At 46.7% G+C, this 90,993-nt stretch carries 83 protein-coding genes and 1 pseudogene; 61 read left to right on the forward strand and 23 right to left on the reverse strand.

Annotation, left to right across the window (positions count from 1 at the left end; translation table 11 throughout):
• The 17 genes from PPA03S_RS27680 to PPA03S_RS27760 form a co-directional block, all read left to right on the forward strand.
• On the forward strand, positions 1 to 1,876 hold a 1,876-nt coding region (locus PPA03S_RS27680), incomplete at its 5' end, for a dynamin family protein (RefSeq protein WP_174532167.1).
• Between the two features lie 321 nt (positions 1,877 to 2,197).
• A complete protein-coding gene (locus PPA03S_RS27685) occupies positions 2,198 to 3,970 on the forward strand; it encodes an ABC transporter ATP-binding protein (RefSeq protein WP_062328386.1) in 1,773 nt (590 codons plus the stop codon).
• A complete protein-coding gene (locus PPA03S_RS27690) occupies positions 3,967 to 5,817 on the forward strand; it encodes an ABC transporter ATP-binding protein (RefSeq protein ID WP_062328390.1) in 1,851 nt (616 codons plus the stop codon). The genes PPA03S_RS27685 and PPA03S_RS27690 overlap by 4 nt, the downstream gene beginning before the upstream one ends.
• Before the next feature lie 283 nt (positions 5,818 to 6,100).
• Positions 6,101 to 7,750: an AraC family transcriptional regulator gene (locus tag PPA03S_RS27695; protein ID WP_062328393.1), complete on the forward strand. Its 1,650-nt coding sequence runs from the start codon at positions 6,101 to 6,103 to the stop codon at positions 7,748 to 7,750.
• 131 nt (positions 7,751 to 7,881) lie between these two features.
• Entirely contained in the window at positions 7,882 to 8,868 is a 987-nt protein-coding gene (locus PPA03S_RS27700) for an ABC transporter substrate-binding protein (RefSeq protein ID WP_062328396.1), read from the forward strand.
• Positions 8,869 to 8,934: 66 nt separating this feature from the next.
• A complete protein-coding gene (locus PPA03S_RS27705; protein ID WP_062328399.1) occupies positions 8,935 to 9,990 on the forward strand; it encodes an NAD(P)/FAD-dependent oxidoreductase in 1,056 nt (351 codons plus the stop codon).
• A gap of 219 nt (positions 9,991 to 10,209) precedes the next feature.
• Entirely contained in the window at positions 10,210 to 11,397 is a 1,188-nt protein-coding gene (gene purT, locus PPA03S_RS27710) for a formate-dependent phosphoribosylglycinamide formyltransferase (protein WP_062328401.1), read from the forward strand.
• The gene (locus PPA03S_RS27715) at positions 11,387 to 11,845 is read left to right on the forward strand and encodes a GNAT family N-acetyltransferase (RefSeq protein WP_062328403.1); all 459 of its coding nucleotides are present in this window, start codon (positions 11,387 to 11,389) and stop codon (positions 11,843 to 11,845) included. The genes purT and PPA03S_RS27715 overlap by 11 nt, the downstream gene beginning before the upstream one ends.
• 332 nt (positions 11,846 to 12,177) lie before the next feature.
• The gene (locus PPA03S_RS27720; RefSeq protein WP_245683750.1) at positions 12,178 to 12,951 is read left to right on the forward strand and encodes a CAP domain-containing protein; all 774 of its coding nucleotides are present in this window, start codon (positions 12,178 to 12,180) and stop codon (positions 12,949 to 12,951) included.
• A 247-nt stretch (positions 12,952 to 13,198) separates the two neighbouring features.
• Positions 13,199 to 14,065 (forward strand): GDSL-type esterase/lipase family protein, encoded by an 867-nt coding sequence (locus PPA03S_RS27725; RefSeq protein ID WP_062328406.1) that lies wholly within the window; start codon positions 13,199 to 13,201, stop codon positions 14,063 to 14,065.
• Positions 14,066 to 15,031 (forward strand): ABC transporter ATP-binding protein, encoded by a 966-nt coding sequence (locus PPA03S_RS27730; protein ID WP_062328409.1) that lies wholly within the window; start codon positions 14,066 to 14,068, stop codon positions 15,029 to 15,031.
• On the forward strand, positions 15,024 to 16,013 hold the full coding sequence (locus tag PPA03S_RS27735) for an ABC transporter permease (protein WP_062328411.1): 990 nt from the start codon (positions 15,024 to 15,026) through the stop codon (positions 16,011 to 16,013). Before PPA03S_RS27730 ends, PPA03S_RS27735 begins: the two co-directional genes overlap by 8 nt.
• Positions 16,014 to 16,089: 76 nt before the next feature.
• Positions 16,090 to 18,069 (forward strand): DNA topoisomerase IV subunit B, encoded by a 1,980-nt coding sequence (parE, locus tag PPA03S_RS27740; RefSeq protein WP_062328414.1) that lies wholly within the window; start codon positions 16,090 to 16,092, stop codon positions 18,067 to 18,069.
• A 12-nt stretch (positions 18,070 to 18,081) separates the two neighbouring features.
• The gene (gene gyrA / locus PPA03S_RS27745) at positions 18,082 to 20,544 is read left to right on the forward strand and encodes a DNA gyrase subunit A (RefSeq protein WP_062328417.1); all 2,463 of its coding nucleotides are present in this window, start codon (positions 18,082 to 18,084) and stop codon (positions 20,542 to 20,544) included.
• 230 nt (positions 20,545 to 20,774) lie between these two features.
• Complete coding sequence (locus tag PPA03S_RS27750; protein WP_062328420.1) at positions 20,775 to 21,212, forward strand: MarR family winged helix-turn-helix transcriptional regulator; 438 nt, start codon at positions 20,775 to 20,777, stop codon at positions 21,210 to 21,212.
• A 232-nt stretch (positions 21,213 to 21,444) separates the two neighbouring features.
• Positions 21,445 to 21,891, forward strand: coding sequence for a MarR family winged helix-turn-helix transcriptional regulator (locus PPA03S_RS27755; RefSeq protein ID WP_062328423.1), 447 nt, complete (start codon positions 21,445 to 21,447; stop codon positions 21,889 to 21,891).
• Complete coding sequence (locus PPA03S_RS27760; RefSeq protein ID WP_062328426.1) at positions 21,888 to 23,399, forward strand: DHA2 family efflux MFS transporter permease subunit; 1,512 nt, start codon at positions 21,888 to 21,890, stop codon at positions 23,397 to 23,399. The genes PPA03S_RS27755 and PPA03S_RS27760 overlap by 4 nt, the downstream gene beginning before the upstream one ends.
• Before the next feature lie 114 nt (positions 23,400 to 23,513).
• Here PPA03S_RS27760 and PPA03S_RS27765 read toward each other — a convergent pair whose 3' ends face one another.
• On the reverse strand, positions 23,514 to 23,858 hold the full coding sequence (locus tag PPA03S_RS27765) for an MGMT family protein (RefSeq protein WP_062328429.1): 345 nt from the start codon (positions 23,856 to 23,858) through the stop codon (positions 23,514 to 23,516).
• A 294-nt stretch (positions 23,859 to 24,152) separates the two neighbouring features.
• Here PPA03S_RS27765 and PPA03S_RS27770 point away from each other — a divergent pair, with 294 nt between their 5' ends.
• Positions 24,153 to 24,560 carry a YjdF family protein gene (locus PPA03S_RS27770; RefSeq protein ID WP_062328431.1) on the forward strand — a complete coding sequence of 136 codons (408 nt, stop codon included), beginning with the start codon at positions 24,153 to 24,155 and terminating at the stop codon, positions 24,558 to 24,560.
• Between the two features lie 94 nt (positions 24,561 to 24,654).
• Here the strand turns inward: PPA03S_RS27770 and PPA03S_RS27775 are convergent, their stop codons facing one another.
• A complete protein-coding gene (locus PPA03S_RS27775; protein WP_062328434.1) occupies positions 24,655 to 25,377 on the reverse strand; it encodes an RluA family pseudouridine synthase in 723 nt (240 codons plus the stop codon).
• A gap of 2 nt (positions 25,378 to 25,379) precedes the next feature.
• A complete protein-coding gene (locus PPA03S_RS27780) occupies positions 25,380 to 26,243 on the reverse strand; it encodes a class I SAM-dependent methyltransferase (RefSeq protein ID WP_024630567.1) in 864 nt (287 codons plus the stop codon).
• 261 nt (positions 26,244 to 26,504) lie between these two features.
• Here PPA03S_RS27780 and PPA03S_RS27785 point away from each other — a divergent pair, with 261 nt between their 5' ends.
• Genes PPA03S_RS27785 through PPA03S_RS27795 form a run of 3 tightly spaced genes read left to right on the forward strand, consistent with a single transcriptional unit; the run spans position 26,505 to position 28,382 of the window.
• Positions 26,505 to 26,957 (forward strand): flavodoxin, encoded by a 453-nt coding sequence (locus PPA03S_RS27785; protein WP_062328437.1) that lies wholly within the window; start codon positions 26,505 to 26,507, stop codon positions 26,955 to 26,957.
• A gap of 5 nt (positions 26,958 to 26,962) precedes the next feature.
• Positions 26,963 to 27,766, forward strand: a complete 804-nt coding sequence (locus PPA03S_RS27790; RefSeq protein ID WP_062328439.1) for a hypothetical protein — start codon at positions 26,963 to 26,965, stop codon at positions 27,764 to 27,766.
• A 49-nt stretch (positions 27,767 to 27,815) separates the two neighbouring features.
• On the forward strand, positions 27,816 to 28,382 hold the full coding sequence (locus tag PPA03S_RS27795) for a nitroreductase family protein (RefSeq protein WP_062328444.1): 567 nt from the start codon (positions 27,816 to 27,818) through the stop codon (positions 28,380 to 28,382).
• Positions 28,383 to 28,404: 22 nt separating this feature from the next.
• Here PPA03S_RS27795 and PPA03S_RS27800 read toward each other — a convergent pair whose 3' ends face one another.
• Together PPA03S_RS27800 and PPA03S_RS32585 are read right to left on the reverse strand one after the other, a co-directional pair.
• Positions 28,405 to 29,862 (reverse strand): 4-hydroxyphenylacetate 3-hydroxylase family protein, encoded by a 1,458-nt coding sequence (locus PPA03S_RS27800; protein WP_062328446.1) that lies wholly within the window; start codon positions 29,860 to 29,862, stop codon positions 28,405 to 28,407.
• Positions 29,863 to 30,065: 203 nt separating this feature from the next.
• Entirely contained in the window at positions 30,066 to 30,218 is a 153-nt protein-coding gene (locus PPA03S_RS32585) for a DUF1540 domain-containing protein (protein ID WP_082704337.1), read from the reverse strand.
• 339 nt (positions 30,219 to 30,557) lie between these two features.
• On the opposite strand from PPA03S_RS32585, the gene PPA03S_RS27805 reads away from it, so the two are divergent.
• Positions 30,558 to 31,370, forward strand: a complete 813-nt coding sequence (locus tag PPA03S_RS27805) for an AAA family ATPase (protein WP_062328449.1) — start codon at positions 30,558 to 30,560, stop codon at positions 31,368 to 31,370.
• Between the two features lie 180 nt (positions 31,371 to 31,550).
• Here the strand turns inward: PPA03S_RS27805 and PPA03S_RS27810 are convergent, their stop codons facing one another.
• Together PPA03S_RS27810 and PPA03S_RS27815 are read right to left on the reverse strand one after the other, a co-directional pair.
• The gene (locus PPA03S_RS27810; protein ID WP_062328453.1) at positions 31,551 to 33,014 is read right to left on the reverse strand and encodes a HAMP domain-containing sensor histidine kinase; all 1,464 of its coding nucleotides are present in this window, start codon (positions 33,012 to 33,014) and stop codon (positions 31,551 to 31,553) included.
• The gene (locus PPA03S_RS27815; RefSeq protein WP_062328456.1) at positions 32,999 to 33,685 is read right to left on the reverse strand and encodes a response regulator transcription factor; all 687 of its coding nucleotides are present in this window, start codon (positions 33,683 to 33,685) and stop codon (positions 32,999 to 33,001) included. The genes PPA03S_RS27810 and PPA03S_RS27815 overlap by 16 nt, the downstream gene beginning before the upstream one ends.
• Before the next feature lie 192 nt (positions 33,686 to 33,877).
• On the opposite strand from PPA03S_RS27815, the gene PPA03S_RS27820 reads away from it, so the two are divergent.
• The 10 genes from PPA03S_RS27820 to PPA03S_RS27865 all read left to right on the forward strand — a co-directional run bounded on the left by PPA03S_RS27820 (position 33,878) and on the right by PPA03S_RS27865 (position 47,946).
• Entirely contained in the window at positions 33,878 to 34,603 is a 726-nt protein-coding gene (locus PPA03S_RS27820; RefSeq protein WP_062328459.1) for a YceI family protein, read from the forward strand.
• A gap of 315 nt (positions 34,604 to 34,918) precedes the next feature.
• Complete coding sequence (locus PPA03S_RS27825; protein ID WP_062328462.1) at positions 34,919 to 39,283, forward strand: glycosyl hydrolase 53 family protein; 4,365 nt, start codon at positions 34,919 to 34,921, stop codon at positions 39,281 to 39,283.
• A 153-nt stretch (positions 39,284 to 39,436) separates the two neighbouring features.
• On the forward strand, positions 39,437 to 40,423 hold the full coding sequence (locus PPA03S_RS27830) for an iron-hydroxamate ABC transporter substrate-binding protein (RefSeq protein ID WP_062328464.1): 987 nt from the start codon (positions 39,437 to 39,439) through the stop codon (positions 40,421 to 40,423).
• A gap of 235 nt (positions 40,424 to 40,658) precedes the next feature.
• Positions 40,659 to 41,699: an SPFH domain-containing protein gene (locus PPA03S_RS27835; protein WP_062328467.1), complete on the forward strand. Its 1,041-nt coding sequence runs from the start codon at positions 40,659 to 40,661 to the stop codon at positions 41,697 to 41,699.
• Complete coding sequence (locus PPA03S_RS27840; protein WP_062328470.1) at positions 41,696 to 42,793, forward strand: diacylglycerol kinase catalytic domain-containing protein; 1,098 nt, start codon at positions 41,696 to 41,698, stop codon at positions 42,791 to 42,793. Before PPA03S_RS27835 ends, PPA03S_RS27840 begins: the two co-directional genes overlap by 4 nt.
• Positions 42,794 to 42,874: 81 nt before the next feature.
• The gene (locus tag PPA03S_RS27845; protein WP_062328474.1) at positions 42,875 to 43,588 is read left to right on the forward strand and encodes a response regulator transcription factor; all 714 of its coding nucleotides are present in this window, start codon (positions 42,875 to 42,877) and stop codon (positions 43,586 to 43,588) included.
• Positions 43,585 to 44,574 carry a sensor histidine kinase gene (locus PPA03S_RS27850; RefSeq protein WP_062328477.1) on the forward strand — a complete coding sequence of 330 codons (990 nt, stop codon included), beginning with the start codon at positions 43,585 to 43,587 and terminating at the stop codon, positions 44,572 to 44,574. The genes PPA03S_RS27845 and PPA03S_RS27850 overlap by 4 nt, the downstream gene beginning before the upstream one ends.
• A 197-nt stretch (positions 44,575 to 44,771) precedes the next feature.
• On the forward strand, positions 44,772 to 45,536 hold the full coding sequence (locus tag PPA03S_RS27855) for an ABC transporter ATP-binding protein (RefSeq protein ID WP_411835387.1): 765 nt from the start codon (positions 44,772 to 44,774) through the stop codon (positions 45,534 to 45,536).
• Complete coding sequence (locus tag PPA03S_RS27860) at positions 45,511 to 47,469, forward strand: FtsX-like permease family protein (RefSeq protein ID WP_062328483.1); 1,959 nt, start codon at positions 45,511 to 45,513, stop codon at positions 47,467 to 47,469. Before PPA03S_RS27855 ends, PPA03S_RS27860 begins: the two co-directional genes overlap by 26 nt.
• 135 nt (positions 47,470 to 47,604) lie before the next feature.
• On the forward strand, positions 47,605 to 47,946 hold the full coding sequence (locus PPA03S_RS27865; RefSeq protein WP_062328486.1) for a cupin domain-containing protein: 342 nt from the start codon (positions 47,605 to 47,607) through the stop codon (positions 47,944 to 47,946).
• A gap of 112 nt (positions 47,947 to 48,058) precedes the next feature.
• Here PPA03S_RS27865 and PPA03S_RS27870 read toward each other — a convergent pair whose 3' ends face one another.
• The 5 genes from PPA03S_RS27870 to PPA03S_RS27890 are packed head-to-tail and all read right to left on the reverse strand — an operon-like array spanning position 48,059 to position 50,846.
• Positions 48,059 to 48,358, reverse strand: a complete 300-nt coding sequence (locus PPA03S_RS27870; RefSeq protein WP_062328489.1) for a metal-sulfur cluster assembly factor — start codon at positions 48,356 to 48,358, stop codon at positions 48,059 to 48,061.
• 24 nt (positions 48,359 to 48,382) lie between these two features.
• Positions 48,383 to 49,642 (reverse strand): hypothetical protein, encoded by a 1,260-nt coding sequence (locus PPA03S_RS27875; protein ID WP_245683751.1) that lies wholly within the window; start codon positions 49,640 to 49,642, stop codon positions 48,383 to 48,385.
• The gene (locus PPA03S_RS27880) at positions 49,629 to 50,234 is read right to left on the reverse strand and encodes a DUF2249 domain-containing protein (protein WP_062328495.1); all 606 of its coding nucleotides are present in this window, start codon (positions 50,232 to 50,234) and stop codon (positions 49,629 to 49,631) included. Before PPA03S_RS27880 ends, PPA03S_RS27875 begins: the two co-directional genes overlap by 14 nt.
• Complete coding sequence (locus PPA03S_RS27885; RefSeq protein ID WP_062328498.1) at positions 50,221 to 50,595, reverse strand: hypothetical protein; 375 nt, start codon at positions 50,593 to 50,595, stop codon at positions 50,221 to 50,223. Before PPA03S_RS27885 ends, PPA03S_RS27880 begins: the two co-directional genes overlap by 14 nt.
• Before the next feature lie 17 nt (positions 50,596 to 50,612).
• Complete coding sequence (locus PPA03S_RS27890; RefSeq protein ID WP_062328501.1) at positions 50,613 to 50,846, reverse strand: DUF2249 domain-containing protein; 234 nt, start codon at positions 50,844 to 50,846, stop codon at positions 50,613 to 50,615.
• A 320-nt stretch (positions 50,847 to 51,166) separates the two neighbouring features.
• Between PPA03S_RS27890 and moaA the strand changes: the two genes are divergently transcribed.
• The 6 genes from moaA to PPA03S_RS27920 all read left to right on the forward strand — a co-directional run bounded on the left by moaA (position 51,167) and on the right by PPA03S_RS27920 (position 60,358).
• A complete protein-coding gene (moaA, locus tag PPA03S_RS27895; protein WP_062328504.1) occupies positions 51,167 to 52,168 on the forward strand; it encodes a GTP 3',8-cyclase MoaA in 1,002 nt (333 codons plus the stop codon).
• 61 nt (positions 52,169 to 52,229) lie between these two features.
• Positions 52,230 to 55,985 (forward strand): nitrate reductase subunit alpha, encoded by a 3,756-nt coding sequence (locus PPA03S_RS27900; RefSeq protein WP_062328507.1) that lies wholly within the window; start codon positions 52,230 to 52,232, stop codon positions 55,983 to 55,985.
• Positions 55,975 to 57,444 carry a nitrate reductase subunit beta gene (gene narH, locus PPA03S_RS27905; protein WP_062328519.1) on the forward strand — a complete coding sequence of 490 codons (1,470 nt, stop codon included), beginning with the start codon at positions 55,975 to 55,977 and terminating at the stop codon, positions 57,442 to 57,444. The genes PPA03S_RS27900 and narH overlap by 11 nt, the downstream gene beginning before the upstream one ends.
• A complete protein-coding gene (gene narJ, locus PPA03S_RS27910; RefSeq protein ID WP_062328522.1) occupies positions 57,429 to 58,121 on the forward strand; it encodes a nitrate reductase molybdenum cofactor assembly chaperone in 693 nt (230 codons plus the stop codon). The genes narH and narJ overlap by 16 nt, the downstream gene beginning before the upstream one ends.
• A complete protein-coding gene (gene narI, locus PPA03S_RS27915) occupies positions 58,118 to 58,843 on the forward strand; it encodes a respiratory nitrate reductase subunit gamma (protein WP_082704338.1) in 726 nt (241 codons plus the stop codon). Before narJ ends, narI begins: the two co-directional genes overlap by 4 nt.
• Positions 58,844 to 60,358, forward strand: coding sequence for a nitrate/nitrite transporter (locus PPA03S_RS27920; RefSeq protein WP_062328525.1), 1,515 nt, complete (start codon positions 58,844 to 58,846; stop codon positions 60,356 to 60,358). It begins immediately after the preceding gene.
• A gap of 159 nt (positions 60,359 to 60,517) precedes the next feature.
• Here PPA03S_RS27920 and PPA03S_RS27925 read toward each other — a convergent pair whose 3' ends face one another.
• Entirely contained in the window at positions 60,518 to 61,219 is a 702-nt protein-coding gene (locus PPA03S_RS27925; RefSeq protein WP_062328529.1) for a Crp/Fnr family transcriptional regulator, read from the reverse strand.
• Between the two features lie 74 nt (positions 61,220 to 61,293).
• On the opposite strand from PPA03S_RS27925, the gene PPA03S_RS27930 reads away from it, so the two are divergent.
• Together PPA03S_RS27930 and PPA03S_RS27935 are read left to right on the forward strand one after the other, a co-directional pair.
• Positions 61,294 to 62,022 (forward strand): YwiC-like family protein, encoded by a 729-nt coding sequence (locus PPA03S_RS27930; protein ID WP_281189092.1) that lies wholly within the window; start codon positions 61,294 to 61,296, stop codon positions 62,020 to 62,022.
• A 138-nt stretch (positions 62,023 to 62,160) separates the two neighbouring features.
• Positions 62,161 to 62,886 (forward strand): ZIP family metal transporter, encoded by a 726-nt coding sequence (locus PPA03S_RS27935; protein WP_062328535.1) that lies wholly within the window; start codon positions 62,161 to 62,163, stop codon positions 62,884 to 62,886.
• Between the two features lie 135 nt (positions 62,887 to 63,021).
• Here PPA03S_RS27935 and PPA03S_RS27940 read toward each other — a convergent pair whose 3' ends face one another.
• The 4 genes from PPA03S_RS27940 to catA all read right to left on the reverse strand — a co-directional run bounded on the left by PPA03S_RS27940 (position 63,022) and on the right by catA (position 66,201).
• On the reverse strand, positions 63,022 to 63,447 hold the full coding sequence (locus tag PPA03S_RS27940; RefSeq protein WP_062328538.1) for a YlbF/YmcA family competence regulator: 426 nt from the start codon (positions 63,445 to 63,447) through the stop codon (positions 63,022 to 63,024).
• Positions 63,448 to 63,562: 115 nt separating this feature from the next.
• On the reverse strand, positions 63,563 to 64,249 hold the full coding sequence (locus PPA03S_RS27945; RefSeq protein ID WP_062328541.1) for a Crp/Fnr family transcriptional regulator: 687 nt from the start codon (positions 64,247 to 64,249) through the stop codon (positions 63,563 to 63,565).
• A 49-nt stretch (positions 64,250 to 64,298) separates the two neighbouring features.
• Positions 64,299 to 65,291, reverse strand: a complete 993-nt coding sequence (locus tag PPA03S_RS27950) for a multicopper oxidase domain-containing protein (protein WP_068964274.1) — start codon at positions 65,289 to 65,291, stop codon at positions 64,299 to 64,301.
• Positions 65,292 to 65,550: 259 nt separating this feature from the next.
• Entirely contained in the window at positions 65,551 to 66,201 is a 651-nt protein-coding gene (gene catA / locus PPA03S_RS27955) for a type A chloramphenicol O-acetyltransferase (protein ID WP_062328544.1), read from the reverse strand.
• 312 nt (positions 66,202 to 66,513) lie between these two features.
• Here catA and PPA03S_RS34450 point away from each other — a divergent pair, with 312 nt between their 5' ends.
• The 6 genes from PPA03S_RS34450 (at position 66,514) to PPA03S_RS27980 (ending at position 70,497) form a co-directional block, all read left to right on the forward strand.
• Positions 66,514 to 66,762 (forward strand): hypothetical protein, encoded by a 249-nt coding sequence (locus PPA03S_RS34450; RefSeq protein ID WP_062328546.1) that lies wholly within the window; start codon positions 66,514 to 66,516, stop codon positions 66,760 to 66,762.
• Positions 66,763 to 66,812: 50 nt separating this feature from the next.
• On the forward strand, positions 66,813 to 66,983 hold the full coding sequence (locus PPA03S_RS34455) for a hypothetical protein (protein ID WP_326100340.1): 171 nt from the start codon (positions 66,813 to 66,815) through the stop codon (positions 66,981 to 66,983).
• Between the two features lie 76 nt (positions 66,984 to 67,059).
• Positions 67,060 to 67,617: a hypothetical protein gene (locus PPA03S_RS27965; RefSeq protein ID WP_062328549.1), complete on the forward strand. Its 558-nt coding sequence runs from the start codon at positions 67,060 to 67,062 to the stop codon at positions 67,615 to 67,617.
• 49 nt (positions 67,618 to 67,666) lie between these two features.
• Positions 67,667 to 68,488 (forward strand): SMI1/KNR4 family protein, encoded by an 822-nt coding sequence (locus tag PPA03S_RS27970; RefSeq protein WP_217998973.1) that lies wholly within the window; start codon positions 67,667 to 67,669, stop codon positions 68,486 to 68,488.
• Positions 68,489 to 68,556: 68 nt separating this feature from the next.
• Positions 68,557 to 69,792, forward strand: a complete 1,236-nt coding sequence (locus PPA03S_RS27975) for a hypothetical protein (protein WP_245683752.1) — start codon at positions 68,557 to 68,559, stop codon at positions 69,790 to 69,792.
• A 93-nt stretch (positions 69,793 to 69,885) separates the two neighbouring features.
• Entirely contained in the window at positions 69,886 to 70,497 is a 612-nt protein-coding gene (locus PPA03S_RS27980; protein WP_245683753.1) for an SMI1/KNR4 family protein, read from the forward strand.
• 88 nt (positions 70,498 to 70,585) lie between these two features.
• Here the strand turns inward: PPA03S_RS27980 and PPA03S_RS33615 are convergent, their stop codons facing one another.
• Positions 70,586 to 70,897 (reverse strand): hypothetical protein, encoded by a 312-nt coding sequence (locus PPA03S_RS33615; protein WP_176579518.1) that lies wholly within the window; start codon positions 70,895 to 70,897, stop codon positions 70,586 to 70,588.
• A gap of 108 nt (positions 70,898 to 71,005) precedes the next feature.
• Here PPA03S_RS33615 and PPA03S_RS27990 point away from each other — a divergent pair, with 108 nt between their 5' ends.
• Both PPA03S_RS27990 and PPA03S_RS27995 read left to right on the forward strand, forming a co-directional pair.
• Complete coding sequence (locus PPA03S_RS27990; protein ID WP_062328561.1) at positions 71,006 to 72,055, forward strand: leucine-rich repeat domain-containing protein; 1,050 nt, start codon at positions 71,006 to 71,008, stop codon at positions 72,053 to 72,055.
• A gap of 144 nt (positions 72,056 to 72,199) precedes the next feature.
• The gene (locus tag PPA03S_RS27995; protein ID WP_062328564.1) at positions 72,200 to 72,904 is read left to right on the forward strand and encodes a cupin domain-containing protein; all 705 of its coding nucleotides are present in this window, start codon (positions 72,200 to 72,202) and stop codon (positions 72,902 to 72,904) included.
• Between the two features lie 136 nt (positions 72,905 to 73,040).
• Here PPA03S_RS27995 and PPA03S_RS28000 read toward each other — a convergent pair whose 3' ends face one another.
• Entirely contained in the window at positions 73,041 to 74,087 is a 1,047-nt protein-coding gene (locus tag PPA03S_RS28000; RefSeq protein WP_062328566.1) for a Rieske 2Fe-2S domain-containing protein, read from the reverse strand.
• A gap of 359 nt (positions 74,088 to 74,446) precedes the next feature.
• On the opposite strand from PPA03S_RS28000, the gene PPA03S_RS28005 reads away from it, so the two are divergent.
• Both PPA03S_RS28005 and PPA03S_RS28010 read left to right on the forward strand, forming a co-directional pair.
• Positions 74,447 to 74,893 carry a carboxymuconolactone decarboxylase family protein gene (locus PPA03S_RS28005; protein WP_062328569.1) on the forward strand — a complete coding sequence of 149 codons (447 nt, stop codon included), beginning with the start codon at positions 74,447 to 74,449 and terminating at the stop codon, positions 74,891 to 74,893.
• A gap of 37 nt (positions 74,894 to 74,930) precedes the next feature.
• Positions 74,931 to 75,857, forward strand: coding sequence for a sigma-70 family RNA polymerase sigma factor (locus PPA03S_RS28010; RefSeq protein WP_062328572.1), 927 nt, complete (start codon positions 74,931 to 74,933; stop codon positions 75,855 to 75,857).
• A gap of 154 nt (positions 75,858 to 76,011) precedes the next feature.
• On the opposite strand, the gene PPA03S_RS32590 is transcribed toward PPA03S_RS28010, so the two are convergent.
• A complete protein-coding gene (locus tag PPA03S_RS32590) occupies positions 76,012 to 76,968 on the reverse strand; it encodes a hypothetical protein (RefSeq protein WP_062328575.1) in 957 nt (318 codons plus the stop codon).
• 546 nt (positions 76,969 to 77,514) lie between these two features.
• Here PPA03S_RS32590 and PPA03S_RS28025 point away from each other — a divergent pair.
• Positions 77,515 to 78,246: a DUF1361 domain-containing protein gene (locus tag PPA03S_RS28025; RefSeq protein WP_062328580.1), complete on the forward strand. Its 732-nt coding sequence runs from the start codon at positions 77,515 to 77,517 to the stop codon at positions 78,244 to 78,246.
• Between the two features lie 157 nt (positions 78,247 to 78,403).
• On the opposite strand, the gene PPA03S_RS28030 is transcribed toward PPA03S_RS28025, so the two are convergent.
• Positions 78,404 to 79,423, reverse strand: coding sequence for an alpha/beta fold hydrolase (locus PPA03S_RS28030; RefSeq protein ID WP_062328584.1), 1,020 nt, complete (start codon positions 79,421 to 79,423; stop codon positions 78,404 to 78,406).
• Between the two features lie 99 nt (positions 79,424 to 79,522).
• Here PPA03S_RS28030 and PPA03S_RS28035 point away from each other — a divergent pair, with 99 nt between their 5' ends.
• Together PPA03S_RS28035 and PPA03S_RS28040 are read left to right on the forward strand one after the other, a co-directional pair.
• Positions 79,523 to 80,116: a TetR/AcrR family transcriptional regulator gene (locus PPA03S_RS28035; protein ID WP_062328600.1), complete on the forward strand. Its 594-nt coding sequence runs from the start codon at positions 79,523 to 79,525 to the stop codon at positions 80,114 to 80,116.
• A gap of 238 nt (positions 80,117 to 80,354) precedes the next feature.
• Positions 80,355 to 81,380 carry a serine hydrolase domain-containing protein gene (locus tag PPA03S_RS28040; protein ID WP_157284394.1) on the forward strand — a complete coding sequence of 342 codons (1,026 nt, stop codon included), beginning with the start codon at positions 80,355 to 80,357 and terminating at the stop codon, positions 81,378 to 81,380.
• 144 nt (positions 81,381 to 81,524) lie between these two features.
• Here the strand turns inward: PPA03S_RS28040 and PPA03S_RS28045 are convergent, their stop codons facing one another.
• Complete coding sequence (locus PPA03S_RS28045; RefSeq protein ID WP_245683754.1) at positions 81,525 to 82,484, reverse strand: serine hydrolase domain-containing protein; 960 nt, start codon at positions 82,482 to 82,484, stop codon at positions 81,525 to 81,527.
• A 256-nt stretch (positions 82,485 to 82,740) separates the two neighbouring features.
• On the opposite strand from PPA03S_RS28045, the pseudogene PPA03S_RS32090 reads away from it, so the two are divergent.
• The 5 genes and pseudogenes from PPA03S_RS32090 (at position 82,741) to PPA03S_RS28075 (ending at position 87,118) form a co-directional block, all read left to right on the forward strand.
• Positions 82,741 to 83,597, forward strand: a pseudogene (locus PPA03S_RS32090) (ankyrin repeat domain-containing protein).
• 97 nt (positions 83,598 to 83,694) lie between these two features.
• Positions 83,695 to 84,495, forward strand: a complete 801-nt coding sequence (locus tag PPA03S_RS28060) for a helix-turn-helix transcriptional regulator (RefSeq protein WP_068964275.1) — start codon at positions 83,695 to 83,697, stop codon at positions 84,493 to 84,495.
• A 127-nt stretch (positions 84,496 to 84,622) separates the two neighbouring features.
• Positions 84,623 to 85,576 carry an aldo/keto reductase gene (locus tag PPA03S_RS28065; protein WP_062328641.1) on the forward strand — a complete coding sequence of 318 codons (954 nt, stop codon included), beginning with the start codon at positions 84,623 to 84,625 and terminating at the stop codon, positions 85,574 to 85,576.
• Between the two features lie 117 nt (positions 85,577 to 85,693).
• Positions 85,694 to 86,278, forward strand: a complete 585-nt coding sequence (locus PPA03S_RS28070; protein ID WP_062328615.1) for a cupin domain-containing protein — start codon at positions 85,694 to 85,696, stop codon at positions 86,276 to 86,278.
• A gap of 276 nt (positions 86,279 to 86,554) precedes the next feature.
• Positions 86,555 to 87,118, forward strand: a complete 564-nt coding sequence (locus PPA03S_RS28075; RefSeq protein ID WP_245683755.1) for a hypothetical protein — start codon at positions 86,555 to 86,557, stop codon at positions 87,116 to 87,118.
• A 65-nt stretch (positions 87,119 to 87,183) separates the two neighbouring features.
• Here PPA03S_RS28075 and PPA03S_RS28080 read toward each other — a convergent pair whose 3' ends face one another.
• Positions 87,184 to 88,071, reverse strand: coding sequence for a LysR family transcriptional regulator (locus tag PPA03S_RS28080; RefSeq protein WP_062328618.1), 888 nt, complete (start codon positions 88,069 to 88,071; stop codon positions 87,184 to 87,186).
• 112 nt (positions 88,072 to 88,183) lie between these two features.
• Here PPA03S_RS28080 and zwf point away from each other — a divergent pair, with 112 nt between their 5' ends.
• The 3 genes from zwf to PPA03S_RS28095 all read left to right on the forward strand — a co-directional run.
• A complete protein-coding gene (gene zwf / locus PPA03S_RS28085; protein WP_062328621.1) occupies positions 88,184 to 89,701 on the forward strand; it encodes a glucose-6-phosphate dehydrogenase in 1,518 nt (505 codons plus the stop codon).
• Positions 89,702 to 89,735: 34 nt separating this feature from the next.
• Complete coding sequence (gene fsa, locus PPA03S_RS28090; RefSeq protein WP_024630525.1) at positions 89,736 to 90,401, forward strand: fructose-6-phosphate aldolase; 666 nt, start codon at positions 89,736 to 89,738, stop codon at positions 90,399 to 90,401.
• Positions 90,402 to 90,458: 57 nt separating this feature from the next.
• A partial coding sequence (locus tag PPA03S_RS28095; protein WP_167666111.1) for an NAD(P)-binding domain-containing protein occupies positions 90,459 to 90,993 on the forward strand: 535 nt, incomplete at its 3' end.

The following is a 90,993-nucleotide window of genomic DNA, read 5'->3' on the forward strand; positions in this document are numbered from 1 at the left end:
CCGGCGCCTGGACGCAGCGGCGGCACGGCTGGAAGCCGCCGCTGCGCTGGTCGAGCCGTACCCCGCCATGGGGTCGGCGGTACGGGATCTGCGTGCACGCGCGGCTTCGCTTGCGGGCGGCACGTTTACGCTGGCGCTGTTCGGCGCGTTCAGCGCAGGCAAGTCCTCCTTCGCCAACGCGTTGCTCGGCGAAGCTGTATTACCGGTCTCGCCGCATCCTACGACAGCGGCGATTAACCGGATCATGGCTCCGTCCAGTGGCGCGGAGCATGGAACCGCCCGGGTCCGGATGAAGTCCCGGGACGCCTTCCAGGAAGATCTTGCGTATTCCTTCCGTTTACTCGGACTGGGCGAGCCTGGGACAGACTGGCAAAAACGGGTCAAGGCCCTTTCGCCGCAGGATGTACACCCCGCGGGGCGCCCGCACTACAGCTTTTTGCAGGCCGCCGCAGCAGGCTGGGAGAACACCGCAGATCAACTAGGCCAGGATGTGCTGGTGGATCTGAATGGATATCGAAATTTTGTTGCCAATGAGAAAAAGTCTTGCTTTGTCGACAGTATTGATCTGTACTACAGTTGTGATGTAACAGAACAAGGGATTGTCCTTGTAGATACGCCAGGGGCTGACTCCGTGAATGCCCGTCATACGGGCGTCACATTCAATTATATGAAGAATGCGGACGCACTCATTTTCGTAACGTACTATAATCATGCCTTCTCTCAAGGAGACCGACAGTTCCTGAATCAATTGGGACGAGTGAAAGACAGCTCGGCAATGGATCAGATGTTCTTTGTGGTGAATGCGAGTGATTTGTCTTCCTCTGAAGAGGAGTTGGAGCAGGTCCTTGACCATGTGAGCACACAGCTGCGCAGTAATGGTATTCGGGCACCTCGTCTGTTTCCAGTATCCAGCATGCTGGCGATGGAAGGGAAAACGGCCAATGATGTGACGCTGCTGGAACAATCCGGCTTCATTCAGTTCGAGGAAGAATTTAACCGGTTTGCAGGAAAAGAGCTTGCGGATCTTGCGGTCGGTGGAGCTTCAGAAGAGATCGCACGGGTGATAAAACGGCTGAAGACACGTGCCGAGGATGCGGCCCAGGGCGAAGAGGTACTACAGCGACGTCGGGAAGAACTGGGTTCAATCCAGGATCAGTCACTTCAGAGAGTGCATTTGCTTGCGGAACGGTCCATGAAGGCAGAATTGGCACAGGAAACCGCTGAACTGCTGTTCCATGTGCGGCAGCGGCTGGGTTACCGGTTTGGTCTGTTCATGGCAGAAGCATTCCATCCTTCAGTCCTTCGTGAGGATCGCGGGAATCTGAAAGCAGCCTTCGCAGCCTGTGGTCGCGAACTGCTGCGCATGATTGCCATCGAACTGGAACAGGAACTGCTCGCCACTACACTCAGACTCGAACAGGCTGGTCAGACTTGGATGCATAAGCAAGTGACCGAATGCGTAGATGAACTGAAACGATTATCTGGAGGAATGGATCTGTCGTTGCTTCTGAACGAACGCTGGAGCACGCCTGTCCTGGAAGAGGTGCGTTTGGAAGAACCTTCGGGGTGGAAAGCCTATTCGAGTTATTTCCGTAATCCGAAACAGTTCTTCGAAGGAGATGGACGACAACGGCTGCAGGAGGCACTTGATCCTGTAATTAAACAGATGGTGATTGATGTTCTTCCTGCTGCAGAGAATAAGCTGATTCAATTCTATGACAACCAGCTTGGGCAGTCTTTGCAGCATCATTCCCGTCAATTGGAAGAGCGACTTGAGGAGGCCGTGGGTGCCCTTCACGAGACACTGACGAGTGGAATTCCTGCCGAAGAATGGGAGAGTCTGTCTGCTCAACTGGAACAGATGGAACGTGAATAAAAGGTATTGAAATCCATGTCTGTATGGAAACGGTTGAAAAGCGAAATGAGTAAACCGGCGATATTTTGAAATGTTGTCGTTATACCCAAAAAGGCTCCTGCCTGTAAAGGCATACAGGGAGCCTTTTTTGATACGAACAACCTGAAAGGAAGAGAATATTCAAACATTTGATTGATAGGAGGGTATCTACCTCCCTTAATGACGCATTAAGGTGAAAGTAGCCTGAATATGGTCGCTTATTCGCTTTGCCGCGAATGGGGGACGGTGATAAACTTCATAAATGTTCATACTGTTTTTGAACGATATAAGAGGAGGAGAGACATGGATGTTCTCAGGCAATTGCAGATCTTTTTCTGGGAGAAGCGCACGTATTTATTTTTATCGATCTTATGCCTCGCCATAGCGACCGCGCTTGGACTGGTGTATCCGAACCTGCTAAGGATACTGATTGATGACGTCATTACCCCGCGTAATTTTGAAGACGTTCCCAAACTTGCTTTAACGGTGTTAGGCGTCGTTATTTTGAAAGCGGGAATGCAATTTCTACATGGTCTTTTTGGAGGGCGTCTTGGGAACTTCCTGGCGTACCGACTTCGTAACGCTTGTTACGAAAAGCTTCAATTTTTATCCTTCCGGTATTATGATACGGCCAAAACGGGAGACTTGATGTCCCGCCTCACGGGAGATCTCGAAGCGATCCGTAACTTTATCGGTTTTGGCTTCGCTCAGATTCTCAATATGGTTCTGATGGTCGTATTCGGCGCAATCATGATGATGACCATGAGCTGGAAGCTTACCTTGCTAACGCTCATATGTATTCCTCTGCTTGCCTACGTTGCGCTGAGATTCGAATCCCGAATTCACCCGGCGTTCCAAGAAATGCGGCTCGCACTCAGCTCACTGACGACTGCGGTACAGGAGAATATCACAGGGGTGCGTACTGTAAAATCTTTTGCGCGCGAGCCTTACGAAGTGGAGAAGTTTTCCACACGCAACGAGCGTTACAAAACAAATCAGATTCATGCAGCCACATTGTGGAGCCACTATTTTCCGATCATGGAGATTCTCGCTTCGGTCAGCGTAGTCCTGCTGCTCCTGGTTGGTGGAAACATGGTTATTCAAGAATCGTTAACACTCGGTCAACTCGTTGCCTTTTTCAGTTTGATCTGGTACATAATCGGTCCAATGTGGAACCTTGGTTTCCATATCAACAACTATACGCAATCCAAAGCATCGGGTGAACGGGTGTTAGAACTGTTGAATACGCCGGTAGATGTGCAGGAGACGGAAGATCCCGTCATTGTGGAGGCTGATCAGGTTAATGGGCATGTGACCTTTGAGTCCGTTACCTTTGCCTACGGCAATAAAATGCCTGCGGTAACGGATATTAACTTTGATGCACCACCTGGTTCCGTCATCGGATTCCTGGGAGGGACAGGGTCGGGTAAGTCGACCATTATACAGCTTCTCATGCGGGCATATAATGTGAACTCGGGTACCATCAAGTTGGATGGAAAGAATATTAAGGACATCGGCATTCGCAGCCTGCGGAGTCAGATTGCTTCTGTATTCCAGGAAACGTTCCTGTTCTCTTCCAGCATTCGCAACAACATTTCTTATGGGCTCAAGCATGTTACGATGGACGAAATTATCCGTGCAGCCAAGCTCGCCAAAGCCCATGACTTTATTATGGAATTCCCTGATGGTTACGATACAGTCGTAGGAGAACGCGGGATGGGCTTGTCTGGAGGACAGAAACAGCGTATAGCGATTGCGCGGGCATTGCTCAAGAATCCGAAAATTCTCGTTCTGGATGATGCAACCAGTGCAGTCGACATGGAGACCGAACATGAAATTCAATCCGGGTTCCAGGAAGTCATGCGTGGAAGAACGACGTTTATCATTGCGCATCGGATCTCTTCATTACGTCATGCAGATGAGATTCTGGTGCTGGATGAAGGACGGGTCGTTCAACGTGGTACACACAAACGTCTCATTGAAGAGCCTGGGCCTTACCGGGACGTATATGAGATTCAATACGCAGATTATATTGCCCGCGGTAAGCGGGAGGCTGGGGAGCAGGTGAATTCATGAGTGCCGAAACGGTAGCCGATAGGCGCGAGGCTAAAGAAGCCTCTGACAAGAAAATGAATGAACGTTTTGTATATCAGGACGATGAAATAATAGAAAAGCCGTTTAACTGGCGTGAGTTCGGGCGTTTGTTCTCGTACATGAAGCCTTATGCAAGACAACTCTTGCCGCTCATTATTCTAATGATGATTTTGGGCACCATCACGAAATTGTCCGTTCCATTTTTGATCAGTTTGGCGATTGATAAAGCGATTGCACCTGCAACGGGGTTACCAAGCTTGACGATGCTCTATATTATTGCTGGTTCAGTCCTTGCGTTATACCTGATTCAGTGGGCGGCCAATACGTATCGGATCAAATTGACGAACATTATCGGGCAGCGGGTCATTTACGATCTTCGCTCGGATCTGTTCAAGCATATCCAGAAGCTATCCTTTAATTTCTTTGACAAAAGACCTGCAGGTTCGGTACTGGTGCGTATCACCAATGATATCAACTCCCTGCAGGATCTGTTCACCAACGGTGCGGTGAACGTCATGATTGACTGTGTGCAGCTGCTCGGAATTATCGTTATTTTGCTGCTGATCAACTGGAAACTGGGTCTTGCGGTCATTATTACCGTTCCAATCATGTTTATCATTTCGACCAAACTGCGTGTGCTGATCCGCCGTGCATGGCAGGATGTACGTATGAAGAACTCCCGTATCAACTCCCATTTGAATGAATCCATTCAGGGGATTCGGGTGACTCAGGCGTATACGCAGGAAAAAGAGAACATGAAATATTTTGACAATATGAATCTGTCGAGCAAAAAATCCTGGGACCGAGCTTCGGCCATGAACCAGGGCTTTGGTCCTCTGATTGAAATTACGGGCGGCTTCGGAACGCTGATCCTGTTCTGGTTTGGTGCTTATCTGATTCAAGAAGGGCAGCTGACAATCGGATTGCTTGTAGCATTTGCCAACTATGTCGGCAACTTCTGGGACCCGATTAACCGTCTGGGGCAAATGTATAATCAGCTGCTCGTTGCGATGGCTTCCTCTGAGCGGATCTTCGAGTTTATGGATGAAGAGCCGAGTATTGCAGATAAACCTGGAGCCAAGCCGCTTGCTTCTATTAAAGGCGATGTTGTATTCGACAATGTGGTGTTTGAATATGAAAAGGGCCGACAGGCGCTGAAGGGCATCAGTTTCTCTGCAAATGCAGGACAATCGATTGCACTTGTAGGGCATACGGGTTCAGGTAAAAGTACCATTATCAATCTCATCAGCCGGTTCTATGACATATCCAGCGGACGACTCACCATTGACGGTCAGGATGTGAGGGACGTAACGGTAGAAAGTCTGCGCAGCCAGATCAGTATTGTGTTGCAGGATACGTTTATCTTCTCTGGCACCATTCGAGACAATATTCGTTTTGGACGGCTGGACGCAACCAATGAGGAAGTGGAAGAAGCAGCGAAGGCTGTCAATGCGCATGAATTCATTATGAAACTGCCTGGGGGATATGATACGGAAGTGGAGGAACGCGGGAATGTATTATCCATGGGACAACGGCAATTGTTATCCTTTGCCCGCGCCTTGCTGGCAGACCCTCGGATCTTGATTCTGGATGAAGCGACGGCCAGTATAGATACCGAAACGGAGCTCAAAATCCAGGAGGCTTTGAAAGTGCTGTTGGAAGGAAGAACTTCCTTTATGGTAGCCCACCGTCTCTCGACGATCCGAAATGCAGATAAGATCATTGTGCTGGATCATGGCGAAATTAAGGAAGAAGGAAACCATGAGCAACTTATCCAGAAACAAGGAGTTTATAATGGATTAATAGAAGCTCAATACAGATTTTTGTAAATGAATTCCGGTCTATATGTATATTTTAGATATTTATGACTGATACACTTGACACTTCGGTAACCTTAACCCTAATTATTCCTTCAAGAAAAGCAAATTGTTTCTAATGAAGGCAGGGATAAGGAATACTGTGAGTGTCTTTTTTTAATTCCAATGGCCCAGTTCTGGCCGTTTATGAAAGAGGACGTGCATAACGACTCTTATTGGTATTTAGTGCATTTAAGGAATTGTGTTATATTTTACGATAACCGAAAGGAACCATCAGGACGGCGGAGGGAGAACGATGCAGGAAGAACATAGGGAAGTCCAGTTCAAACGTTTTGATAAATTGGATCATCTGCACTTTAAGCTTCTACATGTGGACCATCCTGGCGCAAGCGATTGTGTAAAGGAGTGGTGTTTGAGAAAACACTTCCTGGATACGTATATGTTATTGTTTATGGCCAGCGGTCAGGGCTTCTTAACAGTGGATGGCAACTTTATTGAATTGTGCTCAGGGGCGTTGTACATCGGACTGCCGGGTCAGTTAGTTGAGGCAAATGTTCATTCACTGGATGAACGTGGAATGTATCATATGAACTTTGATGTGATGCATTCGGCAGATCATAATGAATGTGCTGCTCTCGATACTGTGAAGCAACTTCTGGGGGATTCGTGTGGCAGTGAGGTCATATGCGCTTCGTCGGTTGCGGTTGGTTTGCTCTGTCAGACGATCTATCAGCAAGCACGGAGTAACAATGGTTTGCAAAGATACTATGCTCAAATTTGTTTTCTGGAATTACTGTATACCCTGTTCAACGATGTGGTTCGTGCAGAAGGGCGTTTTTCCACTTCACCTGCAGAGCTTGCAAAGGACTACATTGAACAGAATTATATGAACAAAATAACGATACATGAGCTGGCAGCTGTTGCACGAATGAGTTCTCGTCACTTCATGCGCTTATTCAAAAAAAGATATGGTTGCAGCGCGGTGGACTATTTGACCTTTTTCCGCATCAAGCAAGCACAGATAATCATGAGAAACGATCACAGTTATCGTCTCAAGGATATTGCATCATACGTGGGCTATCAGGATGAAATGTACTTCAGGCGTAAATTCAAGCAAATTTCGGGTATTGCCCCAGCCGCATTTATACAGGGCAGCAAGCAAAAAATAGCGGCTGTTCATTCCTTGAGCATAGGAACGCTCCTTGCCTTGCAGATTATTCCATGTGCTGCAAAAGCAAGTCATCCATGGACTGAGTATTACAGACGAAAATATGAAACGGACAAAGTCATGCCGCTGGGTGAGGTGGAAGCCATCTGGCTGGAGCAGCTTCGCATGGTTGATCCGGATTATATCATCACCGTTGAGAGAGAAATGTCGGACACGCTGGCTCATCAGCTTCGTTCCATTGCACCTGTATGCATCATTCCGCAGGAAAAGGGAGATTGGCGGGATCACCTGAAATATGTTGCCCGTTTTTTGGACAGATCGGATGTTGCGGAGGTGTGGCTGCAAAGATATGATGAGAAGTCAGCGATGGTTAGAACACAGCTTGCAGGCCACCTTCTGGAAGAAAGGTTGCTTGTACTGAGAGTACATGGCGAAGTGCTGCAGGTGCTGGGGCCTAGGAGCATAGCTTCTGTATTTTATGTGGACATGCAAATGAACGGTCCTGAAGGGGTAGAGGCATTCTGGGAGCTGGGAACAGTGAAAGTTACAGAACTGCTGAAGCTCTCAATAGATAGAATGCTGTTGATCGTGGAGGAGGATGAGAAGTCCAAGCAAACGTGGAGCGCTCTTCGAAACTCTAAAGCGTGGAATGATACGACAGCAGTCCAAAATGGATGCATTGATATACTCATGCCGAGCGTTCTGCTGGATTATACTGCGTTTACCCATGAACTGATGCTGGATGAGGTATTAAAGATCTGGCAAGATCGTCCATAACAAAAAGTCCGAATCGTCGATATCATGCAGGAACGTAATTTAATATACTACTCCTATATCTAAATGATAATGATAATTATTATTAATGAATCATTTTCATTTCTATTTGACATATAGGGGGTACATACGAAGTGAAGTTCAAAGGGTTAACAATGGTGTGTGCAATTTTGATTTTACTCATGATTTCCGCATGTAGTCCGACCAGTCAGAAGGTGTCTTCAAGTGAAGCGCAAGAAACAGGAGCGCCCCATTCATCAGCAGTAGAAAATGACAAGGTAAAAGTGGTCCATACTGAAATGGGGGATATTACCGTACCTGAATCACCACAACGGGTAATCGGTCTGTCGGTTGTATACCCGGAGTTATTATATGCACTTGGGGTCGTACCAGTGGCTGCACAGAACTATCATTCTGAGTTTCCAGCGTATCTACAAGAGCCATTCTCCAATACGCTGAAGATGGGCATCGCAAGGACACCTGATTTTGAAGCTATTCTTGAAGCAGGTCCAGACTTAATTATTGCTCCTGCTTGGTGGTCAAAAAAGGACTATGATCAGCTTTCCCAGATTGCTCCAACCGTTCTGCTGCCAGAGTATGATGACTGGCGAGATGAACTGCGTGATATGGCAGCGATTCTGGGGAAAGAAGATCAGGCTGAACAGGTTATGCAAGACCTGGAGCAGCATGAAAAACAAGGCGCCGAAACGTTGCACAGCCTGATTGGTGACGAGACTGTGTTGTACATCAGAGTGATGGAAAAGGAAATCGTATTGCATGGCGAGAACATCGACCGGGGAAGCTTCATTCACAAACAATTGGCTTTGAAATCACTGCCAAATTTCCCTAAATCCGAAAATGCAATGTCTGTATCCTTGGAAGTACTGCCCGAATACGATGCAGATCATCTGATTGTACAGTTGGATGATGAGACGAACCAGGAGATAAAAAGCAAGTTTGAAGAGATGTTAACCACATCACTGTGGAAAAATCTGAAGGCGGTCAAGAATGATCATGTCTACATGGTCGGAGGAAAGGAATGGTTCAACCTGGGAATGTCTCCGCTTGCCGACAATTATGTGATTGATGATATCGTTGCTGCTTTTAGGGAAAAGAATTAATAAGATAGAAGGCGCTATTGTTATCATTGCTTTTCAACGCAAAAATCAGAACGGGATGTGTCCGAAATGAATGAAGAAGACATTTATGATGTGACAATCATTGGCGGTGGTCCTGCGGGCATGTATGCGGCCTTTTATGCGGGAATGCGCGAAATGAAAGTGAAAGTGATTGAAGGCAAAGATCAGCTTGGCGGCTTTCTGCATACCTATTCGGATAAAACGATATGGGATGTGGGCGGGGTGCCGCCCATGACATGTTCCAGGTTGATCGAGTGGCTCGTGCAGCAGGCGAACACATTTGATCCAACCGTTGTATTGAATTGCAGTATAGAGCGATTCACCCCCATGGACAACAGACTATTCGCCCTGCATACTAGTGGAGGCGAGCTGCATTATTCACGCACCATTATTATCGCGATCGGTCGGGGGATCGCTGAAATTCAACGACTGGACATGGAAGAAGCCCATGAATACGAGCGGAGCAATCTCCATTATACGGTGCAAAGTACGGAGCGTTTTAAGGGGAAACATGTGTTGATTTCAGGTGGAGGCAACAGTGCTGTTGACTGGACCATTGAGCTCGCGGAACAAGCTAAAACGGTAACCGTTGTTCACCGTCAAGAGGAATTTCGCGCCATGGAACGAAATGTGAAACATATGAAAAACATCACAGATGTGCGTACACCTTATCAAATTACGCAGTTATACGGGAATGGGGAACGCATACATCAGGTGGCTATAACTCACGTACATACCGGGGAGAATATTCTGCTCGAAGTGGATGAAATCGTGGTTAGCCATGGGTATACAAGCCATGTAAGCGACATTGCCCGTTGTGGCCTGGAGATGAGCGAAGGCATGATTGTAATGAGCCGGTTTGCAGAGACTAATATTCCTGGTATTTTTTCGGCTGGGGATTGTGCAACCCATGAGAGCAAAGTACGACTGATTGCCGGAGCTTTTAATGATGCAATTGTGGCAGTAAACAGTGCGAAACAGTACTTGAATCCTCAGGCGCCCCAAATGGCCTATGTTTCTTCACATAATGACCTTTTTCGAGAGAAAAATCGGCAAATTACAGGTTGGGGAACTTTCGGGAAGCAGGCTTCCTCAAGTTTATAACAGAATGCTGATTAACATTAGAATCACATCCTTAAATTTGGGAGGAATGGAAGGAGTATCGAATCTATAAGCGGTAATTGTAAAATTTGATCGAAAAAACACAAAAAATCTTGTAAAATTCACAAGAAAAATAGGGAGCACTCTTGCATTCTTTAACCAAAACCCCGAAAATAGAGAGATAGATATAGAAGATTTCTCTTTGGGAGGATTGGAAAGAACATGTGGGGTGCTCCTTTTACGGCTCAAGCCAAAAAAATGCTGCTTTTGGGCAGCGGAGAATTGGGAAAAGAGGTCGTTATTGAGGCTCAACGACTGGGAGTAGAGACGATCGCTGTCGATCGTTACGACAACGCACCTGCCATGCAGGTTGCTCATCGGTCATACTGCATCGACATGTTAAATGCCGAAGCTTTGAAACAATTGATCCGTAAGGAACAACCTCATTACATCGTACCTGAGATCGAAGCTATCGCAACAGAAGCTTTATTGGAGCTTGAGGAAGAGGGATTTTGTGTCGTGCCTACCGCGCGAGCTGCACGTCTAACCATGGATCGCGAAGGCATCCGTCGTCTTGCAGCAGAACAATTGAATCTTCCAACAGCAGCCTACCTTTTTGCGGACAACCTGGAACAGCTTCAGGAAGCCGTACGTGAACTTGGCACACCTTGTGTGATTAAACCACTGATGAGCTCGTCCGGCAAAGGGCAGAGTGTATGCCGTACACCGGATGACGTAGAGGATTGCTGGAACATTGCTCTTTCGGGAGCTCGTGGCAAATCCGTACGAGTCATTGTGGAGAGCTTTGTAAAGTTTGACAGTGAAATTACACTGTTAACTGTACGCTCCGTATCAGGAACCGTATTCTGTCCTCCAATTGGTCATATTCAAAAGGATGGGGATTATGTCGAATCCTGGCAGCCTCATGCCATGACTTCTGAGCAATGGGAGCAGGCTTGTCATATCGCCAAATCGGTTACAGATGAGCTTGGCGGTTACGGACTGTTCGGGGTTGAATTATTTTTGACACCAGACGGTGTAGTATTCAGCGAAGTATCTCCTCGCCCGCATGATACGGGCATGGTTACCATGGTGACGCAAGACAGTTCCGAGTTTGCGCTGCATGTACGTGCAATTCTTGGTTTTCCGGTTACAGATGTACATCTGCTGACACCGGGAGCTTCAGCTACGCTGAAGGCTAATGATGAAACATCTGACTTTACAGTTAGCGGAATGGAAGAAGCGCTGGCGCTTCCTCGCACTCAGGTTCGTGTATTTGGTAAACCTGAAACCAAAGTAGGACGCCGCATGGCCGTAGCGTTAAGCGCCGGTCCAGATGTGGAAGAAGCTCGTAAAACTGCGGTACAAGCCGCTAATATGCTGAAAGTGGAGGTAAATCATGTCCAATAATGTTGAGGCCCCTGTACTGATGATCCGGGAGTGTGAACTGCGAGATGCTGAAGCGGTAACGGGACTGATGCGAGAGGTCAGCTATCCGACAACAGCTAATGTTATGAAAGAGCGCATTGAATGTTTGGAGAGCAATCCAAACGCATGCATGCTTGTTGCCGAAGTGGATGAACAAATTATTGGTGTGATCGGCTTGCAGTGTGTGCAAAGTCATGCCTATCCGGAACCTGCCGCCCAAATCACGTCTCTGATCGTAGGTCAGGAGCACCGTGGAGGCGGGATTGGCCGTCGTCTGATGGCTCGTGCCGAAGACTGGGGCAGACAACAAGGCGGAAAACAATTGTTTGTCACAGGTGCGAATCGCGAAGTGACTTCAACGACATATTCCTTCTATGAACACATTGGTTTCCAGAAGAGAGGCTATCGTTTCAGTAAAGTTCTTCTATAGAAAAAAATTTCATTATATCGTGATCTTCACGTTCAGGTGTGGTGAATGATAAATAGATGGTGAATGGCATTCGGCGAGCACTTTTTGTCCGAATGCCGTTTTTTTATGCATTTTTTCTTGAATTGATGTGATTCATCATTAAATATGCATGATTCCAGAGGATGTATCAGGAGGCTGGGTCCGCCCGGAGCTGTTTTGAAACAGGTCCTAAAAATGACAAAAAAGTTACTTTTCCATATTTTATAGGTTCACATTCTACTTGTGAATTGATATACTCCTAGAGTATTAATTACAAAGTTGTCATAACTAATTTCTAAGGAGATGAATTGAATTTGAAGAAGAAATGGATGAAAACCGTCGTAACCAGCAGTCTGACAGCCGTACTTGCCGTAGGGATTATGCTCCCTGCTTCCGCTTCTGCTGCAGATGTATCATATAAGACTACAACGTATAAAATTACGAGTGCAGAGAGTCTAAAAGCATACATTGAGCAATGGCTGAAACAAAATGGATACAAAGTATCCGAGAGTGAGGGGCAAACAACGGTAGAGAAGCCTGCTGCAAAGCCTGATCCAACCACTAAGCCAGCTCAACCGACAGCACCTGCAAAACCGGTAACACCTGCAAAACCAACTCCAGAGAAGAAACCGGCAACGACACCTGCCAAAGATCCTTCAAATACTGGAAACGGAACGACTACAGGCAATACAAAAAACAGTGGCAGTGAGAGCACAAAATCGGATTTTGCAGCTCAGGTCGTAAAACTGGTGAACGCTGAACGTGCCAAAGCAGGTCTGGGCGCATTGGCTTCCGATGCTCTTTTGGACAAAGTGGCTGTAGCCAAAGCGAAAGATATGAGCGACAACAATTATTTTGACCACCAATCACCAACCTATGGTTCTCCGTTTGACATGATGAAACAATTCGGAGTAACTTACAGCTATGCTGGCGAGAATATCGCGCAAGGGCAAAAAACACCTCAAGAGGTTGTTACAGCCTGGATGAATAGCGAAGGCCACCGTGCGAATATCCTGAGCAAAAACTTTACCAAAATTGGTGTTGGATATTACAACGGATATTGGGCTCAAGAATTTATCGGCAATTAATCATTTTTATTGAAGAATAATCTGGTTTAATTCAAAAAAAGGCTATGTCATCACGGCTTGAAGCTGTGCGTGACATGGCTTTTTTTGTGTAAAAAACGTATTGGATACCGGATTCCACTTATATAACAGCAAAATTTGCAAAATAACGACAGAACATTTATGTTATTTAGAAAAAGCGTCATCTTAATGTAAAATTATTTTAAATTTTAAGTACCCGGCCTGGTGTACATGAGCGGAGATGTGATGAATGAAAAAAAGAAATCTTGATTCGGCGCCATGGATCTGGAGAACCATCAGTACAGTATCCATATTGACAACATTGCTGCTGTTATTTGGATTTGGGTATGCCATCAAAGACGTCATTTTTCCTGAGGGAGATGCCAAGCTAGGGACAGGCCAGCAGACAGCGACACCAGCGCTGGATAGCGGGAAAGAAAGACCTGCGGTGAATGATGGCAAAATTCGAATGGCTGTGATTGGTGATTCACTGGCAAGAGGTACCGGGGATGATGAAGGGCTTGGTTTTGTAAGACGGGCAGCTAATTTGCTCAAAGACCAGGGATATGATGTGCAAGTGCTAAACAATATGGGTGTGAACGGTTTAAGAACAGACGCATTGTTGAGCAAGCTAGATGAGCAGGGCGTACGTTATGTCTTACAACAGTCCAACTTTATTTTGTTGTCGATCGGAGCCAATGATCTATTCCAAGGTGGACAAGTTCTACAGGGAGAAGACGCGCCAACGGCAGAGACACTTGCTGCGGCTTTACCTGAGACGTCCAAGCGTTTGCAGGAGATTTTGAAAAAAGTAAAAGAGATTAACCCGGATGCTCAGATCGCATACATAGGGCTGTATAATCCGTTTGGCGATGTCAAGGAATTGAAAGAACCGGGAAATGCAGCGGTGGCTGCATGGAATGATGCGGCTCTAGCTATTTTGAACAACGAGGACAAGATGACGCTCGTGCCTACATTTGATCTGTTTGAAAATCATCTGGGACAGTATCTGTCATCAGATCATTTTCATCCCAATGGAGAAGGATACGAGCAGATTGCCGCTCGGGTTGCGCAGGAATATCAGGCGGATACTCCAGCAGAAGGGAGCGGAAAATAAATGGCACAAGAACAGACTGATTCCGTATTGTCCGTGCAGCATCTGAAGAAAAAAATTGGACGCAAGTGGATCATTAAGGATGTAACTTTTGACGTTAAGCCAGGCGAAATTTTTGGTTTTCTGGGGCCCAATGGTGCCGGGAAGACAACAACCATTCGGATGTTAGTCGATCTGATCAAACCGACGGAAGGCAAGATTAAAGTCTGCGGTTATGATGTGAATCGTGATCCTGAAAGAGCCTTGAAATATGTGGGATCCATTGTGGAGAACCCGGAGGTCTACACGTATTTGACCGGGTGGGAGAACCTGGAGCATTTTGCCCGTATGCAGCCTGGCGTGGATAATGACCGTATTCAGGAAGTTGTGGATATTGTTCGGCTTGATCAGCGGATTCATGATAAAGTAAGAACCTACTCTCTGGGAATGCGTCAACGTCTTGGCATTGCACAGGCACTGCTTGGACGCCCGCGACTGCTGATTCTGGATGAGCCTACGAATGGACTTGACCCCAAAGGGATTAAGGAACTTCGTGTCTTTATTAAACAGCTTGCGAGCGAAGGGATGGCTGTATTCGTCAGCAGTCATCTGCTCAGTGAGATTCAGCTTCTCTGTGACAGGGTGGCGATTATCAGTGCAGGCCGCGTCCTTGCAGTTGGCGGGGTCAATGAACTGATTGAAGACCATTCCAAATTGGCGATATGGCATGTTACGCCGCTGGAAGAAGGCAAAAAAATGCTGCTGGATGCAGGTGTTTCCCTCGTAGATCGGCCAGCCGATGTTATGGACGATACCATCATTGCTGGGCTTGGTCCGAATGCTGTCGTTGCCGAAATGCATGAGGATCGGATTCCGAACCTGGTGCAGCAGATGGTGCAAGCCGGGATTCAGGTTGAAGGCGTACAGCGGATTCAGCCTACGCTGGAACAGTTATTCTTAAAAATGACAGAAGGTGAATCCATTGAGTAACATCATGCCGCTGATCCGCAACGAAACGATCAAGATGGTGAAGAAAAAACGTCTTTATATTATTTTTATTGTACTGGCGGTCCTGGTTCCAATGTTTACGTATGCCCAGATGAAATCTGCGGAAAATAATCGTGACAAGTTTGGCGGGGACTGGCGGCTTGAACTGCAGCAGGCTATTACGGATAATCAAAACTCGCTTGGAAGTGACCGCGTACCTGAAGAATATAAAAAGTACAGAACGGTGTACATCCAACAGATGCAATATTATCTGGAAAATGACATCAATCCCAAGGAACCTGGCGGTGTAACGTTTACGCGGGAATTCATGAATAACGCTGTTGGACTGTTCATCCCGCTGCTCATTATGGCGATTGCTTCGGACCTCGTGTCCGGTGAGCGTACCACAGGTACGATCAAGATGCTTCTAACCCGTCCGGTCAAACGCTGGAAAGTGCTGCTGAGCAAACTCATTACACTGATTATGTTTGTGTCAATTATCGTGGTGTCGGCGTACATTATCTGTTATGTGATCTCGGGAGCCGTGTTCGGATATAAAGGTTTCGGCATGCCGATCTTTACCGGATTCAAGGTTGTGGGCACGGATGTCGATATGTCGGCAGTGCATGCTGTGGACCAGTGGCTATACATGTTAATGCAGGCTGGACTAATCTGGTTTGTCAGTGTTATTGTTGCGATGCTTGCTTTCATGGTTTCTGTATTGGTTCGAAGTACAGCTGCAAGTATTGTTATTATGATGGCAGCACTCATCGCAGGTACCATTCTTACGAGTATGGCTGCCTCCTGGCAGTCAGCGAAATATCTGTTTATGGTGAATCTCGAACTTCCGAATTATTTGTCTGGGGGTTTGCCGCCAATCGAAGGGATGAATTTGGGTTTTTCCCTTATTGTGCTTAGCGTTTGGGGCATTGCTTCACTTTTTGTGTCATTCATTGTCTTTACGAAACGGGATATCTTGAATTAAAATGGACAAGGATAAGAAAACATCTGTTTGCATTTCAGGCATTTTTTTAGTTGCAAGTTAAGAAGGGGGAGCATGAATGGTCGAGCAAATCGATATGTCGGCAGGTTCGACAGGCGGAGGACAAGGGTCTTCAGGCTACGACGCGGACGACATTCAAGTACTTGAAGGACTGGTAGCGGTACGGAAACGGCCGGGGATGTACATCGGCAGCACCAGTACTTCGGGTCTACATCATTTGGTATGGGAAATCGTGGATAACGCTGTCGACGAACATCTCGCCAAATTCTGCTCCAAAATCGATATCACGCTGCATAAGGACGGTTCTGTTACGGTTCAGGATAACGGAAGGGGAATTCCGACAGGCATACATAAAACAGGGATTCCTACTCCCCAGGTCGTGTTTACGATTTTGCACGCAGGCGGAAAGTTCGGTGGATCAGGATATAAAAAATCCGGCGGTTTGCACGGTGTAGGTGCGTCAGTTACGAACGCATTGTCCGAATGGCTTGAAGTCGAGATTTTCCGTGATGGCAAGATACATCGTCAACGTTTCGAATATTGGCAGGACAAAAAAGGCGTTGAACATGTCGGAGAACCGGTATCTGGCCTTGAAGTATTGGGTAATACCAATCGGACGGGTACGAAAGTTACGTTTAAACCGGATATTCGGGTGTTCCAGAACGGGATTCAATTGAATTATGATACACTGGCAGAACGTCTTCAGGAGATTGCTTTTCTGAATTCGGGTCTGAGAATTGTACTCAAGGACGAACGTTCAGGCAATCAGGATGAGTACATGTACGAAGGCGGAGCAAGCCAGTTTGTTGCTTTTCTTAACGAAAATAAAGATGTGCTTCATGATGTCATTCACTTCTATGCGGAGAAGGATGATATTGAGGTCGAAGTAGCGATCCAGTATAACGCGGGTTATACGGAAACGCTGGCGTCGTTCGTGAACTCGATTCCCACTAGGGGCGGAGGTACACATGAGACCGGATTCAGAGCGGCTTATACACGTGTGATGAATGACTACGCACGGCGTACCAGCATGATTAAAGAGAAAGACAAGAACCTTGAAGGTAATGATCTGCGTGAAGGCATGATGGCGGTTATCAGTGTCAAAATGTCGGAAGTTGAATTCGTAGGACAAACGAAGGATCAACTCGGTAGCGCTTCCGCGCGAAGTGCCGTGGATTCTGTCGTGTCCGAGAATATCCAGCGGTTTTTGGAAGAAAACCCGCAGGTTGCGCAAACGTTAATTCGCAAAGCCGTTCAGGCCTCCAGAGCCAGAGAAGCTGCACGAAAAGCACGGGATGAGATGCGGACCGGTAAAAAACGAAGTGAAAGCTCCAATCTGAACGGCAAACTGACCCCGGCACAATCCAAGGATTTTACCCGGAATGAACTGTTTATCGTCGAAGGGGATTCCGCAGGTGGCTCAGCCAAACAGGGACGTGATTCCAAGATCCAGGCGATCCTCCCGCTTAAGGGTAAACCGCTCAATCCGGAAAAAGCGAAATTGGCAGATATCCTCAAAAATGAAGAATATCGTGCTATTACATCCGCAATCGGAGCAGGTATTGGAACCGAATTTGCAGTTGAAGACAGCAATTATTCCAAAATCATCATTATGACGGATGCCGACACGGATGGCGCACATATACAGGTATTGTTGCTGACTTTCTTCTACCGCTATATGAAACCGCTAATTGATGCAGGCAAAATATATATCGCTCAGCCGCCATTATACAAACTCACACGCAAGTCAGGCAAAATGGCTAGTGTACGTTATGCCTGGACTGATGAAGAACTGGCGAACTACATGAAAGAATTTGGAAACAATGTGGAGCTTCAACGTTATAAAGGACTTGGCGAGATGAATCCGGATCAACTGTGGGAGACTACAATGAATCCGGAAACACGTGCATTACTCAAGGTACAGATCGTTGATGCAGCGAAAGCGGAGCGTCGAGTATCTACGCTTATGGGTGATAAGGTTGATCCGCGCAAACGCTGGATTGTAGAGAACGTCGACTTTACAGAGTACGAAGAATAGAAGGTGCTTGGAATGAGTTTATCAGAACAATTTATGCCGGCCTTTCTCGAAGAGGTCGTGGGTGACCGTTTCGGTCGCTACTCCAAATACATTATTCAGGACCGGGCCATACCCGATGTTCGGGATGGTTTGAAGCCAGTGCAGCGGCGTATTCTATACGCCATGTACGATTCGGGTAATACTCCGGAGAAACCGTATCGGAAATCAGCCAAAACGGTTGGGGATGTTATGGGTAACTATCATCCTCACGGGGATTCCTCCATCTATGATGGTATGGTGCGGATGGCACAGCCATGGAAAATGGGTCATATGCTCGTGGACGGTCATGGTAACTGGGGATCACAGGATGATGATCCGGCTGCGGCGATGCGTTATACAGAGGCACGGTTGTCGCCCATCGCGATGGAGATGCTTCGCGATATCGAGAAACGGACCGTTTTGTTTAAAGATAACTTTGATAATACGGCCAAAGAACCAGTTGTATTGCCATCCCGTTATCCCAATCTGCTCGTTAACGGTGTGAGCGGAATATCCTCCGGATTTGCAACGGAGATTCCTCCTCACAATTTGCGTGAAACCATAGATGCCTGTATCGCTGTAATGGAGAAGCCATCCATCGAGCTGGACGAGATCATGATGTTCATGAAGGGCCCCGATTTTCCAACAGGTGGGTTAATTATGGGCGGCGATGGAATTCTGGATGCCTATCGAACAGGCAAAGGACGGATCTATATCCGGTCCAAAACCGATATCGAGAATATGCGCGGCGGCAAACAGCAGATCGTTATTACGGAAATCCCTTATCAGGTCGTGAAATCCCGTCTGGTTACGGCGATGGAAAACATTCGGCTTGAGAAAAAGGTGGAAGGGATTGCCGAAGTCCGGGATGAAAGTGGGCGTGAAGGCCTGCGGATCGTGGTTGAGCTGAAAAAAGAAGCGGATGCTCAAGGCATTTTGGCATATTTGCTGAAGAAAACCGACCTGCAGGTCACTTACAACTTCAACATGGTTGCAATTGTGAATAAAGCTCCTCAGCAATTAGGATTGAAATCAATCCTCGAGGCTTATATTGCCCATCAGCGTGAAGTTGTAACTTTCCGTACCCGCTTTGAGCTGGAGAAGGCGGAGGACCGTGCGCATGTATTGGAAGGCCTGGTAAAGGCCCTTAACATCCTCGACGAGGTCATCGCGGCCATCAAAGCGTCGAAAAACCGTCAGGATGCTCAAAATAACCTGATGTGGATGTTCGGATTCTCGGAACGTCAGGCAGATTCCATTCTGACTTTGCAATTATACCGGTTGACCAATCTGGAGATTAATTCTCTGGAGAAGGAACTCGGCGAACTGATGAAAAAGATTACACAATTACGCGCCATCCTGGATAGCGATCGCAAGCTGATCGGGGTTATCCGCAAAGAATTGATGGAGATACGTGAGAAATATGGAATAGACCGCCGCTCAGCCATTCAGGGCGAAGTGGAAGAACTCAAGGTCAATCTGGAAGTGCTGGTCAACGCGGAAGATGTATTTGTTACCTTGTCCAAAGAAGGATACATTAAACGTACTGGGATGCAGTCATTTACAAGATCTGGCGGGGAGCGTAATGCAAGTGGCGTGAAGGATGGCGATTATATTGCCCAGGTCCTTGAAGTGAACACGCTGGAGAATCTGCTGGTATTTACGAAGAAAGGGCAGTATTTCCTGTTGCCCGTCCACCAGGTACCGGAATTCAAGTGGAAAGATCCGGGAACAGCGATCGTTAACGTCATTCCTCTGGCGAAGGATGATCGCATCTCAAGTGTACTTGCCGTTAAATCTTTTGAAGAACCGGATCACAGTCTGGTTTTCGTCACCCGAAAAGGACAGGTTAAACGTACCGAGCTGAAAGAATACGTCACCAAGCGTTCCGGTGCAGTGGCAGCCTGCAAAGTGGGCAAGGATGATGAGGTATTATCCGTTCATTTAAGCACAGGAGGCAAGGATATCCTGTTGATCACCAAAGAAGCTATGGCCATCCGATTCCGTGAGGATGAGGTGAATCCGATGGGACGTGTGTCTGGAGGCGTACGTGGTATTCAGTTAAAAGAGACGGATGAAATTGTATCTGTTCTATGGGTGGAAGGCGATGAAGGCGAGGTTGCTGTATTGTCTGACCTGGGTTACGGCAAACGCTCGTTGTTGCTGGATTACGCTCTGCAAAGTCGTGGCGGCAAGGGGCTGGCAACCTTTGAATTCAAGGAAGGCAAACGGGTGAAACCGAACGGCAGCCGCATTGCTGGCGCATTTTATTGTCGGGAACAACGGAATGTAATGGTGATGACCAAAGAAGGACAATCACATCAGATCTCTTCCGAAGGCGTGCCTATTACGGAACGGAAGCATATCGGTAAATTGCTCGTTCATGTAGACAAACAGGATGAAATCGTGGAACTGCTAACGGATTTTAACGAGAATGAGACAGGTTCATCTTCTTAAGAAACGTCAACATAAGGCTTTTCGCAGTACAGGCTGATCCTGTCGTGCGGAAAGTCTTTTTTTGTTGTTCAAACGCGGATTAAAAGAGGCGCTCGATGCAAAGTTTAACAACCTTCGTCGATTACGGTCGATCGCTGGGAAATTGAAAAAAGGCAGCAGGAATGCGGCTTTGAAGGGCGAAAACTTAAGCAGGTGAAGTGATAACCGGTTGCAGAGAGGAGCGATGCAAGATGTATAATTCCGAATTTGCCAAGTGCTGGTCGAGGTTGACCAAGGACTACAAGCTTCATATGGATCATGAGTTGGCCCCCTCGTTAACGGAGGCTCAGTTGGCTGTACTGGAGGTTCTTGAGGACCATGAGAAGATGAAACCATCCGACCTGATTCCTTTCTTGGCCACAACTCCCGCAGCAGTAACGATGCTGTTGGATCGCATGGAGAAAAACGGTCTGATTCGCAGGGATCGGGATGATCAGGATCGGCGCATTGTATGGGTATCGCTGTCCGACAAGGGAAGAATGGAGACCGAACGGGGGATCACCATCCGGAATGAATTTATGAATTCGGTTCTCAGCAACATTTCAATGCATAACCAACAGCTGCTGGTCTATTTGCTGGGCAAAATGACAACACCAAAAACCAAAGAGCCTGCTTTATCAACATCTTAACTACGTTGAACTCATAATAACCATGGAATTCTTGCTGAATCATGCAGGAGGACTATGGTTATTTTATTTGTATATAGTTAAACGTTTTGCCTCCTTTGAGTCACTAAGAATAAATTCTAAAAATTTATATGTAAAGAGTTGACTATGTAATTATTTTTGTTATAATAAATAATTGTTCCCCTGATATTTCGTGTACGAAATATTATATTCCATAAGTAAAAAGGGTGAATTAATGTCTGACACATACGAAGTATTCTACATTATCAATTCGTTTCGGCAGGTAAATCAAATGCTCTTCCGGGCGTTCTGGAATGAAAACAGGGAAATTGAGCTCACTTCGATTCAATTCATGGTGTTATCCATTTTGAAGGAGCGCCCCTCAATCGGGATCAACGAAGTGGCTGAGCTCTGTCATATGGGCAGCAGTTCCATGAGCGCTGTGGTGGAGCGTCTGGTCAAAGGTGAGTACATAGTTCGTACGCGTTCCGACTCTGATCGCCGATCCGTAAAGCTTCAGATTACGGACAAAGGGGAACAGGCTCAGCAGGAAACACACCACTTGTGGATGAAACGAGTTTCACCCATTCTGGATATCCCGAAGGAAGACCTTGAGCACCTGCTAAGAATTCATAATCAGATGATTGAAAAGTTAGAAGGAAGAGAGATGAACAACCAATGAGTACTACTGCAGCAGCAGCGCCATCCTCAGCGATGGACAATATTAAGAAAGGCCCGATTGTGGCCGCACTGTTAATCGGTGCATTTGTTGCCTTCCTGAATCAAACGTTGATGAACGTAGCTCTTCCGAAAATTATGGAAGACCTCAACATCGGAGCGAATAAAGCTCAGTGGCTGACTACCGGTTATATGCTTGTCAATGGTGTGTTGATTCCGGTTACGGCTTATCTGATCGCCAAATTCTCCACTCGTCAAATTTTTATTACAGCCATGTCCCTCTTTACAATAGGGACGCTGGTCTGTGGACTTAGTCCGACCTTTGGTATCCTGATGGTAGGTCGTGTTATTCAAGCGGCAGGCGCAGGTATCCTGATGCCTCTGATGACTGTTGTGTTCTTGACGATCTTCCCAATTGAGAAGCGTGGTCAGGCCATGGGTACGATGGGGATTGCGATGATTCTGGCTCCAGCCATTGGACCGACACTTTCAGGTTATGTGGTTGAGCATTATTCATGGAGACTGTTGTTCTATATCATTTTGCCATTCTCGGTTATTGCAACTGCAATTGGTATTGCCTTTGTCAAAAATGTAACACGTCAATCCAAACCTAAACTGGACTATCCAGGTGTTATTCTATCCACACTCGGTTTTGGTAGCTTATTGTACGGCTTCAGTGATGCGGGTACAGACGGATGGGGCAGTGCAATTGTAATTGCTTGTCTGGTCGTAGGGGCCATATCCCTGATTTTGTTCGTAATTAGACAGATGACAACCGATCATCCGCTTTTAGAGTTCCGTATTTTCAAATACAACATGTATACATTAACAACGATCATTAACATGCTCGTTACGATGGCGATGTTCGCCGGTATGATTTTGCTTCCGATTTTCCTGCAAAATATTCGTGGATTCTCACCAATCGAATCGGGTTTGCTGATGATGCCGGGTGCCATTCTGATGGGGATTATGTCCCCAATCACTGGTCGCATCTTTGATAAAGTTGGAGCGCGCTGGTTGTCCGTTGCCGGTCTTGCGATTACGGCCATCACCACTTGGGGGCTTAGCCGCCTGTCGATCGACACGACTTATGGCTACATGATGTTTATCTACACAGCCCGTATGTTCGGTATGTCGATGTTGATGATGCCTATTCAAACGGCGGGTCTGAATCAGCTGCCACAGCGTCTGAATGCGCATGGTACTGCAATGTCCAACACACTGCGTACCGTTGCGGGTGCGATTGGTACAGCGATTCTGGTTACAATTATGAGCAGTAAGCTGAAATCCCATTTGGCTGATACACTGGCTACAGGCCAAATTGCTGCAGATGATAAGGCTGCAATGATGCGTGCTACCGCAGATGCAACCATCTACGGTGTAAACTATGCATTTATCGTAGCGACTGCGATGACTATTGTTGCTTTACTGCTGGCGTTCTTTATCCGTAAAACCAAACCGGCTACTGAACCTGTCACAACGGAGCAACAAAAAGTGAATGCAACAGCTTAAATTAACCTAGATTACAGTTATTATTCATCCAATAAAGGCTTTATATATACAAAAGAGAGTTCAGGCAGATTACACTGCTTGGACTCTCTTTTGTTGTAATGCCTCTTTTGGGCTTTATCTTTCATCGGATAATGGATCAAGGAGGAAGGCAGGACCAGGATCATGGCCGAAGAGTCTGAGGTCGATGCTGCCATCCATCTGAAATTCAACACCTTCGCTAATAAGCTCCGTCTCTTGCATCAACCGAGAGTGTTCGTCGGGAATGGAGATCTGGCCTTTGGCATTGACGACACGGTGCCAGGGAAGCCGTTCCTTGCGGCTCATCGAGTGAAGGATGCGTACAACCTGTCTGGCGGCCCGTGGACTTCCGGCGTGCGCAGCAATCTGACCGTAGGTCATGACTTTGCCTTCCGGGATCGCTGCAATGATTGCCACAACTTGTTTGGTAAAAGGTGTCATCCGTATTTGCCCCTTTTTTTCACCGTCTGAATGTGCATCCAGCACTTAAACGGTCTATGAATGTTACTATTCAGTTTAACATAGCAGCTGCTTTAACAACTTGATTTTTATCTATGTTATATGGGGAACTGCACTTTATGTGTATTTTATTGTATAGTAAAGGATGAGAGCGTAAAAACACGGTCCGGTTGGTAGTCCGGGCGTATTCTTTCTTGATCATAGAGAAGGATATATCAGTGACCTTCCCCCTCGGGATGTCCTTCGTTCTCGTAACATTCAGAGGGGAGTAATATCATGAAATTAACCGTTTATTTTGATGGACAGTTCTGGCTGGGGGTTTTGGAAGATGAACGATGTACCCGGGTATGCCGTTATGTCTTTGGCAAAGAGCCGAAAGATGAGGAAGTACTAGAGTTTATTCGTGACCGTGCATTACCTCTATTGGAAAATGTTAATCCTGTGGCCGATAATACCACGAATGAACAGCAAAGAAGAATTAACCCTAAGCGTATGATTCGACTTGCTGCCAAACAGATGAAGGGCAGGGGTGCAGGAACCAAAGCCGAGGAAGTCATGCGATTGGAACTGGAACTCCGGAAAAAGGAACGTAAAACTAGAACAAAAGAAGTTCGTGAACGTGAAGCCGAACTTCAGCGCGAACTGCGTGTGGCCAAAGCCAAACGCAAGCATCGTGGAAAATGATTCATTTAAACGAATTCTTATAACAAAAAAAGTGCCAACCGATGTTAATCCTGGTTGGCACTTTTTATCGAGCTAACGAATTCGAACTTTCAGGTTATCGAAATGCCTGTTCGTATATATCCACTGGCCACTCGGCCCATGGAAATTCGCGTGGAGGCAGCGATCTCAGCGTAACCTCTTCCTTGGTTACCGGGTGAGGAAAAGCAGCGATCACAGACCAGAGGGCAATCTGTTGTCCCGGCTTATTCACACCTGTCCCGTATTTCTGGTCTCCGAACAGCGGGCAGCCGATTTCTTTCATTTGGACCCGAATCTGATGAGATCTTCCTGTATGCAGCTCGATGTGAACCAGACTGTAACGGTCGGTTTCGCCGATGACCCGATAATCCAACACAGCGTCTTTACCACCAGCTGTACCTTTTGGAACAACGGTCACGGTATTGGTACGCGCATCTTTCAGCAGCGTATGTTTTAACGTTCCTTGTTGTGCTGGCAGTTTGCCGTGGACAACAGCTGCATATATTTTGCGGAAATGACGTCCCCGAACCGTCTCGGATAATCTGGATGCAGCCTTTGATGTTTTGGCAAAAATCATCGCACCACCAACGGGGCGGTCAAGACGATGTACTAATCCGAGATAAACGTTGCCAGGTTTGTTATACCGCTCTTTCAAATCCTGTTTCAGCAGTGTAAGCAAATCTGGATCCCCTGATGCATCTTCCTGGGTAGGTACATTGACCGGTTTCGTGATGCCCAACAGGTGATTGTCCTCAAACAGAATTGGAATATCACCGGTTCCTTGCAAATGCTCAGACATAATTAGGACTCCCAGCGGCCCAAGATGCCGCATGGCAGATCCAGACCACTACGGGTAATGGGAAGACCAATTTCACCAGCTGTAATTTGACCGCCGTATTGGGCAGACATCGTCATGGTCAGCATGTTGCGCAGAACGGTAGAAGAAATACCCGTTGTATAGGAATTGACCAGCATGAATAATGGGTTATCCGACAAAATTTCCATACACGATTTCAGGAAAGGGTAGAGGTTCTCTTCCAGCTTCCATGTCTCTCCATTAGGTCCCCGGCCATAGGAAGGAGGGTCCATAATAATCGCGTCATACCGATTGCCGCGACGTTGTTCGCGCTGTACGAATTTGAATACATCATCTGTAATGAAACGAACAGGGCGATCCGCAAGTCCAGATAACTGAACATTTTCTTTGGCCCATTGTACCATGCCTTTAGCCGCATCCACGTGGACAACGGAAGCTCCGGCATAAGCAGCAGCAACGGTTGCGCCGCCTGTATACGCAAACAGGTTCAGTACAGAGATGGGACGGCCTGCTCCGGCAATTTTATCCATCATCCAGCTCCAGTTGGCCGCTTGTTCAGGGAACAGACCGGTATGCTTGAAGCTGGTTGGTTTAATATGAAATTTCAGGTTTTCGTATCCAATGGTCCAGCGTTCCGGAATCGGTTTTTTCATATCCCAGCTGCCGCCGCCCGAAGAACTGCGGTGATAATGGCCGTGCACCTGGCGCCATTCATTGGTTTCCTTTTCAAGGGGCCAAATAATCTGTGGGTCGGGTCTGCGCAAAATGACATCGCCCCAACGTTCCAGCTTTTCGCCGCCTCCTGTATCAATTACTTCATAGTCCTTCCAGTTCTTTGCTACGTACATAATGATTTATCCATCCTTCAAAAGTCATTTGGATACTATTGTACAACAAAAAAGGGCCTGTACGCCAGTTGTGGTGGGCGCCTGAAAGGGTGAAGTGCCTTTCAAGGTGTTGAATTTGCTTCATCCCCATATACTGAAATGGAATACAAGTGAAATTTAATTTGACAATGATAATCATTATCACTTATGATTTGGATAAATTCAAATGTTACTTCTTCAGGAACAGTATGACTTGATTCATAAAAAGTGAGGGAAAAATAGATGGCTAAATGGTTAGTGGCTTATGCAAGTTTGACGGGAAATACGGAAGAGATTGCGGAGTTGATTGTGGAAGGTATTACACAAGGTGGGCATGAAGTGGATCTCAAGTCCGTCACGGATTGTAATGCCTCGGATGTGCTTGATTATGACGGATTTCTCATTGGAGTATACACGTGGGGAGACGGAGAACTGCCGGATGAATTTCTCGATTTTTACGAAGAGCTGGATGAGCTTGATCTGAGTGGCAAACGGGCTGCGGTGTTCGGAAGCGGGGATACTTCTTACGAGCAGTATTGCGGTGCTGTTGATCTCGCGGCTGCGAAGCTGGTGGAACGTGGGGCGGAGGTATTTCCAGAGATGCTGAAGATTGAATACAGCCCGATGGAGCAGGAGAAGGATACATGCCGTGATTTTGGCAAACGTTTCGCTGCTGCCGGATTACAGGTGTCCTAGAACTCATGTTAAGACATCATGCTCAGGGAGCTATGCAGCCGGGAGTATCAGACGTCCCCGAACGGCTGCTTGAAGATTACAGACTGGAAGAGATGCTGCGCAGCCCGCATCGGTTCATCCGCCCGGAACCGGAGGCACAGCAGCACTCTTCGCTGCAATGGAGACACCGTGTGCAATATGCAGTAAGCCATGCAGTTAACGCTTTTTACAGTTTGGACCCAGAAGTGCGCAAAGAGGTGCCTGTCCAGTATCTGCTCGAAAAGTGGTGGCCCAGAAAGGCAACGGGCTTCGAATCGATACTTCATTACTGGGATGTGAAAAACAAAATTACGGATGAATTATCGCTTGCCATTGCGATGAACGATGATCTGAAGCACCCGACCATTCTGTTTGAACAATGGCGAACGGAACTTCCTTCCCTGTCGATGCATCTGTCCATGATCCTCCAGGCGGCTTGGCAGCCAGAGGGCTGGGATTCACTGCTTATTCAAAAATATATGGTTGTCCATGATCCGAATGTCGTTGAAGCGTTCCAGCATCTGGTGAGCGTGTTCTGCTGGGAAGCATTTGGCAAGCTGCCGGGCATGATCGAAATTTATTGTTTGCTCGAAGGCCGCAAGATTCGATATATCCCTGGACGTCAATCGCTTGTTCGTTCAATGGATTATATTCAACTGATTCGGGATAGCATACCGAACGCGCAGAAGGTGGACTCAGATCAATTTACAGTTCGGGACAAAGCCAGAGTGCATGAAGAGGTTGATCGTTGGAGAAGTGAAATCGAACCGAAAAAAAACTGGTTGATGTAAGTAGCCAGGGATGTTGTGGTATATCTCGCACATTAAGGAGTGAAGAGCCATGTCTACCGGTTTGAGACAAGATGCTGCAAGCGGCAAGAAACATACAGGAACTTGTAGATTCAGCCCATTGCCCGTACCACAGTCGGTTATAAGAAGGTTGCTGGATGAAGCCGATCCATCTTTATATGTGATGAGTTCAGAGCCTTGGCGGTTTATGTTGTTTGCAAGTGAAGGACGTCAGCTATATCTGGAGGCGGTTAGGCAGAGTTACCCACCACATTTGGCAGATCGGTACGGGGATTGGGCTACATATCAATATACAGAGGCTATCCCAGCGCATCTGGTTGTCGTAGCTCCTTCAAGTGCCAGAGAGGACCATATATTGCCTGCAAAAGCCTGGAGCAAACGTTTTGGTATCCTGGCAGCAGAATATGGCCTCCATGCCGTTTGGAAGATTAATGATTATCAACAGCATCCCGTGTTCATGAATTTGATGGGTTTAACCAGTGAGGAAATGGTAATAGGTGTATTCCACATCGGTTACGGAGACCAGCCTGCCCTTCGGAATATCGATGCAAGCAGACCAGCCTCTGAACTGATGACGGTGTACGACCATCTGGTCTAAAGGATGAGATAACCATTCATTGCTATTTGCCAGTGTTCGTAATAAAATCTCGAACAAGCTGACGGTAAGAATAATCAGCGGAGCTGGCGGAGTACATCCGGTTCGACACGGTGATCGAATTGCCGAAAAAGAACCGTTCAAACTGGGTCTGTCTCCCCCCGAATGATCCTGCTCCAAGCTCCCAGATCAGACGGAACAATGCTGTGCGTTCCTGAGATACCATGTCGGTTCCTCTCAGGTACGTATCCAGTTGCGGCGCGATATCGGAGCGGAATTCTTCTTCCTGAGGCACCATAATTACACCACTGGAACCCAAGAGTTGTAAGATTTCGATCATCTCAGGATACAGTTTGGGAAATAAAAGGTTTGCTGCCATTAACGGTTTAGGCGCAGGTATTATAAATCCCCGTCCATCTGCTATAGCACCGGCTTCTGCTGCCAGAGCCAGTGCTTTTAACGTTTCAAGACCGGCGAGCACCCTGGCTGTTTTCTCTATCACATGCGTTTCAGCAGCTTGGTCGAGCGTGTCGGCAAGTAACTGAATGGTACCCAGAACAAATTCCGTTTTGGCAATATACCGGCATATGACCTGATGTCCTGCGTGAATGTGAAAATGGCTTCCGCTAAAGAGGCGGCCAGACATTTCCTCATTACCGGCGAAGAATATCCGTTCATGAGGAACAAGCACATGATCAAAAATGACGATGTTGTCCATCTCTTCATATCTGGAACTGAGTGGATAGTTGAAATTAGATTCGGCTGCGTAGGTATCCCGGCAGATCAGGCTAATTCCAGGCAAGTCATTCGGTACAGCAAAGGCAAAGGCGAACGGATTTTCATCGTCGAACGGTGCAGGTGAAGGGGAAGGATACACCAGGATTTCGTCTGACGTAGCAGCCTGAGTGGCCATCATGAATGCACCATTGATGATCAGACCTTCTTCAGTGCGATCAACCACTTTGGCGGCAATGGCATCTTCGGTCGCGTCCAATTGTCCGGAAATTTTACTGGCATGGGGCTGGATAAAGGCGTGGGAGAGGGTAATATCATTATCCCGGCAGTAGGCATAGTAGTTTCTCAAATTTTCGGCGTATTGTGGTGATATTTCTTCAAGAATATCTGCCCCAGTATACAAGGCCATAAGTGCTGTGTTCATATAATCGGGTGATCGTCCCAAAAAACCATGGTGAGTCCCTGACCAAATATTCATTGCTTCTCGGCGTCTGCGCAAGTCATCCACACGGGTTGGAGGCAGAAAGGACATACCTACTGGTTTTCCGTCAGCAGGAGATGCATAAGTCATCGTATCGATTAAATGTGGATCGGACTGAAGATCGTACAACTTCGCTTGTGTTTCCATCAAACCTGCAAACGCAAAATGTTCAGATCGTTTTCCGGTAACCAGTTCACCTTTGTACCAGCAGGGGACAGTCTGGGCATCGATACGTTCAATATACTGTTTGCCACTTTTAGCGGGCATCGTTACTCACCTCTTGGATTGAATCGTTCATGGGCAGTTTGACTGCTCTCGTAGTGTACGTAACTAGGCAGTCCATTGTGCATGGGGAGAAATGAATACGAATTTTATATAAAAGAGCTTGATAATAATTATCATTCTTGTTACAATACAAAAAGAAAAAGGAACCGGCTAGGGCTCCTTTAACTGGGTACCACAATTCATTTTTATTTCACTTCAAAAGTTTTGCAATCCGTTTCAGCGGACTCATTCACTGGTTTGGAACTGTGGCTCACGATGTAGATTGATGATGCATTGCATTTGTTTTCTTCAGCCCAGTGACGACAGGAATTAACTTCACATAATACGTCTTTTGCCATGATTGTTAACCTCACTTTAATTGGAATTACATTCGTTGGTATAAAAGAAAATCCGGAATACAAGTTGCCGCTTGATGATCCGGAAAATGTTGCGCTCTCTCGAGAAACAGAGGGCTTTTTTGCGTTATACACAACGATGCATGTTTAGAATAGCAAATTTTACTGCTTCCTGCAACAAATTGGATTCACCTGGATTGAATTAATGGACAGCTCCTGTGAAACTTTGCAAAAAGGCCGTATTATGTTATTGTTTAATAGTAATAATTACGATTAAAAAAGTGCATGTCCCAGCTTACGTCCGAAAGACGCTTGAACATAGAAAAAGGAGAACGATCAACAATGAGCAAAATCAACCACATAAATAGGATCCCCCGAGCCAAAGGTATTGATATGGCCGCTTTTTATTCACCCAAAGAGTGCGGACACAAGGCCCAGCATATCGTATTGTCAGCTAAAAATGAAAGGATCATTGAGGAATTCATAACCATTCTCGGTATGAAAGAGCAATTTGCAGCTCATGACGTACCGATGCCGAATAAACTGGTCATGTTTGGTCCTCCCGGTACAGGTAAAACGTTAACAGCTTCCCATCTTGCCTACAGACTTCAGCTTCCGTTAGTGCTTGTAAGGCTTGACGCAATTATTCACAGCCATCTTGGGGAGACAGGCAGCAACGTGCGTAAATTGTTCGAATATGCGCGTGTCAATCCCTGTGTGCTTTTTCTCGACGAATTTGATGCCGTTGGGCGTACACGTGAAAGCAATGACGAGGTCAAAGAGATGGCTCGCGTCGTAAACACATTGTTGCAATGTCTGGACGAATTCGAAGGAAATAGTATTCTGGTTGCTGCTACGAATCTGGAGACCCAGCTGGACCATGCAATATGGCGGCGGTTTGACACAAAAATGACCTATGGTATGCCGGATGAATCCAGTCGTAAACGATATATTAACAAACTGGTTGGTCCGTTTGAGCAGGAGATCCGCCTGAAAGAATACATGTGTGAACTTCTGGCTGGATGCAGTTATGCGGATGTAGAGCAGATTATTCTAAAGTCTAAGAGAAAAGCCATCATTGCAAGTAGTCCGCTGCACAAGCAATTCATCAATGACGCTTATGCAGAATATATGCCGCGTGTTCTGACCCCTTAACTTGGGGAAACGACAGGAAATAGCCCGATAATCCTTAAAAGGAGACCGGGCTATTTGAAGTTTCATGCTGCATCACGGAAGTTGTTGACTCTTTGACTCTTTCACTGTTTGGTTCTTTGGCTAAGTTGGTTCATTGGAGATAGGAATGGAATCACGCATTGAACACCTGCAAGCACCATACTAAGCGTTAGCAGCAATACGGTAAGATGACTCTTTCCCAGGTTTATCCGGGGCTGACCAGCGCGGCAGCGTCAAGGTAAAAAGACTACCTTCTGGGCTGCTGGAGGTGAGGGACAATTCCCCGCCTTGAGCACGAGCCAGCAGCTGGCTGTAGGTCAGACCGAGGCCAAGTCCGCGAGTATGACGTTTCTTGATCTCACCGCGATAGAAACGTTCAAAGACATTGGGCTGATCTTCCATAATAATCCCTGTACCGTTGTCCTGAACGTCAATGAACACTTTTTCTTCCTCGGCCCGCAAATGAATATGAAAGACCGCAGCTTGATCAGAGGCTGTCGCCTGTATGCCGTTATTTAGCAGATTAACGATGATTTGCTGAATCCGAAGCGTATCACCAATGGTATAGAGTGTACCCGAAGGTGTATGCAGTTCAATCTCGGGAGACTGGTTCTCATATGCAATTTTCCACTGATAAATAATTTCACCCACCAACAGATTCAGATCAATGCGTTCATTACGCACAGCAACACTGCCCGCACTCATCGCATTGTAATCCAGCAGATCAGCGACCATCCGTTCCATGCGTTCGGATTCTTTCAGTGCAATGTCCAGAAATTCCTTTCCTTCCTGCGGATTAACGATATCATCCCGAACGGCCATCACGAGTCCTTTAATGGAAGTGACGGGTGTTTTCAATTCATGGGATACCCCTGCCAGAGACAGGGCACGCCATTCCTCCAGCTGCTGCAAACGAATGGACATCTCCCGGAAGGAAACAACCAGCTCATTCATCTCCCGCTCTCGTGTATTCAGATCCAGATTGACTTCATAGTTTCCGTTTCGAATCTGCTCTGCGGCGTGGGCGACCTGGCGAATAGGTTTGGAGAGTTTCCGTGACAGGAGGTAGATGGTAAACCATCCACACAGGATTAATGCGCCAAATATTAGGCACACCACCAGCATCGCTTCCGGATTGTACGTAATGGATTTTTTGGATTGCATGACCCACACCTTACCCAACGTCAGATTGTCATCTGTGATGTTAACGGTCACCCCGGCAAATTTCTTGTTTCGTGGTTCGTGCAGGTCATCTGACAATCTGTAATACACATCTTCCTGCGTCATTTTCGGCTTGGAATAGATCAATTGATTATTATTATCGAGCACCATTATGCAAAAATAGTTATCTGTATTGAAAAGTTTGACACGCTTGTCCACCAGTCTGTCGAGATCAGGAGGGATATGCAGTTTGTTGTCAGCTCCAGTTACCTTCTCAGCAATTTCGAAACCTAACAGCTGAGCTGTTTTGAGACTTTTCTCAATGGAAGTGGTTCTGATCCAGTAGAGGGCACCTGCAACAATAATAGTGAAGCCGATGCAGAGAATTAGAAAATATTGAAGCGTCCAATAGGAAAGGATGGATGTTTTACGCTTGGGTTTATTTCGTTTTAGTTGGCGATCCAAAATTGATACCCCATTCCGCGTAAAGTCCGGATTTCCCCCGCTTCCGTTACCCAATGGGAAAGCGCCTGGCGCAGTCTTTTGATCGAAAGATCGACAGCCCGGTCACTTCCGTCATAGTCCATGCCCCAAACCTGTTCAATGAGATGCTCCCGGGTAAATGTGCGGTTGGGATATTCCGACAGAAACAGGAGCAGAGACAAATCCCGTGGTGTCAGTGCAACCTCGGCGCCGTTCAAAAGCACCTGTTTGGCAGCCAGATCAATGACCAGATTGCCAAAGTAACGTTTGCCTTCACCACCAGCGGTCCAGTGTGGATTGCGGCGAAGCACTGCATTAACCCGGGCCACAACTTCCTCCGGGACAAAGGGTTTGCTCATATAATCGTCAGCGCCGGCATTCAGACCGTTCAGACGGTCCTGAATATCATCCAATGCGGTTAGCATGATGACAGGACAAGCACTTTTTTCACGAATCATTCGCAGCAGATCCCAACCGTCCATGCCAGGCAGCATCACATCCAACAAGACCAGGGAGGGGACATCTGAATCAAATAGAGTAAGAGCAGTTGGTCCATCCGCTGCATGACGAACGACAAATCCTGCTTTTCGAAGATAGGCAGCCAGCACGCGGGCAATAGCTTGTTCATCTTCGACGATGAGTATGGATTTCAAGAAGGAGTCTCCTTTCACTTCAGAAGCTTGTGTACTGATTTTACATGAGCGGGAGACCCTTGCCAATGACGCAGTTATTTTCAGAAAAAAATGCGTTATACGTCATTTCTTGACGTCATCCTGACACATTGGACTGTTAAGATGCTGATGAATAACCAACTTATACTGTTATCCATTTGGAGGAGAATAGAGATGAACAAAAAAACAAAAACATGGATCATTTCAGGTGCCGCAGCAGTCGTCATTTTGGGGGGCGGAGGTTATTACCTCACGAACAGTTATCTGGGGAATAACGTTGAGATTGAACAAGTGCTTCCTGCGAGTACTGCAGCTTCCACAACGGTAACCGGATCGGACAGCGGGAGTGGGACAAGTGTATCCAAAGAAACTGTTGGAGCAGAGCAACTGAATGGAGACTGGAGCATCAGCGAAGGTTCGAAAGTCTATTTCTCGGTAACCACTTCCCAGGAAACGGTTAATTTTGCGGACGAGCAGGTGAGTGGAAATTGGGCCATTCATGTGGATGACACTTCCCGGATGAAAGCGGATGGACAGATCCAATTAAGCGGCATTGATTCAGGGAACAGTCAGCGTGATGGTCATATAAAAGGAGCTGATTTCTTCGATGTTAGCACCTATCCTCAAGCCACCTTTCAAGCTGTTTCCTTTGAAGGTGTGAACAAGGAATGGACTGAAGGGCAGACAACGGAATTCAAAATGAACGGAACGATTACTTTAAAAGGAATCGAGAAAGAGGTTACGTTTGACGTAAAAGCGGCCTATGAAAATAATCAGGTATTATTGTCGGGTACAACGATGGTTACCTTTGAAGATTTTGGTTTGAAAAATCCGCACTCTGTTGTTCTTTCAGCCGAGAATGATATTCAGGTACGGTTGGAGCTGAAGCTCAGCAAGTAAGTATTTGAGCACATAAGGCTAACCCAACATTGGGTTACATTCCAGCGATGTTGACGCAGAATCCAATGTTTATGTACATAGTTACAAGCCTAAATCTGTTCCATTCTGCCTGTATGGCGGAAGGGGCAGATTTTTTATGTTAACAATGGGAAACGATCCGCGGCGAGCAAGGAATTACCAGACGATTGTTAAAATAACTGCTGTTTACTTGGGATAATACCGTGTCCCCGACCAACATAAAGCGCTTACAATGATAATGATTTACCACATCTATGGATTCAAGTTTAATCAAACACGATAAGGGGGAGATCAAGCGTGCACAAGAAATACATAAGCGGCTGTCTCGTATTATTAATGTTGTTCTGCGATCTGGGATTGATCGTTCGACCAGCTGCAGCAGCAGAGAAAACAAACATTGCACTGAACAAGGCGGTTACGGTCAGTAAGGAAGATCTAAAGTGGGGAGGCAATAAAGAGAACGCAGTGGATGGTAAGGGGGATACGAAGTGGAGTGCGGATAGCCCTTCTATAGTTGACCAGCCACACTGGTTGATGGTCGATCTGGGAGGTTCATACCAGTTATCTGGAGCTGAATTGACATGGAAGGATGCGGACAAGGTTGTAAAATTTCTTGTCGAAGTTTCTGCTGACGGTACGAGCTGGGCACCGGTAGCGGATCAAACGTCCAATGAAACGGCTCAGAGTTTAGCCAATCTCGATTTTCAGGCCGACGCAGTACAGTATGTAAAGGTCACAATTCCTTATTATGCGGGACCAGACTACTGGCCTGGCATTTCTGAGTTTCAAATCTGGGGAGAGGAAGAGGTACGTAATCCGGCAGATATCGTGGAATATGATGCAGTCCACGTATCTACGGTAAGTCGTACTGCACCTGTTCTGCCAGTGGAAGTCAAGGCACATTACATAGACGGGAAATCGGGCCTTGTCCCGGTTATTTGGAAGGAAATTGAGCCTTCACAATATGCATCGGCAGGCCAATTTACCGTTACAGGTGATGTATATGGGACGCAGGTGCAGCCGGAAGCTACCGTTACGGTAGAAGGATACCGCAGTGATTTTGTCAGAGGGGTGGATATTTCCACGTTAACAGCCATTGAGGATAATGGAGGTTATTATCTGGACAGTAATGGGGCAAAACGCGATCTGCTTGATATTCTCAAAGACCGCGGCGTGAACTATGTGCGGCTTCGTCTGTGGAATGATCCACAAAAATCCAATGGATATAATGACAAGGATGATGTAATTCGTCTGGCCCAGCGGGTAAAGGCGAAAGGTATGAAGATCCTGCTCGACTTCCATTATTCCGATGAATGGGCACATCCGGGTCAACAGCTTCGTCCCAAGACTTGGGAAAATCTCTCGTTCGAAGACCTGAAGACGGCGGTGTATGATTACACGCGTGAAGTGGTAGGCGAGATGAAGGATGCGGACGCGATGCCCGACATGGTACAGATCGGTAACGAAATCAACAGCGGTGTGTTAAACGGATTGAACAGTAAATTTGATTTTGATGATAACGTTGCCTTGCTTCAGAGCGGTGTAGATGGTGTTCGCGCGGTTCCTGGCGGAAAAGAGGTTCAGATTATGATCCATCTGGCTGAAGGGGGCAAGGCGGATACGTTTGACTGGTATTTCGGTGAATTGCAGAAACGTCATTTGGAGTATGATATTATCGGCCTTTCCTATTATCCATTCTGGCACGGAACCTTCGCAGATGTGCGCAAAACGATGAATGAAGTATCTGCGAAATATGGAAAGGAAGTCATTATTGCAGAGACGTCCTATCCTTTCTCGTATAAAAACGGGGACGCTCATGGCAATATTATTGGCAGTCCGGAAACGCTGAATGTGGGAGGTGCTACCTTCCCGGCAACCGTACAGGGACAATATGATGCGATTGCTGGCATTATGGACATGATCTCACAAGTTCCGGATCAGAAGGGAGCGGGTTTCTTCTATTGGGAGCCTGCATGGATTGCAGCCAATGTAGGCTGGATTGCTTCCGAGGGAGACGCATGGGAGAATCATGCCATGTTCCATTATGACGAATATCCGGCTAATGGCGGCTACTCTTATGAAGGTCGGGCACTGCCATCGCTGGATGTGTATAAACGTGGCCTGAACGTTCTGCCCGCAGATCGGAAAGAGTTGTCGGCAGCCATTACGCGTGCACAGGCGCTTGAATCCAGTGATTTTACACCTGAAAGCTGGATCACACTCGCTCCTGTCATTGAGGCAGCCGAGAATACGTACAAACTCGCTTATACATCTGATGGTGTGACACAACAGGATACGGATGCGGCGACGTTGGCGCTGAATACGGTTATGCAGCAGATGGATGTTATAGCTGCGAATCGGGACACACTTCATGAGATTATCGCCGAAGCCAAAACATATAAGCAAGCAGACTGGTCTGCTGCAACATGGGCTGTACTGACCAAGGCTCTAGGGCGTGCAGAACAGGTCATGGGCGATCCAAGAGCCACCCAGACTGAGGTAAATATGGCTGCAAAACAAGTGGAAGCCGCAATTCATGGTTTGTCCAATGTAGACAAAACCGAGCTAACACAGTTCATCGGTGAAATGCAACAATTGACTGAATCGTCATTTACCCAACGGAGCTGGGCAAACCTACAATCGGCATTGTTATCGGCAATAATGGTGAGAGACAAACAGAACGCCGTTCAGACCGAAGTACAAGGGGCGCTGACTACACTTCAAAAAGCGAATAACAACCTTGTTTTGCTGGAGGCATTAACGACAGGTAAAACAGCGACCGCATCAAGCAGCGCAGGTACAGGTGGCGGAGAAGCCAACTCGCCTGGGGGTGCAATCGACAGCAATCCCAATACTTCATGGGGAACTGATCAAAGTGTCGGCAGCTGGTGGCAAGTGGACCTGGGAGCAACTGCAGTGATCCGCAAGCTGGAAATGTCCATGTGGAGTGGTGGCATCAAATACAAGATCGAAGTATCCAACGACAACGAGAACTTTGTGAAAGTCGTGGATACAACAAGTGATGTGGTTGTATCCACCAGTCCAAGGCATATCCTGCCCGCAGGCACGGAGGCGCGTTATATTCGTCTTACCATAACAGCAGGTTCCGATTGGGTAGGCTTTATGGATTTTGAAGCGTACGGGGTGTTCCCTGCGGACAAATCTACGCTGGAGACTACTGTGAATTCTGCAAAGAATCTGCATCAAAGGGATTACACGGACGCCAGCTGGAATGGTTTTGCACAGGCATTGTCGTTTGCCCGCGTGCTTATCAATGATGCAGAAGCAAGTTCACAGGAAATCAGTGCTGCGGATAGCGCTTTGAAAGAGGCGGTTAGTCAGCTTGTAGGGCGAGAGGCGACCCCGGGTCTGCCATCGCAGCCTAGTCAACCTGATCAACCCTCAACACCGGGATCATCGCAGAATCCTGGGACTCCTCCTGTTACGCCGCCTGTTGAATCCGGTAATCCAGGAGAGGGGGATTCCATTCGTTTCAAAGGCAAAAACACTGGAAAAGGTAACTATGTGATTCAACCTGATATAAAGCAGTTGTCTCAAATGATTAAAGGAATGGAACCAGGGAGCAAGCAGCTAACCTTGCTTGCAGATGTTCCCAAGGATACAAAAGCTGTGACCTTCCAGCTCAATGCAAATCAACTTCAGGAATGGGCACGTACTCAGGCATTACAGTCGCTGGAACTGACCATGAAGCAGACATCTGTCCGCATCCCATTAAGTTTATTGAAGGATGCTCGTAGTGAAGAAGGAGCTGCATTTGATGTTACATTGGCCGAAGGCCCCGCCAATCATCTGTCAGAAGCACAAAAGGTAAGCAGCGGAAACCAGACCGTAGTCAGCCTTGATCTGCTGTTGAACGGGAAGCCGCTTCAGTGGGCGGACAGATCCATTGAAATTGCGATATCGAACGTAACAAATTCAAATGCCAAAGATGCAGTGACGGCAGTATACTCACTTCTGTCCAATGGTGAAATGAAACCGGTAACCTTTACTCAATATGATGAAGTGACTAAAAGTCTGGCGTTCAAGCCACTTCAATCAGGTCAATTCATGATTACGGAAGTGCAGGTGCCCTTGAATGACTTGCAATCCTATCCCTGGGCCTTAAAAGAGGTTCGGAATCTGTATGGCAAAGGAATCATTTCAGGCATGACAGATAGCGAGTTCAGTCCGCAAGGCGAACTGACCCGAGCACAATTTTTGCAAATGATCATGAAGGGAATTGGAGGATCACGCTTGCCGGAGGATATATCGGCTTCATATCCAATGGATGTGAAGAAGGAGCAATGGTATTCCGATTCCGTCCGTCTTGGTCTGGAGATGGGGATTGTGCAAGGCCGAGCAGATGGATCGTTCGCAGCAAATGAACGTATTACCCGCGAGGATATGGCGGTGATGTTAAACCGTGCAATCCGGGCAATGAAGAAGAACGCCGGTGCAACGGTTGATTCATCATCCAGCAGTAGCGGATTTAAGGACAACGCAGATATCGCTCAATATGCTAAGCAAGCTGTTGCAGCGATGCAGGATCTAGGATTGCTTAAAGGGATGGCTGATGGCACATTTGCGCCGAAATTGAATGCCAACCGTGCACAGGGAGCAGTTGCGGTAGCCAGAATGATGGAGCAGATCTATTCATTCTAAAAGTTTACAGATATAGGGATCGGGTCTTGCTGGCTCGATCTTTATGTTTGTTTATTCAACATAAATGGTAGACAGTAAGGGGCCAATTCTGCTATGATTCAAATGATAATGATTACCATTATCATATAAAGCATTGAATTATAGGGGGACGTCATGTTTAATTTTAAATCCAAATCAATTCTGTCCATTTGCACGTTATTCATTATACTTACGCTTGTTCTTGCGGGCTGCGGATCAGGACAGACGACTGAGAATCAGGAATCCACTGGAACGGATTCAGCTCAGAATGAATCAACGGATAGTGAAACACGTGATTATGAGACGGATAAAGGGAAGATCACCATTCCTGCACATCCGAAGCGCATCGTGACCGATTACTACGGAGGTGAAATCCTGTCTGTAGGAGGTAACCTGATTGGCGTGGAGCCAAGTGCTTTTGACAATCCGTTCATTAAGGACAAGCTAAAAGATACCGCAGACGTGGGTTATCCGGTTAACGTGGAAAAGACGCTGGAATTACAGCCTGACTTGATTGTTGTGATGTATGATGATAACTACGAGGAACTGTCCAAAATTGCGCCAACCGTACATATCCCATATGGCCCAGCGACAGATATCTACAAGACAGTTGAGCTGTTTGGTGATTTGATCGGTCAACCGGAGCAGGCGAAGGCGTTCATTGCCGAGTATGAGAAAAAGGCGACTGAGGGACGCGAGAAGCTGAAAGGCATCGTGGACGAAAATACAACCGTTGGTTTGTACGAGTTGACAGACAAAGGTGACCTATGGACGTTTGGTGATAATGCTGGCCGAGGTGGGCAAGCCGTCTATAACGCTTTGAAATTGAAAATGCCAAACAAAGTGAGCAATGATAATCAAACTGCTCAATTATCATTGGAAGTACTGCCTGAATATGCAGCGGATTATATGTTCATGACCGTGTACGATCCCGAGAAAAAGGGAGATGCATTGAAGGATTTCAAACAGTCCAACGTATGGAATGGTCTGGATGCGGTCAAGAATCACCGATTCTTCGAGAATGATTTTGACACATTCTATCGATATGATCCGATTGCGATTACAGCCCAGATTGATTTGTTTGTTGATCTGATCACGAAGAGTGCTGAACCAGGCAAATAAATAATGAGCAACAACATGGTTACGGTTAATGTTAAATTAACGTCTAACCCTTAGGAGTAGTCATTACTGACTATTTCCATAGAAAATGAACCTGTCTTGGGCTTCGGCCTGGGGCGGGTTTTTTGATGTGAAAAGTAAAAAAGAAATACGTTAATGTCATATTGACAATATCAAATTTGTTTGTTATCATTTCGATAATATCATAATGACATTATTAAGAAATGGGGAATGAGCCATGTTTGGATTCCGATTCGTGAAGTTTCAGCCCAGTGAATATGTAATGAAAGTGAAGAATGGTCAGGTGCAGCGTCAAGGTGTCGGTTTATCCTTCTATTATTATGAGCCGACAACGTCGGTCGTGGTTTTGCCCGTATCTTCGGTAGATGTGCCGTTCATGTTCGAAGAAATAACAGCCGATTATCAGACGGTTACCGTTCAGGGTCAGCTGAGCTATCGCATTGTCGATTATATGAAAATCACCCAAAGCTTGAATTACACGTACAATTTGCGTAAAAACAGATACATCTCCGATGACCCTGGCAAGCTGGATCAGCGTGTAATTACAACCGCCAAAGTGCTAACCAAAAAACACCTGGAACAAATGCCGCTGAAGGAAGCCATTCAATCCAGTGAACGGCTGGCAAGCAGCATGAAGCGGGAAGTGGTGCAGAGTGAAGAACTGGAGAAACTGGGCGTAGAGCTAATGAGTCTGTCCATCCTCGCCATACTGCCTAATAAAGAGACCATGCGTGCATTGGAAGCACAGGCGCGGGAAGAAATTTTGCGTCAGGCCGACGAGGCACTGTATGTACGTCGCAATGCTTCCATTGAACAGGAGCGCAGAGTGAAGGAGAACGAATTGAATACGGAAATTGCCGTTGAGACGAAGAAACAACAAATTCGGGAAACCCAATTGCATGCCGAACGCTCGGTGAAACAGAAGCAGAATGAGATGGAACAGGAGCAGCTCCAGTTCAATACAGCGATGGAGGAACGGAAGCGGCAGCTTATTGAATTGACGATCGCCAATCACAATGCCGAAGCTGATGCGAAAGCGTATGAAATTGCTGCTGTAATGAATTCATTACAGAATGTAGAGCCGAATGTGCTGCAAGCGATGGCCAACATGGGCATGAATTCAGATAAACTGATTGCCCTTGCGTTCCAGGAACTGGCCGAGAACGCCGGGAAGATTGGACAGTTGAACATCTCGCCCGATCTGCTGCAAGGACTGATGACTCCTCAGGCAAGAGAGCAAGGAGGTCGTGCACGATGAGACGGGGTAAGGCAAGCAAACCGATAGCGTCACACCCTGTTGCAGAAGAGCGAATGACCGAAAACAAGCTGATTCTGGTCAAACGCAGAACAAGGCTGGAAGAATTGGTAGTACGGTATAATACGGTCCAGCAAGCCCAATTCTATATTGAACGTCTGGGAGCAGACTTTAGTGATTATCTGGAGGAAGACAGACGTTATCATCATGCCGTGCAGCAGGCCCAGCAGCAGCTCAGCCCGTTGGGCCGGGTTCAGACGATTGATCGCGAGCATGTGCCCAACTTTATCTTTGGAGCACAGGACATTGTGGTGGTGATCGGACAGGATGGTCTTGTTGCCAATACACTCAAGTATGTAACCGAGCAGCCGCTCATTGGTGTGAATCCCGATCCGATGCGATGGGATGGCGTCCTGCTGCCATTTACCGTGGAGGATCTAAGCTTCATTATTCCCGATGTTATTCGTAAACGGCGCTCCCTGAAAGAGGTGACTCTGGCAAAAGTCGAGCTGAACGATGGGCAATATCTGTATGGCGTTAACGATCTGTTCATTGGCCGGAAGACGCATGTCTCCGCCCGTTATGAGGTTCGTTTGGGTTCCTCCGTAGAGCAGCAATCCTCCAGTGGTGTAATTGTATCTACCGGAATGGGGTCCACGGGGTGGTTTAAAAGTGTGTTAACAGGCGCCGCCGGAGTCGTGGGCTCAGAAGCATGGCAGCTCATCCATGGACAGAGTGCCTGGAAGCAAGGCGAAAACCATTTCAATGCTGACGCGAATATTCAGCGGGAAAGGCAGTCAGAAACGAATCGCCCTGCAGCCACTTCCGCCCAGGGAGACATGAATGATCTGAATCAATTCAGTTGGAATGCACCGTTTCTATACTTTACGGTACGTGAACCCTTTCCCAGCCGGACGACGGGGGCCAATCTGGTGTTTGGACAGATTCATCCAAAACAACCTTTACGGATCGTATCCCAGATGCCGGAGGATGGTGTTATTTTCAGCGACGGGGTAGAACAGGACTTCCTCGAATTTAATTCCGGGGTGGAAGCAACGATTGGCTTGGCGGAGAAACGTGGACGATTGGTGGTCTGACCCTTTATTTCCAAACCGTTTTTGACTAGAATGGTAAACTAGATGTGAAGCCATGTTTACAGAACGGAAAGAGGGTTGACAATGCAATCGATATTGCTGGTTGAAGATGATGCCAAACTCGCAGGGTTGCTGGAGGCATATCTGATCCGAAATGGTTTTCAGGTGCAGACTGTAACTGATTTCCGACATGTATTGGAGGAATTCGTGGAATTTGGACCGGATCTGGTGCTCATGGATGTGAATTTGCCCCAGTTCGATGGATATTATTGGTGCAGACAGATCCGTACACATTCCATCTGTCCCATTCTGTTTATTTCGGCTCGTGACAGCGGTATGGATCAGGTCATGGCGCTGGAGCACGGGGCGGACGATTATATTACAAAACCTTTTCAATATGAGGTTGTTCTGGCTAAAGTTCGCAGTCAGCTGCGCAGGGCATATGGGATGTATGCAGCTGTACAACAAGAATTGAAACTGAAGAATGGAGCCATGCTGTTATATCCCGAAAGATATGTGCTGGAGTACGATGGCCGATCCGTGGAGCTCACACAGAAGGAATCCGTTTTGGTCGAAGCGCTGATGGGCAAGGCAGGTCGGGTTGTTGGCCGGGAGCGGTTGCTTGAACTCATGTGGGAAGATCAGCATTTTATTGATGATAATACGTTGAATGTGTATATTACACGTGTTCGCCGCAAGTTGAAGGATCTGGGTGCTGAAGAGATGTTGGAAACCGTTCGGGGAGCGGGCTATCGCTTGCTGGATCTGGAATCATCTTCTCAGGAGGGCCGGGAATGAAGCTATTTCTGAGAGACCATCTCCCTTTATTCGGATTCTATGTACTGCAGATGGTCATGGTTCCTTGCGTATATTGGCTTTCCGGGGAAGAGCGGCCGTTGAAAATTGTTCTCTATGGCATGCTGCTGAGTTCTGTAGTATTGGTTGTGTATCTCGTCGTACGTTATGTTCAGATGCGTCATTATTATCAAGCGCTCCAGCAGCCGCATCTCCTGGTAGAGGAGCCATTTCAATCCCTAGGTACCACTCCTGTAGCGGAAGCGATCCAACAATGGATGCACGAACTGGAGCGTAATCGTCAGAACGAGATCGGCCAGTTGCATACCCGTAAGGAACAGCAGGTTGTATTCATGAACCGTTGGGTCCACCAGATGAAGACCCCGCTTTCCATTATTCAATTAACACTTGAAGATGTGGAGGATAAGACAGCTGCCAGTATTCAGGACGAACTAGATAAGCTGCGTAAAGGACTTGAGATGGTGCTGCATTCTTCCCGGCTGGAGCAGTTCGAAGGGGATTTCCGAGTCGAGCGTCTGTCATTATCCGAGATCGTTCGCAGCAGCATTGCGGAGAATCGGCGTTTGTTTATACGTAAGGGCATTACCCCGGCGATCCAGATGGAAGATGATTTTCACATATACAGTGATTCCAAATGGTTGCGGTTCATGTTTACCCAGATTTTGACCAATGCCGTCAATTACTCCGATAGCAAAGCAGGCAAAAAAGTTATCATTACCGCCTACATGAAAGAAGGACGAATTATATTGGATATTCAGGATCAGGGGATTGGCATATCGGCAGAAGATATTCATCGTGTGTTTAATCCATATTTCACTGGAGAACGGGGGAGGCAGTATCACGAATCTACCGGCATGGGACTGTATCTGGTCCGGGAGGTCAGTTCGCGTTTGGGTAACCAGATTGAGTTATTCTCCAAACCGGATGAAGGAACACGGGTCCGATTCAGCTGGATGAATCGAAAATAAAGGCACTTTGCCCATGGGCGGGGTGTCTTTTTCCATTTTCCATGGATGGACAGGGGATGACTAATGGAAGGGGAACATAACCTTAAACGCCGTGTAAGGAAAGTTTAAGGTAAATCGATAGCAGGGTTGTGGTAGGTCGTTTAGGATAAGGATATGTAAACAAAGATTGTTCAATAGGAGGGGAAACACCTGTGGAAATGTTACAAGTTTCAGCACTAAACAAAGTGTATCAGGGCAAAGTTCAGACACAAGCCCTTAGTGATATTCATCTGACTATTAAGCAAGGTGAATTTGTTGGGATTATGGGACCATCGGGCAGCGGGAAAACGACTCTGCTCAATATGGTGTCGACCATTGATGAGCCAAGTTCGGGCAAGGTGCTGATTAACGGCATGAATCCGTTTGAGATGAAAAAGAAACAACTGGCCATGTTCCGACGCCGGGAACTCGGGTTTGTATTTCAGGATTTCAATCTGCTCGACACCCTGACCGTTGCTGAAAATATAGTACTGCCATTGACGCTGGACAAGGTTAAGCTCAAAGAGATGGAGAGCAGACTTCATCGAATCACCGCTCAACTTGGAATCGATCATATTCTGGATAAACGCGTTTACGAAATCTCGGGCGGACAACGGCAGCGTACGGCCATAGCCAGAGCCATGATTAATATGCCATCGATTGTATTAGCCGACGAACCGACAGGTGCGCTGGATTCAACATCATCGCAAGCGGTAATGGAGTCGCTCGAACAGATCAATCAGCAGGAGAAAACGACCATTATGCTGGTCACCCATGATCCGCTCGCTGCAAGTTATTGTCATCGGATTGTGTTTATCAAGGATGGCAAGCTGGCCGCTGAAGTACACCGGGGAGATAATCGTCAGACATTCTTTCAACGTATTATTGATACCTTATCGTTCTGGGGAGGGAATTCGCATGAGCTTTCCTCAGTTCGCGTTTAACAACATTCGCCGGAATGGGCGAGCGTATATTGCTTTTTTTCTCAGTAGTGTATTCATGGTGATGATTTTCTTCGCTTACGCGATGTTTACCTATCATCCATATGTGAAAGAATTACCGATGGGTGCAACAACCGCTACAGGTATGCAGGTAGCTTCGGTTATCGTGTATGTATTTGCATTTTTCTTTGTTATGTATTCCATCAGTGCTTTTCTTAAGTCACGAAACAAGGAATTTGGCATTCTGACCATACTTGGTGCTGAACCTGGACAGATTCGGAAACTGGTCGTTATGGAAAACATGTTGATCGGCAGCCTGTCCATTATTGCCGGCATAGGCGGAGGCATGTTGTTGTCAAAGTTGTTTCTGATGTTAACCACTCGTTTTATCGGGATGGATGACCTGCCCTTTTATTTTCCGCTCAAAGCGATTCTGATTACGGTAGGCGCCTTTTTGCTGCTGTTTTTCTGTATTTCGCTCTTCACACTTTTTTTGATCGGGAACAAGCGGGCATTGGAGCTCTTGACAGGTACCAGTAAACCGAAAAAGGAGCCCAAAGCTTCATGGTTCTTCTCACTCTTGGGATTGGCATTTCTTACAGCGGGCTTCGTTGCACTGCGCAGTGAGCTGAATGGCGGGACCATATTGATTGCGGCAGTAACAGGTATTGCGGGAACCTATTTCTTTTACTCCCAACTCTCCGTTCTTGCCATTCGGCTCCTGAAGCGTAATCGCAAACGAGTTTGGCACGGAACGCGATTGTTGTGGATTTCGGAAATGAGTTACAAAATCAAAGACAACGCCAGAATGCTGTTTATGGTGACGGTTGTCATTGCCATTGCTTCCATGAGTGCAGTTGTGATTTTGTCTCTGGATCAGCAGAACCGGGAACAGTTTACAAATAATGATTTTCCAATCCAATACAATGTATACGAGCCATTGGATCGTCTGGATCTGACATCAATAGATTCGAGCCTTGAAGCCGCAGGCTTGGATTATCAGCAAGTTTACCTGGAATATTTCTGGGCCGATGCGGATCAGAGTGCTGTGTCAGTCATGCCGCTAAGTCATTACAATCGATTCAATGCAATCCAAGGAAAAAAGGAGTACCACTTGGATGCAGAATCAGTGATTTTCGTGGATTCCCGTAATGATAAGGATCCGGACCAGATTAAACGAAACAGGTTTCGGAATTATGCAAAAGGAGACACGTTGACGTTAATTCTGAACACAGGTCCAGTACAAGCAAAGGTTACGGCTACGGGCATAGAGCCCAGGTTCGCAAACCTGATCTATGCGACAGGCGTTGTCGTGGTTCCGGATGAAAAGTACGAAGCAATAACACATGAGGTCAAAGAAAATTATATATCGGGGAAATATTTGTATCAGATTCCGGCTTGGGGCCATGCTGTGCCTGATCGGCAATCTTCGGAAGCCATGGTTAGCGATCAATTGCTTTCGTCCGTGGATTCAATCCAAAACGATAACCCTTCAAATGATAAATACTCTGGATATCTGAGCACGCGATACGGAGATTTTGAGAGATACAGACAGGGGACAGCGCTCTTTACCTTTTTGGGCGTTTTCATTGGATTGATTTTTTCAATCTCTTCCGCCAGCTTTCTGTATTTCAGGCTGCACACGGACTTGGAGGCTGATGGGAAAATGGTACATTCCTTGTCCAAAATGGGTCTCAGTTTTCAGGAAATGAAAAGATCATCCACAATTCAGATCGCGGTACTCTTTTTCTTCCCAATCCTGATCTCAATTATTGAAACACTCGTTGTCGTTAAGCCGTTTCTGACTGAATTCGGTATTACCAATTACACCGTTCCGGTATTAACCGTATTTGGTGCATTTCTGCTTGCACAGACGTTTTATTTCTTCGTGATTCGTTCGAGATATATCTCTTCATTGCGCAAAATGATGGTTTAATCCGGAGTCTGGTTACGCTGGAAAGGGACCGATCATGAAACATAGCCTGGAATCCTTGATTTAGATCAAGGAGATCCGGGCGTTTGTGCGTTATGATGAATCCATCCCAAGGTTAATAGAAGGAGGAAAACAATCATGAGTATTAAATCATTGCAAGATGTTAAGGAGTTTAGCCCGGACCGTTTTACCAAACGGGTTTTATTTCAAGAGGGGGGTGGAGTTACCTTTGTACTTCATTTTCTGCCAGGGCAACAGCTTCCGACGCATAAACATCCAGGCACAGATGTTATTTTGCTAGTGGTCGAAGGTGCAGGCACACTTATTCTGGATGGAAAAGAACAAGGGGTGAAACAAGAGGATGTAATTCATTGCGGCGGGGAGACGGAGTTCGCATTCCATAATACGGGGGATCAGGAGGTTCGTTTGTTCGTTGTGTTAAATAAGGTGCCAGAAGCTTCGTACGCGAAGGACATCTAAGTAACAAAACAATAAAAAGCGTACTTGGGCCTGAGATCCTCAGAGCTTAAGTACGTTTTCTAGTAAGCAGCTTGGCATCCTGTTCCTCCATCCGAGTTACAGCCATTCCTGCTTAGAAATATCCGAGCATTTCCTTGGCTTCTTTCGACATCAGTTGTGGAGACCACTGTGGCTCCCATACCACTTGAACTTCAATATCGGTTTTATTTGTATTCTCCTGCAATACCCACTTCACCGCACCTACAATGGTGTCGTGCAGCGGACATCCGGGTGTCGTCAACGTCATTCGCACCTGTACACGTTCTGGCTCTTCCTTGACTTCATAGACCAAACCCAGATCAACGATATTAACACCCAGTTCCGGGTCATATACTTCCTTCAGGCATTCTAGCAAATGAGTTGTTTGTTCCATCCTTTTCACGCTCCATTCCATCTATTAACGTTTGAACACCAATGCAATATTGGCTATATAAGCGATTGAGATAAGCGACAACATCGTTCCTCCGACCATCATGACCTCTGCCAAATTAATTAAAATGCCACTGACAAGCAGCAAGCTTGCTGTGACCATGGCGAGCAGCCCCCACTTCACCTTTTTTTCGCTCAGCATTCCAGCCATCAGCGGTGTTCCAGGTCTGCCAGCCATCTTGCCATACTTATGGGTCCACCATAGAAAGGGTACGATTTTGGAGGCGTAACCCAGTATGGTGAGTGACACCCATCCCCCGAGATATACCCACCCGGAAAGAAGAACAACGCGCGGATGCAACAGCAGTTCCGTACCTTGGGCAGAATAGATCAGCAGGGCAACAGCATATGCGGCAAAGGCGCGACTTACATACACCGACCAGCGAATGCCTGGCCCCGGATTACTTTTATGCTGCTTTTCCTGGATTTGCTCCAGGTGGTACACATAGAAGAGAAGTGCTGCGGTTAGAAGCAAGAGCGCGAACCAGAGCAAGCCATCCTTCATACCTGTCAGAAATGCGACAACACCTGTAAGTACAGCCGCATTCCATAACATCAAGACGACCTTCTGCAACCGGTTCGAAAAATCGTGGGACAGGTAGAACATCGGCAGCATCTTGTAACTGAATCCGGTAATTAACATACCGAACCAGCCGAGTGTTCCCATCCAGATATGTGCCCCGAATAAACGTTCATGCAGACCACGCCACTCACCAAAAGCAAAATCAAGCCCCATCAACAACCCGGACAGTCCGGTTAACACCAGATATAGACAGGCGCAGGCAGCACTAATCGTCACGGGGTTCCATTGTGAAGCTCGGAAGAGGGTAACGGCCATGTTCCAGCCGAAGAACAATAGGCCACATAGTGCAAGTGCGGCAGAACCAGCAATCCAGCTGACCTCTGCCCGAATGAAGCCGTATAACATACCCGTAATTCCAATCGTGAACAAGAAGTAATGACAATAGCCGAGAAACAGACTATAGATATTGGACTGTAAAATGACATGTATCAGCTGATAAACGGCACCCATGGCCAGCATCGTTGCCCACCCGAGCACAAACAGATGAGCATGAAACCAGCCTTCAGGTCCTCGCAGTTCATCACCAAGCCAGCCTGTGAGCGAGAGCAGGGAGAATGCGTGATACATTACAAATCCAAAGATGCCCGTGATGATAAAAAGAAACGGCAGCCTGGACATGGCTTTCGCCTCCTTACCCTTTTTCAATTCTCACTTTGGCTGTCCCATCCGGCTGATCCTCCACCGTGTAGAGACAACCCAGATTATTGAGCTCTTCAATCAAAAATACGGGCACACGGTCATTGTGAATCAGCACGACTTCTCCTTGCTTGCAGCGCTCCAGTGCGGCAAGTGTTCGCATCATCGGCTGCGGCGGTTCCAATCCGCGGTTGTCCAGTACAACGGTTGGAATCTGAGGAGATTCGTTGTTTTCAATTGCGCCGGCTTGCTCCTTCGGATGCCCCTTGCAGGAATCTGATTCATCGTCTGAATCGGGTTCCGAATTAGCTTCTGATCCAGATAAAACCATTGCAGATAATGCCTTTGCACCGGTTTTATTTTTTTTGTGCACAAAAGTGGTTACCCAGTGATCTGATCCCATTCGTTCCGATGTGCTGGAGTACCCTTTCATTTTGAGAATACCGAGCAGGGGCTTCGGTTTAAATGGCGCATGCAGTACGAACACATCGGAAGGCTTGAGTCCTTTGACCGTATCCATAATTAGCTGAAACGGATCCAGCTTTTTATTCAGATGTGAACGTACATCCAGCTCAACAATATGAATGTCAGTTGGAGACATATGCGCCCACATCCGATCCTGTATCAGCTGCATCAGCCTGTTGAACCAACTTGAGAGATGATTCATACAGGGCGGCCATGCCACCGTACAGCGTATAGAAGAATGACTCTGGCGCATCGAGGGAGAAGGACAGATAGGCCTTGGGGTCCATTCCAAGCATACGCTCAAAAAGTCTTGCACTGTCATAGGCATAAAAACAGAAATGAGTATATTCGAACACAGGCATTTTCTCGTAAATAGTGATGATCTCTTGCGCATAGTCCACCTGCTCGCGCTGTGCCATTTGAATCATGGCTGCGGCATCTTCCAGCCGCAGGGTGATGCGAAGTTTGGTGTCATCCATAATCTCAACGTGCGCCATAGCGGCTCAGCTCCAATCTATAATTTGCTGATTTTAACCTGGAACGTTGTAGGCCCCTGTTCAATATACTCCCAGTTAAAACCTTCGGGATGTGTAGATTGGAACTGGAACCGGAGCGGTTTGGGATCGTGATCATTAATGAGAAGCATCGCTTCTTGGGGCTGCAGCTGATCAAACGTTTCGAAAATAACTTTATGTTTCAAATGCGGTGGATACTCCGTGGCATTAATGGTTGCTGCGTATGTGTTCATGTGTCATTCCTCCAAATAGGGATAGTGTGGTGTTGCAATTTGATTATAGAAAACGTGAAAAGGGGTCTGTGTGAGCCTGCTCACACATTTCTTTTTGCCATAATTTTGCCTTATTTCAATCCGTTCACGCTGGGGAAGGAAAATTCAGGGTATACCCTAATGTAAATGTAACCTTTGTTTCACTTCATGTGATTTTTTGCACAGTTAGAAGATCAAGTCATCCTTATATTTAGCGTCAAGATGACACTGGATGAGAGGATGGAGGGTTGCCTCCCTCAGCCGATGTTAGGACAGCACCCTAGAGTAAGGGAGGTACGTGTATGGAATCAAAGTTAATGGACCCGTTCGGAAGAGTACATGATTATCTGCGAATCTCGGTTACGGACCGTTGTAATCTCCGCTGTGTGTACTGCATGCCCGAAGAAGGAATGCAGTTTGAGCCGACTGAGCGCATTCTCTCCTATGAAGAAATTACGTCCATCGTCCAGGCACTTGCTCCACTGGGCATACGGAAATTACGTTTGACCGGGGGAGAGCCTCTGGTTCGGAAGGGGCTGGATCAATTGGTTGCGATGTTATCCGATATTCCAGGGATTGAAGACATCGCATTGACGACGAATGGCATATATTTGGCAGCTTATGCGGATCTGTTGAAAGCCGCGGGCCTTACCCGGGTGAACATTAGCCTGGACTCATTAAAGCCTGAACGATTCGCAAGTATTACACGAGGTGGTAAAGTGCAACGTGTGCTGGAAGGCATCAAGGCCAGCCAAAAAGCCGGATTTCATCCGATCAAACTGAATGTGGTGCTGATGAAAGGCGTAAACGACGATGAGGTGGCTGATTTTCTGCGTATGACCCGGGATGAACCCATTCATATTCGCTTTATAGAGTACATGCCCATAGGTGAAAGTGGGGAAGGCTGGAGATCAAGTTACATGCCACTCGAACATGTGCTTGAAACCTGTGGAGCATTATGGGACTACGAAAGCTGTGGTGAAGTTTATGGCAATGGTCCCGCAGATAGCTACCGCATTGTGGGAGCGGCTGGAACCTTTGGATTGATCCATCCGGTGAGCAGTCATTTCTGTGGAACCTGCAATCGGCTCAGGCTGACGGCAGACGGAAATATCAAGCCGTGTCTTTATTGGTCAGATGAGTTCAATGTTCGACCACTTGTAGGTAATGACAAGGCGGTGCAGGATTTATTTTACAAGGCGCTCGGAGCCAAACCCGAAACACATGACATGCTAAAAGCCTTAAACGGGCAACAGATCGACGGCACGCCAACACTGCGACATATGTCGCAAATCGGAGGATAGCAACAACAGATGTTCAAGATTCACACTCGCATCAACAGGTCATATTTGTGGGAGGACAACGATGAGCAGCAAAAGCATGCCTTGGATGGGCAAACTCAAATATTTTGCCAAACGTGAAAAAAGTGCGGAGGGCTGGAGCGAAATGTCTCCGGTTAACCGGGATTGGGAAGATGTCTATCGTCGCCGCTGGCAGCATGACAAAGTGGTACGTTCCACGCACGGAGTCAATTGCACAGGATCATGCAGCTGGCAGATTTATGTGAAGGATGGCATTGTGACCTGGGAAACGCAGGCGACGGATTACCCTTCAACCGGGCCGGATATGCCGGAATTTGAGCCGCGTGGATGTCCGCGTGGAGCGAGCTTTTCGTGGTATCTATACAGTCCGCTGCGTGTCAAACATCCTTATGTACGTGGTGCACTGCTGGATCTGTGGCGTGATGCACTTCAAACGCATGGTGATCCGGTTCAGGCTTGGTCCAGCATTGCGGATGATCCTGTCAAAGTAAAAAGATACAAATCCGTACGCGGCAAAGGGGGACTGATTCGTGCTTCCTGGGGAGAAGTTACCCAGATTATCGCAGCTTCTCTGATCCATACGATTAAAGAATACGGACCGGATCGAATTATTGGTTTCTCGCCGATTCCGGCCATGTCGATGGTCAGTTACGCAGCAGGATCACGGTTCTTATCCCTAATGGGATCACCTTTGCTCAGTTTCTACGACTGGTATGCCGATCTCCCTCCGGCCTCACCTCAGATCTGGGGGGATCAGACGGATGTACCGGAGAGCAGTGACTGGTACAACTCGGGATACATCCTCGTCTGGGGCTCCAATCTGCCAATGACCCGGACACCGGATGCCCACTTCCTGGCCGAAGCACGTTATCGGGGAACGAAAGTGGTGTCAATCAGTCCGGACTATGCGGAGTATGTGAAATTCGCGGATACGTGGATGTCGGTAAAACAAGGAACGGATGGCGCTCTGGCGATGGCGATGGGCCATGTGATCCTGAAAGAATTTTATATTGAGAAGCCTACGGACTATTTCATGCAATATGCCAAACAGTATACAGACTTTCCAAACCTGCTGATGGTGGAAGAAAAGGACGGCGTATACACAGCGGGCAGATTCCTTGTAGGGGAAGACCTTGGCGTCACAGGCAATAACATGGCATGGAAAACACTCGTATACGATGAAAACAGTGGGACTTATGCAATGCCCAAAGGAAGTTTGGGTTTCCGTTGGGGTGAAGAAGGCACATGGAATCTCAAAATGGAACAGGTGGAAAACGGTGAGCCGATTGATCCTAGACTATCGATGCTCGGGGTCCACCATGATCTTGTAACGATTCAACTGCCATACTTCGATGATGAGGGAAAACATATCATGCAGCGGCAGATTCCTGTACGTCAAATTCAGGTCGGAGACAAGTGGATTACGGTCACAACGGTATATGATCTGGTGCTTGCCAAGTACGGAATTGAACGTGAAATGACCCGTTCTGCCGATTCAGCAGAACTTGTAACTGGTGCAGAATCGTTGAGTGTACGTACGAATAACAGTCGAAATGACATGTTGCAAGGCCAGCATGACAAACCGTTTACTCCAGCATGGCAAGAGAAAATTACCGGAGTGGACCAAGAAACCGTTGTTCAGATCGCACGCGAGTTTGCACAGAATGCCATGGATACCAAAGGTCGTTCGATGATTATCATGGGAGCCGGCATTAACCACTGGTACAACTCCGATGTTATCTATCGCGCCATTATCAATCTGATTCTGATAACAGGCTGTCAGGGTGTGAACGGCGGCGGCTGGGCCCACTATGTCGGTCAGGAGAAGCTGCGTCCGGCTGAAGGTTGGCAGACAATTGCGTTTGCGCGTGACTGGACCGGGCCTGCACGTTTGCAGAACGGAACATCTTTCTTCTACTTTGCCACGGATCAGTGGAGGTACGAAGAGACTCAGGTAGGCGAGCTGACCTCAGCGCTTGAGGGTGAACCCCGGTTCCAGCACGTGGCTGATTATAATGTCATGGCTGCACGTATGGGCTGGCTTCCTTCCTATCCGCAATTCAATCGCAACTCGATTGATCTGCATCAGGATGCACTGCAAGCGGGAGCCACGACGAAGGATGAAATTGGTGCTTATGTGGCTTCCGAATTGCAGAACAAAAACCTGAAATTTTCGATCGAGCAACCGGATGATCCAGCAAACTTCCCGCGTGTACTGTTTGTCTGGAGAGCGAATCTGATCTCAAGTTCGGGCAAAGGGCATGAATATTTCCTCAAGCATCTGCTCGGTGCAACGAACGGACTCCTGAACGATGACGATCATGGACTCCGCCCTGAGCATGTGGAATGGGTGGATGAAGCACCGGAAGGCAAGCTTGATCTGATGGTTAACATGGATTTCCGTATGGCAGGTACAGCGATGTATTCCGATATTGTGCTGCCCGCAGCGACCTGGTATGAAAAAAGCGATCTGAGCAGTACGGATATGCACCCGTTTGTTCATCCATTCAACCCGGCTGTAGCCGCGCAGTGGGAATCCCGTTCGGACTGGGATACCTTCAAGGAAATTGCGCGAGTGTTCTCGGATATGGCTGCACAGCAGTTTGATGGGCCCCAGAAAGAGATCATTGCGACTCCGCTCCTGCATGATACACCGGATGAGCTTGCTCAGCCGTATGGAGAGATCAAAGACTGGAGCGCTGGGGAATGTGAAGCGATTCCTGGTAAAACGATGCCGCATATTCAGGTAGTGGAACGAGATTATGCTGCCGTGTATAACAAGATGATCAGCCTGGGACCTGTCGTGAAGGATAAACCGATGGGTACGAAGGGCATATCCTGGTCAGCCAGTGAAGAGTATGAGAAGCTCAAAGGCATTCTCGGTGTGAACCGCAAAGAAGGGGTTGGGCAAGGTTGTCCTGATCTGAGCACAGATCGTAATGTAGCGGAGGCCATCCTGACCTTGTCCTCAACAACGAATGGCAAGATGGCTGTGCGTGCATGGGAAGCGCTTGAACAGAAAACCGCCCTGCATCTGAAAGATTTGGCTGAAGAACGGTCAGAGGAATGTTTTACGTTTGACGAGATCACCTCCAAGCCCAAAACGGTCATTACCTCACCTGCATTCAGTGGATCTGAAAAAGGCGGACGTCGATATTCACCATTTACGACGAACGTGGAGCGTCTGATTCCATGGCGTACGTTGACGGGCAGACAGCAGTTCTACATCGATCATGCGATGCTCCGGGAATTCGGAGAGACACTCGCGACATTTAAACCTGTGCTGAAGCACACACCGTTCCATCCCAAGAGCAAACGTCCGATCGAAGGTGGCAAAGAAATTGTTCTGAACTACCTGACACCGCATAACAAGTGGTCAATCCACAGTATGTACTATGATGCACTGCCAATGCTGACCCTGTTCCGGGGTGGCCCGACCATTTGGATGAACCACGAAGACGCTGAAGAAGCCGGGCTCGTTGATAATGATTGGATTGAATGCTTCAACCGTAACGGAGTTGTGGTTGCCAGAGCTGTAGTAACGCACCGTATTCCTCGTGGCATGGCATTTATGTATCACGCCCAAGACCGTCATATTAACGTTCCGGGTACGAAAATATCACAGACACGTGGGGGTACACATAACAGTCCAACACGTATTCATGTGAAGCCAACCCACATGATCGGCGGTTATGCTCAGTTAAGTTATGGTTTCAACTATTATGGCCCGACAGGCAACCAGCGTGATCTGAACGTCATCATAAGAAAACTGCAGGAGGTGGATTGGCTTGAAGATTAAAGCCCAAGTCAGTATGGTCATGAATCTGGACAAATGTATAGGATGCCATACATGTAGTGTTACATGCAAAAACACCTGGACGAACCGTCCAGGTGCAGAATACATGTACTGGAACAATGTAGAGACCAAGCCAGGCGTGGGTTATCCGAAACAATGGGAGGACCAGGAACGTTATCGCGGTGGCTGGGAGATGAAGAACGGCAAGCTTGAGCTGAAATCAGGTACGCGTGCAAGACGTCTGCTCAACATTTTCCATAACCCGGACCAGCCAACCATTGATGATTATTACGAGCCATGGACCTACGAGTATGAGAAACTGACGAACAGTCCGGAGAAAAAACATCAGCCTGTAGCCAGACCCAAATCCCAGATTACCGGTGAATATATGAATTTGGAGTGGGGGCCGAACTGGGAGGATGATCTGGCAGGTGCTCATGTAACCGGGATGGAAGATCCCAACATGAAGGGTGTCGAGGAATCGATCAAAATGGATTTTGAACAGGTATTCATGATGTACCTGCCACGGATCTGTGAACACTGTCTTAACCCGGCCTGTGTATCTTCCTGTCCATCTGGAGCGATGTACAAACGGGAAGAAGACGGGATCGTGCTGGTCGACCAAAATGCATGCCGTGCATGGAGATTCTGTGTGTCGAGCTGCCCGTACAAAAAAGTCTACTTCAACTGGCAGACGAACAAAGCCGAGAAATGTACATTGTGTTTCCCACGGATTGAAGCAGGGTTGCCAACGATCTGTTCCGAAACCTGTGTGGGGCGTATCCGTTATATCGGTCTGATGCTCTATGATGCAGACCGTGTGGAAGCCGCAGCATCGGTTGAAAATGACCAGGACCTCTATGAATCCCAGATGGATATTTTCCTTGATCCGAATGACCCTGAGGTGGTTCGCGAAGCTCGCGAGGCAGGCATTCCGGAGGATTGGATTATTGCAGCACAGCAGTCGCCCATTTATAAAATGGTTATCGACTGGAAAATTGCGCTTCCGCTTCACCCTGAATACCGCACCATGCCCATGGTCTGGTACATTCCGCCGCTTAGCCCAATTACCAATCGTGTGGAGGGACAGGGGAGTTCCCTGGAGGCCAACGATATTTTCCCGGCGATTGATAATATGCGTATTCCGGTGGAATATCTGGCCAATCTGCTGACGGCTGGAGATGCGGGGCGAATCCGTGAAGTGCTGCGAAAAATGGCAGTTATGCGTATCCATATGCGTAACCAGCAGACTGGAAAGACCAGCGAATCGGCATTGCTGGACAGAGTGGGCATGGATGCACAGGAAGTGGAGGATATGTACCGGCTGCTTGCTATTGCAAAATACAATGACCGTTTTGTGATTCCGCCGGCTCACCGTGAGGAAGTGGAAGATCTCTTCAGCGAACAGGGCAGCTGCGGACTTGATTTTGCAGGTGGTCCAGGTTCTTGCGGGGTATTCTGATGGGAGAGGAGACAACGACAACGATGACGATGGATACGAATGAAGGAACAGGTCAGTCTCTGGTTTACGATACGGATACGAGAAGAATGGTCTGTAAACTGATCTCCTACCTGTTGCAATATCCCGATACAGAGTGGAGAGAAGGTCTGCAAGGGGTTAAGGAGGCGGTCCAATCCATTTCGGATACAACGCTGAATCAGATCCTGTTGACATTTGTAGATGAAGCATTGACCGTTAACTCGATTCAATGGCAGGACTCTTATGTTCGCACATTCGATTTTGATAAAAAGTCGAACCTCTATCTCACGTATGCCCTTCATGGAGATGAACGGGATCGTGGCCCTGCTTTGATTGAATTGAAACGCAGATATGAAGCGGCGGGATTTTATATGGAAGTAAGTGAATTACCGGATTATCTGCCGATGGTGCTTGAATTTGTAGCCGAGGCTCCAGAGGAAGCTGCTATGGGCGTGCTCTCCAGCTGTCACAAGGCTTTGGTTTCGATGACAGAGAGCATTACAGGACAGAGCAGCCCCTACGGACCATTGCTCAGCCTCATGTTACAGGTCATACCTGAGCCTGCTGCCCCTGACGTACCGGAGCAAGCGGAAGCCGGGAACCAACAGCCTGAAGATCTTAACCAGATTGCAGCACAGATGAGGAGGGGCAATCGGTGAGTACACTGGAATTGTTATTATGGGGAGCTCTCCCGTACATGGTCATTGTGTTCTGTGTTACAGCGACCATCTGGAGATATGTGACGAATCCCTTTAGTTGGACGTCCAAGTCCAGTGAGATGCTGGAGAAACGTATGCTGAGATGGGGAAGTCTGCTTTTCCACATCGGCATATTCGCTGTCATCTGTGGACATATCGCGGGTTTGCTTGTTCCGGTGGAGTTCTATCGCTGGATTGGGCTTAGTGACGAAGGTTATCACTTGATGGCTATCGCAGGAGGGCTGCCTGCAGGGATTATTGCTTTTGCAGGTGCAGTTATTCTGCTGGTACGCCGGTATGTTGCTCGCAGAGTGCGGGCAACGAGCAGCATCGGGGACTGGCTGGCACTTGCCATGTTGATCATTGTCATTGTAACCGGTATTCTGGCGACCTCTGCCAATGCAGTGAATCACACTGGTTTCGACTATCGGACAACAATTAATCCGTGGTTGCGCGGTCTAATCGTATTCCAGCCTGATCCGGTTCTGATGCAGACGGTACCGATGAACTTCAAAGTACACATCCTGCTTACATTTGCGCTGTACTGTGTATTTCCATTTACGCGTCTCGTTCACATGTTAAGCATGCCGCTGGGCTATCTGAAACGCAGTTATGTGCTGTATCGCAGAAGAGATGGAGCTGTGTATCCGGATCAGGAACAAAAAAAGGAAAGGGCGATGTAAATGCAACAAAAAGGTAAGGTTCAGCTGCCCTTGCAAACGGCAAGTCTGATTCTTGGTTTCATGGTATGGGTGATCCTGTCCTCCCTGATGCCATTTATAAAAGAGGATATTGCTCTCACATCATCCCAGCTTGCATGGGCGACAGCTATTCCTGTATTGATTGGATCGATTGCTCGTATTCCCATTGGCTATTGGACGAATCGATACGGAGCACGCAACATTTTCATGATCAGCTTTGTATTGCTGCTCGCGCCTGTATGGTGGGTTAGCCGTGCGACATCATTCAATGATCTGGTCATTGGTGGATTGTTCCTAGGTATTGGGGGAGCTGTCTTCTCGGTTGGTGTAACTTCACTACCCAAATATTATCCCAAGGAGCGCCATGGCTTCGTTAATGGAATTTACGGCATTGGTAATCTGGGGACGGCATTGTCGGCATTCGGAGCACCGCTGATCGCGGATCGTATGGGATGGTCCGCGACCGTTCTGCTGTATAGCATTCTGTTACTCGGAATGGCTGCGCTGAACTTTGCCTTGGGGGACAAAAAAGAAATCCGGGTGAATGCTCCTCTTATGCAGCAGTTGAAAGCTGTATCAAGTAATAACAAACTATGGCTGCTCTGTTTGTTTTATTTCCTGACCTTCGGTTCGTTCGTCGCCTTCACGGTATACTTACCGAACTTCCTGGTCACCAACTTTCAGATGGACAAAGTCGATGCGGGTATTCGTACCGCAGGATTCATTCTCGTGGCTACCATCATGCGGCCTGTTGGCGGCTGGCTGGGAGATCGATTTAATCCGTTCAAAATTTTAATGTTTGTATTTGGCGGGTTAACGATCGCTGCAATCGTGTTATCTTTTGCACCATCGTTCTATATCTATACGATTGGGTGTCTGACTGTGGCACTGTGTGCAGGTACAGGCAACGGTACCATTTTCAAACTAGTGCCGATGTATTTCGTTAAACAAGCAGGTATCGCAAACGGAATGATCTCGGCCATGGGGGGTCTGGGCGGATTCTTTCCGCCGTTGATGCTGACTTTGTTGTACAGCATGACAGGACATTATGCCATTGGTTTCATGGCTTTGTCCCAGATCGCGTTAGTCAGTCTGGTCCTTGTGATCTGGATGTTCTATCAGGAGAAGCTTCAGCTCTCTGCAAGCATACTGGAGAATACCATTGAAGCAATTCTGATCACAGATACGAACAGTGTAATTCGTTCCGTGAACCCGGCCTTTACGGCGGTCACCGGTTATACTGCTGAAGAGGCGGTTGGACAGAAGCCAAGTCTGCTGAAATCAGGCAAGCAGGATAAACGCTTCTATGACCAATTATGGCTGGAATTATGTGAAAAAGGATACTGGCAGGGTGAGATTTGGAACCGGAAGAAAAACGGAGAGATCTATAAGGAATGGCTGAGTATTACCGCGATCCGTAACGAAGCCGGCGAAATAAAATATTATGCAGGCATGTTCAGTGACATGGGCAAGCCGAATCTCTCGATAGCCAGATAACGATTTTTGGTGAATGTGCATACAGCAAGGGACCTTAACATCAAGTACAGAGGTTAAGGTCTTTTTGCACATACGTATTGGTGCAAGGCTTGGTGCGCAACTCTACAATGGCCCGCGTGCAGTACAGTAAAGGAGAGAATCGGGGGTGATGATCTGGGATCATGTATCTCTTTGTTGCTTCAACCCTTGCAAATCATGAATGATAATCCGGCTGCGGTCTACTTCGAGCAGATTATCCTTCGTCAGTTGATTTAGTAACCGATTCGCTGTTTCCCTTGTTGTTCCGATGGAATTGGCGAACTCCTGATGTGTCATGGGCAAGTTAATGATAATTTGGTCTCCATCCCTCCGTCCGTGCTGTTCTGCGAGCATTAAAAGGAAGGAAAGTACCCGATTGCGTACATCCTGACCCGAGAGGACCTGCAATTTATCTTGCAATTCTCGTATTTTGTCTCCCAGAACACGCATGATTTTGATGGCAATCGATGGTGTGCTCAGCATTAGTCGTTCGAAAAGTCTGACAGGGATGGCCAGTAGTTCGGTAGGGGTAATCGCCTCGGCGGTAGCCGGGTAGGGATGAGAGTTAAAAAAGCCGGTGTGTGGGAACATATCTCCTGTTTTGAGGAAAGAGACGATCTGTTCATGTCCGTTTTCATCGGTTTTATAAGCTTTTACAATGCCGGTACGAATAAAAAAGACAGCTTCTTTTTCGCTACCTTCACTGAAAATGACCGTTTTCTTGTGAATGCTTCGAGAAATGGCGATATCTTCAACCTGTTTCAATTCGTCTTGGCTAAGGTCTTGAAAGATGGGGAACTGTTGGAGAAATTCTGCTGCTGTATCTTTGTTTACCCGGTTCATGCGAATTCATCCTCTCTGTGTCATGTATCGTTCTGTATTTTGGCATCATTTAAATGAAGGAGGTTAATTGTGAAGTGAAAACCAATACCCATGCAATTGTGATTCCTCATGAACATGGCGGCTGGGCCATGGTTAGTGTACCTTTTCTGGTAGGTGTGGTTGCAAGTGGGCCGCAGTGGCTGCATGTGCCCTTATTTATAGCCTGGCTTGGACTATATCTAACCGCGTATCCCTTGCTGCAGTCACTAAAAAGAAATGCTAATCGCCAGCGTTTGTACAGATGGGCTGCCATCTACGGTTCAGTGGCTTTGATCTGTCTTATTCCACCGATTCTGGGTCAGTCCTCGCTGTTATTCTTCGGCCCGGTTTTGTGCGGATTGTTGATTGTAAACATCTGGCATGTAAAACACAAAGCAGAACGATCGCTTACCAATGATCTGTGTGCCATGCTGATGTTCTCTCTAGGGGGAGCGGCTGCTTATCTCATTGGGGGCGGGCAATGGGACTCCCGGATGGCCATCGTTGTTTTGTTTTCCTTTTTACATTTTACAGGAAGTACGTTCTTTGTGAAATCGGTCTTTCGGGAACGAACCAATAAGCGCTGGCTGATGTTAACTCGGTTGGTACATATCCTTCTACTTCTTATACCGATCGTTATCGGGTATCCATGGATGGCCTTGGCGTATATCTATTCCGCTACACGCGCCTTCTTATATTCAGGAAGAACAATGCGCCCTATGAAGGTCGGGATAATCGAAATTATTGGAGCGGTGCAGTTCCTGCTCTGGTCTATTCTATTGTAATCCACATCATTTCATCATAGCGTGATTTTTGAACATAACAGGTGATATAGATCACAACGCCACAGGATTGTTTTTGATGGATCAGCCGGGGTTAATGGAATGATAGAACATTATTAAACAAGAGAGGGGTCGGCCCGGATGTGGACTGCATTCATGTGGGGCGGCATCTCTGCCTCAGCGGTTGTCATAGGTGCACTGGCAGCGCTGTTCCTGAAGATACCCAGACGAATTATTGGCTGGATTATGGCGTTTGGGACAGGAACATTAATTGGTGCTGCTACCTTTGAACTTCTTGGAGATGCGCTGAATGATGGAGGGATGATACCTACAGCCATTGGTTTTACGGCAGGTGCCGTCGTGTATACCCTGTTCGATCTGCTCATTTCTGCAAAGGGAGGGGCGGGACGCAAGCGTTCGGGGAGGAAAGAAGGCACGAATCAAAGCGGGCTTGGAATCTTCGCCGGCACTGTAATGGATGCCATACCGGAATCCATTATGCTTGGCGCTAGCTTGCTGGCCGGTAACGGTGTCAGTGTGGTGCTGGTGGTATCTATCTTTGTCAGCAATATTCCCGAAGGGTTGTCCAGTACGGTCGGACTGCAGGGCAGCCAATATAGTCGAGCAAAAATCATGTTGATGTGGCTCAGTGTGCTGCTGATCTCCGCGTTTGCGGCACTGGGTGGATATCTGTTCCTGGAGCAGCTTCCCAAGGAGATGGGGGCGGCTATTGGTGCATTTGCAGGGGGCGGAATCATTGCCATGATCTGCTCAACCATGATGCCAGAGGCCTTCGAGGAGGGCGGACCTGTTGTGGGGTTAATTGCATCCATGGGGTTGCTTGTATCACTGTTGCTGGATATCTGAATGACCTGTTGAATGTAGACGACAAAAAGGCCAGCCAGAATATTCTGGCTAGCCTGATCCTACGAAAGAGTATCTGCGCAGAAAGGTTTCTGAAGCATGGATACTCTTTTGGTTTGTTAATATGTATACAGAAGATTAATGATTACTGGAACAGCTCCCACCGCAACCGCAGGCTTCTTTACCCATTTCCTTGGTCTCCGGCAGACGGTTTAACTCCACGGATTTCGTAAAATAGTTGCTGATCTGCTGATGCAATTGGCTGAACTCACGCTGTGCATAGATGAATCTACGAATGAGGGGATGATCATACAGCGCACGTTCTTCCTCTTCATACACCTGGATTTCGGATGCGAGCAATTCAATGTTTTGCCGTTCTTTTTCTTCGAGTGCCTGATGTTTCTCCATAAAACGCTCATACTGAGCAGTGGCCTGTTCATCTGCGGCAAACTGATCAATCATGTCCCGCATTTCCTTGTAGCCTTCATCCTGTAACAACAATGAGCATAACTCCTGCATTTTATGCATGATAATCTGTTTGTCCAATTTAACAACTGTATTCATATGGTATACCTCCCGAGGTTCTTTTCTTAACTTTATACTGTCAGGCTAAGGTTCACTGTGATGATACTCACATTGATTGTTAAATATATAACATGTGAGGGTGAGACAACTCTTTTCAGCACGAAATCATCTTTTGGAGCTGATCCAGCTGAAGAATAAGAATACAGTTTCCTGTAACCTGAAGCAGCCCCTGATTCTGCATGACAGCCAGTTTGCGGCTCAGTGTTTCGGGTGTGATTCCAAGCAGCAGGGCCATATCTTTCTTGAAAACAGGCAAACGGATCTTATGCCTTGCATGATTTCGGGTGTGGAAATACATAAGCAGCTTGGCTACCTTCTGCTCCGTGGTCATCGCACTCAGGGAACTGTTCCATTCATCTGTTTCACTGAGAAGGTCGGAAATGGCCAGCAGGAAATGATAAGCAAGCTTCGGATCTTGTTCGAGCAACGGGTCAAAATCATGTTTGCTGATCGAGCAGATGGCCGAGGGCTCCAGAACTTCGGCGTTCGCGGTATGTGGTTTCTGGTGTAACAACGAATCTTGTCCGAAGAAATCCCCGGGGAACAGAAAACGGATAATATGCTCCTTACCATTCTCATTGTATTTAGATAACTTCACACATCCCTGATGAACTACGTACAGCGTGTCCGAGTGTTCGCCCTCCTGGACGACATACTCTCCTCTATCATACTTGCGGGAGTGCAGGAGTGAGGTTAACAGGACAGATGCTTCTGGGCCAAGATGTTGAAACAGAGATACTTTGGAGAAACAGGCATCCATCGCTTCGTGCGCACAGATCATCGTTGATCACCTCGAATGATTCAGTATGGGTTATAATCGTTGCCATGTTTCAGTGCGACATCGCTGGCCCGCCGCCATGATCCAGGCCATCCTTGGTCACACGGAGCACAGCCGAAGCCCCTTTGGCAACATGGTTGAATTGATGGGTTACAATCGGATAATCGCCTTCCTCGGTCACGGTGAATTCAACGACGGCTCCTCCGCTTGCGGGCAGCATAACGGTCTGCATTCCATATTGAATATTTCGGGGATTTCCATCGATATACACACGGTCCATTATCGTACCCACCACATGGAAGGAGGAGACCTCATTGGGTCCGGCATTGCTCACATATATTCGAACGATATCCCCGACCTTGGCCAGCAAGGGCGACTCCTTCAGCCCATAATCATTGCCGTTAAACACGACATAATCCGGTTCCCCGTTCAAAAAGGCCTCGTAGTCATGCTCTTTGTACCATTCACTCTGCACGAGTGTATATTCACGATCAATCAGCTGATCGGAAGGATATCCGGCCTTGGGTTCGACAATAATCATGCCATACATCCCGTTGGCGATATGAGCAAGAACCGGTTTGGTGCCGCAATGATACATAAATACGCCGGGTGATGAGGTGTCATAAGTGAATGTACCTTTTTCGCCTGGCATAACGTCCACAAACTTACTGCTTGGTGAGGCATGTACGGCATGAAAATCCATGGAATGGTGCATACGGGTATCTTTATTTTTCAAGGTGAAAATGAGGGTATCTCCCTCCGTAACACGCAGGACCGGTCCAGGAGCCGTGCCGTTAAAAGTCCATGCATTGTAGATCACTCCTGCAGAGATTTCGATATCGGTGACCTGGGCGGTCATCTCAATGTACACCTTAGAACCTTCTCTGCGAATGATCGGATCAACGGGTGGATGACTAATTGACGCTGTGGACACTTCACTGTGCTGAACAGGATTGATCGATTCGGAAGAACTGCAATGAGAGAGCACGGCGGTGAGTAGGGTAAGCACTAAAGACAGTTTGGATAAATTCAACCCGGAGAACATGAGAACACAACCTTATCCAAGTGATATATTTCACAAAAAGAGAGCTGGAATGGCTTCTTTTAGATATAGGATACGATATGAAAGCGAGAGCAGGTGTGATGCGCAACACACTTGCTTTGTTGGAACGATGGCAACCTAGTGCATATTGGATGTTTGGAGTGCAACGCTTCTCTGGGAGATGTTGAAATTACAACAGCGTCAGCCATGGACTAGAGAATAATGTCCTGGGCTGACGCTGTTATATTAAACTAATATTGATTCACAGCCATTTCGTATAAAGATCTGCGAGGGATTGTATCTCATTATACAGCAGGCCGGCATGGTAACCGTCGCAAACGGCATGATGGAATTGAACAGATAGTGGAAGGAGTATCTTCTTGTCAGAATGAATATATTTCCCCATTGTAAAGATGGGTAGTAGATAGGTTCCTTCGTTATAGATGTTCAGATTGAAGCTGGTGAAATTGACCCACGGAATACTAGAAATGGGGAAGGTATTTGGTGGCTCATTTGGTTTTACAACAAACTGTTTAATATTTCCGTACTTATCCATATCATCAAGATATCGACTGTAGAAATCATTAAAATCTTCACTGTACAACGTCCACATACTTGAAAAAGTCTTATCATCATCATGGAAAATGGTAAAGCTAGGCGACATTTTGTCCCAGTAACCTAATCTGCCCTCGGAATCCAGACTGGTGCGATACTCCCTGTGACGGTTCACTACCGTTGTGATCATGTGGATTAGGGCTGGATAAAGTTTAATCCCCTTATTCTTAAGTTCTGCTTGCAACCGGGTAATGTCAATATTAGCCGTCATACTATAGGTGCATCTAACATGGTTTATATAATGTTCGTAATAGGGTTTTCTACTCCAGTTCTCTACGTCAATTCGATTAAAAATCATTAATGATAACCTCCTAAAAATGATATTGAATTCTTCATTTTAGGAGGTGTATTTCACTGATTTAACCATATCCTTATCACAATCCTAAGCATTTATTTTGATGACTAACACCACATCGAATCGGGTTCTTGTCTTTTGTTTCCCATTGAAATACTCATGACCAATTAATCTCTGACTTAGAGTATACACTATCATCCTACCCTAAGCATTAAGAAAAGCCGCAGTCTTCCTAGGTTTCTTGTGAAAAGCATAAGAGTTTCATATAATTTTTAGATAGTATAATGGGGAAGGTAAGGCTTGAGGGGGAAGATAATGAAATTACGTGCCAAGTTTATTATTTTTGCAGGGATTATAAGCGTTCTGCTCATTCCAGCCTATTTCATTTTACAGACGTATGGTGTATTTCAAAAAGAGAAGGTATTATCTGACTATGCTCTAGCTGTAGATGTTAACGGAAAATCCTATGATGCCTGGCCGCTTATTAACAGTTTTGCCGCCATGGATAAAGAAGGAGACCATCGTCAGTTATACTATAGGGTGGACATGAATCATATCCAGTAAAGACCGAGAGGCAATATGAAAATGCCAATGACTTTACCACCGTTTTAAATTTGTATGATAAAGACAAACAGAAGATCTATACCTACAATAATACGGGAAAAGGGGATGGGCAGCTGGTGCAATCCATTATTCATCAGGGGATGAGCCGTTCCACCAATGGGGGCAATGAAGCTGCTCGTGATCCTTATATCAACGTACGGCGTTATTCCATGATAAGTTAAACATGGATGTGAAGCTGGACGTCGATGAAGAGCATAAAATGGTAACTATTCGAATGAATAAAGCGGAGGCGAAATCATGAATTTGGTTGGTGTACATAAAGGACCTGCATATCTGGAGGGTTTGGTTCAGAAGATTTCGGATGGGCAGGCTCATGAAGTCGAGTGGAGAGGTAAGCTGCAAACGAGGGAGGGCCATGACCAGTTCCATATTTTTTATTATGGTGACTTAACCGAAGATGATCTGATAACCTGGCATGATTCGACACCGCTCATCGTATATGCGGAGCACACCGTAACCGGAGAACGTTACTTGCTGATCGATGCAGCCAAACACGGTTATGACGCCATGTTATGCGAGATCTATCCGGAGGAAGACCTGAACGACAGGCCGCTGCGGCCCTATTTGGACGTTGAAGGAGAAGATATATTTGAAGTACAGCTATCTGCTTATTACAACGTGCCGTGGGATGAAGAGTTTGGGGAAGATGTGGATGAAGACGGAAACTACGAATTGATTACGGGAGAGAGCATGGATTTTCAGCAAGTGAAACGTGACGGCTATGATGCCTTTGCCATTAGCATTGTAAACCGCAAGGGTGTAGTGACCGAAATTGTGCAGGAAGAACTGGCATAGCTGATTGATTTGCCGAAGGATTGAATGAATCATCACGTCCTGATATGGAGTGAACGATCTTTATGAACGGAATGAATTGAACGAACTGATCGAACAGATCGTAGGGAGATGTCGTGAAATGTATATTGTAACCCGTGCGTTTAAACCCGTACCCGCTGAGGAACTGGATCATTTTGAAGAACAGTACTCCATTTCGCTGCCTTCGTCTTATCGGAAATGGCTGGAACAATATGGGGAAGGAACTTACACAGGTTGGATGAATGTGCAGCGGCCGGATCAGGAAGTATTGAAACCTTTTGCTGAATACGATTTTTGGATGCACACGGAGGATACACCGGTTACTCAGGATCAGCTTCAGGAGTGTATCAGTCTCGGCAGTTCAGTAGATGGCGATTTCCTGGCGGTACATCCAGACGTTGAGGGGTTATTATGGCTTCCACGCCATGATGAGAATATCATTCTGTGGACATGTCCTGAAGCTGACTTTGCAGAGACGCTGAATCGGATCTATTGCGCCTATTACCATCAGGATAAACCGCTGACCCCAGCCTATTTTGAACCCTGGAATGAACTGCGAAACCACACATTTTACCACTTGGCTAACACCACGCGTGAAGGCTTCATGAAAGAACTGGCTGATTTGTGTAAAGCGAGATTCAAGTGGGATGCCGTGCTGGAAAATGAATATATGTGTAAGCTGTTTATGGTTTCCATGGGCGGATATGTACGTTTTAATTATGCGAACGGGCGAGAAATCGCACTCTTCTATGAAGAAATGGATGGAGGCGAAGGGGCGATGGATCACGAGATTAATCTATTTTTGCTGGCCCATCATTGTAATGCTCTGAATAGTGGCGGAGGAGAGGGATAATCATTAGCTGGATAAAGGAAGATATTGCGGAATTATGGCGCAACGAAGGCAAACGATATGCAAGGGATGTGAATGCCTTTGTGCGCAGAGGCATGGCGGGAGAGCAGCTGGATGAAACGGAACTTGCGGAGGATGCCAGAGCTCAGATCAGCACAGAAGTGTGGGAGATGGTGAAGCAAGCCAATCTTCAAGGAGATTTGGAACGGCTCCGGCTGGAATTGCCTGCTGCAACATGGCCATTGAATGAACATTTTCAATCCTACATGCAGGCTATACGCGTGGTTGGTTATCTGAATGAGAACACCTTTGTATTTTCGCCCGGGGCCTATACAGAGAAGGGCTGTGTGTACACGGCTGATGGACATGGATGGCTGTCTTTCTCGCAGTATACCTTCGCAGGCTGTTCACCGGATGGTACAGACTATGCACTTGCCGGACCTGAAACTATTCGGGTGATCAGACAACCTGATCGCCTTCTGGAAGGGCAAGAGCTCGCTGTGTATCGTTGGGAAGATATTCAATCCCGTATTCAGCAGGCTATGCCGCGCATCGAATCCCTTGCTGATTGTGAGCACCCCGAACGCACACTTGAAGGACTCATTCCATTCAATGAAGGCAAATCCGTTCTCATTTTCTCCAATTACGGAATTTACCTGGTAGAGGAAGATCAGGTCTCCCTGCTCCACCCGGATCTTGCAGAGATTGAAGAGTACGAGTTGGAAGATACGCAGATTGATATGGGTCATGCAGCAGTCTCACGTGACGGTCGCTGGATTGCCTATGGCAGCCAGGTGAGCAATCACATGCTCCTGGATCGTGAGCGGAGTAAGACGTATTCACTTTATCCCGAATCCAGCTACCCTCATCACGCCGTATTTACTGCGGACAGCATGAACGTATGGTTTAATGCATGTCACTTTTATAACGGTGCTACAATTCAGGTGAAGCTGGAAACGGTGGATGGTAATGAGCGTAACGAGGATTGGCCTGTAATGGATGAGAATGCCCGTGTCTATGCTGCAGTGGAAATAAATTCAGGGATGGTGCTGGGGGATGCATACGGATATTTATATTGTGTGAATGGTGACGGGCAGGAAGTATGGAGACACTTTGTAGGCAGCACCATCTATTCCCTTATCGTTTCCCCTGACCAATCCAAGCTTGCTGTGGGTACGTTTGGAGGCATGCTGCACATCCTTGATCTGCATTCCGGAAAGATGGATGAGTATGGCATTGGCACAGGAACCCTCCGTGAGTTGGAGCGTTATGTGTTATGGCGCGGAGAAGAACCTGTGCGCTGGTAATGTCCGACGTACAGAATGACGGATTAAACCGAAAAATTAGCATGAATATGTGCGGGAACCGGCAGAGCTGAGTGAAGAAGGAGATGAAGCTTCGTGACACATGAGAACACCGCAAGATGGAACGACTTGTTCGACACGCTGAATGAGCTCCTGAACGAAAAAATCCAAGATGACGAAATTCGGCAGTTATACGAGGAATACCAGCATCGGGAGGGAGCTTCTGAGCAATACCTAACCGCATTTGAAACGGAATATGGTGTCCGGCTGCCGGAAGATTTCCGGGCCTTCTATCAGCGTAAGGATGGAAGTGGTTATGCATTTCATATCTTGTATCCAGGGGATGCGGAAAAAGAAGAGTGTACCCCGTTTTATCTGATGTCACTGGAGGAAATACGTGAAACCAAACAATACTTTTGTGAAGTAGACGAGAAGCTGGATGAATACTATTCCGAGGAAGAGATTCGTAAGCTGGACCCGGAAATCAAACCGTATTTATTTCATAAAGAATGGATTCCTTTTGCAACGATGGCCGGGGGTTCCCTGTATTTGATGCTTGATTTTGATCCGGCAGAACAGGGGACTTACGGACAGATTATTATGTATGTGCATGATCCGGATTTTGTTTATTATGTGACAGAGACGTTTACGGAATTGCTGAAAGTGTCCACTCGAAATCTAAGGATCATGGATGAGATTGAGTATTGAGCTTTACGAAATAGGGGCATCATGAAGTGTTTAAAAGAATGTTGAACAAGGACAGGAGCTGCCAGCAGCAGCTCCTGCATTGCGCTTTTTACCAATGAAAGAAACGGTGACCGTGGAAATCTCCACCAGTTCCACCATGACCCCCGGGTCCTCCAGGCCCTCCGCCATGATGTCCGCCCGGATAGCCTCCTCCAGGGTAATGACCGTGTGGCCCGCCTGGGTAGCCGCCACCCGGATAACCGCCGTGCCACCAAGGACCACCGATTGGAAATGGTAGTGGAAACGGAACGATGGGCGGGTATGGATATGGATAAGGGTAAGGATAAGGTGGCGGTGGATAATAGGGGTAAGGATAGCCCGCTGATTGCGGGGATGATACAGAACCAGGTCCGTATGCCATGCTGCATGCCTCCAATGACTCGATTGATGATACCAGCCTATGCCGGGACGTACAGAGATGATACAAAGAATTCAACATAACCAAACAGGTGCTGAGGAGGAATGAGTGTTGACGGTAGCTTTCCATACGGATCCAAGAGGCTCTGCCTACGAACAATTCATTGACGAATTGATAGAGAAGACCGAGCGTTTTTTACTGGTTGACAGAGGACAATCAAATGAAGAGGTGCCTCCAGGGGTTTCAAAAGTATTGCGAAGACTCCAGCCTTATCTTATTGAAAGCTGTACGATGGAAGAAATGATGATGCAAAGTGGTGCCATGTATTCAGACGGAACATATTACATATATCGCTGTACACCGGATTCAGGGCAGATTCTCAAGGAAGAAGCAGCTCGTTTTCATGACTGGCTATATCCATCGTTGCCGGATGATCTTTGTTTTTTGAAGCCGGATGGAAGTGATTATTTCTTTAACGTTGCACATGAGAATATATATGGAATGCACATAACCCAAGAAGAGGCTAGCGAGCTGATGGATCGAATACCTGGCTTGTTTTTCAGGCTGGACAGGCATCGTGAGTTTGAACGTTATCTGGACGATGCGATCAGGCATCAAACCGATGTTCTCCAGATCAGTTCATATCATTTGACCGAAATTCCGGAACGGATTCGGGAATTAAAGCATGTGAAGAGAATTGAAATTTTTGAACAGGATGTATGTAAGCTTCCTCGGGCTTTATTTGAACTGACAACCTTGGAAGAACTGGAGATTATGACGGCGGATCTGGAGAGCATTCCGAAGGAGATTAGCCATTTAAAACAGTTACAACGACTTACGATTTATTGTGGAAGCTCCCACCATCCGGTTCCGGGATGGAAACCAAAACCTAAGTCAGAACTCAGTTTAGATTCCATTCCTGCGGAGATCGGTGAACTAACTGAATTGGTTAGTTTAAATATTGGGTATTCCGGGATACGTGAGCTGCCATCTGCGTTGGAAAAACTGAAGAATTTGCGTTATTTGAGAGTGACGAATAGCTTAATCGAAGAGAGTCCTGAAGTTGTTTCGCGGATGACTTGGTTGCAGCATGTGGACCTGACTCCTACATCAATGGGCATCGGTTGGAAAGATTTTTTGGCGGAAAATGAAAATGAATAGCGAAAAAAACTGCTCAGGATTTCTGTTGTCATGGTTTTGGTTTGAATGGACCTTCATCAGAAATGGGCTCACGCATAGATGCCCAGAGCATAAGCTGGCGTATAGGTTATCACCTAAACCGAGAGCGAAGGGCAGGCGTTTATTTTGGCAACTTCCTATATGGACTATACCTTACCCACCACCCAATTTACATTTGACTTGAACCAGAATCCTTTATTCAAAAAAGATGAACAAAACTATATTAACTACCTATCCATTAAACAATTAAATACGTTGGGGAATAATTCCCTTCTGGATATTTTCTTGAATACCGGCAATGTAGTTGAACCTCATATCCATCAGAATGCATCCGAGCTAGTGTATTGCATCAGTGGTTCAGCCGTGGTTTCCCTCATTAACCCGTTTACCAATGAATTGTTAAACTTTACGATTACCCCAGGCCAAGTAGCCAATGTCCCGCAAGGCTGGTGGCACTATGAGATGGCAACGGTAGATCAGACCCACCTGCTGGCTATCTTTGATGCCCCAATCCCTGAAGCCATATTTGGTTCAGATATTTTACGTCTGACACCTGCGAGTGTTCTTGCCCATACGTATTGTCTGGATGAGAACAAGGTGAAGGAAGCGCTCGCTCCCATTCAAAAAACAGTGATAGTGGGGCCACCGGCAGACTGTGTAACTCAAGTTTCCCCGACCACAAACATGCCGCACCCAAATAGCCAGCCTAACGCACAGCCATATGTAAATCGCCTTCCATATTGGGGAACATGGGTAGATCCTAGGATTATTCACGAACCAGGCTGCCCGTATTATACGGAACCTCCTGTGAACAAAAATACTCAAGGCTAAGTGGCAGCTTTAAGACTTCGGAGTGGGATCGGTCCGATCGATCCGGTATGTCGTCATGAGTGAGAATGTGCAACCACCGCAAAGAAGCAGATCGTTCATGGGAACGTTTCTGCTTCTTTTTTATTTGTTTTTGGATTTAGGATGTGTAGTTTCGTCCCAACCCAAGTTCGGTCAATAACTGACGATAAGCAATGGAGGTACGGTCTGCGGGAATATGTGCTTCTGCATGCAGATCCAGCGGCAAATCCTCCGGTTTCTGTGATTCCACCATCTCGCGATCTTCTTCAAATACCTGCAAGTTAAACTTGATTGTATCTTCGATCGGAGCATCCTTGTCAAAGTTGCGGGTAATGGGACAGAACAAACGCGTATAACGTGCAGAGATGGGGGAGGCACAATTTAGAATGTTCAGTTTGTCGTTTCCCGGGAAATGAACCGTAAGTGATGCGGCAAAGGGCGGAAATACCCGGAATTCGCGCAGCCATTGAAATCCTTCCGGCGCCACGTTATCCTGACCCTTGCCATAGTTGCTAACGGAACTCCAATACTCGGCAAGCAGTTCATTGCCTTCGCGTTTTACTTTGTACTGCGGTACCTCTGTATTATTTCGATCACCAAACGTCTCGGTATGCACATAGGCAAAATGGGATACATCCAGAAATCCTTCCATTTGTCGTCCGGCAGAACCTGCAATATCAAAGTTCGGAGGTAAGATATTAATATAATCCGGATCATCCCAACCAGGGAATGAAGGAATCTGCTCATCTGTTCCGGCGAGTGAAGTCCAGATCAGACCATAACGTTCGACTGCTGGATATACAATAAGTTTCAGTTTGGGAGAGATTTTGGAGCTGGGGTGAGCAGGAACGGCGGTACATTTACCCTCACAGTTATAACGGAAACCATGATAAGGACAAACGATTTCCCCATTTTCAACCCATCCTTTACTTAGAGGGGCCCCGCGGTGAAAACAAAGATCCTTGGCGACCACAACCTTGTCGTTGCTGCGATACAGAACCAATCGGACATCAAGCAATTGAGCTGCAAGCGGTTTATCTGTCACTTCGCTTGCCTGGGCGATCGGATACCAATATTGAGATAATACATGCCAGTCTTCAGCAGAGAATGTGCAGCCACGGGGCAGTTCGGATGTAAGTTGAGGATTGGAATTGGAAGTTATCATGGAAGTCACTCCTTGCTAGGATAATGAATCATTCATTTTTAAATGTCAGAAAAGTTTACTTTGTAGTCGTATGTTACTACTCTTTTGTTAGGTATATCAATATGTGTAATCATTTTTTGTTTGAAATGACAAACGAAAGAGCAGACACCTAACATGGAATACGGAATAATCGGTTTATACATAACTTTCTATGTGAGGAATTCAATGATCGGACTACGTTTCATTCATGCTATTTCCTTTTGACCTTGTGGAGCTCGTGCTGATTTCAATGGAACAGGATATTTTTTTGAAGAAAAGTGTCACAGATGTGGGCCTTGATTTGTCTTCAGGTTGTAGACCAAAATACGGAGGCGAATGAAATGAATTTAAGAGTGAATTATAGAGCGGCCAATCCGGGAGCTTTCAAAGCGATGATGGCCATGGAGCAGCATGTTTCGGGTCAGTTTGAAGATAAAGTGTTATATGAGCTGCTAAAAATACGTGTCTCACAAATCAATGGCTGCGCGTTTTGTCTCGATATGCATGCCAAGGATCTGATGAAGATAGGTGATTATGCAGATCACATTTTGCTGCTGAGTGTTTGGCGTGAGGTGCCTTTGTTTACAGAAAAAGAACGTGTTATGCTGGAGCTGGCTGAAGCCGTAACTCGTATTTCGGATCAAGGCGTGCCACAGGAATTGTTTGAAAAAGTGAAAGAACATTTCAGTGATGCCGAGCTGGTGGATCTGATTCTGGCGATTAACACCATTAATAACTGGAACCGGATTGCGATTACAACAGGGATGTACCCTGGTTGCTTTAACTAAATGAAACAATAACCATCTGCCAGAGGAGGCCATTTTCATGAAATCCAATTCATTCACCAATGAGCCAGAAGGGTCTTCTCTGGAGATTGGTGAACTGTACATTCGCTACAAGTCCTATGCCTTTTCCATAGCTTATCGCATGCTTGGAAGTGTTGTAGAGGCTGAGGATATAGTGCAGGATTGTTTTGCAGAGCTGCAGAGCAAGCCCCTTCATGATATCCGTAATCTCAAGGCCTACATTGCGAAACTGGTCGTAAACCGCAGTCTGAATCTGCTGAATTCTGCCCGCAATCAAAGGGAAAGTTACGTTGGGGAATGGCTTCCAGAGCCGATGAGTAACGGTGGATCAGCCAATATTCCGGAGGAAACCGTGCAGCAGAAGGAGATGATTTCCTACGCTTATCTGGTTATGCTGGAGCAGCTTTCTCCGATAGAACGTGCTGTTTTTGTCTTGCGTGAAGCATTCCAGTATGAGTATAACAAAATCGCGGATTGGTTAGGCAAATCGGAGAGCAATTGTCGTCAGATCTTTAGCCGAGCCAGACGCAAGCTGCCGGATCGCCTTCCAGCCATGGAACATCACCCTGCTAATTATGCTGCAAAAGAAGAATTACTCGCCCGCTTTACAACCGCTTTTCTGAGTTATGATGTTTCTGCCATGCTGGAACTGCTGGCTGAACAGCCTGTGTTTACCGCAGATGGCGGTGGGCGTGTGCATACGGTTATGCGAACGATGAGAGTTCACAAAGGTGTGCTCGCTCTAATGACTTCTCGTCGGGTGTTGACCCGATTGCGAGAACGAGAGTGGATGCCCACAGTTATCAATGGAGAGCTTCACCTTGCGTTATTGGAAAACGGCCAGTTGTCCGAAGTGCTGTGTCTGGAGTTGGATCCTCTTGGAGAGCGGATTGAGGGAATATATCTCGTTATGAATCCAGACAAACTTACATCGATATCGACATAGTACCGTTTGGGACGGAGATGGAATAAAAGGTAAGGAAATCAGCAAAAGCGACACTCCTGTAAAAAGGGGTGCCGCTTTTTTGGCTTATCGCTTGTCGTGATTTTAATCGCGGCCCATAAAATATCCCTGAACCGTTTTTCATGGTTTGTCTTCATTACTCATTGGCAAATTGTTTCTCCACTTGTTCTATAATTTCTTTGATTTCCGGGGTAAGTTCGTCATTGCTCTCATCAAGGAGATGCAAAATCTTCTCCACCGTGTCGAGAAGTACACTCTTAGTATTAGGTTCCCTCATAGCGACAGCCTTTTCGTATGCTCTTTTTACTTCTGGATCGATGGTACGGATTTCTTCTTCTGTGTACCAGTCATAGGCCGGAGAGTTATCACTTCCGTAAAAAAGGTAACTGACGTACAGTGAATTCTGGACTGCTGACGTACGATTGGAGCTTGGGAAGTTGTTCAGGAAAGCTTCCTTTTCCAATGTGCGATGGATGAGTTCATTCCAGGTTATGATCAAAGCCGCGTCTGAAGTCGTAGGCTGGTTGGATTCCGCAGCCATAATATCAATGTAAGCAACAATGTCAGGTTTCACGTAGGGCTGAAACTTTTTGTACATTTCATAATTGATGATGGGATAGTACAGACCTTCACTGGTTTCCACTTTGAACCCTAGATCAGATGCTTCCTGCAAAAGCTTGCGAACCGCCGGATCTTTGATCTCTTTGAGAAGGCGGCTGTATGTGAGCTGTTGTTCATAACCGATCTTGGAATGGGCTTCGGAAAGAACATGTTGAAACAGCTCTGTATACATTTTTTGATCCAAGTCAGCCAGTTTGACCTTCTGCAAATTTTCCAGTTGAAGGGTCATCAAGGTGGCCTGCCATGGTCCAACTTCATCGATATGATTCAATAGATATTTACGTGCCTGAACCAGGCTGGACGTGGAATGGATTGCATTTTTCCAGTACATCTGAAATTGGTGATATACCGCTTTGGAAGCTGGAACAGGCGCAGCCACAGCGATTTGGGGTGTTGTCCATGCTGCACCGATTGCCGTAATGCTTAGTGTGACGGCCAAAAAACCGAGTTTAATAGATGAATTCAAGCGCATTTAAGTACCTCCCTTGATACACAATAACTGGTCTCCAATTATACTTATATTCTTATGATCGCATTATGGCATTAGACGTGAGGTTCGCAGGTTGCACTGTATCGTTTTCACTTGATTAAATCAGTTACTGGTAATTTAATCAAGTGTATATTCATCGAAGAACAAGGATCCCCAAAAATTCATTATCTTGAACAAATGTCCGGAACAACATATATTGATCCAGTACGTTGATGGCCCCTTCCAGAATTTCATGCACATCATATATTTCATGTCCGCCATGGTTCATCTGAGGGGTGAGGCCAGGGTTGGTGTTCATTGCAGGCTGCATTCGGTTTTGAGGTTGTATTAAGTTTGCATTGAGTTTGGATTCATTGTGAATTTGATTCTCCTTTGGGAAATGGTATGATCCTTGTATGGTGTATAACAGTAAATTTATGTAATGGGTTATGGTTATGAGCAATCTTCGTGTCGAAAAGAACAAGGAAGAGATCATCCGATATTTTCGGAACTGAATGTATCTTATGGAAACAAGTGAGGTAAATTTCATTGAGAAAACTGAATTATATCAAAATATTTATTTTCCTTAGTGTGGTCACGATGGTGACCCTGGGTTTGTATTACGTGGCTGCGGATTGGCTGGATCAGCGGTATTTTCGCTTCCTCATCTGGAATCTGTTTTTGGGCTGGATTCCTTTTGTTTTCTCTTATATCGCCTATGGCTTCAGTCATGTGAAATGGAAAGGTGCAGCATGGCTTGCTGTTGCAAGCGGACTGTTATGGTTGCTGTTCTTTCCGAACTCTTCCTATATTGTAACGGACCTGATTCATCTGACGGCACGCAGTTCCCGCTATTACGGCGGTGGACATGGTGTGGATTACACGTACTGGTATGACTTGATCGTAGTTTTGATGTTCGTCTGGACAGGCTTGCTGCTCGGATTCCTGTCGATGTATCAGCTTCAGGAAGTGATCCATGATCACTTGGGACGATGGGCTTCATGGATCTTCGTGCTTGGAGGTTGTGCTCTTGGAAGTTACGGTGTCCTGCTGGGACGTGTATATCGGCTCAACAGTTGGGATGCATTAACCAATCGAGAGACGCTGATTGAACTAATGCATGAGAGTGTAAGTCGACCATCACTTGCCTTCTGTATGTTCTTTGGCGTATTTATTCTTACGGTCTACGCAACACTGTACTATGTAATGAATACGAGATCTCGACAATACAGGAAGACAGAGGCCGGAAGTTCAGAGGCTGATTTGCAAGGCTTGCGGTAATGGAGTGTTTAGCATTTGAACAATCATGTTCTTTCTAAACTGTGATATGTAAATATGAAAGTGGAAGGGGCTGTCCGAACGTCATGAATATGATGGGAAGCCCCTTTTTGATTTGTCAAACTCGGTTTCAAACTAGGGTTCTGGACAAGATTATGAATTATTTCAGTTTTGGAACTAAACTCAGAATGGTCTGGACAACCAGCTCGGGTTCATCATGAATGATCATATGACCGCTTTTTGTGGCAATGACAAGCTGGCTATCCTCTGATATGTTCAACATGTGGCGCTGTCCCGATTGCCAGATGGATTCCAGTTGCTCTCCTACTTCAGCTGGAATTCCTGCCTGGGCATAATTCTGAGGAAGTCCGCGTGCAATGATTCGTACAGGGATCGTTCCGAGCTTTTGCCCCCGGATGGCATCTTCTGTGGAATAGGCGAGAGCAGCTTCTTCTTCCCTGGCATGAAAAAAGGATGGTGTTGCGATGACATTAATAAATGCATCTCGATCCTGCTTGGCAACAAGCCCTTCAAGCATAAAGTTTGGAAACAGCCTGAAGCTTCCGGACAACTTCAGTAAGGATAATAAGGAAGCAGGCGGGTTACCTTGAAACTTGGCTTGTTCCAGCAGGTCTTTCGTATTCTTTTCATCCTCCTCAGGTCTCGCATCAATCAGGACAAGCCCCTGAATCTCACTTGGATAGGTCTGTGCAAACAACCTCGCATACATTCCACCCAGAGAATGACCAACCATAATATACGGTCCACGGATACCTTCTTTCTCCAGAGCGTCATGCAGCTCCTTAACGATGTTAGCACCTGTGCGTTCTGTTGGTGCGGACTCGCTCCACGCATATCCTGCGCGATCATAAGTTACCACGGTTGCATGTTTGGCCAGTTCAACTGGAATGTCTCTCCAGGACAGACTCGTCTCGCCACTGCCCGCCTCCATAATGATGGTTGGGGTACCGACACCCTGTTGATGAATATGAAGCTTGTAGGCACCGGTTTCAACTAATCTTCCGGGAGGGGGATATTTCGCGCGGCTGTGATTAGAGGCATACCATTCATAGAGGAACCCTGCACTGATAACTAATAACAGGGTTATGAACAGTGTAAGCATGAGTTTGAATACGGTCCCTTTTTTACGTTGCTTGCTTGGAATGTTTGTGTGCCTCATCGTTAATTCCTCTTTCTTCGTCTTTTTTAATACAATGTATTATAAAATTATTATAGCACGATGTATTATTAAAAGTGAAGCTTGGTGTATAATGAAACTATGCCAAAAATCGTAGATCATGAAAAACAAAGAATAATCGTTGCTGACGCGGCCATTCGTGTCATACGGAATAACGGACTGGATCATGCTACCGTAAGAAATATAGCAAAGGAAGCGGGTTTATCCGTAGGTTCCATGAGGCATTATTTTTCCACACAGGCGGAGCTCTTTGCCTTTTGCATGAACCTTTTCGCTGGAAGAGTTCAACAAAGAGTAGAGGCTTTACAGATGACTGATTCTGTATTGCCAAATATGAAACAGCTGTTATTACAATTTCTTCCTTTAGATGAAGACAGGAAAATGGAAATGGAGGTTTGGTTCTCTTTTTCGGCTAAAGTGCTGGTTTATCCCGAACTGCAAAAGTTAAGTGATCAGATGCATCAAGGCATGTTTCGGGCTGCCCAGTTTGTAATTCAGGAGTTGCAGAAACAGGGCATGCCACGTAAGGGGATGGATGCTGAGATCGAAACCGAAAGGTTGTATGCCTTGGTTGATGGACTTGCCATTCATATGTTGATGCAACCCGAAAGGCTAACCGTTCAAAAGGTGGAAAACGTGATTGAACAACATTTAAGCATGCTTTGTCAGGCATAATTTGAAGTAACTTAAAAGGGGACTTCCTTTATGAGATAAGGAAACCCCCTTTTTATTTGTGGAAATATGAAGGTATACAGGCTATGTTCAAGAATTAAATTATGAGGAACATAGCTATTACATAGAAAAGTCTGTAGGTGATTTCATTCCTCTTCCCATTGTCGATCTCATATATAACACCGTATCGTTACAGCCGGAGCATAGAAGTCAAATCAAAAGAAGTCAGGTGAATAATAGAATGATGAGCATAACAGATCTGACACGCAAAATAGAAGAAGTGATGGAGAAGGCTGATTTTTCAGGCGCAGTTTTGATAAAACAAAACGGGCATACGCTATTCAGTACGGCTCGCGGATATGCCAATCGAAGTGATGAACGGTTGAATCAGCCAGATACACGATTCGGCATTGCATCTGGGTGCAAGATCTTTACGGCAGTGAGTATAGGCCAACTGATTGAACAAGGTAAACTGTCGTATGATTCCAGGTTGGCAGATGTCTTGAGCATTAAGTTTCCTCTATGGGATCAAGAAGTTACAATCCATCAGCTGTTAACACATACTTCAGGCATCCCGGATTATTTTGATGAAGAAGTGATGGAGGATTTCGCTGAATTGTGGAAGGAGCGTCCCGTTTATTCGATGCGGCAATTGAATGATTTTCTACCGATGTTTCAGCATCAGCCCATGAAGTCGGCTCCGGGTGAGCGGTTTCACTATAATAATGCGGCATTTATCGTATTGGGCCTTATTGTTGAAGAGCACACGGGACGGTCGTTTACGGATTATGTGGAGGAGTTTATTTTCAAAAGGTGCGGCATGTCGAATTCGGGTTATTTCATGACAGATCGGCTTCCGCGTAATACTGCGATCGGATATATGGATCATGAAGACGGCTCATGGACAAGCAATATTTTTTCCATTCCTATCAAGGGTGGGGCTGATGGTGGAGCTTATATGACAGCACCGGATATGATTCGTTTCTGGAATGCGTTATTAAGTTATGAACTGTTGAGCGAAGAAACAACGGGAAGGTTAATCACGTCATATGTGAATGAGGATGGTGGTACCTATTATGGGCAGGGGATCTGGATTGATCGGAGAGGGGAGGACGTATTCAAATTGCATGTGATGGGTTTCGATCCTGGGGTATCGTTCATGTCTTCCGTATATCCGAATCATAACGTGCAAGTTGTTGTCCTCTGCAACAAAGAATCGGGTCCTTATCCAATAACCCTTGCTGTGGAAGAGGCATTGGTGAGATGATCTAATTCTCATAAAAGTATGAAGTCCAAGTTGATTTGATTATGGAATGATCTGAAAAAATGATTGAATAACCCCGTAGTTACCGGTGAAGTGCCCGGTAAGCTAAGGGGTTATTTGTGATATCCAAAAATCAGTCGAATCTGATTATAAGAGTTTCACCAGTTGAGGTGCAATTCGTTTTGGGAAAACATCCAGCGGAGGTTTTTCCTTCTTTCGCTTGTCATTGGTGAGCACTGTAACGAGCTCCAGAGCAGGTACAATATATACAAATTGACCGCCAAACCCACGGGCGTAGTAATAGCCTAGTGAAGGTTGGTTCTGCTCCGATGAAATGGAAGCATCAGATAAGGCAGTGGTTTCCTCTGAATAGACATCGACCCACCAATGCCAAGCATAGCTGCCATGATTGGGTGGAGTAACTTTGATCGCAGGTTGAGTAGAGCGGATCACAAGATCACTTGATATAAGCGACTGATCGTTCCACATGCCTTTCTGCAAAAACAATTGACCAAACTTGAGCAAGTCCCCGGGCAGCATTTTTAAGCCAAATCCTCCGGTATGTATACCCTGGGGGTCAACCTCCCATTCATACTGATGGATTCCCAACGGGCCAAATAGATAACGTTCCGCGAACTCAGCTACCGACATATCTGTACTCTGCATGAGGATGGCAGACAAGATCTGTGACACCCCCGAATTGTATTCCATATGAGTACCCGGCGAATGACTTAAATGTTGCTCCAATGCGAAATTCACCCAATGATCTGTACGCGTCATGCGAGGGAATGAATTTTGACCACCAAACTCGTCCCAGTTAAATCCGGCTGTCATGGTTAGTAACTGCTCCAATGTAATCTCCGCTTTGCGTGGGTCAGGATCGGACTTCAATTGTGGGAAAAAGGTGGAGATTGGCGTTGATGCATCTGGCAGCATCCCTTGATCCATCGCTATACAGATGAGTGCGGACAGCACACTCTTGGTACAGGAATTGATTTTGGCAATATGGGTCGCAGCCTCTTCGTTGCGGAAGTGCTCGTATATGGTCTCTCCACGTACGCTGACAAGACAGCTTCGCAGATCCAGCGGCGGGATGATGTGATGCATGATGGATGGTATAGTTGAAGGATTCATAGTGTCCTTTCTATGCGTGTAATGGTTGCAAATAGATGCTCATTATCTTAGCATACGAGCTAGACTGTACTCAACCGATGTAAATCTTTATGCGAATATCACATAAAGCTCTTTAAAAACACTGCAAATCAGTTATATGGATTGGAGATATATTTCGGGATGTACGTTGAGCAAGAAAAAAGTGCTAAGGTAAGAAGTGAATTTCTTTAAATATTAGGAGGTGAGCTCTTTGTTCAAAATTGGAAATCAAGGTGAATTTGAAACGTTGCCCGATCATGCTATGGCGATTTACATGGGAGACACTGCCGCGGTAGAGGAATTCATTAAACAGGGTATGGATCTCGAAAAAGAGATTTCGCTCAGTAAATACATAGCTTTGACGCCACTGGACCTTGTTCTTATTACCAATCAACAGGCAGTGGTCAAGCTTCTGGTGGAGCATGGAGTAAACCTGAATGTAAAGAATAATCCAGCGATCCTCAAAGCGGCCAGATATGGCGGGGAAGAAGCCATCCGATATTTGCATCAGAAGGGAGCAAAATTGGACGGATTAAACAAAGTCAAATCAAGTGCCTAGCTCGCAACGACAACCTGAAGATGGTTCGTTATTTGGTGGAACGCGGAGCGGATGTAACCATTCAAGAGGAGGATGGGGAGCGAGCGTATACCATTGCAATCAGTCAGAAGAACGCAGAAATGGCGGCATATTTGAAATCTCATGAGCCGTAAGACTTTCACAATCTGAGCAACAAATTGCATGCGCTCAAATCGTACAAGCTGCCTGATGCTTTGATTCATTTCCTAACGGAAGGTTCGCGCCGAATTGAACTTCAGGACAATCCGTCTGGCGTGGGGTACATCGAATTCTTCCATCTGACGGATACGGTAGAAATGAAGATGGGAAGACAGAAACTGCTTCGCATATCCTCTGATATTGATCAGTACTCTCATATGCTGATTGTCTGGAATCCGAGTAAAAAAATGATCGGCTATGCAGACATTGAACATCAGGAGCATGGAATGATCGCTACGTTCGAAGATTTTCTGGCGAAGCCTGAAGTACATTTGGAAAGTCTCCTGAATTAATCGGAGTGTTTCAGAATACCAAAGGCACAAATGGACTATCATTTTTGGATAGAGTCAACGTTGAATCGGTCCATTTTCACATATAAGGATGGTGTATATGACTAGCAGCCGAAATAAAACACTGGGTGAATTTTTAAAATCACGGAGGAGCCGCATTCGGCCAGAGCAAGTCGGAATTACGGGGACGTATGGAAGTCGCAGAACGCCAGGATTAAGACGTGAGGAAGTTGCTGTGCTTGCTGGTGTCAGTGCAACTTACTATACGTGGCTTGAGCAGGGGAGAGAGCTTAAAGCCTCTCGTGAGGTGATGGACAGTATAGCTGGTGCGCTCCGGTTAAGTGAGGAGGAGAAGGACCATCTATTTCGTTTATGGGATCCCAATACAGAGTATGAGTTTCCGGCTTCGTATTCACATCTCGAACCAGGGTGGCAGAGCATCATTGGTCAACTTGCATACCCTTCTTTTATTACGAATGAAAGGTCTGAAGTACTTGCATGGAATGAGGCAGCGAATGAAAAGCTCTTCGATTTTGCCTCGATGAACGTGAACGACCGTGTCATGATGCGTATGTTATTTCTGGATGCAACAGTCCGGGAACGTATGCATAATTGGGATGAATTTGCACGGCATTCGGTAGCCGTTTTTCGTACGTACTATGACAAGTATCCGGGTGAACCTGAATTTTCTAGAATCGTTCAGCAGTTGAAAGAAGACAGTACGGATTTTCGAAATATATGGAACTTACACCAAATTAAACAAAAAACAGTGAGCCGGATCTTTCTCGAAACAACGGATCGGATGGATGGGATAGCCCATGCCTATGATATCTTTTCTATGAGTAACCTTAACGAACAGTCAGGCATTCATTGCTGTGTGTACATACCGGTTGTAGTGTGAACATAACGATCAGGATGGTAATTCTAGTACTAGCATAAACAGACTGTGGTTGGGTTTCCAGTCGTGAAATAGAATGAATATATGTTCAATATTTTCAATTTTATTAACGAAAAGAGGGAACCACATGATCAAGACAAGAACGTTGGGAAGCGATAATTTGCAGGTATCCGGGCTTGGGCTGGGCGTGATGATGATGCCAGACAACGAAGAATCGGTGCACACCATCCAGGGGGCGCTTGATGCAGGAGTAACGTTGTTTGATACAGCGGATCTGTATGGTGAATATGAAAAGCAGCAGTTCGGAGGTAACGAAAAATTGCTTGGTCGTGCGCTTCAAGGGCGAAGATCCGATGCGATAGTAGCAACCAAGTTCGGTATAACACATACCCAAGGCCCCAAGGGAGATCCGGCGTATATCAAAAAATCAGTGGATGCCAGTCTGTATAACCTGGGCATGGATTATATAGATCTCTATTATCAGCATCGCCCTGATCCTCATACACCAATTGAGGAAACCGTGGGGACACTTGCTGATTTGGTACAGCAGGGGAAGATCCGTTATATCGGTTTGTCTGAAGCTTCGGCTGAGACCATTCGTCGCGCGAATGCTGTTCATCCCATCACAGCTCTCCAAACCGAATATTCCTTGTGGAGTCGTGAGCTTGAAGATGAGATATTGCCCGTGCTGGAAGAGTTGAATATTGGCCTTGTACCCTACAGTCCATTGGGACGCGGCTTCCTGACCGGCCAGATCCAATCGATAGACGATCTTACCGCTGATGATTATCGTCGTCATTACCCACGTTTCCAGGGTGAGAATTTCGAGAAAAATCTGGAGGTGGTGCATCTGATCCAGGACTTGGCCAAGCAAAAAGGATGTACGGCCTCTCAGCTCGCACTCGCTTGGTTACTTGGTAAGGGGGAACATATCGTTCCCATCCCGGGTACCCGTAGTTTGGAGAGAGTTCATGAGAATCTGGGTGCCTTGCAGGTCACGATTACCGATGATGAATTGGCAGAGATTGAACGGATATCTCCCAAGGGAGTTGCTGCGGGAGGAAGATATCCGGGGATTGCCTGATATTAACTTAATCGCTGTAAATAAATGCAACGGAAACGTTGTCCTCGGTGTTATCTCTGCCGCATAAGGCATACAGTACTACAATGAGATGTATGCCCATAAGGAGGAAACAGCGGTATGATTAATCCGATTCTGCAATCCCCGAATGTTCAACTGGCGGCCGATTCCACAGCGGTTGTATATTATCAGCGTGACTCGCGAAATTATGTTACCCAGTTGTTTGGGGAGCAGCTGCCTACGATCAAGAATGGATTTTTCAATGTATACATGAGCAAAGGCATTATTGTTCAGCCTCACTGGCACACCAATGTGACCGAAATGATTGTTCTGATCAGTGGTGAGATTACCACCTCCGTCTTCGATCCGTTCAAGCGCGAGCGGATCAGTTATCACTTGAAGCCTGGTCAGGTGTCGATTTTCCCTCAAGGATGGTTCCATTGGTTTGTAGCGGAGACAGACGATGTGCACCTGTTAACGATATTTGACCAACCGACACCAGACATTGTACTCGGGGCGGATTTCCTGGCTGCAACACCACCCGAAGTTGCACATCGGGCATACTGCATTGATGAGGAGGCGTACGCCAGGGCAGTCGCCTCCATCAAGAATGACGCCATTCTGGGACCACCAATTGGGTGTGTGGATTCCGTTTCAGATCAGGCAATCAAAGCCTCCAAATCATCCAAAGGCTCACAAGGATAACATCACATTCACTTTTCAAATGAACCCATTCAGGCCCGCAACCAGTATGATTCTCCGGTTGCGGGCCTAACTTAGTCCAATTAACACGTTCGAAATTCTCTGTTAAACTAAATATAACATTTCATTCTCACCGTATAGATCATACTCAAACAACGTGGAGGAATCAATGATGACAAGAACCGATCAGGAAAAGCTTGAAATCGCGCTGAGTTATGCCCCGGTATTGATGTTTGATCAAAATGAACCCTTTACCCGGATTTTGTAGGTGTTTCGGTATTGGATCGTTCCGGACCCTCCCCGTCATTCAGGAGAGAGATTCATTTTCCAGCCGAGGCAGTCCAATATGTGATTGAATATGCGATCTGGTGGGACTATGAGATTGGCCATTTGTATGAGATGGAGCATGTATGGATCTATGTGGGCCATGACGGTGAAGTGGTTGACTGTGAAGCCAGCTTTCATGGTAAAGTACTTCGTGGATTGCTGAAAGATCGGGTCAATCTGGCTGGGCGTCATGTGTGTCTATACTCGCAGCCAGGGAAACACGCCTTCTCACCGCTGCCTGTCGTATTTGAACTGTTGCCAGATTTGTACAGTGCAGCAGGCGCCAATGCGGGTTGTGATGGCTTGCTCGTGAACGAAATGTTCAAAGGTTATTTCGAGACCAATGAACAGATTGATGCCAGCGTGCGGAGTTTCCTGCAAACCAAGGCATTTGTCCCATCCATGAGGTTTGAGGAGTATTTGCTGGAGCCTGATATGTTTATAACCTGGGACGAGCTGTTTACTATAATCCCCGGGAGAATTGAGAAACGATTATGCGAACTCGAATTTAGGTGAATTAATAGTGCTTCATCATCCCTATTTGGGATGACGGAGCACTTATTTGTTTTGACCAACGAATCTTAATCCGCTTTGAAAATGAGATCCATAAACCGGTTGGCTGCCAGCGATATTGGCATATTCCGCTTCGTCATTATTCCCACATGGGAAGGAGGGAGGGGGACATCCAACTGGATTTCGAAGAGCGACCCTTCCTCCAGCTCTTTGGAAATAAATTCGCGGGTTACGTAAGAAATACCCAATCCACGTCTTGCAAACTCAATTAACAAATCTACGCTTCCGACCTCAATCTCAGGTTTGAGTGTATAACCATAGCTGTTGAACAGCTCGGTAATCGCCATCCGAACCCGGCTGTTTCTGGAGAAAAGAATCAGTTGGTGTTCCAGCAGCATCTCTAGTGTCATGACTTTATCCTTCAGTTGGGCATAACGTTCACCCGCGACGAAGCAGTCCTTGAGCTGGATACTTTCCCTAACTTCCAGTTGAGGATCAACAATGGGCATCCGTACAACACCTAGGTCAATTTTACCTTCTTTCAGGAACGTAATGACCTCCGGTGTTGTCCCATGACTGAGATGCAGCTTGATGTTAGGGTAGAGCACATGGAATTCTTCCAGGTAGGACAGCATGTAATGCTTGAACAGCGAATCACTGCCGCCAATTCTGAGTTCTCCGTTGTCCAAACTCTTCAGTGCGGCCATTTTCTCCTCCGCAAGCGAGATCAGAATCTGGGATTGTTCAATATAGGAATACAGACTGACGCCTTCCTGAGTTAGCGCAACTCCCTTGGAATTCCGATAAAACAACGTAAGGCCAAAGCTTTCCTCCAGCTGTTTGATGGCGTGGCTGACGCTTGGTTGAGTGATATATAACGCTTTGGCGGCTTGGGTCAAACTGCCCGTTTTGGCAGCCCAATAGAATACCTTATATAATTCATAATTTGTTGTCATAGATATCGTCTATAGCTCCTGTGAAATATATTAATTACTTGTATGGCTATGAAACGTATTATAGTGTAACTACAGCAAAGAAACCAGAGTTACTTGGAAGGAGAATAGTGAGATGGAACCAACGACCATAATTTTATTTGGTGCGACTGGCGATTTAGCCAAAAGAAAAATATATCCTGCCTTATATAATTTATACATTGAGCAGAAACTTCCGGAATCCTTCTCGCTGATTGGCTTGGGGCGCAGAGAGTGGTCTGATGAATTCTTTCAGGCACAAGTGGAAAAATCATTAAATGAATTTTCCAGACGCCCGGCTGATCCTGAAGTTGTGAAGTCATTTGTGCAGGCTTTCCGCTACAGTGTATTGAATATAGGCCATAAGGAAGATTATATAGAGCTGTTAAGTTTGGTTGAACAAAGAGAGGCTGAGCTTGGCATTCCGTCCAACCGCCTGTTCTACCTTTCGGTGGGTCCAGAATTCTTTGAACCCATTGCAGCGAACATTCAGGAAAGTGGACTTGGATCTGCTGAGGGCTGGAAACGTCTTGTGATCGAGAAGCCATTTGGACATGATCTGCAATCGGCTCGTGATCTGAATCGCAAATTAAGCGAGGCGTTCACAGAAGAAGAAATTTATCGAATTGACCATTATTTGGGCAAACCGATGGTACAGCGTCTTGAAACCTTGCATCAAAGCAATCCGATCATGAAGGCGTTGTGGAACAACCGTTACATCTCCAATGTGCAAATCACGGCAAATGAGACTGTTGGTGTGGAGGAACGGGCATCCTATTACGATCATGTGGGTGCCGTGAGAGACATGTTCCAGAATCATATGCTGCAGTTGCTGATGATGATGGCCATCCAGCTGCCGTACAACAGCACCTCGGAAAAGGTCGGCTTGAAGAAAAAGCACATTATGGAATCCATTGAGCCGTTGCAAAAACAGAACGTGGGTGCAAGTGTCATTCGCGGACAGTATGCTGAGGGAAACATCCAAGGCAAATCCGTTAGCGGTTATGCAGCTGAACCGGGTGTTGCCGAGAATACGATGAATGATACGTTCATCGCTGCAAAATTGCAGATTGATGACTTCTTCTGGCGTGGTGTACCTTTCTATATCCGCACAGGCAAACGAATGAAGGAGAAATCAACTCGTATCGTCATCGAATTCAAGGAACCATCCGGTCAGGCCAACGTGGTTAACGGTTCCAAACCGAATCTGCTTGTGATTGAAATGAGTCCTGACCAGAGCATGACGCTGCAGCTTAATGCGAGCGACCCACAAAACAAAGGCGAGTTCAAGCCGGTTCATATCGATCTCTCACCGGATCGTGAGGATCTGGCTGAGGCCTATGAGAACCTGATTCATGACGCATTGCATGGTGATCCAACGTTCTTTGCCCACTGGGATGAAGTAGAACTGTCCTGGGCCTGGGTACAACCGATTCTGGATGCATTCCAGGAGAATTTGCTCCCACTTCATCTGTACCCGGCGGGAAGTTATGGACCAGCAGAGTCGGATGCGATGCTCGCAGCCGAAGGGCACCACTGGTGGTTTGATCAACCTGCTGATCAACAGACTGAAGAAACAATTGAGGTACCCCTGGCTGTTAATGCCAATCTGTAACATCAAAAAACATATCCTTTGGAGGTAATTGAATATGAAATTTTTCATCGATACAGCAAACTTGGTAGACATCAAAAAAGCATATAAAATCGGAGTCCTGTCCGGTGTAACAACAAACCCGTCATTGGTAGCCAAAGAAGGCGTTAAATTCGAAGACCGCATTGAAGAAATTTTGCGTGAAGTACCTGAAGTTGAATCCGTATCTGCGGAAGTAACACCAGATGCGATTACAGCAGAAGAGATGATTGCTCAAGCAGACGAACTAATCAAAATCAATAACAACGACAAAAACATCACAATCAAGCTGCCAATGACACTTGCAGGACTGGAAGCTTGCCGTTACCTGACCAAAAAAGGTGTGAAAACCAACGTAACGTTGATCTTCACCGTGAACCAGGCGCTGCTTGCTGCTCGTGCCGGTGCAACATATGTATCCCCGTTCCTGGGACGTCTCGATGACATCTCCGAAGATGGTGTACAATTGGTTGCCAAAGTCGCTGAGTTGTTCCGTACACATAACCTGGATGCACAAATTATTGCCGCTTCCGTAAGACATCCGGACCACGTTACTCGTGTAGCGATGGCTGGAGCACATATTGCTACAGTTCCATTCTCCGTCATTGAACAAATCTCCAAACACCCGCTGACGGATCAAGGCATGGATAAATTCGCAGCAGACTGGAAAAAAACAGTTCAGTAATAATTAATTGTTGATCTCGGATTAACCTACTATATATAAAGAGCATGGGAGGACATAATGAGTAAACAACAGATCGGTGTCATTGGACTTGCAGTAATGGGTAAAAACCTTGCCCTTAATATTGAAAGCAAAGGATTCTCGGTATCGGTATTTAACCGTTCCCCGGAGAAAACAAACGATCTTCTGAAAGAAGCCGAAGGTAAAAACCTGACTGGTGCATTCACGATTGAAGAGTTCGTGGCTTCTCTGGAATCCCCGCGCAAAATCTTGATCATGGTCCAAGCAGGTAAAGCAACGGACGCTACCATTGAGCAGCTGCTGCCACACTTGGACGAAGGCGACATCATCATTGATGGAGGGAACGCCTACTTCCCTGATACCCAACGCCGCAGCAAAGAGCTGGAAGCGAAAGGCTTCCGTTTCATCGGTGCAGGTGTATCCGGCGGAGAAGAGGGCGCTTTGAAAGGTCCTGCAATCATGCCAGGTGGACAAGAGAGTGCGTATGCGCTGGTTGAACCGATTCTGACAGCTATTTCCGCTAAAGTAGGCGACGACGCTTGCAGCACATATATCGGACCAGACGGTGCCGGCC

Origin of the sequence: Paenibacillus pabuli NBRC 13638 (genome assembly GCF_001514495.1) — a bacterium.
Taxonomy (GTDB): Bacteria; Bacillota; Bacilli; order Paenibacillales; family Paenibacillaceae; genus Paenibacillus; species Paenibacillus pabuli.

What these genes read in the sequence shown, in the direction of transcription:
- gyrA (WP_062328417.1), top strand. Translation starts at nt 18,082, where the DNA reads ATGAGTTTATCAGAACAATTTATGCCGGCCTTTCTCGAAGAGGTCGTG.
- PPA03S_RS27885 (WP_062328498.1), bottom strand. Translation starts at nt 50,595, where the DNA reads ATGGCGCACGTTGAGATTATGGATGACACCAAACTTCGCATCACCCTG.
- PPA03S_RS33615 (WP_176579518.1), bottom strand. Translation starts at nt 70,897, where the DNA reads ATGGCATACGGACCTGGTTCTGTATCATCCCCGCAATCAGCGGGCTAT.
- PPA03S_RS27820 (WP_062328459.1), top strand. Translation starts at nt 33,878, where the DNA reads ATGAACAAAAAAACAAAAACATGGATCATTTCAGGTGCCGCAGCAGTC.
- PPA03S_RS27770 (WP_062328431.1), top strand. Translation starts at nt 24,153, where the DNA reads ATGAAATTAACCGTTTATTTTGATGGACAGTTCTGGCTGGGGGTTTTG.
- PPA03S_RS27880 (WP_062328495.1), bottom strand. Translation starts at nt 50,234, where the DNA reads ATGTCTCCAACTGACATTCATATTGTTGAGCTGGATGTACGTTCACAT.
- PPA03S_RS27690 (WP_062328390.1), top strand. Translation starts at nt 3,967, where the DNA reads ATGAGTGCCGAAACGGTAGCCGATAGGCGCGAGGCTAAAGAAGCCTCT.
- PPA03S_RS27855 (WP_411835387.1), top strand. Translation starts at nt 44,772, where the DNA reads ATGTTACAAGTTTCAGCACTAAACAAAGTGTATCAGGGCAAAGTTCAG.
- PPA03S_RS27800 (WP_062328446.1), bottom strand. Translation starts at nt 29,862, where the DNA reads ATGCCCGCTAAAAGTGGCAAACAGTATATTGAACGTATCGATGCCCAG.
- PPA03S_RS28080 (WP_062328618.1), bottom strand. Translation starts at nt 88,071, where the DNA reads ATGACAACAAATTATGAATTATATAAGGTATTCTATTGGGCTGCCAAA.
- PPA03S_RS27870 (WP_062328489.1), bottom strand. Translation starts at nt 48,358, where the DNA reads ATGGAACAAACAACTCATTTGCTAGAATGCCTGAAGGAAGTATATGAC.
- PPA03S_RS27705 (WP_062328399.1), top strand. Translation starts at nt 8,935, where the DNA reads ATGAATGAAGAAGACATTTATGATGTGACAATCATTGGCGGTGGTCCT.
- PPA03S_RS27780 (WP_024630567.1), bottom strand. Translation starts at nt 26,243, where the DNA reads ATGTACGTAGCAAAGAACTGGAAGGACTATGAAGTAATTGATACAGGA.
- parE (WP_062328414.1), top strand. Translation starts at nt 16,090, where the DNA reads ATGGTCGAGCAAATCGATATGTCGGCAGGTTCGACAGGCGGAGGACAA.
- purT (WP_062328401.1), top strand. Translation starts at nt 10,210, where the DNA reads ATGTGGGGTGCTCCTTTTACGGCTCAAGCCAAAAAAATGCTGCTTTTG.
- zwf (WP_062328621.1), top strand. Translation starts at nt 88,184, where the DNA reads ATGGAACCAACGACCATAATTTTATTTGGTGCGACTGGCGATTTAGCC.
- PPA03S_RS28005 (WP_062328569.1), top strand. Translation starts at nt 74,447, where the DNA reads ATGAATTTAAGAGTGAATTATAGAGCGGCCAATCCGGGAGCTTTCAAA.
- fsa (WP_024630525.1), top strand. Translation starts at nt 89,736, where the DNA reads ATGAAATTTTTCATCGATACAGCAAACTTGGTAGACATCAAAAAAGCA.
- PPA03S_RS28035 (WP_062328600.1), top strand. Translation starts at nt 79,523, where the DNA reads ATGCCAAAAATCGTAGATCATGAAAAACAAAGAATAATCGTTGCTGAC.
- PPA03S_RS34450 (WP_062328546.1), top strand. Translation starts at nt 66,514, where the DNA reads ATGAAATTACGTGCCAAGTTTATTATTTTTGCAGGGATTATAAGCGTT.
- PPA03S_RS27935 (WP_062328535.1), top strand. Translation starts at nt 62,161, where the DNA reads ATGTGGACTGCATTCATGTGGGGCGGCATCTCTGCCTCAGCGGTTGTC.
- PPA03S_RS32585 (WP_082704337.1), bottom strand. Translation starts at nt 30,218, where the DNA reads ATGGCAAAAGACGTATTATGTGAAGTTAATTCCTGTCGTCACTGGGCT.
- PPA03S_RS27760 (WP_062328426.1), top strand. Translation starts at nt 21,888, where the DNA reads ATGAGTACTACTGCAGCAGCAGCGCCATCCTCAGCGATGGACAATATT.
- PPA03S_RS27730 (WP_062328409.1), top strand. Translation starts at nt 14,066, where the DNA reads ATGGCACAAGAACAGACTGATTCCGTATTGTCCGTGCAGCATCTGAAG.
- PPA03S_RS27695 (WP_062328393.1), top strand. Translation starts at nt 6,101, where the DNA reads ATGCAGGAAGAACATAGGGAAGTCCAGTTCAAACGTTTTGATAAATTG.
- PPA03S_RS27830 (WP_062328464.1), top strand. Translation starts at nt 39,437, where the DNA reads ATGTTTAATTTTAAATCCAAATCAATTCTGTCCATTTGCACGTTATTC.
- PPA03S_RS27785 (WP_062328437.1), top strand. Translation starts at nt 26,505, where the DNA reads ATGGCTAAATGGTTAGTGGCTTATGCAAGTTTGACGGGAAATACGGAA.
- PPA03S_RS27790 (WP_062328439.1), top strand. Translation starts at nt 26,963, where the DNA reads ATGTTAAGACATCATGCTCAGGGAGCTATGCAGCCGGGAGTATCAGAC.
- PPA03S_RS27925 (WP_062328529.1), bottom strand. Translation starts at nt 61,219, where the DNA reads ATGAACCGGGTAAACAAAGATACAGCAGCAGAATTTCTCCAACAGTTC.
- PPA03S_RS27850 (WP_062328477.1), top strand. Translation starts at nt 43,585, where the DNA reads ATGAAGCTATTTCTGAGAGACCATCTCCCTTTATTCGGATTCTATGTA.
- moaA (WP_062328504.1), top strand. Translation starts at nt 51,167, where the DNA reads ATGGAATCAAAGTTAATGGACCCGTTCGGAAGAGTACATGATTATCTG.
- PPA03S_RS27865 (WP_062328486.1), top strand. Translation starts at nt 47,605, where the DNA reads ATGAGTATTAAATCATTGCAAGATGTTAAGGAGTTTAGCCCGGACCGT.
- PPA03S_RS28045 (WP_245683754.1), bottom strand. Translation starts at nt 82,484, where the DNA reads ATGCATCACATCATCCCGCCGCTGGATCTGCGAAGCTGTCTTGTCAGC.
- PPA03S_RS27805 (WP_062328449.1), top strand. Translation starts at nt 30,558, where the DNA reads ATGAGCAAAATCAACCACATAAATAGGATCCCCCGAGCCAAAGGTATT.
- PPA03S_RS27860 (WP_062328483.1), top strand. Translation starts at nt 45,511, where the DNA reads ATGAGCTTTCCTCAGTTCGCGTTTAACAACATTCGCCGGAATGGGCGA.
- PPA03S_RS28030 (WP_062328584.1), bottom strand. Translation starts at nt 79,423, where the DNA reads ATGAGGCACACAAACATTCCAAGCAAGCAACGTAAAAAAGGGACCGTA.
- PPA03S_RS27840 (WP_062328470.1), top strand. Translation starts at nt 41,696, where the DNA reads ATGAGACGGGGTAAGGCAAGCAAACCGATAGCGTCACACCCTGTTGCA.
- PPA03S_RS27750 (WP_062328420.1), top strand. Translation starts at nt 20,775, where the DNA reads ATGTATAATTCCGAATTTGCCAAGTGCTGGTCGAGGTTGACCAAGGAC.
- PPA03S_RS27775 (WP_062328434.1), bottom strand. Translation starts at nt 25,377, where the DNA reads ATGTCTGAGCATTTGCAAGGAACCGGTGATATTCCAATTCTGTTTGAG.
- PPA03S_RS27900 (WP_062328507.1), top strand. Translation starts at nt 52,230, where the DNA reads ATGAGCAGCAAAAGCATGCCTTGGATGGGCAAACTCAAATATTTTGCC.
- PPA03S_RS28060 (WP_068964275.1), top strand. Translation starts at nt 83,695, where the DNA reads ATGACTAGCAGCCGAAATAAAACACTGGGTGAATTTTTAAAATCACGG.
- PPA03S_RS27890 (WP_062328501.1), bottom strand. Translation starts at nt 50,846, where the DNA reads ATGAACACATACGCAGCAACCATTAATGCCACGGAGTATCCACCGCAT.
- catA (WP_062328544.1), bottom strand. Translation starts at nt 66,201, where the DNA reads ATGATTTTTAATCGAATTGACGTAGAGAACTGGAGTAGAAAACCCTAT.
- PPA03S_RS27795 (WP_062328444.1), top strand. Translation starts at nt 27,816, where the DNA reads ATGTCTACCGGTTTGAGACAAGATGCTGCAAGCGGCAAGAAACATACA.
- PPA03S_RS28000 (WP_062328566.1), bottom strand. Translation starts at nt 74,087, where the DNA reads ATGATAACTTCCAATTCCAATCCTCAACTTACATCCGAACTGCCCCGT.
- PPA03S_RS27685 (WP_062328386.1), top strand. Translation starts at nt 2,198, where the DNA reads ATGGATGTTCTCAGGCAATTGCAGATCTTTTTCTGGGAGAAGCGCACG.
- PPA03S_RS27765 (WP_062328429.1), bottom strand. Translation starts at nt 23,858, where the DNA reads ATGACACCTTTTACCAAACAAGTTGTGGCAATCATTGCAGCGATCCCG.
- PPA03S_RS27725 (WP_062328406.1), top strand. Translation starts at nt 13,199, where the DNA reads ATGAAAAAAAGAAATCTTGATTCGGCGCCATGGATCTGGAGAACCATC.
- PPA03S_RS27755 (WP_062328423.1), top strand. Translation starts at nt 21,445, where the DNA reads ATGTCTGACACATACGAAGTATTCTACATTATCAATTCGTTTCGGCAG.
- PPA03S_RS27920 (WP_062328525.1), top strand. Translation starts at nt 58,844, where the DNA reads ATGCAACAAAAAGGTAAGGTTCAGCTGCCCTTGCAAACGGCAAGTCTG.
- PPA03S_RS27945 (WP_062328541.1), bottom strand. Translation starts at nt 64,249, where the DNA reads ATGATCTGTGCGCACGAAGCGATGGATGCCTGTTTCTCCAAAGTATCT.
- PPA03S_RS27965 (WP_062328549.1), top strand. Translation starts at nt 67,060, where the DNA reads ATGAATTTGGTTGGTGTACATAAAGGACCTGCATATCTGGAGGGTTTG.
- PPA03S_RS27715 (WP_062328403.1), top strand. Translation starts at nt 11,387, where the DNA reads ATGTCCAATAATGTTGAGGCCCCTGTACTGATGATCCGGGAGTGTGAA.
- PPA03S_RS28070 (WP_062328615.1), top strand. Translation starts at nt 85,694, where the DNA reads ATGATTAATCCGATTCTGCAATCCCCGAATGTTCAACTGGCGGCCGAT.
- PPA03S_RS27940 (WP_062328538.1), bottom strand. Translation starts at nt 63,447, where the DNA reads ATGAATACAGTTGTTAAATTGGACAAACAGATTATCATGCATAAAATG.
- PPA03S_RS32590 (WP_062328575.1), bottom strand. Translation starts at nt 76,968, where the DNA reads ATGCGCTTGAATTCATCTATTAAACTCGGTTTTTTGGCCGTCACACTA.
- PPA03S_RS27835 (WP_062328467.1), top strand. Translation starts at nt 40,659, where the DNA reads ATGTTTGGATTCCGATTCGTGAAGTTTCAGCCCAGTGAATATGTAATG.
- PPA03S_RS27845 (WP_062328474.1), top strand. Translation starts at nt 42,875, where the DNA reads ATGCAATCGATATTGCTGGTTGAAGATGATGCCAAACTCGCAGGGTTG.
- PPA03S_RS27950 (WP_068964274.1), bottom strand. Translation starts at nt 65,291, where the DNA reads ATGTTCTCCGGGTTGAATTTATCCAAACTGTCTTTAGTGCTTACCCTA.
- PPA03S_RS28010 (WP_062328572.1), top strand. Translation starts at nt 74,931, where the DNA reads ATGAAATCCAATTCATTCACCAATGAGCCAGAAGGGTCTTCTCTGGAG.
- PPA03S_RS28040 (WP_157284394.1), top strand. Translation starts at nt 80,355, where the DNA reads ATGATGAGCATAACAGATCTGACACGCAAAATAGAAGAAGTGATGGAG.